The 115,343-nt window shown below is 51.2% G+C and carries 102 protein-coding genes and 2 pseudogenes (2 of these 104 cut by a window edge); 57 read left to right on the forward strand and 47 right to left on the reverse strand.

Going from position 1 to position 115,343, the window contains the following annotated elements; genetic code table 11:
- The 3 genes in view from urtC to urtE are tightly spaced (at most 9 nt apart) and all read left to right on the forward strand, a layout consistent with a single transcriptional unit that may run on beyond the window.
- Positions 1–870 carry the 3' portion of an urea ABC transporter permease subunit UrtC gene (urtC, locus tag OGX86_RS07290; protein ID WP_048214208.1) on the forward strand. 204 nt of this gene lie to the left of the window's left edge, so only the last 870 of its 1,074 coding nucleotides appear in the window; the start codon falls outside the window, past its left edge; its stop codon occupies positions 868–870.
- The gene (gene urtD / locus OGX86_RS07295; protein WP_008784743.1) at positions 870–1,667 is read left to right on the forward strand and encodes an urea ABC transporter ATP-binding protein UrtD; all 798 of its coding nucleotides are present in this window, start codon (positions 870–872) and stop codon (positions 1,665–1,667) included. Before urtC ends, urtD begins: the two co-directional genes overlap by 1 nt.
- 9 nt (positions 1,668–1,676) lie before the next feature.
- The gene (urtE, locus tag OGX86_RS07300) at positions 1,677–2,375 is read left to right on the forward strand and encodes an urea ABC transporter ATP-binding subunit UrtE (protein ID WP_048226522.1); all 699 of its coding nucleotides are present in this window, start codon (positions 1,677–1,679) and stop codon (positions 2,373–2,375) included.
- A 40-nt stretch (positions 2,376–2,415) separates the two neighbouring features.
- On the opposite strand, the gene ydeE is transcribed toward urtE, so the two are convergent.
- Entirely contained in the window at positions 2,416–3,603 is a 1,188-nt protein-coding gene (ydeE, locus tag OGX86_RS07305; RefSeq protein ID WP_008784745.1) for an efflux MFS transporter YdeE, read from the reverse strand.
- Positions 3,604–3,801: 198 nt separating this feature from the next.
- Between ydeE and eamA the strand changes: the two genes are divergently transcribed.
- Complete coding sequence (gene eamA / locus OGX86_RS07310; RefSeq protein WP_008784746.1) at positions 3,802–4,701, forward strand: O-acetylserine/cysteine exporter; 900 nt, start codon at positions 3,802–3,804, stop codon at positions 4,699–4,701.
- A gap of 30 nt (positions 4,702–4,731) precedes the next feature.
- On the opposite strand, the gene marB is transcribed toward eamA, so the two are convergent.
- From marB to marR, 3 genes are read right to left on the reverse strand one after another with little or no spacing between them, the layout of a single operon-like run.
- Positions 4,732–4,950, reverse strand: a complete 219-nt coding sequence (marB, locus tag OGX86_RS07315) for a multiple antibiotic resistance protein MarB (RefSeq protein ID WP_048226519.1) — start codon at positions 4,948–4,950, stop codon at positions 4,732–4,734.
- Between the two features lie 30 nt (positions 4,951–4,980).
- Positions 4,981–5,364, reverse strand: coding sequence for an MDR efflux pump AcrAB transcriptional activator MarA (gene marA, locus OGX86_RS07320; RefSeq protein WP_003032424.1), 384 nt, complete (start codon positions 5,362–5,364; stop codon positions 4,981–4,983).
- Between the two features lie 18 nt (positions 5,365–5,382).
- Positions 5,383–5,817 (reverse strand): multiple antibiotic resistance transcriptional regulator MarR, encoded by a 435-nt coding sequence (marR, locus tag OGX86_RS07325; RefSeq protein ID WP_003832935.1) that lies wholly within the window; start codon positions 5,815–5,817, stop codon positions 5,383–5,385.
- A gap of 257 nt (positions 5,818–6,074) precedes the next feature.
- Here marR and OGX86_RS07330 point away from each other — a divergent pair, with 257 nt between their 5' ends.
- Positions 6,075–6,740, forward strand: coding sequence for a MarC family NAAT transporter (locus OGX86_RS07330; RefSeq protein ID WP_003832936.1), 666 nt, complete (start codon positions 6,075–6,077; stop codon positions 6,738–6,740).
- A 37-nt stretch (positions 6,741–6,777) separates the two neighbouring features.
- Here the strand turns inward: OGX86_RS07330 and OGX86_RS07335 are convergent, their stop codons facing one another.
- Both OGX86_RS07335 and ptrR read right to left on the reverse strand, forming a co-directional pair.
- Positions 6,778–7,974: a sugar transporter gene (locus OGX86_RS07335; protein WP_008784749.1), complete on the reverse strand. Its 1,197-nt coding sequence runs from the start codon at positions 7,972–7,974 to the stop codon at positions 6,778–6,780.
- Positions 7,975–8,196: 222 nt separating this feature from the next.
- Positions 8,197–9,072: a putrescine utilization regulator PtrR gene (gene ptrR, locus OGX86_RS07340; RefSeq protein ID WP_008784750.1), complete on the reverse strand. Its 876-nt coding sequence runs from the start codon at positions 9,070–9,072 to the stop codon at positions 8,197–8,199.
- Between the two features lie 102 nt (positions 9,073–9,174).
- Between ptrR and sad the strand changes: the two genes are divergently transcribed.
- The 7 genes from sad (at position 9,175) to OGX86_RS07375 (ending at position 16,888) form a co-directional block, all read left to right on the forward strand.
- Positions 9,175–10,563, forward strand: a complete 1,389-nt coding sequence (gene sad, locus OGX86_RS07345; protein WP_204191705.1) for a succinate-semialdehyde dehydrogenase — start codon at positions 9,175–9,177, stop codon at positions 10,561–10,563.
- A gap of 103 nt (positions 10,564–10,666) precedes the next feature.
- Complete coding sequence (locus OGX86_RS07350; protein WP_286639688.1) at positions 10,667–12,244, forward strand: methyl-accepting chemotaxis protein; 1,578 nt, start codon at positions 10,667–10,669, stop codon at positions 12,242–12,244.
- Between the two features lie 62 nt (positions 12,245–12,306).
- Positions 12,307–13,233, forward strand: coding sequence for a glutaminase B (glsB, locus tag OGX86_RS07355; RefSeq protein ID WP_003832944.1), 927 nt, complete (start codon positions 12,307–12,309; stop codon positions 13,231–13,233).
- Positions 13,233–13,592: a DUF4186 domain-containing protein gene (locus tag OGX86_RS07360; RefSeq protein ID WP_008784753.1), complete on the forward strand. Its 360-nt coding sequence runs from the start codon at positions 13,233–13,235 to the stop codon at positions 13,590–13,592. The genes glsB and OGX86_RS07360 overlap by 1 nt, the downstream gene beginning before the upstream one ends.
- A gap of 80 nt (positions 13,593–13,672) precedes the next feature.
- The gene (locus OGX86_RS07365) at positions 13,673–14,200 is read left to right on the forward strand and encodes a GNAT family N-acetyltransferase (protein WP_286639690.1); all 528 of its coding nucleotides are present in this window, start codon (positions 13,673–13,675) and stop codon (positions 14,198–14,200) included.
- Between the two features lie 106 nt (positions 14,201–14,306).
- Complete coding sequence (locus OGX86_RS07370; protein WP_286639692.1) at positions 14,307–15,758, forward strand: tagaturonate reductase; 1,452 nt, start codon at positions 14,307–14,309, stop codon at positions 15,756–15,758.
- A 215-nt stretch (positions 15,759–15,973) separates the two neighbouring features.
- Positions 15,974–16,888, forward strand: coding sequence for a bestrophin family protein (locus tag OGX86_RS07375; RefSeq protein WP_032943428.1), 915 nt, complete (start codon positions 15,974–15,976; stop codon positions 16,886–16,888).
- Here the strand turns inward: OGX86_RS07375 and OGX86_RS07380 are convergent.
- Both OGX86_RS07380 and tam read right to left on the reverse strand, forming a co-directional pair.
- Positions 16,885–17,262: a GFA family protein gene (locus tag OGX86_RS07380; protein ID WP_003832953.1), complete on the reverse strand. Its 378-nt coding sequence runs from the start codon at positions 17,260–17,262 to the stop codon at positions 16,885–16,887. The genes OGX86_RS07375 and OGX86_RS07380 overlap by 4 nt on opposite strands.
- Positions 17,263–17,393: 131 nt before the next feature.
- Complete coding sequence (gene tam, locus OGX86_RS07385) at positions 17,394–18,152, reverse strand: trans-aconitate 2-methyltransferase (protein ID WP_048226509.1); 759 nt, start codon at positions 18,150–18,152, stop codon at positions 17,394–17,396.
- A 110-nt stretch (positions 18,153–18,262) separates the two neighbouring features.
- Between tam and OGX86_RS07390 the strand changes: the two genes are divergently transcribed.
- Positions 18,263–18,784 carry a GNAT family N-acetyltransferase gene (locus tag OGX86_RS07390; RefSeq protein WP_286640179.1) on the forward strand — a complete coding sequence of 174 codons (522 nt, stop codon included), beginning with the start codon at positions 18,263–18,265 and terminating at the stop codon, positions 18,782–18,784.
- Positions 18,785–18,793: 9 nt separating this feature from the next.
- Here the strand turns inward: OGX86_RS07390 and OGX86_RS07395 are convergent, their stop codons facing one another.
- Entirely contained in the window at positions 18,794–19,630 is an 837-nt protein-coding gene (locus OGX86_RS07395; protein ID WP_136391870.1) for a DMT family transporter, read from the reverse strand.
- A gap of 52 nt (positions 19,631–19,682) precedes the next feature.
- Positions 19,683–20,060 carry a hypothetical protein gene (locus OGX86_RS07400; protein ID WP_020996403.1) on the reverse strand — a complete coding sequence of 126 codons (378 nt, stop codon included), beginning with the start codon at positions 20,058–20,060 and terminating at the stop codon, positions 19,683–19,685.
- A gap of 380 nt (positions 20,061–20,440) precedes the next feature.
- Between OGX86_RS07400 and OGX86_RS07405 the strand changes: the two are divergent.
- Positions 20,441–21,283: pseudogene (locus OGX86_RS07405) on the forward strand (DUF8459 domain-containing protein); the annotation flags it as partial.
- 862 nt (positions 21,284–22,145) lie between these two features.
- On the opposite strand, the gene OGX86_RS07410 reads toward OGX86_RS07405, so the two are convergent.
- Both OGX86_RS07410 and OGX86_RS07415 read right to left on the reverse strand, forming a co-directional pair.
- Positions 22,146–23,138, reverse strand: a complete 993-nt coding sequence (locus OGX86_RS07410) for a DUF4928 family protein (RefSeq protein ID WP_286639694.1) — start codon at positions 23,136–23,138, stop codon at positions 22,146–22,148.
- A complete protein-coding gene (locus OGX86_RS07415) occupies positions 23,131–24,270 on the reverse strand; it encodes a DNA cytosine methyltransferase (protein WP_286639696.1) in 1,140 nt (379 codons plus the stop codon). The genes OGX86_RS07410 and OGX86_RS07415 overlap by 8 nt, the downstream gene beginning before the upstream one ends.
- A gap of 107 nt (positions 24,271–24,377) precedes the next feature.
- Between OGX86_RS07415 and OGX86_RS07420 the strand changes: the two genes are divergently transcribed.
- On the forward strand, positions 24,378–24,911 hold the full coding sequence (locus OGX86_RS07420; RefSeq protein WP_353655313.1) for an MFS transporter: 534 nt from the start codon (positions 24,378–24,380) through the stop codon (positions 24,909–24,911).
- A 384-nt stretch (positions 24,912–25,295) separates the two neighbouring features.
- Here OGX86_RS07420 and OGX86_RS07425 read toward each other — a convergent pair whose 3' ends face one another.
- The 7 genes from OGX86_RS07425 to OGX86_RS07455 form a co-directional block, all read right to left on the reverse strand.
- Positions 25,296–25,499, reverse strand: a complete 204-nt coding sequence (locus tag OGX86_RS07425) for a helix-turn-helix domain-containing protein (RefSeq protein ID WP_286639701.1) — start codon at positions 25,497–25,499, stop codon at positions 25,296–25,298.
- 194 nt (positions 25,500–25,693) lie between these two features.
- Positions 25,694–29,602 (reverse strand): addiction module antitoxin, encoded by a 3,909-nt coding sequence (locus OGX86_RS07430; RefSeq protein WP_286639703.1) that lies wholly within the window; start codon positions 29,600–29,602, stop codon positions 25,694–25,696.
- 523 nt (positions 29,603–30,125) lie between these two features.
- Positions 30,126–30,383 (reverse strand): hypothetical protein, encoded by a 258-nt coding sequence (locus OGX86_RS07435; RefSeq protein ID WP_001594078.1) that lies wholly within the window; start codon positions 30,381–30,383, stop codon positions 30,126–30,128.
- 74 nt (positions 30,384–30,457) lie between these two features.
- Positions 30,458–31,654: a hypothetical protein gene (locus OGX86_RS07440; RefSeq protein ID WP_286639705.1), complete on the reverse strand. Its 1,197-nt coding sequence runs from the start codon at positions 31,652–31,654 to the stop codon at positions 30,458–30,460.
- Between the two features lie 440 nt (positions 31,655–32,094).
- Complete coding sequence (locus OGX86_RS07445) at positions 32,095–32,577, reverse strand: GNAT family N-acetyltransferase (RefSeq protein ID WP_048214201.1); 483 nt, start codon at positions 32,575–32,577, stop codon at positions 32,095–32,097.
- Entirely contained in the window at positions 32,565–32,831 is a 267-nt protein-coding gene (locus tag OGX86_RS07450; protein WP_008784769.1) for a type II toxin-antitoxin system TacA family antitoxin, read from the reverse strand. The genes OGX86_RS07445 and OGX86_RS07450 overlap by 13 nt, the downstream gene beginning before the upstream one ends.
- A 153-nt stretch (positions 32,832–32,984) precedes the next feature.
- Complete coding sequence (locus tag OGX86_RS07455; protein WP_071692396.1) at positions 32,985–34,967, reverse strand: alkyl/aryl-sulfatase; 1,983 nt, start codon at positions 34,965–34,967, stop codon at positions 32,985–32,987.
- Between the two features lie 243 nt (positions 34,968–35,210).
- Between OGX86_RS07455 and OGX86_RS07460 the strand changes: the two genes are divergently transcribed.
- Complete coding sequence (locus tag OGX86_RS07460) at positions 35,211–35,597, forward strand: KPN_03583 family lipoprotein (RefSeq protein ID WP_213786030.1); 387 nt, start codon at positions 35,211–35,213, stop codon at positions 35,595–35,597.
- 116 nt (positions 35,598–35,713) lie between these two features.
- On the opposite strand, the gene OGX86_RS07465 is transcribed toward OGX86_RS07460, so the two are convergent.
- Entirely contained in the window at positions 35,714–36,343 is a 630-nt protein-coding gene (locus tag OGX86_RS07465; RefSeq protein WP_213786029.1) for a winged helix-turn-helix transcriptional regulator, read from the reverse strand.
- Positions 36,344–36,582: 239 nt separating this feature from the next.
- Entirely contained in the window at positions 36,583–37,770 is a 1,188-nt protein-coding gene (locus tag OGX86_RS07470) for an OmpP1/FadL family transporter (RefSeq protein WP_136391874.1), read from the reverse strand.
- Between the two features lie 632 nt (positions 37,771–38,402).
- On the opposite strand from OGX86_RS07470, the gene OGX86_RS07475 reads away from it, so the two are divergent.
- The 5 genes from OGX86_RS07475 to OGX86_RS07495 all read left to right on the forward strand — a co-directional run bounded on the left by OGX86_RS07475 (position 38,403) and on the right by OGX86_RS07495 (position 48,616).
- The gene (locus OGX86_RS07475) at positions 38,403–43,736 is read left to right on the forward strand and encodes a peroxidase family protein (RefSeq protein ID WP_286639710.1); all 5,334 of its coding nucleotides are present in this window, start codon (positions 38,403–38,405) and stop codon (positions 43,734–43,736) included.
- A gap of 10 nt (positions 43,737–43,746) precedes the next feature.
- Positions 43,747–45,486, forward strand: a complete 1,740-nt coding sequence (locus OGX86_RS07480; RefSeq protein ID WP_286639713.1) for a type I secretion system permease/ATPase — start codon at positions 43,747–43,749, stop codon at positions 45,484–45,486.
- The gene (locus OGX86_RS07485; protein ID WP_171845945.1) at positions 45,486–46,814 is read left to right on the forward strand and encodes an HlyD family type I secretion periplasmic adaptor subunit; all 1,329 of its coding nucleotides are present in this window, start codon (positions 45,486–45,488) and stop codon (positions 46,812–46,814) included. The genes OGX86_RS07480 and OGX86_RS07485 overlap by 1 nt, the downstream gene beginning before the upstream one ends.
- A 134-nt stretch (positions 46,815–46,948) precedes the next feature.
- On the forward strand, positions 46,949–47,236 hold the full coding sequence (locus tag OGX86_RS07490; protein WP_048214196.1) for a VF530 family protein: 288 nt from the start codon (positions 46,949–46,951) through the stop codon (positions 47,234–47,236).
- A gap of 12 nt (positions 47,237–47,248) precedes the next feature.
- The gene (locus tag OGX86_RS07495) at positions 47,249–48,616 is read left to right on the forward strand and encodes a glycoside hydrolase family 10-like protein (protein WP_032943455.1); all 1,368 of its coding nucleotides are present in this window, start codon (positions 47,249–47,251) and stop codon (positions 48,614–48,616) included.
- Between the two features lie 96 nt (positions 48,617–48,712).
- On the opposite strand, the gene OGX86_RS07500 is transcribed toward OGX86_RS07495, so the two are convergent.
- The 4 genes from OGX86_RS07500 to hdeB form a co-directional block, all read right to left on the reverse strand.
- Entirely contained in the window at positions 48,713–49,984 is a 1,272-nt protein-coding gene (locus tag OGX86_RS07500; RefSeq protein WP_128317403.1) for a type II toxin-antitoxin system HipA family toxin, read from the reverse strand.
- Positions 49,977–50,291 carry a helix-turn-helix domain-containing protein gene (locus OGX86_RS07505; RefSeq protein WP_048226497.1) on the reverse strand — a complete coding sequence of 105 codons (315 nt, stop codon included), beginning with the start codon at positions 50,289–50,291 and terminating at the stop codon, positions 49,977–49,979. Before OGX86_RS07505 ends, OGX86_RS07500 begins: the two co-directional genes overlap by 8 nt.
- Before the next feature lie 176 nt (positions 50,292–50,467).
- Positions 50,468–52,414, reverse strand: coding sequence for a methyl-accepting chemotaxis protein (locus OGX86_RS07510; protein ID WP_128317402.1), 1,947 nt, complete (start codon positions 52,412–52,414; stop codon positions 50,468–50,470).
- 155 nt (positions 52,415–52,569) lie between these two features.
- Positions 52,570–52,899, reverse strand: coding sequence for an acid-activated periplasmic chaperone HdeB (hdeB, locus tag OGX86_RS07515; RefSeq protein WP_003019999.1), 330 nt, complete (start codon positions 52,897–52,899; stop codon positions 52,570–52,572).
- 401 nt (positions 52,900–53,300) lie between these two features.
- On the opposite strand from hdeB, the gene OGX86_RS07520 reads away from it, so the two are divergent.
- From OGX86_RS07520 to OGX86_RS07550, 7 genes are read left to right on the forward strand one after another with little or no spacing between them, the layout of a single operon-like run.
- The gene (locus tag OGX86_RS07520; RefSeq protein ID WP_128317401.1) at positions 53,301–54,167 is read left to right on the forward strand and encodes a MurR/RpiR family transcriptional regulator; all 867 of its coding nucleotides are present in this window, start codon (positions 53,301–53,303) and stop codon (positions 54,165–54,167) included.
- Positions 54,168–54,181: 14 nt separating this feature from the next.
- Positions 54,182–54,769 carry a D-alanyl-D-alanine dipeptidase gene (ddpX, locus tag OGX86_RS07525; RefSeq protein ID WP_003832991.1) on the forward strand — a complete coding sequence of 196 codons (588 nt, stop codon included), beginning with the start codon at positions 54,182–54,184 and terminating at the stop codon, positions 54,767–54,769.
- Positions 54,770–54,784: 15 nt separating this feature from the next.
- A complete protein-coding gene (locus OGX86_RS07530; RefSeq protein ID WP_100272460.1) occupies positions 54,785–56,347 on the forward strand; it encodes an ABC transporter substrate-binding protein in 1,563 nt (520 codons plus the stop codon).
- Between the two features lie 44 nt (positions 56,348–56,391).
- A complete protein-coding gene (locus tag OGX86_RS07535) occupies positions 56,392–57,414 on the forward strand; it encodes an ABC transporter permease (protein WP_213786025.1) in 1,023 nt (340 codons plus the stop codon).
- Positions 57,411–58,307 (forward strand): D,D-dipeptide ABC transporter permease, encoded by an 897-nt coding sequence (gene ddpC / locus OGX86_RS07540; RefSeq protein WP_252430005.1) that lies wholly within the window; start codon positions 57,411–57,413, stop codon positions 58,305–58,307. The genes OGX86_RS07535 and ddpC overlap by 4 nt, the downstream gene beginning before the upstream one ends.
- Positions 58,304–59,290 (forward strand): ABC transporter ATP-binding protein, encoded by a 987-nt coding sequence (locus OGX86_RS07545; protein WP_136391883.1) that lies wholly within the window; start codon positions 58,304–58,306, stop codon positions 59,288–59,290. Before ddpC ends, OGX86_RS07545 begins: the two co-directional genes overlap by 4 nt.
- On the forward strand, positions 59,283–60,218 hold the full coding sequence (locus OGX86_RS07550; protein ID WP_136391884.1) for an ABC transporter ATP-binding protein: 936 nt from the start codon (positions 59,283–59,285) through the stop codon (positions 60,216–60,218). The genes OGX86_RS07545 and OGX86_RS07550 overlap by 8 nt, the downstream gene beginning before the upstream one ends.
- 19 nt (positions 60,219–60,237) lie before the next feature.
- On the opposite strand, the gene OGX86_RS07555 is transcribed toward OGX86_RS07550, so the two are convergent.
- Entirely contained in the window at positions 60,238–61,128 is an 891-nt protein-coding gene (locus tag OGX86_RS07555) for a LysR family transcriptional regulator (RefSeq protein ID WP_003020016.1), read from the reverse strand.
- Between the two features lie 142 nt (positions 61,129–61,270).
- Here OGX86_RS07555 and OGX86_RS07560 point away from each other — a divergent pair, with 142 nt between their 5' ends.
- From OGX86_RS07560 to OGX86_RS07585, 6 genes are read left to right on the forward strand one after another with little or no spacing between them, the layout of a single operon-like run.
- Positions 61,271–61,978, forward strand: a complete 708-nt coding sequence (locus OGX86_RS07560; RefSeq protein WP_168978266.1) for a CoA transferase subunit A — start codon at positions 61,271–61,273, stop codon at positions 61,976–61,978.
- Position 61,979: 1 nt separating this feature from the next.
- Positions 61,980–62,636, forward strand: a complete 657-nt coding sequence (locus OGX86_RS07565; protein WP_032943469.1) for a CoA transferase subunit B — start codon at positions 61,980–61,982, stop codon at positions 62,634–62,636.
- Between the two features lie 10 nt (positions 62,637–62,646).
- A complete protein-coding gene (locus tag OGX86_RS07570; protein ID WP_286639719.1) occupies positions 62,647–63,852 on the forward strand; it encodes an acetyl-CoA C-acetyltransferase in 1,206 nt (401 codons plus the stop codon).
- On the forward strand, positions 63,842–64,765 hold the full coding sequence (locus tag OGX86_RS07575) for a 3-hydroxyacyl-CoA dehydrogenase family protein (RefSeq protein ID WP_286639721.1): 924 nt from the start codon (positions 63,842–63,844) through the stop codon (positions 64,763–64,765). Before OGX86_RS07570 ends, OGX86_RS07575 begins: the two co-directional genes overlap by 11 nt.
- A 43-nt stretch (positions 64,766–64,808) precedes the next feature.
- Complete coding sequence (locus tag OGX86_RS07580; RefSeq protein ID WP_196776256.1) at positions 64,809–66,203, forward strand: GntP family permease; 1,395 nt, start codon at positions 64,809–64,811, stop codon at positions 66,201–66,203.
- Positions 66,204–66,214: 11 nt separating this feature from the next.
- On the forward strand, positions 66,215–66,985 hold the full coding sequence (locus OGX86_RS07585) for a 3-hydroxybutyrate dehydrogenase (RefSeq protein ID WP_048226485.1): 771 nt from the start codon (positions 66,215–66,217) through the stop codon (positions 66,983–66,985).
- Between the two features lie 84 nt (positions 66,986–67,069).
- On the opposite strand, the gene osmC is transcribed toward OGX86_RS07585, so the two are convergent.
- A complete protein-coding gene (gene osmC, locus OGX86_RS07590) occupies positions 67,070–67,501 on the reverse strand; it encodes a peroxiredoxin OsmC (protein WP_003833007.1) in 432 nt (143 codons plus the stop codon).
- Positions 67,502–67,728: 227 nt separating this feature from the next.
- Between osmC and sra the strand changes: the two genes are divergently transcribed.
- Complete coding sequence (sra, locus tag OGX86_RS07595; RefSeq protein ID WP_003833009.1) at positions 67,729–67,869, forward strand: stationary-phase-induced ribosome-associated protein; 141 nt, start codon at positions 67,729–67,731, stop codon at positions 67,867–67,869.
- A gap of 179 nt (positions 67,870–68,048) precedes the next feature.
- Positions 68,049–69,746 (forward strand): malate dehydrogenase, encoded by a 1,698-nt coding sequence (gene maeA / locus OGX86_RS07600; RefSeq protein ID WP_003833011.1) that lies wholly within the window; start codon positions 68,049–68,051, stop codon positions 69,744–69,746.
- Positions 69,747–69,815: 69 nt separating this feature from the next.
- Here the strand turns inward: maeA and OGX86_RS07605 are convergent, their stop codons facing one another.
- Positions 69,816–70,718 carry an endonuclease/exonuclease/phosphatase family protein gene (locus OGX86_RS07605; RefSeq protein ID WP_071692399.1) on the reverse strand — a complete coding sequence of 301 codons (903 nt, stop codon included), beginning with the start codon at positions 70,716–70,718 and terminating at the stop codon, positions 69,816–69,818.
- Positions 70,719–71,184: 466 nt separating this feature from the next.
- On the opposite strand from OGX86_RS07605, the gene OGX86_RS07610 reads away from it, so the two are divergent.
- From OGX86_RS07610 to OGX86_RS07620, 3 genes are all read left to right on the forward strand, one after another.
- The gene (locus OGX86_RS07610) at positions 71,185–72,900 is read left to right on the forward strand and encodes an ABC-F family ATP-binding cassette domain-containing protein (RefSeq protein WP_286639724.1); all 1,716 of its coding nucleotides are present in this window, start codon (positions 71,185–71,187) and stop codon (positions 72,898–72,900) included.
- Positions 72,901–73,120: 220 nt separating this feature from the next.
- Positions 73,121–73,399, forward strand: a complete 279-nt coding sequence (locus tag OGX86_RS07615; protein ID WP_003833016.1) for a type II toxin-antitoxin system RelE/ParE family toxin — start codon at positions 73,121–73,123, stop codon at positions 73,397–73,399.
- Entirely contained in the window at positions 73,399–73,683 is a 285-nt protein-coding gene (locus OGX86_RS07620; RefSeq protein WP_003833018.1) for a HigA family addiction module antitoxin, read from the forward strand. The genes OGX86_RS07615 and OGX86_RS07620 overlap by 1 nt, the downstream gene beginning before the upstream one ends.
- A 41-nt stretch (positions 73,684–73,724) precedes the next feature.
- Here OGX86_RS07620 and OGX86_RS07625 read toward each other — a convergent pair.
- From OGX86_RS07625 to fdnG, 4 genes and pseudogenes are all read right to left on the reverse strand, one after another.
- Positions 73,725–74,325 (reverse strand): annotated as a pseudogene (locus tag OGX86_RS07625) (inorganic diphosphatase); the annotation flags it as partial.
- A 129-nt stretch (positions 74,326–74,454) separates the two neighbouring features.
- The gene (fdnI, locus tag OGX86_RS07630) at positions 74,455–75,111 is read right to left on the reverse strand and encodes a formate dehydrogenase-N subunit gamma (protein WP_003020054.1); all 657 of its coding nucleotides are present in this window, start codon (positions 75,109–75,111) and stop codon (positions 74,455–74,457) included.
- The gene (gene fdnH, locus OGX86_RS07635) at positions 75,104–75,988 is read right to left on the reverse strand and encodes a formate dehydrogenase N subunit beta (protein ID WP_003833024.1); all 885 of its coding nucleotides are present in this window, start codon (positions 75,986–75,988) and stop codon (positions 75,104–75,106) included. The genes fdnI and fdnH overlap by 8 nt, the downstream gene beginning before the upstream one ends.
- 13 nt (positions 75,989–76,001) lie before the next feature.
- Positions 76,002–79,049, reverse strand: coding sequence for a formate dehydrogenase-N subunit alpha (gene fdnG / locus OGX86_RS07640; RefSeq protein WP_095533095.1), 3,048 nt, complete (start codon positions 79,047–79,049; stop codon positions 76,002–76,004).
- Between the two features lie 288 nt (positions 79,050–79,337).
- On the opposite strand from fdnG, the gene yddG reads away from it, so the two are divergent.
- The 3 genes from yddG to OGX86_RS07655 all read left to right on the forward strand — a co-directional run bounded on the left by yddG (position 79,338) and on the right by OGX86_RS07655 (position 82,289).
- Entirely contained in the window at positions 79,338–80,219 is an 882-nt protein-coding gene (gene yddG / locus OGX86_RS07645) for an aromatic amino acid efflux DMT transporter YddG (RefSeq protein WP_071692401.1), read from the forward strand.
- 460 nt (positions 80,220–80,679) lie between these two features.
- Complete coding sequence (gene ompD, locus OGX86_RS07650; protein ID WP_048214180.1) at positions 80,680–81,765, forward strand: porin OmpD; 1,086 nt, start codon at positions 80,680–80,682, stop codon at positions 81,763–81,765.
- A gap of 83 nt (positions 81,766–81,848) precedes the next feature.
- A complete protein-coding gene (locus tag OGX86_RS07655; RefSeq protein ID WP_003833032.1) occupies positions 81,849–82,289 on the forward strand; it encodes a GFA family protein in 441 nt (146 codons plus the stop codon).
- Positions 82,290–82,292: 3 nt separating this feature from the next.
- On the opposite strand, the gene OGX86_RS07660 is transcribed toward OGX86_RS07655, so the two are convergent.
- The gene (locus OGX86_RS07660; RefSeq protein WP_048227613.1) at positions 82,293–83,777 is read right to left on the reverse strand and encodes an MFS transporter; all 1,485 of its coding nucleotides are present in this window, start codon (positions 83,775–83,777) and stop codon (positions 82,293–82,295) included.
- Between the two features lie 117 nt (positions 83,778–83,894).
- On the opposite strand from OGX86_RS07660, the gene OGX86_RS07665 reads away from it, so the two are divergent.
- The 7 genes from OGX86_RS07665 (at position 83,895) to OGX86_RS07695 (ending at position 93,814) form a co-directional block, all read left to right on the forward strand.
- Positions 83,895–84,473, forward strand: coding sequence for a TetR family transcriptional regulator (locus OGX86_RS07665; protein ID WP_128316910.1), 579 nt, complete (start codon positions 83,895–83,897; stop codon positions 84,471–84,473).
- A gap of 212 nt (positions 84,474–84,685) precedes the next feature.
- Positions 84,686–86,071 (forward strand): NarK family nitrate/nitrite MFS transporter, encoded by a 1,386-nt coding sequence (locus tag OGX86_RS07670; RefSeq protein ID WP_008784805.1) that lies wholly within the window; start codon positions 84,686–84,688, stop codon positions 86,069–86,071.
- Positions 86,072–86,167: 96 nt separating this feature from the next.
- Positions 86,168–89,908 carry a nitrate reductase subunit alpha gene (locus OGX86_RS07675; RefSeq protein ID WP_286639727.1) on the forward strand — a complete coding sequence of 1,247 codons (3,741 nt, stop codon included), beginning with the start codon at positions 86,168–86,170 and terminating at the stop codon, positions 89,906–89,908.
- Positions 89,905–91,449, forward strand: coding sequence for a nitrate reductase subunit beta (narH, locus tag OGX86_RS07680; RefSeq protein WP_008784807.1), 1,545 nt, complete (start codon positions 89,905–89,907; stop codon positions 91,447–91,449). The genes OGX86_RS07675 and narH overlap by 4 nt, the downstream gene beginning before the upstream one ends.
- Entirely contained in the window at positions 91,449–92,144 is a 696-nt protein-coding gene (gene narW / locus OGX86_RS07685; RefSeq protein ID WP_003833045.1) for a nitrate reductase molybdenum cofactor assembly chaperone, read from the forward strand. Before narH ends, narW begins: the two co-directional genes overlap by 1 nt.
- Positions 92,141–92,821 carry a respiratory nitrate reductase subunit gamma gene (narI, locus tag OGX86_RS07690; RefSeq protein WP_003833047.1) on the forward strand — a complete coding sequence of 227 codons (681 nt, stop codon included), beginning with the start codon at positions 92,141–92,143 and terminating at the stop codon, positions 92,819–92,821. The genes narW and narI overlap by 4 nt, the downstream gene beginning before the upstream one ends.
- Positions 92,822–92,920: 99 nt before the next feature.
- Entirely contained in the window at positions 92,921–93,814 is an 894-nt protein-coding gene (locus OGX86_RS07695; RefSeq protein ID WP_128316907.1) for a PhzF family isomerase, read from the forward strand.
- A 58-nt stretch (positions 93,815–93,872) separates the two neighbouring features.
- Here OGX86_RS07695 and nhoA read toward each other — a convergent pair whose 3' ends face one another.
- Complete coding sequence (nhoA, locus tag OGX86_RS07700) at positions 93,873–94,718, reverse strand: N-hydroxyarylamine O-acetyltransferase (protein ID WP_286639729.1); 846 nt, start codon at positions 94,716–94,718, stop codon at positions 93,873–93,875.
- Positions 94,719–94,875: 157 nt separating this feature from the next.
- Between nhoA and OGX86_RS07705 the strand changes: the two genes are divergently transcribed.
- Both OGX86_RS07705 and OGX86_RS07710 read left to right on the forward strand, forming a co-directional pair.
- Positions 94,876–95,448 carry a flavin reductase family protein gene (locus OGX86_RS07705; RefSeq protein WP_286639731.1) on the forward strand — a complete coding sequence of 191 codons (573 nt, stop codon included), beginning with the start codon at positions 94,876–94,878 and terminating at the stop codon, positions 95,446–95,448.
- Positions 95,449–95,663: 215 nt separating this feature from the next.
- Positions 95,664–97,640, forward strand: coding sequence for an alkyl/aryl-sulfatase (locus OGX86_RS07710; RefSeq protein ID WP_286639733.1), 1,977 nt, complete (start codon positions 95,664–95,666; stop codon positions 97,638–97,640).
- A 37-nt stretch (positions 97,641–97,677) separates the two neighbouring features.
- Here OGX86_RS07710 and pptA read toward each other — a convergent pair whose 3' ends face one another.
- Entirely contained in the window at positions 97,678–97,905 is a 228-nt protein-coding gene (pptA, locus tag OGX86_RS07715) for a tautomerase PptA (protein ID WP_286639734.1), read from the reverse strand.
- Positions 97,906–97,944: 39 nt separating this feature from the next.
- Complete coding sequence (locus tag OGX86_RS07720) at positions 97,945–98,562, reverse strand: glutathione S-transferase family protein (RefSeq protein ID WP_103014870.1); 618 nt, start codon at positions 98,560–98,562, stop codon at positions 97,945–97,947.
- A 112-nt stretch (positions 98,563–98,674) separates the two neighbouring features.
- On the opposite strand from OGX86_RS07720, the gene OGX86_RS07725 reads away from it, so the two are divergent.
- Both OGX86_RS07725 and OGX86_RS07730 read left to right on the forward strand, forming a co-directional pair.
- Positions 98,675–99,604, forward strand: a complete 930-nt coding sequence (locus OGX86_RS07725; protein ID WP_136391895.1) for a LysR family transcriptional regulator — start codon at positions 98,675–98,677, stop codon at positions 99,602–99,604.
- Positions 99,605–99,693: 89 nt separating this feature from the next.
- Positions 99,694–100,683, forward strand: a complete 990-nt coding sequence (locus OGX86_RS07730; protein ID WP_286639737.1) for a zinc-dependent alcohol dehydrogenase family protein — start codon at positions 99,694–99,696, stop codon at positions 100,681–100,683.
- A 35-nt stretch (positions 100,684–100,718) separates the two neighbouring features.
- On the opposite strand, the gene OGX86_RS07735 is transcribed toward OGX86_RS07730, so the two are convergent.
- From OGX86_RS07735 to OGX86_RS07760, 7 genes are read right to left on the reverse strand one after another with little or no spacing between them, the layout of a single operon-like run.
- Entirely contained in the window at positions 100,719–101,492 is a 774-nt protein-coding gene (locus OGX86_RS07735; RefSeq protein WP_003020135.1) for an amino acid ABC transporter ATP-binding protein, read from the reverse strand.
- On the reverse strand, positions 101,476–102,402 hold the full coding sequence (locus OGX86_RS07740; protein ID WP_286639739.1) for an amino acid ABC transporter permease: 927 nt from the start codon (positions 102,400–102,402) through the stop codon (positions 101,476–101,478). Before OGX86_RS07740 ends, OGX86_RS07735 begins: the two co-directional genes overlap by 17 nt.
- Before the next feature lie 9 nt (positions 102,403–102,411).
- The gene (locus OGX86_RS07745; protein WP_286639741.1) at positions 102,412–102,921 is read right to left on the reverse strand and encodes a GNAT family N-acetyltransferase; all 510 of its coding nucleotides are present in this window, start codon (positions 102,919–102,921) and stop codon (positions 102,412–102,414) included.
- 10 nt (positions 102,922–102,931) lie between these two features.
- Positions 102,932–103,864, reverse strand: coding sequence for an ABC transporter substrate-binding protein (locus tag OGX86_RS22815; RefSeq protein WP_502872544.1), 933 nt, complete (start codon positions 103,862–103,864; stop codon positions 102,932–102,934).
- Between the two features lie 12 nt (positions 103,865–103,876).
- Positions 103,877–105,190, reverse strand: coding sequence for an LLM class flavin-dependent oxidoreductase (locus OGX86_RS22820; RefSeq protein ID WP_168978252.1), 1,314 nt, complete (start codon positions 105,188–105,190; stop codon positions 103,877–103,879).
- A 25-nt stretch (positions 105,191–105,215) separates the two neighbouring features.
- Complete coding sequence (locus tag OGX86_RS07755) at positions 105,216–106,337, reverse strand: amidohydrolase (protein ID WP_168978251.1); 1,122 nt, start codon at positions 106,335–106,337, stop codon at positions 105,216–105,218.
- On the reverse strand, positions 106,337–107,335 hold the full coding sequence (locus OGX86_RS07760) for an LLM class flavin-dependent oxidoreductase (RefSeq protein ID WP_286639743.1): 999 nt from the start codon (positions 107,333–107,335) through the stop codon (positions 106,337–106,339). Before OGX86_RS07760 ends, OGX86_RS07755 begins: the two co-directional genes overlap by 1 nt.
- A 514-nt stretch (positions 107,336–107,849) precedes the next feature.
- Between OGX86_RS07760 and OGX86_RS07765 the strand changes: the two genes are divergently transcribed.
- Complete coding sequence (locus tag OGX86_RS07765) at positions 107,850–109,391, forward strand: methyl-accepting chemotaxis protein (protein ID WP_286639745.1); 1,542 nt, start codon at positions 107,850–107,852, stop codon at positions 109,389–109,391.
- Positions 109,392–109,670: 279 nt separating this feature from the next.
- Positions 109,671–111,113: an L-asparagine permease gene (gene ansP / locus OGX86_RS07770; protein WP_003833088.1), complete on the forward strand. Its 1,443-nt coding sequence runs from the start codon at positions 109,671–109,673 to the stop codon at positions 111,111–111,113.
- Positions 111,114–111,154: 41 nt separating this feature from the next.
- Here the strand turns inward: ansP and OGX86_RS07775 are convergent, their stop codons facing one another.
- From OGX86_RS07775 to OGX86_RS07790, 4 genes are all read right to left on the reverse strand, one after another.
- The gene (locus OGX86_RS07775; protein WP_003020157.1) at positions 111,155–111,376 is read right to left on the reverse strand and encodes a YgdI/YgdR family lipoprotein; all 222 of its coding nucleotides are present in this window, start codon (positions 111,374–111,376) and stop codon (positions 111,155–111,157) included.
- Positions 111,377–111,512: 136 nt separating this feature from the next.
- Entirely contained in the window at positions 111,513–112,574 is a 1,062-nt protein-coding gene (gene yncE / locus OGX86_RS07780) for a 7-bladed beta-propeller protein YncE (RefSeq protein ID WP_286639747.1), read from the reverse strand.
- A 252-nt stretch (positions 112,575–112,826) separates the two neighbouring features.
- Complete coding sequence (gene curA, locus OGX86_RS07785) at positions 112,827–113,861, reverse strand: NADPH-dependent curcumin/dihydrocurcumin reductase (RefSeq protein WP_048214160.1); 1,035 nt, start codon at positions 113,859–113,861, stop codon at positions 112,827–112,829.
- 58 nt (positions 113,862–113,919) lie between these two features.
- Entirely contained in the window at positions 113,920–114,495 is a 576-nt protein-coding gene (locus OGX86_RS07790) for a helix-turn-helix domain-containing protein (protein WP_048214159.1), read from the reverse strand.
- A 37-nt stretch (positions 114,496–114,532) separates the two neighbouring features.
- Here OGX86_RS07790 and OGX86_RS07795 point away from each other — a divergent pair, with 37 nt between their 5' ends.
- Together OGX86_RS07795 and OGX86_RS07800 are read left to right on the forward strand one after the other, a co-directional pair.
- A complete protein-coding gene (locus OGX86_RS07795; protein ID WP_048235335.1) occupies positions 114,533–115,051 on the forward strand; it encodes a GNAT family N-acetyltransferase in 519 nt (172 codons plus the stop codon).
- A protein-coding gene (locus OGX86_RS07800) for a DMT family transporter (protein WP_286562371.1) crosses the window boundary here: on the forward strand, positions 115,048–115,343 show its 5' portion. Its footprint extends 154 nt past the window's final position; the window shows 296 of its 450 coding nt (coding positions 1–296); the start codon lies at positions 115,048–115,050; its stop codon lies off the right edge, out of view. The genes OGX86_RS07795 and OGX86_RS07800 overlap by 4 nt, the downstream gene beginning before the upstream one ends.

Here is a 115,343-nt window from a genome sequence, read left to right on the forward strand (position 1 = left end):
GTGTGGGGTTATGCCGGAATGCTCTCGCTGGGACACGGTATTTTCTTCGCGCTGGGGGGCTATGCGATGGGAATGTACCTGATGCGCCAGGCTTCCGGCGAAGGATTACCGGCCTTTATGTCGTTCCTGTCGTGGAGCGAGCTGCCCTGGTTTTGGTGGGGGACGCAACATTTTCTCTGGGCGATGCTGCTGGTTGTTCTGGTGCCGGGCTTGCTGGCGCTGGTATTTGGTTGGTTTGCCTTCCGTTCAAAAATCAAAGGTGTCTATTTCTCCATCATGACCCAGGCCCTGACTTTCGCCGGAATGCTGCTGTTTTTCCGCAATGAAACCGGCTTTGGTGGAAATAACGGTTTTACCGGTTTTACCACCATTCTGGGGTTTCCGGTGACCGCGACGTCCACCAGGATCGCGCTGTTTCTGGCGACGGTTATGCTGCTGGTGCTGGCAATATGGCTGGGACTTGCGCTGGGCCGCAGTAAGTTTGGTCGTATTCTGACAGCCGTGCGCGATGCCGAGAACCGTTTGATGTTCTGTGGTTACGATCCGAAAGGTTTCAAGTTACTGGTGTGGACGCTTTCCGCTGTACTGTGCGGCCTGGCCGGGGCGCTTTATGTCCCGCAGGTAGGGATTATCAACCCCAGCGAAATGTCGCCGACCAACTCGATTGAAGCGGCGATTTGGGTTGCTCTCGGCGGACGTGGAACCCTGATCGGCCCGGTATTTGGCGCTGTACTGGTGAACGGTGCTAAAAGCCTGTTTACCGTCATTATGCCGGAATACTGGCAGCTGTTTCTTGGCCTGATCTTTATTGGCGTTACGCTTTTTTTACCTCGTGGTGTGATTGGCCTGTTTCGCAAAGGAGACAAATAATGCAGCCGGATGAAGGACTTTTTACTCGCCAGATGCCGGGCGATCGGTTTCGCGAACAAACGGACCCGGTACTCCAACTGGAAAAAATTAACGTTAATTTCGACGGATTCCAGGCGTTAACGGATCTCTCGCTCAATATTGGCGTCGGGGAGCTGCGCTGTATTATTGGCCCCAACGGTGCCGGGAAGACGACGTTAATGGATGTCATAACTGGTAAAACCAGACCGCAAAGTGGTCGTGCGATATACGATCAGTCGACCGATTTAACAACGCTGGATCCCATTGCCATCGCGCGTCAGGGGATTGGACGGAAATTTCAAAAGCCCACGGTATTTGAAGCATTAACGGTGGAAGAGAACCTGGAGCTGGCGCTGAAAAATGATAAATCTGTCTGGGGGGCTCTACGGGCACGACTCTCAGGCGAACAACGGGATCGTATTGATGAAGTACTGGCGCTGTTGCGGCTGGGTAATGAGCGGGCCCGCCGCGCCGGTCTGCTTTCGCATGGGCAAAAACAGTTTCTCGAAATTGGCATGCTGCTGGTGCAGGAGCCGCATTTACTGCTACTGGATGAGCCCGCGGCGGGGATGACGGATGCGGAAACGGAATACACGGCGGAGCTGTTTCGCCAGCTTGCCGGAAAGCACTCTCTGATGGTTGTTGAGCACGATATGGGATTTGTTGAAACCATTGCCGATCGCGTCACAGTATTACATCAGGGACGTGTCCTCGCTCAGGGGAGTCTTCGCGATGTGCAGGCCAACGAGCAGGTTATTGAAGTCTATCTCGGGCGTTAAGGAGTTCATATGCTGCAGGTGAAAGAACTGAATCAATATTATGGTGGCAGCCATATTCTGCGCGGGGTGAGCTTTGAAGCGCGTATCGGTGAGGTGACATGCCTGCTGGGGCGTAACGGCGTGGGGAAAACAACACTACTAAAGTGTCTGATGGGACTTATTCCGGCCCGTAGCGGAAGCGTGCTCTGGCAGGATAAAAATGTCACTCACTGGAAACCGCATCAGCGGGTCAGGGCCGGTGTGGCGTATGTCCCACAGGGACGTGATATTTTTCCGCGTTTGACGGTCGAAGAGAATCTGCTGCTCGGTCTTTCCCGTTTTTCAGCACCGGAGGCCCGACAAGTGCCGGATGATATTTACGCGCTCTTTCCGGTTTTACAGGAGATGAAGCATCGGCGTGGCGGAGATTTGTCCGGCGGGCAACAGCAGCAACTGGCCATTGGACGAGCGCTGGCAAGTCGCCCACAGTTGTTGATTCTTGATGAGCCAACGGAAGGGATCCAGCCGTCGGTGATTAAAGAGATTGGTCAGGTGATTTCTCAACTGGCGCACCGGGGGGATATGGCTATTTTGCTGGTGGAGCAGTTCTACGATTTTGCGCAGCAGCTGGCCGACAAATACCTGCTCATGTCGCGGGGCAGCATTATTCAAAGCGGCGATGGTAAAAATATGGAGGCCGAGGGCGTTCGGGGACTGGTTGCAATCTGAGGTATGCGACAGAGCGGCTTCGGCTCTGTCGCTATACTCATCAGCAGACCACCGTCTGCCCCCAGGGCCTTGCGCGCATGCCTTTTATCATGAGCGCCCAGGCAAGAACGATCGCCACTATCAGCGCGACAAACAGCGACCATGGCGGCAATGTGGTTAAAATGACGCCGCTGACTAATGGGTTAACCGCTGCGCCAAGCCAGCCCAACGACTGGGCGGAAAAATAGCTGGCTTTCATGCCTGCTGGCGCGATGTTGTCGATAAGCATGTATTCACCCGGCGCGTAAATGACTTCGCCGATAGTGAAAAAGGCAGCAGAAATTCCCCATAACAACAGGCTGTTGCCGGAGAAAGCGAAACCGACCAGGCCAACGACAAAGAAGACTGTACCCACTGTCATCAGCGGGCGGATATTCGTGGCGGTGAGCCTGCGGCCAAGTGCGTATTGCAGTGATACTACGATGGCGGCGTTAACGGGCAGGACGACTGCTACCACTTTCTCGGCAAAATCGCCATCGGCGACCACCATAACGTACTGCGAAATACAGGACGCAAAAGCACCGCCAACAAACGATGCCAGAAAGGCCGATAACGTAAACCAAAATAATGCCCGGTCGCGCAGGAGTACCGAAGGGGACCACACCGCGGCGTTTAAACCTTCTGATGGTGCAGTCGAACGTTTTACCCAGGTCTGGATAAACACCAGTGGCAATGCTGAACAGGCGGCAGCCAGCCAGAAAGGCAGGTTAATGCTTTGCATCACCAGCAGCGTGCCCAGCGGTGGGCCAACGGTCCAGCCAATATTCAGCACGGTATAGTTGAGCGAGAAAATTTTAGTCTTGTTGGTGGCAGACAGATTATCGGCAAACCAGGCCTTCAGCACCGTGGCGAAGACGGAGTAGGCACAGTTGATCAGGGCAAAAAGCAAAACCACTACCACCACGTTATGCACCAGTGGGATTGCAATAAAGCCGGAAGCAAAGCCACAAATTGCCAGCAGCATATAGCGTTTTTTATCGAACTTGTCGGCCAGAATACCAAAGCCAAGGCTGAACACCACGCCAATGGTCAGCGCGACCGTCATCGCATAGCCGATCAGGTCAACGCTCAGATGATACTGCCGACTGAGGTAAATCGTCATAAATGGCAGAGTGGCGCCACGGCCAATTGTTAATAACAAAGATGACGCGAGTAACGCGAGAGTGGACCTTCTCAAGGAGATATTCATTTGCCTGCCCGACAATGCATGTTGTTATGTTTTTTTTAGATATAAGAAACAAATAGCATGTCAAAACTGTGATGTACACTCAATAAGTTGTCCGAAAATGCCTTGCGTGGCCTACCTGAAATAATGATCTGTTACGGCACAACGATTTCCGTTACTTTAACTTGTTTACAAAAATTTAATATTTGCAGGGGCGGTGGTATGTCGCGTAAAGACGGGTTGTTAGCGTTACTGGTTGTCGTGGTTTGGGGACTGAACTTTGTCGTTATTAAAGTGGGTCTGCACAATATGCCACCGCTAATGTTGGCGGGATTACGTTTTTTACTGGTTGCGTTTCCGGCAATACTCTTTGTTGCCAGGCCGAAAATCCCACTTTCGCTGTTGCTCGGCTATGGCCTGACCATCAGTTTTGGGCAGTTCGCATTTCTCTTTAGCGCTATCAAATTCGGTATGCCTGCAGGGTTAGCTTCTCTGGTATTGCAGGCTCAGGCGTTTTTTACCATTGTTCTGGGCGCATTTGCTTTCGGTGAGCGCCTGCAGGGTAAACAATTGGTAGGGATTGCGCTGGCGGTATTTGGCGTGCTGGTACTGATTGAGGCCAGTCTGAACGGTCAGCATGTTGGCATGCTCGGTTTTATGCTGACGCTGGCGGCGGCGCTAAGCTGGGCCTGCGGTAATATCTTTAACAAAAAAATCATGCAGCATACCTCGCGCCCAGCCGTTATGTCGTTGGTGGTATGGAGCGCCTTAATTCCCATTGTTCCGTTCTTCCTGGCATCATTGCTTCTGGATGGTCCAACGCAAATGACCCACAGTCTGGTGGAGATAGATATGACCACCATTCTTTCACTGGTTTATCTGGCGTTTGTGGCGACCATTGTGGGTTACGGTATCTGGGGTTCGTTACTCGGACGCTATGAAACCTGGCGTGTCGCGCCGTTGTCGCTGTTGGTGCCGGTCGTTGGACTGGCAAGCGCCGCCGTGCTGCTGGATGAAACGCTGACCGGATTGCAACTGCTCGGTGCGCTACTGATCATGGCAGGGTTGTATATCAATGTGTTTGGCTTTCGGTTGCGTAAGGTTGCGTCGGTGAGGGGCTAAAAAAAGCCCCGCAGTGGCGGGGCTATATAATTACAGGTTGCGCATATTGTAATAAGGCACACCTAATTCGTCGGACTTGTCGCTGCCTGCACCCATATGATTAAAATCGAACGGGGACTGATCGTGCGCAGGGGGCATAATCATCGCGTCGCGACTGTTCTGGGTGGCAGGTTGCGCGGTCTGTTCCGCCATGCTCTGGCCCGAAACAACAAACATCAGGGCCAGCATTGCATAAGACAGAAGTTTCATGATTTCCTCGGTTACGTCGTTAACTGGCGATTAGCAATTGCATTGATTGAGTGGAAGCAAATAGCGTGATTCGCCGTGCATATTCGTCATACGGTACTTATGCGGCGGAACATCAAAATAGTTTTTGAATGTCCGGGTCAGCGTCTGCTGAGACTCAAAACCGTAACGCTCTGCCAGATAAAGAATGGGCTCGTTACTCTCTTTTAATTTTTGCGCTATTTCAGTCATTTTACGGCTGCGAATGTATTGACCCAGTGAATGACCGGTTTCTTTTTTAAACATCCGTTGCAGGTGCCATTTGGAGTAACCTGAACGCTCAGACACTTTTTCCAGCGAGAGCGGCGATTCAAGGTTATTTTCGATCCAGTCCAAAATGCTATGAATAGTGATTGTGTCAGTATTGCGTCTGGACATCGTCATACCTCTTTCTGTTTACGGCAGGATTCTCTTAAGCAAGTGCTCAAGTGTGGCTACTTCATCCGCCGTTAAGTTTTTTGTTAGTTCCTGGTGCAGGTCTTGCCCTACTAATTGATGACACTGCTCGCAAATTGCTGCGCCATGCTCAGTGAGTTTCACCAGCACGCCACGCTTGTCATGTGGATTCGGAAGCCTTTCGATCCAGCCTTTACAGGCCAGTCTGTCCAGCATCCGCGTCAGGGCGCCAAGGTCGACAGACAGCACTTTTTTCAATTCGACAGGGGTGATGCACACCGCGCAACGGATGGAGCAGAGCACCTTGAACTGCGATGCCGTGATATCCAGCGGTGACAGATAGTCGTTTAACAAACGATCTTTTTTCTGATTAACCATATAGATCAAACGACCCAGTGGGATGATTTCGTTAAACAGATCACTGGTGTTTTTCACAATGGTTGCCCTGGCAAGTAGTTAGTCACGGCTGATATTATTGCTTAGGCAAATATAAGTCAAACGAATGGATCGGCAAATGCCACGTTTTGCTAAATCATCAGACTCAACATCCGATGAGTGAAATTTTAACGATCTGATAATTATGGTTTATACGCGTGGATGAAAAATGAATCCTTACATCGCGAAAATGGCTTATCTCGCGGATTTCACCGTATACTTGCCGTTGACGATTAACGCACAGGAAAGATGACATTATGATGGACTTGTTTAAAGCAATAGGACTGGGGCTGGTAGTCCTGTTACCGTTGGCAAACCCGTTAACCACCGTAGCGTTGTTCCTTGGCCTTGCAGGCAATATGAACAGCGCAGAGCGTAACCGTCAGTCACTCATGGCGTCCGTTTACGTGTTTGCCATCATGATGGTGGCGTACTATGCCGGGCAACTGGTGATGAATACCTTCGGGATTTCGATTCCCGGACTACGTATTGCGGGTGGGTTAATCGTTGCGTTTATCGGCTTCCGGATGCTGTTTCCGCAGCAGAAGGCGCATGATTCTCCGGAAGCAAGAAGCAAGTCAGAAGAGCTGGAAGACGAGCCGACTGCCAATATCGCCTTTGTACCGCTGGCTATGCCAAGCACTGCCGGTCCGGGGACGATTGCGATGATCATCAGTTCCGCGTCAACCGTGCGTCATGGTTCCGAATTTCCGGACTGGGTGATCATGGTCGCACCGCCGATTATTTTTGCGGTTGTTGGGATTATCCTGTGGGGCTGTTTGCGCAGTTCCGGGGGGATCATGCGCCTGGTCGGCAAAGGTGGTATCGAAGCGATTTCTCGTTTGATGGGCTTCTTGCTGGTGTGTATGGGCGTGCAGTTTATTATTAACGGCGTGCTGGAAATTATCAAAACCTACGCTTAAAACACTGTGCCCGGTAATATCTACCGGGCATATTTTTTTATGAATGCTGAGGTTGTTCTTCCAGCGATACCGGCCATTTACGAAAGATAATCACCGACCATATCAACGCCACCACGGCAGGCACTGCGCCGACGTAACCAATCGTAGACATCGACCAGTGCAAACTCACCTGATTGCCTACCAGCGCACCAGCGCCAATACCGATATTAAAGATACCTGAGAACAGCGCCATTGCGACGTCAGTGGCATCCGGAGCAAGCGCCAGCACTTTCACCTGCATACCCAGACCTATCAGCATGATGGCGACGCCCCAGAAAATACTCAGGACAGCAAGGTGCATTTCGCTGTCAGCAGCCGGAAGTAACAGCACCAGGCATACTGTCAACAGGGCAATGGCACTGCTAATCAGCACGGATGCATGCAGATTCCCCAGCTTACCGAAAATGACGCTACCGACAATTCCCGCGCCACCCAGAACCAGCAACAGCACGGTAGCAAAGTTTGCGCTCAGACCCGCGACGGTCTGTACAAACGGCTCGATATAGCTGTAGGCCGTGTAATGTGCGGTGACCACAATCACCGTCAGTAGATACAGACTCATCAATGCCGGACGATGAAATAACACCGGCAGGCTTTTTAAAGAGCCGGAGTGCTCACTGGGTAGTTTGGGCAGGAGCTTAATCAGGCAAAGCAGGGTAACTAACGCCCCCATACCGATGGCGAAGAAGGTCGTGCGCCAGCCAAAATACTGACCGACGATACGTCCGATTGGCAGGCCAAGCACCATCGCCAGCGCGGTGCCGGTGGCAATCAGGCTGAGAGCCTGTGCACGTTTACCGGCAGGGGCCAGGCGGATCGCCAGCGATGCGGTAATCGACCAGAAAATAGCGTGCGCAAAAGCAATACCAATACGGCTAATTACCAGCACGGTAAAATTCCATGCCAGGAAAGAGAGCACATGGCTGGCGATAAACACAACAAACAGACAGATCAGCAGTTTTCGGCGCTCCACCTGACTGGTAAGTAACATAAAAGGGAGCGACATCAGGGCGACAACCCAGGCGTAGATCGTCAGCATGATCCCGACCTGAGCGGTCTGCATATTGAAGCTTTGTGCGATGTCGGACAGCAAGCCGACAGGGACAAACTCGGTGGTATTGAAAATAAAACCGGCAATGGCAAGCGTAACTACCCGTAGCCACGCGACCTTGCGGGAAACAGTGTCTGTTGTCATATCAAATAAGAGGATTAGCTGCGAAAAGGTAAGGCCACGATCTTAAAACGTTTGCTGGCGAAAATACAATCATTTTGTGATATGGATCTCATTTCATTGGTAGGGCGCTACAATTTGCTGCCGAATATTCCTCGTATTTTTAAGTATTTCAATAATAATGAAATTCCGGGCGTATGACTTCACCCGGATTTACAGGTATTCATGTTTTTTGAGGATCGCCAGTTACTCCGGGTCGTGTGATAACTGAGGGTTCAACACCTCAATAAACGCTTCCAGTTGACGTGTCATTGCACCTCTGCGCCAGACCAGCCATGTATTCAGCCAGCGCCAGTTCTCGCTTAGCGGCCAGGCGTTGACCTGATGATGCCCTGGCATGCTCTCCAGCATCGATCGCGGGATCAGTGCGATACCCGCACCGGCAATGACGCAGGCCAGCATGCCGTGATATGACTCCATTTCATGAATGGTGCCGGGCATGGCGCGATCGGCATGAAACCAGCTTTCAAAATGGCGGCGATAGGAACAGTTGGCGCGAAAGGCGTAAATACTGCAACCGTTGACGTCGCTGGCCCGCTGAATGGGGGGATGGCCGTGCGGCGTCACGATCATCATCTCTTCACGGTAGACCGGCATTCCTTCAAGTCCCGGATGGGTAATTGGGCCATCGACAAAGGCCGCGTTCAATGTTCCGTCGAGTACGCCGTCCAGCATTGTGCCTGAAGGACCTGTCGCCAGCGCGAACTGAATTTTGGGGTAACGCTGATTATATTCAGCCAGCGTAGCGGGGATGCGAACTGCTGCTGTACTTTCAAGCGAGCCGAGAGAGAAGAGTCCTTGTGGCTCATCCCCGGCGACGACCATCCTGGCTTCCTCAACCAGTGCCAGGATCCGCTGGCTGTAGCGCAAAAAGTTGTGCCCGGATGGGGAAAGCCGCAGGCGCTGGTTTTCACGAATAAACAGATCAACGCCCAGGTCGGCTTCAAGCTGACGTATACGGGTGGTGAGATTGGATGGCACGCGATGCACCTTCGCGGCGGCCTGCGTAATACTGCCAGTCTCCGCGACGGCATTGAACATTTCCAGCTGCGTCAGATCCATAATCTTCTCTATTCGTGAATGGTATGGTTAATATTATTCATTTTTCAGAAAGAGTAAATATGCTCATGATATAACCATACCCTGCGATAAAGAGAGGCACTTATGACTATCACAGCAGCAACACATGCGATTTCCATTGACCCTGCCAGCGGTGAAAGGCTGACGGCGACGCCGTGGGCCAGCGCGGAAGAGATTGATCATGCGCTGAACCTTGCCGCGAATGGCTATAGCGAATGGAAACATACTTCCGTTGAGCACCGTGCGCAAACGCTGCGCCAGATCGGGCAAGCTCTGCGCCATCGTGCGGAAGAGATGGCGCAGTGTATCTCACGTGAAATGGGTAAACCCATTAAGCAGGCGCGTGCTGAAGTCGCCAAGTCAGCTGCATTGTGTGACTGGTACGCCGAGCATGGACCGGCGATGCTCAATCCGGAACCTACGCTGGTGGAGAATAATCAGGCGGTGATTGAATATCGTCCGGTAGGAACCATTCTGGCGATCATGCCGTGGAACTTCCCGCTCTGGCAGGTAATGCGAGGTGCCGTCCCGATACTGTTGGCCGGAAATGGCTACTTGTTAAAGCATGCGCCTAACGTAACCGGCTGTGCTGCAATTATTGCGCAGGTTTTCGCTGATGCTGGTGTACCCGCGGGGGTTTACGGTTGGGTTAATGCCGATAACGCTGGGGTCAGTCAGATGATCAATGACCCGCGTATTACCGCGGTAACGGTGACAGGCAGTGTACGTGCTGGGGCGGCGATTGGCGCCCAGGCGGGTGCCGCGCTGAAAAAATGTGTGCTTGAACTGGGCGGCTCCGATCCGTTTATTGTCCTCAATGATGCTGACCTCGATCTGGCCGTTAAGGCAGCGGTCGCTGGGCGTTATCAGAACACCGGGCAGGTTTGTGCGGCAGCCAAGCGCTTTATTATCGAAGAAGGGATTGCGGCAGAATTTACTTCACGCTTTGTGGCCGCTGCGAGCGCGCTCAAAATGGGCGATCCGCTGAACGAAGAAAACGATCTGGGGCCGATGGCGCGATTTGATCTGCGTGATGAGCTGCACCAGCAGGTAGAAGCTACCCTTGCCGAAGGGGCACGGTTACTTCTCGGCGGGGAAAAAATTGCGGGTCAGGGAAATTACTATGCCGTGACGGTACTGGGCGATGTCACTCCAGAGATGACGGCGTTCCGCCAGGAGCTGTTTGGTCCGGTTGCGGCAATTACCGTGGCGAAGAATGCTGAACATGCCTTAGCGCTGGCGAATGACAGTGATTTCGGCTTATCCGCCACGGTGTTCACTGCGGATGAAGCGCTGGCGCAGAAGATGGCGTCACGCCTGGAGTGTGGTGGCGTATTTATCAATGGTTACAGCGCCAGCGATGCCCGCGTTGCGTTTGGTGGTGTGAAGAAAAGTGGCTTTGGCCGCGAACTTTCGCACTTTGGCCTGCATGAGTTTTGTAACGTGCAGACCGTCTGGAAAAACCGCCTTTGATGGTGTGGGTGCCTCCGCTGGGGGCACCTGTCTTATTTCTGCAATTTTTCTGTCATTTACTCTCCGTACACTCGCGGCTAACGCTTTGATACAGAAGAGTAATATGAACATAACGCAAATTTTCCATCGTCTAATACCCCGTCAGTTCGGTCTGTTAACCGGCATTTTTTGCATTATTGCGCTGTTCTCTGTTTTGCAGGTCGTGTCCTCCTTGATGCTCTCGGCCTCAGTCAGTGACGCACAGCATAATGAAGGGCGTAATCAACTCGCGCTTTTGCAGCAGGCAAAGGTCGATGAAGCGCGGGTGGCGTTATTATCTGCCAGCGATTTACTTAACCGGGCGGGGATTTATTTTATGCAGGATGCCGCCACCGGTTCGGACGGGAGTTGGCGGCCGTTAATGGAAGAGGCGTACCGGGCACTGGCGCAGTCAAAAAGTGCATGGGATGCCTGGCGGGATATGAAACCGCAGCCGGATCCGGATCTAACGGAGAGCTATCAGCGTTTTTATAGCGGTATTCTGGAGCAGGCGGACGGGCTGATGCAGTCAGGTTCCATTGATGCGTTTTTTGCCGTACCCGTACAGGCCTTTCAGACAGACTTTAACGGTAATTACGCGCGCTTTCAGCAGGACAGTGGGCGACATGCGGAAGCTGGGCGTCAGCAGCTGTTGACCAGTCTTGAGCGTTTACAAAATCTATTTTTGTTTATTCCTCTGGTGCTGGTGGTTATCGCCTTTCTGGTCTGGCGTAGTATGTTCCGTTGGGTGATTATGCCGCTGCGACGGCTGATCGATCATATCGATATTTTAGCGGCGGGGGATCTTTCTCGGCCAGCCCCGCAGGTGAGTCAGTTTAATCGGGAAGTGACGCAATTAAGTTCGCGTATTGCTGCAATGCAGCAGGGGCTCTGTGCGCTGGTGCGGCAGGTGAATGATGCCACCACCGCAATGGTAGGAAATATCAACGAACTTGCGCAGAACAATAAACAGCTATACCAGCAGTCGGCAAAACAAAGTGAAGAGTTGAGCACTGTGACATCGCATATTTCGGTTCTGGAAACGCATGTTGAGGATAACAGTGGCTTTGCTGAACTGGCGAATCAACGCGCAGTGCAGGCGCGCGATATTGCGGCAGGTGGAGACCGAATGATGGCGACGGTAAATGCGTCAATGCAGGCGATTGTGACTCGCTCGTCTGAAATGCGAGGGATTACAACGCTTATCGACAACATTGCATTTCAGACAAATATCCTGGCTCTCAACGCCGCAATCGAGGCAGCACATGCCGGGGAGCAAGGGCGCGGGTTTGCCGTGGTTGCGAAAGAAGTTGGGCTGCTGGCGCGAAAAAGCGGTCAGTCTACGCAAAACATTCAGACACTGATTAAACACTCGTTACAGGGCATTGAAGAGGGCTTTCACGCGGTTAACGGACTCGATAAGAATTTGCAGCAGGTTATCGCACTGGTGGAAAACCTCGGCGCGTTACTGAACGATATTTCGACTGCAACGTTAAATCAGGGGAACAGTATTCACCAGTTAACCCGTCAGCTTCATGTCCTGAACGGCGAAGCCCGACAAACCAGTGATCTGGTGAATGCTGCATCTGATTCTTCCTTACAGCTTCACCATGAATCTAACCAGCTTTTGCAGGCCGTGGCCAGATTCCGCCTTCCGGCCTGACGCTGCGTATTCAGCTCTGTTATACTCGCAGGCCTTTCATACCTGCGAGCAAGGAGCATGTTGTGGCCAGGGCCATGGACAATTCAATTTTAGAGACCATTGTGCAGCAGGTTCGTCCGCTGATTGGTCAGGGTAAAGTCGCTGATTACATTCCGGCATTAGCCTCCGTCGACGGTTCAAAACTGGGTATTGCTATCTGTACCGTTGATGGACAGCACTATCAGGCGGGAGATGCGCAAGAACGTTTTTCTATTCAGTCGATTTCAAAGGTGCTCAGTCTGGTCGTGGCGATGCGTCACTATCAGGAAGAGGAGATCTGGCAGCGTGTCGGCAAAGATCCTTCCGGTCATCCTTTTAACTCCCTGGTGCAGCTGGAAATGGAGCAGGGTATCCCTCGCAATCCCTTTATTAATGCCGGGGCGCTGGTGGTTTGCGATATGCTGCAAGGGCGTCTAAGCGCACCGCGTCAACGGATGCTGGAAGTGGTGCGGGCATTAAGCGGCGTGTCGGATATCGCCTATGATGCGACGGTCGCGCGATCGGAGTTTGAGCACTCGGCGCGTAACGCCGCTATTGCATGGTTGATGAAATCCTTCGGCAATTTTCACCATGACGTGCCCACCGTTTTGCAGAACTATTTTCACTACTGCGCGCTGAAAATGAGCTGTGTGGAACTGGCGCGGACTTTTGTCTTTTTGGCAAATCAAGGGCATGCCTTTCATCTTGCGGAGCCTGTGGTCACTCCGATGCAGGCCCGGCAGATCAATGCGCTGATGGCGACCAGTGGCATGTATCAGAACGCAGGGGAATTTGCCTGGCGGGTCGGGCTTCCGGCGAAATCAGGTGTGGGTGGCGGCATCGTGGCGATCGTGCCACACGAGATGGCGATTGCTGTCTGGAGTCCGGAACTGGATCCGGCGGGAAATTCACTGGCCGGTATCGCCGTGCTGGAGCAATTAACACAACAGCTGGGGCGCTCGGTTTACTGATGAAAACGCTCGATCCTCTTTTTGCCCGGCTGGCGAAATCAACGTTTCGCTCGCGGTTTCGTCTTGGTCAGAAAGAAAGGCAGTATTGTCTGGATAAAGGGGCGCCAGTTATCGAACAACATGCTGCGGATTTTATAGCTAAACGACTGGCACCTGCGTTTCCCGCCAATGATGGAAAACAGACTCCTATGCGTGGTCACCCGGTATTTATTGCTCAACATGCTACGGCGACGTGCTGTCGAGGGTGTCTGGCGAAATGGCATGATATACCTCAGGGTGTAGCGCTAAACGATGAACAGCAACGTTACGTTGTCACGGTTATTTACCACTGGTTAGTGCTCCAAATGAACAAGCCATAGATAACATTATCCTATGATATCCCCCCTTGTGTTGTGTAATTGTTAAAAGCAGTATGAAGGGGTCAATCTAAGGAGAAACCATGGCTTCCGGCAAACCCTGCTTTGTGCTGAGCGCGGCACAGATTCTGTCGCGAATCGACGAGCTCAGCGATGTTCTTGAACAGTGCGTCAATGACGGCGCCTCCATCAGTTTTATGCTGCCCTTTAATCGCGAAAAATCAGAGCCTTTCTGGATGAAGGTCGCGCAAAGTGTTTCTCGCGGTGAACGGATCGTTCTTGGTACGCAGAATGCGCAGGGGGTGCTTGTCGGTACCGTCCAACTCATTATCGATCAACCCGAAAATCAACCTCATCGTGCTGATGTCGCCAAACTGCTGGTTCACCCTTCAGCGCGACGCGGTGGCCTGGCCCGTGAATTGATGAACGAACTGGAAAGTTGCGCGCGTCAACAAGGTAAAACGCTGCTGGTGCTTGATACGGCGACGGGCAGTGGGGCGGAGTTGTTCTACCACAATTGTGGGTGGAAAAAGGTAGGGGTGATACCTGACTATGCCCAAATGCCCGACGGGAAGCTGACCGGAACCACACTTTTCTATAAAACGCTCTAATTTGTCGTCGGGGATTGATCAAAACAGGGTTTCAATGTATTAAAGTTTGCTAACCTATTGGACCAATTCAATCAGGTTGTATGACTAATCATAAAGGGAACCCATTGTGCAAACACTAAATCGTCGCGATTTCCCCGGTGCTCAGTATCCTGAACGTATTATTCAGTTTGGTGAAGGAAACTTCCTGCGCGCCTTTGTAGACTGGCAGGTAGATCTGCTGAACGAACATACCGATCTGAACGCTGGTGTGGTCATTGTTCGTCCTATCGAAAGTTCCTTCCCGCCATCGCTGAGTACGCAGGATGGCCTCTATACCACTATCATTCGTGGTTTGGATGAGAAGGGCGAGGCCGTCAGTGATGCCCGTCTAATTCGTTCAGTTAACCGTGAAATCAGCGTCTATAGCGAATACGATGAGTTCCTGAAGCTGGCGCATAATCCTGATATGCGTTTTGTGTTCTCTAACACCACGGAAGCAGGTATCAGTTACCACGCGGGCGATAAGTTTGACGACGCGCCAGCAGTTAGTTATCCGGCTAAACTGACGCGTCTGCTGTTCGAACGATTCAGCTATTTTAACGGCGCATTGGATAAAGGCTGGATTATCATCCCTTGCGAACTGATTGATTATAACGGTGATGCACTGCGTGAACTGGTTCTGCGCTACGCTCAGGAATGGGCGCTGCCGGAAGCGTTTATTCAGTGGCTGGATCAGGCCAATGCATTTTGCTCCACGCTGGTGGACCGTATTGTTACCGGCTATCCGCGTGATGAGGTTGCTAAGCTCGAAGCAGAACTGGGCTATCATGATGCTTTCCTCGATACCGCAGAACACTTCTATCTGTTTGTCATTCAGGGGCCAAAGTCATTAGCCGCCGAACTACGTCTGGATAAGTATCCGCTGAATGTCCTGATCGTGGATGACATCAAACCGTACAAAGAGCGCAAAGTGGCGATTCTCAACGGTGCTCACACCGCGCTGGTCCCTGTTGCCTGGCAGGCAGGGTTGGACACCGTGGGCGAGGCGATGAATGACGCTGAGATTTGTGCTTTCGTGGAGAAAGCGATCTATGAAGAGATCATTCCGGTACTGGATTTACCACGTGATGAGTTAGCTTCTTTCGCCAGCGCGGTAACCGGTCGATTCTGCAACCCGTATATAAAACATCAGCTGCTGTCGATTGCCCTGAATGGCATGACCAAGTTCCGCACCCGTATATTGCCGCAACTGCTGGCAGGGCAACAGGCCAGCGGTAGGCTGCCGGCGCGTTTGACGTTTGCACTTGCCGCGTTAATTGCTTTTTATCGTGGAGAGCGCAACGGTGAGTCTTATCCGGTTCAGGATGATGCGCACTGGATAGAACGTTTTCAACAGCTGTGGTCCCAGCATCGCGATCGCCAGATAAGTACCGAAGCGTTGGTCAAATCTGTACTGGGTGTCAAAGAACACTGGGAACAAGATCTGACGCAGGTTTCTGGACTGGTGGAACAGGTCTCTGCCGATCTGGATACCATTCTGGCAAAAGGTATGCGTGAAGCCGTTAAGCCACTGTGCTAAGACGACTACCGATAACCCGGCTCAGGTCGGGTTTTTTCTGGATATAAATTAGTTACAACATACTATGTGGTTTATATCATAAACCCGGTCTGTGACTTAGGTGCGGCTTCATTTTAAGCAGGGCCAAAGTTGTTGGGATAATGTTGCGATTAACTTGCAACATTGATCGCTATCGCGTCTAATGTGACGGATTTCACATTTTCCCGAAGATAACCATGATCGTTCGTCCCCAACAACACTGGCTGCGCCTGATATTCGTCTGGCATGGTTCCGTATTATCTAAAATATTTTCACGACTGCTGCTGAACTTCCTGCTCTCCATCGCCGTTATCATCATGTTGCCCTGGTATACGATGTTGGGTATCAAATTTACCCTGGCACCGTTCAGTATTCTGGGCGTGGCGATTGCTATCTTTTTAGGTTTTCGCAATAACGCCTGCTATTCACGTTATGTCGAAGCCCGACACCTGTGGGGGCAGTTGATGATTGCTTCCCGGTCACTACTTCGCGAGGTGAAAACCACCTTACCGGATGACGCCGAACTGGGGCAGTTTGTTCGTCTGCAAATCGCATTTGCCCACTGTTTACGCATGACATTACGTCGAAACCCACAGGCAGAGCCGTTGGCGAAATATCTCAGCGAGAAAGATCTGCAGACGGTATTTGCCGCACAATCGCCAGCAAACCGCATTTTGTTGCTGATGGGGGAGTGGTTGGCCGTGCGCAGACGTGATGGGCAGCTGTCCGATATATTATTTCATAGTTTAAACAACAGATTAAATGATATGTCGGCAGTACTGGCAGGTTGTGAGCGAATCGCGAATACACCCGTTCCGTTTGCTTATACTTTGATCCTTCATCGCACTGTTTATCTGTTTTGTATCATGCTGCCATTCGCGTTGGTGGTGGATCTTCACTACATGACGCCGTTTATTTCAGTGCTGATTTCCTATACTTTTATCTCGCTTGATGCGCTTGCGGAAGAGCTTGAAGATCCGTTTGGTACTGAGAACAATGACCTGCCGCTGGATGCGATTTGCAATGCAATCGAAATCGATTTACTGCAAATGAACGATGAAACCAATGTGCCAGCAAAACATATGCCGGATAAACATTACCAACTAACTTAGTTTCGTTCTGTTTCCCACCATGCTGGCCGCATATCAGAAAACGAATGAAACTCCGGCGCCAGATCTTCATCATTAGGATCGTCAAAAGCGCCGGCTAAAAGCGCAATGACCGGAGCGTCATCGATGGCGCCCACGGAACTACCGCACTGAGGGCAAAAAGCCCGACTGGTGGTTTCAGATGAGCGCCAGGTTGTCGGTTTTCCGGCTTTTCCCGTCCATTCTACATTTTCTGCATCAAACTCAATCCAGACGACGGTCGGGGCCCCCGTATGTTTCCGGCATATATCGCATGAGCAGGTATGGGAATTATTAGGACTGCTGGCAGTGAAGCGGATCGAGCCACACAGGCACCCACCAATGTAGACTTTAGACATAACAACTCCCGTCAGAAACATGTGGCAAGACACTAGCAGATGCCAGACATAGCCACTAGATCCTTATGATAAAAAGGCGAGGGCGCGCATACTCGGTAGCCCAGACCTGTGATCTGTCTGATGATAAACGCTTAACTATTGCGTCTGGCAACAATAAACAACCGCGGAAATGCCAGCAAAATATTGCCGTTTTCCTGCAACGGATATTGATCCTGAAGCAGTTCATGGTAGCGAGCCAGGTAATGACGCTGCTCGCTTTCGCTCAAATCCTGCAACCAGGGGCGTAGTCCCGTTGAGCTTACCCAGTCGATAATCGCCTGATGCGAATCCATAATGTGATAATACGTTGTACGCCAGATATCCACATCACAACCCGCTTCGGTCAAAATATCATAGTAGGCGTGAACGCCAGGAAGCGGAGCACGCCCCCGGTCGGGGTAATCTTGTTCATAAGCCACTTCGCGCATCAGTACATGCGTGGGCTCCAGCCAGTTATCCGGCATTTGCACGGCCAGAACACCGTTGTGACTCAGTTGTGAGACCAAATGTGGGAATAATTCATAGTGATCGGGCACCCACTGTAACGACGCATTTGCATAAAGCAGATCCACGGGATGCTCGGGCTGAAACTGGCTAATATCCGCTTCGATAAAATAGCAGTCAGGTAATGCGTTGCGCGCTTCATTCAGCATAGCAGGTGAAGAATCGACACCTGTTGTCTTTGCCGTGGGCCAGCGCTGATGCAGCAATGCCGTACTGTTTCCCGGACCACAACCAAGATCAACAACTGAGCGGACATTTTCTAACGCCACACGGCTGAGTAATTCTGCTGCGGGTCTTGAACGTTCAGTTGCATATTGCAGATAAAGCGAAGGGTTCCAGTCGGCCATGTATAAATCTCCAGTATGAGAGGAAAAGTCGGAAAAGGACGGTATAAGACCTTGCCGATGAGCCACTTATTTTAGAAGATTATATGAAAATGAATGATAAGGGCAGGAATATGCTGGAAACATCAAGGTTGATATTACGACAGTGGGAGGCTAAAGACCGAGCCCCTTTTGCTGCACTCAATGCCGATTCTGACGTGATGCGTTTTTTCCCCGCGCCGCTACAGAAAGCTGAAAGCGATAACCTGGCCGATAGATTTAGTGAAGGTATTGCAGAACGCGGCTGGGGATTTTGGGCCGTAGAGCTAAAAGAAACACACCAGTTTGTGGGCTGTGTGGGGTTGCATCCACAACCTGATAATTTTCATTTTTCACCCTGTACCGAAATTGGCTGGCGGCTTGCTAAAGCATACTGGCACCAGGGTCTGGCGTTAGAAGCCGCACAAGCGAGTCTTGCATTTGCTTTTGACGTACTGGCGCTAAATGAAGTCGTTTCATTTACTTCTGTGCTGAATAAACCGTCAGAGAATCTGATGATACGACTTGGTATGAATAAAACAGAAGAGTTTACGCATCCCGTGTTGCCGCCAGATCATCGATTGGCACAACATGTTCTGTATCGTCTTTGCCGATAATTAATCAGTCTATTTTGCTCCTTTTCTCATATCAGAGAAAATAACTAAGCCAATTCCAGCCAAAATAATGACGCTTGCGAGAAGGATTCTGACGGTGAGCGTTTCGCCCAAAAATATGATCCCACCGAGAGTGGCCAGACAAGGTACGCTGAGTTGAATAGTACTGGCCGTTGTGGACCTGAGTAAGGGGAGCAATGAATACCAGAGCAGATATGCACCTCCCGATGTAATTGCACCAGAAAGCACGCCCAGAACTAATCCATATATATCGATATGAAGATGAGAGCGGAAGAACAGAGGAATAATCAATGCGACCGGGATTGCCAGGATGAAATTCCCCCCGGTAGAGGCAGCAGCATCCGTGATTTTTTTCCCTGTGATACTGTAGAACGCCCAGGCTAACCCAGCAATAACCATCATTATTGCAGCATACAAGGAAGGGCGTTCTGCACCAGGAAGCAGCAATATGGCTATTCCAGCCAATGCTCCGAGTATTCCTGTTATTTTTAAAATTACGAGCTTTTCTCCCTGAGCTATCCCCCATACTGTCATGACGAGCTGAACGGTACCAAAGAGCAGCAGGGCACCAGCGCCGGTGCTGAGAGAAACATAGGCAATGGAGAATGAAAAAACATAGATGCAAAGTAGCAGGGCATTTAACCACTTGAATTCAAATTTTCTGCTGTCAGATGTTATCGCAATAAATAAAAAAAGGGCAATTGCGCCACTTATCAACCGGAGGCTGCTGAATGAAATAGCATCAGCATGCATCCCCTTCAACGCGAGTCGGCAAAGTACGGAGTTGCCGGCAAATGCGACCATTGCGATGATGATTCTGATGAGCAAGATAACGTCCTTTAGTCGATACGATAATTAGTAAAAGATGCAGGTGTTGTCTTTAAAAACAGGTGTGTTGATTAACATAATTGCCAACATCAACGACTCTATTCGTGTTGGGATCGACATTAAGAACGACAAAACGCATTTGTGGGCAGAACAGCTCTGCACTTTTCTTGCTGCATTCAGTTTGTAGCCATCGATGCTCACCCTGTTCGGTTACAACCGTGTTCACGTTTCCGTATTCGCTGCACACAAAACCTTTTTCAGTTGCTCTTTGCCTTGCTGCCTCCAGGCTCAGACCAATAACATTCAGCTCATCGACCTCTTTGGCATGTGTGCTGTCGGAAACACGGGTTAATGTGCAGCTCGTCAGCGTAGAGGTAAATAGTAGCAAGAGCATGAAGCGTAGGATGGTTTTGCTTTTTTTGTTTCGCATTGTCCGATATGTACTCAATTTTATTATCGTATTTCTGAAAGTAAGTGAAGTCACCGGGTTCAGTATATAACGAACGATTACATACCATTGCTAAAAAATCACAGATGTGCGGCTTTATATTTTTAAATGAAAGCTTCCAAAGCCAAAATCTCATGACGTAATAATTGAGACTATGTACTTTTGGTCAGAGGTATGCGTTTCAAATTAGCGACGATGAAGATAAGAGCCTTCCCAGAGACATGTCATCTTTCACATCAAATGAAGATCTCATTCTCACTAACATTGCGTAAGTGAAAGGCTGGTCTATGCTAAAAAAAGCAATCAAATTTGCGTTGGCTTTTTGAATAATAACGATAATTCTCGCGTTTTCGGTGGCGAATATGAACAGGATTGTGATCGCTTTTTTAATGTGCTTTCTTTCCTCTTTGGTTGTTAACACATATGCGGCGGAACCTCGTCAGGAACCCACCGAAAAGGAACGCGCGCGAACGGTTTATATTTTTCATCAACCGATTGTCATGCTCCAGGCGAAATTCGGCCTTACCACGCCAGAAGAGCGGGTGCTGCGCATCCGCAATACGCTACGAAATTTCACTGAAGCCGATGTTCGCGAACCGTTACAGGTTGTGTCGGTCACGCGTTATAACCAGCCGGGAAGGCTTATCGTGATGAACGGTAAACCGGTGATGTTGCTGACACAAGGCGATCTCGACGAAGGAGACGATCTTACGCTCGACCAGGCGGCGCAGCGCGTACTGGCGCGCATGGAGGCGCAGCGGTCTGCATTGAGCGATCAGTATAACAGCGGCTGGCTGGCGCTGTCGGCGGTGAAAACGGTGGCTGGTCTGGTGGGAATGGTGCTGTTTTGGTTCGGTGCATACCGTTCCTGGCGTTGGGTCAGACGCGTTTATCGTCGTCGCATTTTTGAGAACAAAAGCTGGATCCCCCAGAGCTGGCGGCGTTTTATCGGCGCTATCGAGACACGCCTGTACGCATTGTTGATGATCCTGCTGGGTATCGTTGCACTTTACGTTTGGCTGAGTTGGGTCTTTAGCCTGTTTCCCTGGACGCGCGTCTGGGGAGAGTCCCTTGGTGACTGGTCTGTACGCGTAGTGCGTGATATTGCATTGTCGATTGTCTCAGCGTTACCTGGCTTGATGATCGTCCTGATCATTTTTCTCATCACGGCGTTCATCCTGAAGTTGCTTAAGGTGGTTCTCAACCATCCGTATCTGTGGTTTGCCAGTGTGAACTACAGTTATCAGTTCTAATGTTCAGTGAAGTGAGAGTCGCAGTGGAATTGTAGAAGACATAAAACAGCTATTTGCATAACCAGCTGTAGTCGAGAGCCATCATCCAGAACTGTTAGCGCTGTTGAGGCAACTGCGCTTGAAAGGGTTTTGAGGCGTCATTATTGAGCAGCACAAGGATGACCATAAAACATCAGATTCAGCCTTTATCTACGTTAGTGCGCATAATGTATATTATGTTAAATAACCTCCATGGGTCTATTACTTCATGGTTCACTCGTGCGGCCACAGAAATCAGCATGTTGTGAATTTTGAGATACCTCCCTTTTATTGCATTAGGTCTGTCGTACATTTACTTCACCTCATGCTGATTGTTGGGTGTTTCTATGTACTCACTTACCCAGATTGTAAGTTCAAACGGCCGAAGGCACTGGATTCTGATGGATGTAAAAATCTGTTTGCCAGCACTTTATCCGCTTAGGTATCTAGTTGACCATCTGGAGTATCGCTCGCTTTCAACTCAAATACACTGCGGGGTATAATAATAAACAAAACCATGAGCATCAGTCAGATGATGAAGTCAAAATGCATGATGGGATTAATGAATTAAATCACCTCATAGAGGTTAATGAGTTACTTTCTGACGACTTTAAATCATTTTAGATACCACATCCCTCTGTAATATTGGGAAATATTTCGTTATGTTGCCTGCGTATATTATGAAATACGAGAGGCTTGTCGCAGTCGTGTCCAAAGCTCACCGTCCTGGCCAACAGCCCCCGGTTTATGATTATGTTTAACCAGAGGATTAACATCTGCCCTCTGACAGAAGGCATTACAGCGCCATGATATTACTGATCCATTTGGGCTCTTCAATCATCAAAGACTTGTCGCTTTCAATGTTATCTATGCGGCCATTATAGATACGAATCAGTTTAGCAATACTCTGCCTGATTTTGTCTCCATCATACACAGCTATCTCTTCAATGTTGGTACCGATGAAATTCTCCGCTGACTGGACAGAGATATGATCAAGCATATTCACGTTCTCGGCCATTTGTTTTGCCGCCTGAACTTTTCCTTCAAGGGTAAGTATAACTGGTCGGTATCCTTCACTGCGATTTTTAATACAGCGATTAATCAGCTTCTCCATGGGAGCCGTGGTGACATGGAACGCCGTATTCCCGATCTGGAAATCCCCTTCTCTATCAGTCTGGAGATCTGCGGTGTTCGCCCGATCACAACCAATTTCCTCATCCGGAAAACGGAGCTGTAACTTCGCACCAACCAGATGCTGAAGTACAACGCCGGTTGGTTTGTCGGAACGCTCGGCTGCAGCCTTCACAATCTCGGCCACAATAGATGAAACGGGTTTGGACGGGTCGATGTCTACACTGATTCTCTGCTTATCGAAGTAATCCAGACGTACGCAGGATGTGAAGTAAGCCTCCAGCGCAGAGGCAAGACGTGTTGTATCTTGCCGTGTACTGTCATACCCTGGCGTTAATGCGTTGAGCATATCCCTGAATGAAGCAGCAAGATGCACAGTACCGCGTGAAGTTCGTCCGCCTTCACTAGTAAAGAAGCGCGTTTCACCATGCTGCTCAAGGATCCTTTCAATGGTGGAGCCACTCAGGCCTCTGACCTGGCTTTTTCCTTCGCTATACAAACGATCATCATCGATGGGTAATCCATCGCGGACCATATGTGAGACAATAAGCCCCGCATTCATCACGTTTGTGTTGATTTTTCCCGTTCTGGCTCTTTGCATTTCGTACCAGGTTTTTGCAGCCTCCAGATAAACGGCAACAGCGTCCTTACTATTCATTCACAGTTCTTCCTTTCGTGTCTTCAGCAGCAACCAAATTCGGTAGAATCATGTGCTTCGCAACCCATGCGACAACGGGCACGGCTACAGCATCACCAAACCCATAGTGCACCTGCGAGTCACGCAAATTCTCCAGCGAATACCACCCAGCCCCCATCAGACGGGCGTATTCCAGGCCTGTCATCCACCGGATACTAAGCTTTCCTTTGCCCATAATGACAACGGCTTGCTTTGAGGATCCTCCCCGGGCTGTTCGCAAACAACCTGAAATATCTTCTGCACGCATCTCCCAGACAGGAATACCGTTTCGTGTTCGACGGTAAGCGGTACGGGCACTGATTTCATCTGACGCGATAAACGCATCCAGACGTTCACGCTGCACTGAAGCCATGGAGTCCACGAACAGTTGTACCCGATCGCTGCTCCACCAACGAGAGTCATTTTCAGAAACCGCTTCAATCTCCTGCGTTAGTCCCGAGGAGAGCAAGTCCGGTGCTTTGGGAAGCGGCATCATGAATGTTCTGATCTCTGGGTCTTTATGTAACCAGCCCAGCCAGTCCGGTCTCAAACAGGTGTCGTGCTCCCCGCCTTCCACGGGCGTCAACGCCCCCACAAGGAACAGGCGCGGACGAGATTGCGGGATAAAGCGACGGGCATCTAGGGTGATCACATCCACGCTGTAACCCAGTGCATTAAATTCTTTTGCGGCTGCACGCAAATCTTCACGATCGTGCGAAGAGGCCAGCCCCACAACATTTTCAAGCACGAGTACTCGGGGTTTACGCTCTTTCATCTCAGCAATCAGCCGGGTAAAGCCAAAAAATGCCGAAGATTCACGGCCACCACGCAGACCAGCCCGTTTTCCGGCAAGGCTAAGATCAGTGCAGGGTGAAGAGGACCATGCAACATCTGCGGAAGGTAAGTCATCGCCGCTTAAAGAATGCACATCAGCCAGAACCAATTCGGCGCTTCCCCACTGACCTTCGTACATCGCCTTTTTATTGGCATCATAGTCGTTCGCCCACAGCGTTTTGATCCCTGCCAGTTCTAACCCTGCTCTGGCAAGACCAATCCCGGCAAAGAATTCGAGTGCTGTCCAGTCATGGCTGGGGCGAAGCGGTATTATGTTCACGGTAATCCTCCTGAATCTAAGACAGTATAATCGCATAAACCACACGCAGAGTCACACGAAGAGAAGGTATCAGGGAGTCTTTACGAAACAAGAATGTCGCGGTTGGTATGTGTGCCGCCGGTATCTTTTTCATGGGGCAGTTTACTCTGTTTACCTACATCCGACCGTTTCTGGAGAATGTCACGAAAGTTAATTCTGATGAAGTAACGCTAATATTGTTACTGATTGGGGTAGCTGGACTTGCCGGAACGATAGTGATTGGGTTTGTGATCAAAAATCGCCTTTATCAGACACTGGTTGGGATACCACTTGTCATGGCTTCAGTCGCTGTGATCCTGATCCCAATGGGTAACAATATTCCTACCGTCTGTGTTTTGTTGGGACTTTGGGGCGTGTTATCAACAGCTGCACCGGTAGGATGGTGGAGCTGGGTTGCCAGTGCCACTGCGTCAGATACAGAATCAGGGGGCGGTCTTATGGTAGCAACAGTTCAGTTTTCAATTGCACTTGGGTCTACAGTGGGCGGGATTTTGTTTGATCAGTTTGGTTTTCAAAGTACATTTGCGTTGAGTGCAGGAATACTTATTTTCTCAGCAATATTGACTCTGTGGACCTCAAAGCTAAGAACAGTACCTGTATGAATCGTCGCTTAGCCTCCTTAAAGGGGGCTTTTCAAGCTATCTGGCACTATACCCCGTTGCCAATATTAAGTAGTTCATGAAGTGATCTTGAATTGAATAAATACTCAGTAAAACAATGGCATATGACATTCGTTTCTTATGAACTGAGTTTTCGCACAACATAAGTTAAATCTAGTCCGCCATCCGTTTAGTTCATAACCATCCGCAGAACACGATTAATCATACACTTACCCTGCACTCCATCTTCTTCTTGCAGGACGTTATAGCAGGACAAGCTGGCTGATAACACCACCGATGGTGAAGAGGCATTGATTACCATTCGTGGTTTTTTGAACATCGTCGCGTTAATCCAGTGTGTGGAAAGTGATGCCGAGAAAATTGCGCTCAATTGCCTGCTGCTACTACCAACGCATCCGCACTACATTGCAACGCCATCGCCAGACCATGAATCGCCTGTAACATCGGCTGTGCGTCGCCCGCCTCATAGCGACAGATTTGCAAAGGCGTCACCCCCACCAGTTCGGCTAGTTGTGCCTGGGTCATATCGCGTACGTGGCGTAAGGTGCGTAGTGTTTCAGCAAAGGACATGGGTGAGTTTCAGCAAAGGACATGGGTGATTTCCTTCTGTCATTTTGTGTCCTGTAACATATATCTTCAAAGAGCTTATTTAAAGTTCTTTGAGGATATGTTAGCGCTGAATTGCCTACCTTCCCCCGGATTTCTCCAACCAGTGGTTGGAGAAATCCGGCTGCGCATTCAGAGTGAGGACGCAGCATGCTAATTCAATGCATCAAGCGTCGGGATAAGCTTACATCGGCATCCTCTCTTGAGGCGTCTTCGTCATAGCCATTCGCCATGTCAAACAGCAGGTTTGTGGCGACAAAGGGATGGGTAACTAGTAGAGCCTGGCCCCATTTACGATATTGCTCTGCCAGCGTTTTTTCTTGAAGGCCACCTTCATCCATTGAACGACCAATAATGCCACGTGAATTATATTTGGCCATGGACATGCCATGTATCATTTTTGCGGACTGGATGTTTTCTAGGACTTCCCTGACGACTTCGCAAGGCCATATGCCATCATTGCCAATTTGGGCTGAAGCTAGTATGTGGCCAATGTATCTGTCAGCTGTATCAATCCGGCCTAATTCTGTACATGATTGTCGGACGCTGTTAACCCATTGTTCTAGATTGGTAGTCTGTAGCTGCCCATACTCATCATGACCGGGAAGATAATGGATCGCCTCCAGTAAGTTGTGCCCTCTTTCCGCCATACTTTGTATTTGTTCTGCGGGTAGCTGATAAATCTCAGGGTCGGTTTGACCATCCTTTCGTTTGTATGTCCAGACAATAGCTTGAACAAAAAGCTCAGGATGCGCTTCGATATAACGTTCCAGACTGGGTATGCCTGCCTTATCTTCAGTATCACCATAAGGTGCAAGGATGCCAAGATAAGCAAACTCAAGGGTTGCCTTCTGCTCAAGTGTAAATTGTGAGCTGGTATTGATACAATTAAAAGCCTGTTCGATATGATAGTCGTCCAGTAAATACTGCCCGGTTTTATCCTTGCCTCCTCCTGTCGCGATTTCCTGAAGTAAGTCATAGAGTAGCTCAACATCGATTTTTTCTGGATGGTATTTAATGCAAGCAAATGCTGCTCGGGGTCGTTTTGCCTGGATCAGGCGGTGAACAGCTTCTTCACTTTCTTCTTCATGATGCAGCAATAACGGCACAATTTCTGCCCAATAGTTTTCTTGGTTTGCGGGCTTCATGGTTTCAACAATAACCCAGATAGATTTAGTAAATGGTGATAACAATAATAGCTGCAATAATGTCTCTTCCGAATGATTGGCTGCATCGCGGAGTACTTGTTCGCGCTGTTCTTCATCGCTTATGGCATAAATCACGCCAGCAATTATCTTGTGATAGGGATGGGCTTTTTCAGGAGTATTTTCTTTCAGCGCTAGCTCCAGTGATTGTGCCACTAATCCCGATAACGAATCGATAGGGATTATCGAATCAGCAGCAATACGACCTATTTCCCAAGCGGCATTGCCCATGTAAGCCATTGACAAAAGTCCTTCATTGCCCTGTCGTGTATAAATTTCAGCCAATGCTTCCACCCGGCGTTTGGTAATGCGGACTGTGCGTTGTTCGAAGTCTAGGGTTTCAATGTTTTCGATTTCGTCTGCCGATTCATCAACCCAATTTTCGCGGAACAACCAGGCGTGCCGGTTCAATAAATTCTCCGGTTCCAAGGCAATATAAACCTTTTTTGCCACATCAAGTAATGCAACTGAATCCGGGTGCTTTTGTGCTCGCAATGCGGCTCGTCTTGACAATACCTTTTGACGGATTTTTTCCCGTAATACTGCTTTGTCAGCATCACCGGCATCACAAATAGCCCAATGCTCCATAATTTGCCAGATTCGTCTTTGGTCTGCTTCTTCAAAACCACTGAGATGTTGGATCAAATCACACAGCATGGCAAGTGTGTGGCCTTGCCATGTCAATAGAATTTCCACGGTCTCACGAATAAAGGCATTGATAGGTGCTCTGGTCTTGAATGGTTCACCGAAACCAAACGCATCATTGCGCCATTTCGGTTTATGGTTGTAAAAACCGGCCCGATTAAAATAATCTAACTGAGTGATGCAAATCTTCCAGGCAATATCCGGAAACCGCATTGCCATTCGCTTTAACATTGCAACACGCATTTCGTGTGAGGCCGCTGTCTGCGGCATCCAGGCGCGGAATATCGACAGTAAAGAATTAATGGGCTTATTGGCCCAGTTATCATTGATTTCAACTTTGGCAAGGCGGGCAAGAATGATGACTACCCGTGAGAATGTTTCTGGTGCCCATGCCAATCCCTCCAGTGCCCATAGTAATCCAGTGCGCCTTGGGCTGCTAAAAGGTCCTGGCCTTGCAGGTTTTAGCAGACCAAGTGTAGCAGGAGCGTTGCTGTCGAGGTCCGTTTCTATGATGCTGAGAAAGGTTTGCGGTGATGCTTCAGCATAGACTGGTAGATTTCGGTCGTTTGCCTCAAGTTTGCGTATGCTCAATGGTTTGGGGAGCAATTGACTAACAAGGTTTGATACAGCAGCAGCCATGTTCAAACCGAGGCGACTTTTAAAAAGTGTATCACCGTGTACAGCCAGCAAAACTAGTGTTTCAGAGATTCCCTCTCGGAATGCGCCTGAAAATTGGCGTTTTTTTCCATAAACTGATGCCATCCAGCGTTGTTCTTCTTCTAAATCGAGTGCAGGATCATCTTCATCCAATACTTCCTGAACGACCTCAAGATAACAGCGAATATCCTGTTCTGTGATCACTGCGCTTATGGCATAGAGTAAGTCTATTTTAGAGACGACGCCGCGCATTTTACCGATGGACCAGACTGGAGCATCATTTAACTGAAGATAATGTTGGAAGGATTTTTCAAGCGTTTCATATGGCCGGTCGCCCGCTAACTTTTCTATTGCAGACTTGTCCGAATTACAGTTGCTGTCCCATGACCCCGCAAACATAAAAGGTACAAGACCAACAGATAACGACAGATTTGTCGCCCATTCGGGTTGCTGGATTGCAGGCACATCAGCCAGTCTGCGGCGCAGTACGGTCAATGAGCGGCCTGATTCATGCTCAAGACGGGTAAGTCGGTCTCTGGTTAATCCTATGTTAGCGAATGCCAGGTTGAAGGTTTCGTGGCTGACTGGTTCAAGAATGACATGGGGTGTTATATTTAACTGATTACGCGGATAAATAACAAATGAGTGGATTTTTTTTGCAAAAGGTGCCAGTTCCTTTTCAACATCACGTGTAGGGATAACAGGAATAATAGTACTTATACTTTCAGCCAAACTAGGCAGAAGACCTGATTCGTCGAAAACGATAGTTTTCTCCCTGAGTTTCCCCAACACTTCATTATTTTCATTACGTAACAGTTGCGAGATATAGGCTAGTGCCTCATCAGTTGAGTCTGCTGCGATGAATGTCGGGCCGTCAGGTAAACTGGTCAGTCGGGCAAGTATAGTGCGATTGGTTGCCGCAAGTGCAGAATTGAATAATCCACCTGGTAAAGGCGGCTCAGCGATATTTGCCCAATCATTCCAGCATTGGTCCAGAGAGCGAACACCTGTTGCAGGCATGTGGGTTTCATTCGCAAACCATGTTTGTCCGGCTAATGATTGTGCTAGCCATTGTTCAAGGTCGCTAGAATCGTACGCTCTGACCTCTTTCCAGACTTGTTTTTTTTGCTGTGCAGCTATCCATCGGACTTTGCCTGCCCAACGTCTTGGGGTGACAAATATAAATGTGATTTTGGCGCGTTCTTCTGCTGAGTGCGCCTCAATACTTTTGGCGAAATCGCTGTCTGCTTTCTGTTTTATTCCCACATTTGTACCAAACTCCCAGCCTGACCGTCCTTCTGGTATCCAGGGGGTTGGACTAGTGGTCTCAATATAGCCATCCCAACCCGGGCGCTGTGCGTCATCATTCCCGGGAAAATCGATTTTTGTGATGTTGTTATTAGTTGAAAGCACAAGCGTTCGCAGCAGTACTGACAAGCGCGTGCGTGCTGAAATGCTCTGATTGGCCCAGTGTTCAATAGAATTAGCATTAATTGCTAAAAAAGGTGGAATGTTGTTTTTTTCATTGTTTGCATTGGAGACCAACGTTTTTTTATTCATTTTATTCGCCTAGAAACCGCTGTAGATGATTAAAAATGTATTGTGCATTAGGGATACATTGTCACGTTTATTACAATTTTCAAAGATGAGCGTTTTAGTTCTTGGATTCTGAATACTCATGATGTGGTTGATACGAAATTTTTCCTTATATGGGTTGGCGTACGCTGTATATTCCCACAGTCTACGCAAATCGCGTAATGTGGTGTAGGTGGCAAGTGGTTGTTAAAACTTAACATATGGATTTGATATGAAAATGACGGATTTTCAGATTGGTATGCATTTTCTGAACAATACTGGCAAGTTATGGCGTTGTACTGATGTGGGGACGCGGACGGTTCTGGCTATCGATCAAGGCCACCCGCTTCCGAGTGGCCTTGTAACTTTATTACCATGATATCTGAACTGGTATTTCAACACGATAGGTTAATGCGCCTATGCACCAGCCTTACGCTTCGTCCAGATACCTTGGTTTCACCCTGAACGCTGTGATAACGGGTGGATGAGCGAGTTGGAAATGCGGGCGTTAGTCTTCCTCCTCGTCCCTGTCGTCATCATCATCCTCTTCCTCTTCGTATTCGTCGTCTTCATCATCGTCTACTTCGCCCACACCACCGCAGCGGGGGCAGGCTGACGTTTCAGTCGTACCATCACCATAGCAGGTGTGGCATTGTGCAAAGGGTTTGTCCTCTTCCGGGCTGTAACCCGATCCGTCGCACTCCGGGCAGGTAACTTCGAACAGGCCGTCTCGGCCATGGCATACTGGGCAAGTTTGAATTGTCATTCTCTCTTCCTCTGTTTTTGGGATGAACAAATGAGCCCGGCCAGTGACTGACCGGGGTGTTGAATCAACGTGATTTAGTAAAATCGCGCCTGAAGGGATTTAATTTGGGGGGTCGCTGCTAGCTCACGGCACCAGGATTCAGTATCCGGGAAGGCAGAAATTTTATGACGTAGCGCGTGCAGGCGCTCGTTTTCGGGATCAACACCGTGCAAAGGCAAAAAATCTGGGGTCAGGATACACAGTGCACAGGCATCAAAGGTTGCCATGCACTTTTCAGCGGCCTCTAGCAGTACGGACACCAAATTACGCGTCAGTCGATCCACTTCCGCCAGATCATCACTGTTACGAATGGCCTCTCCCACGATAGTGTTGTAATTGCGATAGAGATCTGTTTCTGAATCACCATGCGCAAATACTGGTCCCTGAACCCGACGTTGTCGATATTGTTCAAAGGTTAGCTCAATCACCTCTAACGCCAGCTGCTTATCAATCCGAGGCGCATCAGCCTTAAAGAAAAGAGATTGTGCAAGCTGATGGCCAGCGTATATCTCGCCAAGCTGGTGCATACCCGACAGCGCCATGATGCCCCGCCAGGTTTTAATGGGCTCTCCGGTATTAATCCAGCGTGTAGCGATTGTGCCAACCTCAAGAATGAGCAACTCCCAAGCAGGTGAAGAACGAACGCTGGCCGTAAGGCTGTTTTCCTCGGCCAGAAAGTGCAAAGCGATAGCACGGTACACATATTTTTGCTCAGGATTCTCGCACCCAACCAGATGAACAAACACATGATGGAATTCCTCAACCAAGCGGCCTTCATCTTTGGCCTGCGCCATTTCGTGGTAGTTTGCAGCATACTTGTCTTCTGCAATCGCCAGGGGCTGCACTAGCTCGATGAGGTGCAGACACTGAGTCAGGAGATTATCCGGCACCCGGAAGTGCGCTTTCGGTGCATGGTGTTTTATAAACTCAGACAAGCTGGCAGCCATAGCCTTACGGCGCTCAACGACCTGCCCAAAAGGCAAACCTTCATCGACAACAAGTGCAAGTGCCGGGATATCATTTAGCTTTTTGACACCCAGCATAGCAGTCAACAAATCCGTTTCACCCGACTGTTGCCCTTGGGCATGGTAAGCATGATGGAAGGCTTGCCGGAATGCGTTGATATCGGCAACACAGCTAAATTTTTTAAGGCTTGATTTAATGCGACCGATGGCCGTGCGAGCAAGTTTACGGTCGACGATCTGGGACGCGAGAGAAGATGATGTATTCATGGTGTTTCCTCAAGTAGACAAAGTCCTGACACATAAAAGTGTCATGTAATGGACCCGGAGTCGTCTGACCCCCTTGAGGTTGGGTAGTAGCCTTACCCTCTCACTTTATCGCGCTTGCCCGGTGATGTCAATACACCCTACCCCAGTGACGCTAAAACGCATTTTACAACCTTTTATTACGTTGGGAAATGGTCCATGAACTGAAGCAGAGTAAGTTGTCGGGAAATACTCATAAGAGGCGCATTTCCTATTAGTTCATGAAGTTCTCTTGAAGTGATTTCACCTTTCTATTAAAAATATCTTTTAAAGCAGAGAGATATGTACCCTGTGGTTTATGAACTGGATTCTCACACAACATAAGTTAAATGCAATTTGATGCGTACTCAGTTGAATCCCCATGTGGCCCACGTTTGGCCATTGACCTCCTCTGCTCATTACAATCATGAAAGCCCAAGGAACAGAGTTCGCTCCTGCAGTTGAGATGCTTTGAATCCGTGGTGAAGATAAAAACGTTTAGCTTCGTCTGTGAGCACATGCACCATAACGGCACGCACGCCAATATTTTCTGCCACTTTGTAACACCGCAGTACCGCATCGTGAAGCAGATCGGCCCCTAACCCTTTTCCACGAACAGAAAGATCTACGGCCAATCTGGCAAGGATAATTACGGGGATTGGATCTGGCATGTTACGCCGAAGATTGCCTGTTGCTTCTGTGTGGTTGACGCTACCAGTGGCCAGTGAATAAAAGCCAGCGACTTGTCGCGTGTCTGTTTTGCAGACAACAAACGTCCTGGTTGCACCGAGAGCCTGATTTTTCAACCCTTTTTGCTTTAACCAATCATCGAGAACAATTTCTCCGCTGACAAATTCCGCCAATTGATGAATGTGAGTTAGCGGCTCAGGTGCGGTTACAAATCCCACTGTGGTTTCCTTGCCAGTAGCTTCCTGATAGCGGGATCTTCGGCAACCGGAGCATCAAGCATCTCGATAAACTCAGCGTATTGTTCATCATTAAAATTAAACACTCGGCGATCGAGAATAACGTTCTCTGCCGCCTGGCAGGCCATTTCCAGAATAAAGTCTGTACGCGATTTATGTAGAATCTCTGCGGCCGCATCAATAAGTGCGCGTTGGGATTCTTTAGCTCTAAGGTTGAGCTGGACATCTGATTTCATTATTAAGCCTCTTGTATAGCAATTGCTTTACAAGCATACCATAAGGCTTATGTATAGCAACTGCTATACAGTCTCGTACAACTCAATACTCTGATAAGCAACAATAAAAAACCCGCCAGTGCTGGCGGGTTATGGCATAGTTTGTCTCTACAATTAAGGCGTTACCATGTTAAACCAGAAATCAAAGCTATCTAAATACCCGAGGAACTCATCAAGCTTGGCATGATTGCCGGAAATTTGTACATCACCCTTCTCTTCTGCCTGTTTCAGCGATTCTTCCTTGAGAATAATTTTGTTCAACGTTGCACGGTTAAGCGTAATGGAGGCATCAGCATTGCTGGCCTGTGCATCAGCGCTATGGTTAAGAACACCGTTTTCCAGTTCCAGTTTGTATTTACCGCCGTCAGCACCTAAATCGACGTTGAAGACTGCCTGCGCATTTGCCGCTTTTTCTCCGTTAATATGTACCGCGAGATAATCAAAGAACATCTCCGGCGACATGGCCTTAACGGTATCCGGGCTGGCGGTATTTGGCGTCGCGCCTTTTACCACACCGTTGCGTAATTCTTGTGCACCTGTCAGATAAAAATTACGCCATGGACCGGACTCAGCCTGGTAACCCATTTGTTCAAGGGCATCGGCTTCCAGATTACGGGCTTCTTTATTGCTCGGATCAGCAAAGACGATATTGTTAGTGACTTGCGCTACCCAACGGTAATTGCCCTGGGCGTAATCCGTTTTCGCTTTTTGCATGATTGCATCAGCGCCGCCCATATAATCGACATATTTCTTCGCGGCATCAACGGGCGGTAATTCATTCAGTGTTGCCGGATTACCGTTGAACCAGCCGAGGTAAAAGACATACGTTGCTTTCACATCATGGCTGACAGAACCATAGTATCCACGGCTGGCCCATGATTTTTCCAGACCAGACGGCAGTTTGAAGTTAGCGGCGATTTCGTCACGGGTCAGCCCCTGGTTAGCCATACGCAGCGTCTGATCGTTGATGTAACGGTACATATCACGCTGACTTTTCATTAACTTCACCACATTTTCATTACCCCAGGTCGGCCAGTGATGCTGAGCAATAATAATGTTTGCCTTTCCACCCCAGCGGCCAATAACGTCATTGATATATTTTGACCATGCCAGCGGATCGCGGATCTTCGCGCCACGTAATGAATAAGTGTTATGTAGCGTATGGGTGACATCCTCTGCAGCTTCGATCATTCCCTTCTCTTCTACATACCACAGCATTTCAGAAGGTGCTTCCGATCCCGGTGCCATCATGAAGTCATAGGTTAGACCGTCGATAACTTCTTTCTGCCCGGTGTGGGTAATATAGTTAGTGGGTTCAATCAGCGTCACCGTACCGGCGGAGGTTGTCGTCCCCAGACCCGCACCGACCTGACCTTTTGCATCCGGTTTCAGCAGATTGCCGTACATGTAACTGGCTCGGCGACTCATGGCGTTACCTGCCATAATATTTTCAGATACAGCTTCCTTCATAAAACCAGCCGGTGCATATACCTTCACTTTCCCGGATTTCACATCAGCGTCATCAATCACGCCGCGGACGCCACCGTAGTGATCAACATGGCTGTGTGTATAAATGACGGCAACAACGGGTCTTTTACCGCGATTCTTATAATAAAGGTCCATTCCTACTTTCGCGGTTTCTGCCGAGACAAGCGGATCAATGACCGTAATACCCTCTTTCCCTTCCATAATTGTCATATTCGAGAGATCAAGATTACGGATTTGATACACGCCATCAGTGACCTGGAACAAGCCGCCAATATTGATCAACTGCGACTGACGCCACAGGCTTGGATTAACCGTGTCGGGGGCTTTTTCGCCCTCTTTGATAAAGGCATATTGCTGAGGGTCCCAAACAACATTTCCCTGCTTACCTTTAATCAATTCACTGGGAAGCGGAGCAATAAAACCTTTATGAGCGTTCATAAAATCGGTTTTATCAGTGAATGGCAATTGACCATATAAGGCGTCATTCGCACTTTTGGTCTGAGCAGTCGCATCTTTTGCCCCTTCCTGTGCCAATACAGGTAGTGATATTAATGATGTTGAACACACGCCAGCTAATGCCAGATAACTCACTAGTTTATTAAGTTTCATAAATCCTCACTAATAATATATTAGAAACCCTGCTGCTCTGATTGTTGAGAAGCTTCCGTAATACTGTGTTTATCAGGTTTCTATGATCTAATGCTCGTAGGCTAACATGATCTTATGAAACAATATAATGCAATGACATTTAATTTTAAATTTCATTTTGTTTTTATTTAAACAAAATAGCTGTAGACACCTGACTGTATAAAAAGATAATGGCTGGCATCCATTGTCTTTAGAACACTATATATGCGCACTCTCTATCTACTTCTCATCACTGGGATACTTTCTGGCTGTAATACTTCTCCCCCAGAGAAAGTTGTTAAAATCAATAAAATGGTGATCCCTGTTGTTCAGGCACAACCCGAGTCAAAATCAAGTAGTGACTCGGCATCCCTGTCCTTATACCAGGATAACAAACAGCAAATTGAAAACGTCGTGAGTTCGTTAAAAAATGAATATCTTCATGAGGTTAAGCCAAGAGAGATGTTTGACGTTCATAGCCAGGCATACCAGGTTTATGCTTCTTTAACCAAGCTCGAACAAATGCAGCAAATGAACAATTTTTATTATAAGGAGCATAATCAAACAGGACTGTTAAGCATTAATCAGTCCGTGCACTCTCTTATTGAATAACAAGAAATCCTCCTCAGAGAATGATGAGGAGGATTTCTTGCGATTGATATATAGCATGCCACTACAATAGAATATTAAATTTAGAAAATCGATTTGTAACTTGTTTGTGGGTTTATTTAAAAGTGCTCAGGTAATTTATTGATGGAAGTAAGATACCCTCCGCGTTCAAAATCAATATACCCTCCTTTTTTTAACGCAGATACAACATTTAAAACACTGCTGCGCGATAAGTGGGTCCGATCCTGAATATAATCCAAAATAGAAACTCGCTTGCGCGTCTCTTCCGGCAACAAAATCATCTCTTCGAGGTGGTTACGTATCACTGAATAAGTACGCTGCTGTACGACTAAATCATCACGATAAAAGAGATAACCCGTATGATATGAAAGCACTGCCGCCGCATCTTCCCACAAGCCTTGTTGATGAAAGAGTTCTCGTGCTTTATCGGCATCAACGCGTAATAAGGTTGATTCAGCTTCAGCGCGCAATAAATGGCCGTGTACCGGTTGGATCATTTCGGCAATACCGAACAGATGGGGTTCATAGACGGTCACGATTAACAGACCATCAGAAGAACGTAAAATGGACAGCTCCCCTTGCAAAAAAAGGTAGAGTTGAGGCTTATTCTTGTATTTCCACATGATACGCCGCCGCGGCACAACCTTCATCTTTTCTGCAATCGGTTCAAGTGCTTGCATTAAACGTTGTATGCTTTGTTCTGGGCGTACCGGAGGTGAAATTTGCATAATCAAACCTGTATTATTTTGATCGAGAAAACAATATGCTTTTACCTATATTCCATGAAGGTAGTACAGATTCATATTAAAACCATAAATTGCTCAATAATAAAAGTACAAATTTATTTTTATTTAAACGAGCGTGAGTGATAAGACCACCAGCAGATGGTCACCAGACACCGCCGGATAGATAATCCGCTATGGTGACTATTAACAATTCGTGAGATATTTAATCGGGAATAACGGCGCTAGAATTGATAGCTGTAGTTGACGCTGGCAAACCATAACCACGGGTTCTTATATTGGCCTGCAAAGATATCAGATTTGACGTTGGACGACTGCATGTGCAAATACTCAACGGCAACGCCAATATTGCTGGCTGGCGTAATCTGGTACTGTGCACCGGTGGCAAGTCGCCATTCATCGCCGGTTGGCATCGAAAGCGCTACATCACTTTGCGATTTGTACGGTGAACTGTCATATGCAATACCGGCATTAATGCGCCACTGCTCATCGGGATGATATTGCACACCCAGCGCTGTATGCCATGTATCTTTCAGACGATTATCACGATCGCTTTGCTGACCATTTATTGTAATCTGCGGGCTGCCAAACTGACTCCAGTCCTGCCAGCCAAGATCGCCCATCACTGACCACTGCCTGTTGATATCGTGAACCAGACTAAACATCACCTGCTGCGGAGCACGGACCTGTGTGGAGATCGGCAGATCATATCCAATATTAGGTATATTGGGAAAACGCGCTGTCCCGTCTATATTAAAATGATAATCAGTCTTGCTGGTCCAGGTTACACCCGCCCGAGTATTGTCAGTTATGTCCATTAATAACCCAAGGTGGTAATTCATCGCCCAGTCATGATCGCTTTGTTTCTCATCGTGGCCATCGACATCTCTGCTTAGCGACAGAAAACCATAGTTTAGCCCTGCAGCTGCGCCAACCGACACCTTATCATTTAGTTTCCATGCAACGGCGGGACTCAGCGTCATCGCAACCATGGTACTTTGTTTAATTAACCGATCCCCTGCCCAGTTGCCGAAGTCGATACCTAACCCATAGTTGCCGTACAAACCCAAACCGGCAGAAACGGTATCACTCAGCCGTTGTGTATAAAACATGCTGGCATTGGGGAAAAGCGTCATTACATTACCGGGGCTTTGTCTGCCATCTGTCGTATTATTCAGCGTATAGGGAATATCTCCGCCCATCGCCTGTAATCCTCCGGTGACCATATGGTCAGGTAAACGAGTCATCCCCGCAGGGTTTGTTAACAGCGTAGAGGCATCCTGAGCACGAGCGGCCTGCCCTGCACCAGCCAGTGCGGTATCCTCCGTTCCGATTTCATAGAAATAGAGCGCACTGGCGTGACCGACCGATGAAAAGATCATCCCGGAGAGAAAAATTATATTTTTTTTCATTGTATTACCTGTTTGGAGAGGTCGTTCTTTACTAAACGTAGGGTCAGCTATCACACGGTATTGATTTATGCTAATAGCATAATCAGGCATCAGGAATGATGTCGTGTTAAATTTTATCCAATATTAAATTTTATAATTCAACACAACGACATCTTAAAAGGCGACTTAATGAGAACTCTTCTTAATAAGTGATTTGACATAAATTCTAATGTAAAGAAATGAAAATTTAATCTTTTCATAAAAAAGTATGAGTGAAGTCGCCAACGGAAAAACCATAGTTATGATCATCACATAACTGTAATATGTGGTTTAAAAAGTAAAACCTTTACAGCCTTGAGGAGACCTTGTCTTCTCAAAACTTCGTGTCTCAAATATGTCTTTGATTTCAATGGGGCACGATGATCGTTAACCTCTAAAACCTAATATATAAGTGAGGTGAATATCTTATTGTGCTAACTAATCCTCAGGAGAATAACGCTAATCTGGTCATGGATACATCATTTTTAAAATATGGACTTTTAATCATGCAATAACAATCAGGTATCTGATACGACTCATTCTTCTGTCATTTTTTGTAAGCGGAAGAAAAGAGTGATGATAGCTAATACAGGTAAAGATAGGGGTAATGACTTATGGCCTCACAATATGACTTTACTGTCACCCTGCACGATCTTGCTTTTATTCTTAAGCAGATCAAAATATCCGAAGCGGCAACTAACCCAGATGGTAGCGTTAATGCTGAATTGCTTAGAGAATTAGTTTCCAGCCCGCTATTACCTTATGGACTTCGCACGGTAGATGGTTCATGGAATAATCTTCTACCGGGTCAGGAGTTATATGGCTCTGCCGACCAGACAATGCCGAGATTAACCGCGTTAAACTGGCAAGATGCGGACCAAATGACCAGTTATATCCAAATTGGTGGCACCGTTATTGATGCCGACCCACGTATTATTAGTAACTTAATTTCCGATCAAACGGCATCTAACCCAGCCGCACTGGAGGTATTTAACGCGTTAAAAGATGCTCCCGGCGGGGGGACTATTACAGGAGACGGAGAAACGTTATCCATTCCTAACCAGTCTCCCGATATCGGTCTCTCCCCTGCTTTCAACGGCTGGATGACCTTCTTTGGCCAGTTTTTTGACCACGGTCTGGATTTGATTCCCAAAGGAGGCAACGGTATCGTTTTCATTCCGCTACAGCCGGATGACCCTTTATATGTTGAAGGGGCGTCGACAAACTTTATGCTATTAACCCGGGCAACGGTGGATGAAAACCGAGAGACAGTAAACCTGACTACCCCCTTCATCGACCAAAACCAAACCTACACCTCCCATCCTTCACATCAGATTTTCATCCGCGAATACGTCATTATTGATGGGAAACCTGAGCCTACCGGGAATTTATTAGGCGGTGCGAACGGTGGACTGGCGACCTGGGCCGACGTTAAAAACCAGGCTGAAACTCTGCTTGGCATTAAACTCACCGATCAGGATGTGTTTAATGTTCCCCTGCTGGCTACGGATCGCTATGGTAATTTGATTTTAAGTGAAAATGGAAAGGTACAGATTGTTACCACCGGGGGACTGGTTGAAGCCAATGGCGGTCTGTTGCCTGAGGGAACATTCCGCACCGGCCATGCGTTTCTTGATGATATTGCGCATACTGCCGCGCCAAAAGCGGGTCTGCTGGCAGATGATGACACTGCGATTGGGGGCGAAGGAGCGCAACCGGCAGGAACCTATGATAACGAACTGCTCGATCGTCACTTTATTACCGGTGACGGGCGTGGGAACGAAAATATAGGTTTAACCGCGGTGCACGCCGTTTTTCACAGCGAGCATAACCGTCTGGTTGAGCAATATAAAACAACACTGCTGGAAACCGGTGATATCGACCTCATTAATCAGTGGTTGATGCCCAATCATCAAATCACGGAATTACCTGCCGATACCAGTACGCTGGTATGGAACGGTGAGTACCTATTCCAGGCAGGTCGTTTCTCCACGGAAATGCAATATCAGCACCTCGTATTCGAGGAGTTTGCCCGTACCGTACAACCCGCCGTCGATCCGTTTGTTTTCTCCAACACGGCGGATATAAACCCGATGATCTTTGCCGAGTTTGCGCATGTGGTTTACCGTTTTGGGCATTCAATGCTGACAGAAACCGTGGCGCGCACCGATATTGATATGCAAAGCGGCGATATTGACCTGATTTCAGCATTCCTGAATCCGGTAGCATTTAATCAAATCAACGGGGCCACCGTCACGGACGATCAGGCTATTGGCGCAATTGTGCGTGGTATGACGCGTCAGGTGGGTAACGAAATTGATGAATTTATTACCGATGCTCTGCGTAATAATCTCATCGGCCTGCCCCTCGATTTAGGCGCGCTTAATATAGCCCGTGGCCGTGACACCGCAATGCCGACGCTGAACCAGGCCCGCGAGCAGTTTTTTGCATTAAGCGGTGACAGTCAACTGAAGCCTTATACCAGTTGGGCTGACTTCACTACCTACCTGAAAAATCCCGCTTCAATCATTAACTTTATGGCCGCCTATGGTCAGCATGAGCTGATCCTCAATGCCACCAGCCTTGAAGGTAAGCGTGCAGCGGTAAACTTCCTGTTGTTTGGTGATGCTAACAATGCCCCGCCTGCGGATGCGATGGATTTCTTTAACAGTACCGGAGCGTGGGCAACCAAAGAGACCGGCCTGAATATGGTCGATTTCTGGATTGGCGGGCTGGCAGAGCGCAAAAATGAATTTGGCGGCATGCTCGGCTCAACCTTCAACTTCGTCTTTGAAACACAAATGGAAATGCTTCAGGACGGCGATCGTTTCTACTATCTGAGCCGCGTTCAGGGGCTGAACTTACTCAATGAACTGGAGGCCAACTCGTTTTCCGCGCTGGTAATGCGTAACAGCGATCTTGGCGATGAGGGATCCTCCCACCTGCCCGCAAATCTGTTCCAGACACCGGACCATATTTTTGAAGTGAACCGCGTGCTGCAAACGGAAATCGACCCGAAATGGGGTAATCCGCTGAAGGATCTGCTCTCGCCGTTGTTGGTGCGTCGTGACCCAGGTGCGGATGTTGACGGCGATAGTTTTGCCGATGGCGGGTATCTGAAATATACCGGCGATGGGCATGTGGTGCTTGGAGGGACGGCAGGCAATGATACGTTAATCGGCGGTAAAGGGATCGACAGTCTGTGGGGTGATGGCGGAGATGACCGACTGGACGGCGGCGACGAAGCAGACGTGGTCCATGGTGGTGACGGTGATGACATTATTACCGATACCGGTACGCCTGTAGGTGATGCGGACTTCCTGCACGGTGATGCCGGACATGACGTTATCTTCTCCGGTAACGGAAACGATCTGGTCTTTGGTGGCAGCGGTAGCGACTTCTTGGTGGTCGGCGAAGATGCACAGGAGGTCTTCTCGGGTCAGGATAACGACTTTGCGCTTGGCGGCTCGGGTGGTGATTTCCTGATGGGCAACGAAGGCGATGACTGGCTGGAAGGTGGCGACGGGTTTGACACGCTGGCGGGTGACAACTCTGAGTTGTTCTTCAACAGTACCATTATCGGTCACGATGTTCTTAACGGTCAGGGTAACGACACCGACTACGATGGCGAAGCCGGTGACGACATCATGGTTCAGGGCGCGGGGATCCAGCGCAATAATGGCATGGCCGGTTTCGACTGGGCTATCCATAAAGGCGACCCAAATGGCGCTAACTCTGACCTTGGGATCCCTATTTTTGTCAACCAGCAGGAGTTTATTCTACGCGACCGTTTTGATCTTGTTGAAGGGCTGTCGGGCTGGAAATACGACGATATCCTGACCGGGACAGAACAGCCGATAGGTACTGCGCCTGTTCAGGGCGTTCCCCTCTCTAACAACCTGACCCAGGAAGGTGCGGACCGGATCACCGGTTTACAGGCTATTCTCGGCGTAGAGCGTTCTACAAATCCGGACGCGGTGCTCCTGAACCCTGATGATGGTAGCGATATTTTACTCGGCGGTGGTGGTAGCGACCGCATTATGGGTAAAGCCGGTAACGATATCATTGATGGTGATGCGTGGCTCAACGTGCGTATTGCCGTTACGGGTATGGCGGGACTCACCAGCGCCGAAGGAATGGCCGAACTGAAATCATACATGCTGGCCGGCACGCTGAAACCGAATCAGCTGTCGATTGTGCGAGAAATCCTGCATGAAGGTAACGGCACGGAAACTGACATCGCGGTGTACCGTGATGTTAGCAGCAACTATGTCTTTACCCGTATGGCGGACGGTAGCCTGCGCGTCGACCACGCCACGCCTAATGCCGCACTGAACCTGAACGATGGCATCGATCGTCTGTTGAACATCGAAAAACTGGAGTTTGGCGATGGGAAGCAGCTGTGGGTGACGGCGCAGCAAGCGACGGGCGATCTTACCATCAGCAATCCTAACCCTTCGGTGGGCGACCTGCTGCGCGTCAACGTGGCGAACTTGCTGGATGGTAACGGCCTGGCGGCGGATGTGGCCATTACCATGACCTGGCAGGCATTCGTCAACGGCCAATGGCGAGATCAGGCAACCGGCGTTGAGTTCAGAGTGCCAGGCGCTATTCAGGGCGCACCGCTGCGTGTGGTAGCCAGTTTTAACGACCGCATGGGTGACGCTGAAACCCTGGTGTCGGCACAAACTCAGGCGATCCTACCGCGAAATCAGGCCACGACTGGTGTGCCGGTAATTAACGACCTCACCCCAACTGAAAGCCTGACGCTGACCGCGGTGGTTTCAGGCATTGCTGACGCCGATGGTCTGAGCGGCGGTAATTTCACTTATCAATGGAGAATGAGTTCGCCAACCGGATTCGTCAACATTAACGGTGCGACTTCCGCCACCTATACGCCGGGTCAGGCTATGGTTGGCAGAACGTTGCAGGTGGTCGTTACCGTCGTCGACGATGAAGGCAACCCCCCTGTTGTCCTGACGTCGACCACCACCCAGCCCGTGGGCGATCTGATTGTGGGTACCAACGGGGCTAACACCCTCGTCGGTACTGCCTGGAGCGATATCCTACGCGGTGAAGGCGGTAATGACACCTTACTCGGCGGAGCAGGTGACGATCTGCTCATTGGCGGTGCGGGAAACGACAACCTCTCTGGTCAGGCGGGGCAAGATATTCTGCAAGGTGATGCCGGTAATGACACGCTTGATGGCGGGCTTGGTGCCGACAGTATGACCGGCGGCGCGGGCGATGATACCTACATCGTTGATGATTTCGGTGATGTAGTTATCGAAGGTGTGAATGGCGGCACGGACGTTGTCCGAACCAACCTCAGCAGCTACGACCTCACCGATAACGTGGAAGAACTGGTATTTACCGGCAGCGGTAGTTTTATCGGTACCGGTAATGCCATTGCGAACACCATTACGGGAGGGACCGGTAACGACTATCTGTTCGGCATGGGCGGTAACGACCAGTTGTTTGGTGGTATCGGGAATGACTTCCTCGATGGCGGAGATGGCGCTGATAACCTGCAAGGTGGAGTTGGCAACGACGTCATGATTGGCGGCGCGGGCACGGATACCCTCTCCGGCGGTAGCGGGGACGATATTCTCAATGGTCAGGAAGGTAACGACATTCTGGACGGTGGTGCCGGGAGCGATATCTTCGCTTTTGGCGCCAACTTTGGGCAGGACCGAATTACCGGTTTTGACAGTAACCCCAACGGCGGGCAGGACTTCCTTGATCTCGTCTTGTTAGGTATCAACGCGGGTAATTTTGCCAGCAGCGTGTCTATCACCGGAAACAATGGCAACACCATTGTGACTATCGGCACTGACACCATCACATTGGTGGGCGTCAATTCGACCACCGTGAATATTGGTGACTTTTATCTGGAAATGCCCACCACCCTTGCCAGCAACAATGGCAATAGTTCATTGATCGTATAAGGAGAAGACTATGTCGCGCCAGCATACGCCAACAGAACTGAATGATGTATTAAAGGGAACGAAACCCACTTTTCTGATGCTGCTGTTTTTTAGTTGTGTGATTAATATGCTTATGCTGGCGCCGGCAATTTATATGCTACAAGTATACGACCGCGTGCTGGTGAGTAAAAATACCACCACGCTGTTAATGTTGACCTTATTGATTGTCGGCTTGTACATCGTTATTGCCATGATTGAATCTGCCCGCGCGCAGGTTATGGTCAGGCTTGGCAACAGGCTTGATATAAAGCTAAGCCAGTTGGTCTTTAACGCAGCCTTTAAAAGAAAGATGGTTACCGGCGATAACAACCCGGCGCAATCTTTAGCCGAACTGGATCAGGTTCGTCAGTTTCTTTCCGGGAATAGTCTATTCGCCTTACTGGATATTCCCTGGACGCCAATATATCTGTTCATCGCCTTTTTGGTCCATCCCCTGCTGGGATACCTTTCTCTCGGCGGAATAACGTTATTATTTATTCTGACGCTGGTATCTGAAATCTCTACCAAACGCCCGATTCAGCAAGCGCACGCCTTAACCATTAACAATGCCAGCAAACTGAATAAACAGCTGCAAAACGCCGATGCCATTGAGGCGATGGGTATGCTCTCGACCCTGAAGTCCAACTGGCAGGAGCAACATAACAAAGTGCTGGCACTACAAACGCAGATTGCTGACAAAACGGCCGGGTTGAGCAGCCTCAGCCGCTTTGTGCGGGTGTTGCTGCAATCTATTGCGCTGGGTGCCGGGGCTTTACTGGTGATCGGTGGCCATATTACTCCGGGCTTGATGATCGCCGCCTCGATCATTCTTGGCCGCGTCCTCAACCCGGTAGAACAAGTTATTGGCAGTTGGAAGCAGTTCGTGCAGTTTCGTAGCGCCTGGCACCAGCTCTCTGACCTGCTGAAAGAGTATCCGGCACCGAAAGAGGTGCTGACCCTGCCTCGTCCGAACGGCAACATCAGCGTTGAAGGCGTTTTTGCTGCGGCTCCCGGTCAGTCTTCCCCGCTACTGCGTAATATCGCATTCCAGCTGGAGCAAGGTGAAGTCCTGGGGATTATCGGCCCCTCAGCCTCAGGGAAAACCTCGCTGGCAAAGGTTCTGGTTGGTGTCTGGAAACCGTTATCAGGGAAAGTCAGATTAGACGGCGCAGATATTTGTCAGTGGGATAAAGCGCTGCTAGGCCCGTCTATTGGCTATCTGCCGCAGGATGTAGAACTGTTTGACGGTACCATCGCGCAAAACATTGCCCGTTTCACCACAAATGACAGTGAGCTTATCGTCGCCGCCGCATTACTGGCAGGCGTTCATGAGATGATCCTGCGCTTGCCGCAAGGTTATGACACGCTGTTGGGCGCAGGCGGATACCAGCTCTCCGGCGGGCAGCGGCAGCGCATCGGACTGGCACGCGCCGTGTATAACAATCCTGCGTTCATCGTGCTTGATGAACCGAATGCTAATCTTGACGACGCGGGCGAATTTGCACTCGTTAAAGCCATCAATACCCTTCGTACACAGGGACAAACTACCGTCATTATCTCACACCGCCCGACGCTGCTCGGCGTGGTCAATAAGGTTTTGCTGCTTAACGATGGCGCCATACAGGAGTTTGGTACCCGCGATCAGGTTTTTGCCCATTTGCGTCAGGCCAACGTACTGAAACCGGTGGCTACGCCTTCTCCATCCACGACTGAACAGCAACGTGAGGCCTGATGATGAAAAAGAATCCCCACAATACGGCATCTGCTGGCGTAGATACCAATATCTGGTCGCCGATTATCCGGGGCGTGATCGTCATTGTGCTTGGTGTCGGTAGTTTTATCCTCTGGGCAGTGCAAGCTCCGTTAGATGCGGGCGTGGTCGCTGATGGTACGGTAACCGTATCGAGTAACCGCAAAACCATTCAGCATCTGAGCGGCGGTCGGGTAACGGATATCTTTATCAAAGAAGGCGATTTCGTGAAGAAAAATCAGGTTCTCGTCCGGTTGGATAAAATGCAGCTCGAAATGCGTTTTAGCGCGTTAAATGCCCAGTATATTTCTGCAAAAAGTATCGAAGATCGTCTGTTGGCAGAACGCGATGGCCTGGAAGCGATCCGCTTTAATACGACGCTGACGCAGCAATTCTCTGGCAATAAACGGCTGACAGAAGTCAGAAATCTGCAGGCCAAGCTTTTCGATACGCGTCGCAAAACGATTCAGGACGAACTGTCGATGATTGAGGAGACGCTCGATGGTCTGGTTGGGCAAACGGATAATCTCAATAAAATAAAAGGCTATCGCGACCACCAGTTTTCTCTGATTAACCGGGAGTTGGGGGCTATTCGCGCGCTGAGCGAAAAGAATTATTACCCCAAAGCGCAATTACTGGTGCTGGAGCGCGAGGCGGCTGAAATATCTGGCAGCGTTTCAGAAGATATTCTTAACATTGCCAAACTGAAATCGCAGCAAAACGAATTAAAAATTAAAGCCTACCAGGTGCGTCATCAATATTTACGTGAAGTTGAGTCTGAACTGACGGAAAACCAAAAAGAAGTGGCGATGCTGGAGGATGAACTGGTGTCCACCCGTCACGAGCTGGATAACACCGAGATCCGCTCACCGATTAACGGTATCGTGCTGGATGTTAAAGTCAGTACCGTGGGCGGCGTCATTCAACCCGGCGAACATCTTATGGATATTGTCGCCGCCGGACAACCGATGCAAATTGATGCCAAAATACCCGTGCATGCCATTGATAAACTGGTCCCCGGCTTAACCGTTGATGTGCTTTTCCCTGCCCTTAACCATGCCCTGTTGCCGTCGGTTCCGGCCCGGGTTCTGACTATCTCGGCGGACCGCTTAATTGATGAAGCCACTCAGCAGCCTTACTACCTTGCGGAAGTACAGGTTTCAGCAGAGGGCGCGCGTTTGCTGGGCGATTACAAAATTAAAGCGGGAATGCCTGCCAGCGTGACGATCAAGACCGGTGAGCGAACCCTGATGAGTTACCTGTTTAAACCGTTGATTGCCCGTCTGGAACTGGCTTTTAAAGAGTATTGAGCCATCCATTGCCGGTATGGCGTACGGCTTGTCGCGCCATACCGCTTTCTGCCGTTGCTGGCAGCTTTGCTTTCTTGTAACCTTCTTCCCGTCTCACTACTGACAAAATCTGGAACCACTGAACTGGACTTCATATGAATGCTCATATTTCTAAAGACCCTTTACATGGCGTAACGCTTGAAATGCAGGTCAATGCCCTGGTTGAACGTTATGGTTGGGGTGAACTGGCGCAACGCATTAATATCAACTGCTTTAAAAATGAACCGAGCGTTAAATCCAGTCTGAAGTTTCTGCGCCGTACGCCGTGGGCGCGGGCAGAAGTTGAAGCGCTGTACCTTGATTCGCTGCATGACCTGGCCTCAAACAACACCCCCGAACCGGCCTTCGATCCCTGGGCTAACAGCCGCAATAAAAAGAAATAAGAGCAAAATCAGATGGCAGCATCCGGTTTCTTTTCAGGAAATTATCAGAAAAAACTGGCGAAGATTCTCGCCCGTTCTCGTGCCAGACTACCGCTGACCAACATGAAATGGTTTGCTGTACTCGTAGGCAGTATGTTGTTACTGGGCAGCTGTTCTTCACAACCGCCCGGTCCCAAAACCACTCCGCTACCTCCGGTGAGCAAACCACAGCAGAGCAAGGAGCCAGTGCGCGGGATCTGGCTGGCGACAGTTTCACGTCTAGACTGGCCACCTATCTCATCCGTGAACATCAGTTCGCCTGCCGTACGCATCAGCCTGCAGCAAAAAGCGCTGACGGATAAGCTGGACAACCTGAAACGGCTTGGTATTAACACCGTTTTTTTCCAGGTTAAGCCCGATGGGACCGCATTGTGGAAGTCAAAGATTCTACCGTGGTCAGATACCCTGACCGGTACGATTGGCCAGGATCCGGGTTACGATCCGCTGCAGTTTATGCTCGATGAAGCGCATAAACGCGGAATGAAAGTTCATGCCTGGCTTAACCCCTACCGTGTTTCCGTGAACACCAAACCTTCGACGGTCACTGAATTAAACAGCACGCTGTCACAGACGCCGTCCAGCGTATACGTCCTGCATCGGGACTGGATTCGCACTGCGGGCGAGCGTTTTGTGTTAGACCCCGGTATTCCCGACGTGCGCGACTGGATCACCAGCATCGTGGCGGAAGTGGTTGAGAATTACCCGGTTGATGGCGTGCAGTTTGATGATTACTTCTATACCGAATCTCCCGGCTCTGCGCTCAACGACAGCCAGACCTTCAGAAGATACGGCCAGGGATTCGCTTCCAAGGCTGACTGGCGTCGCGATAACACGCAACGGCTGATTGCCCAGGTATCGCGGACCATCAAGAAACTCAAGCCTGAGGTTGAATTCGGCGTCAGTCCTGCGGGCGTGTGGCGCAACCGTTCGCACGATCCAGCGGGCTCCGACACGCGCGGCGCGGCAGCGTATGATGAGTCGTATGCAGACACCCGCCGTTGGGTGCAACTAGGTTTGCTGGATTACATTGCACCGCAACTCTACTGGCCTTTTGCCCGCGACGCAGCGCGTTACGATGTACTGGCAAAATGGTGGGCAGATGTCGTGAAATCAACCAACACCCGCCTCTACATTGGTGTAGCGCTGTATAAAGTTGGTGAACCATCGAGAAAAGAGCCAGACTGGACGGTAAAAGGCGGTGTGCCGGAACTGAAAAAGCAGCTCGATTTAAACGAATCCGAACCGTACATCAACGGCACGATCCTGTTTCGCGAAGATTATCTTAATCAACCTCAAACGCAGGAAGCCGTGACCTATATTCGTAATCGTTGGGGACGTTAATAGTTGTCCTCTGGTCAGTTTAGCGAGGAAATGTAGCGGGGAAACCTTGCCCCGCTCAGCTTTAATTTTCCGGGAAGTGTTGCGGCCGTATCTGCGTCACCGGGACATTAGCCGGCGGACATTATCATTAATTTGTTTCTGTATCGTATTCAGCGTAGATAGCGTTATCTGATCGGGGTATTTGTCCCTGGCGATAGCGCTCAATGCAGTGGCAAAGTGACAGACTTTTTCGATTATGCCGTTCACATGGTCAGCAGATAACTCAGCTTCCTGAACGCCAAGCGACTGAAGGTGCTTTATTTCGATATCCAGCGCCTCTCCCAGCACGTCCATTTGGTGATACCCGCCAGGCCCTTCGCACCAGGTGACATCGTAAGCCGGAGCCAGAGTCCAGTTTCCATCGGCTGACATTAAATAGGCAAAATTCTTCGGATGATCGTCGCGATTGTTAAAAGCCACGTTGAAAACCACACGTTCAAACGCTTTTGCCTTTTCTCTGACATCATTGGTACAAATCTGCGTGGCGCGCAGAAAATCCCGGTAGTCTAAAGCGCCGGGTATCTGGTAATTTGCCCCGGTAAGTGCAGCCAGGCTCTGCATAGGAATTCGTGTCGACTGGTCACGGTCGAAACGGCGAGTGGCAAATGCCGCCTGTCCGCCGGGCAGATTGAAATACGCCGTATCAGGCGTGGTTATCCCACATTGGCGCAAGCATTCAGCATAAACCGCTTCGATGGCACATACCTCAGCATGCTCATGCCTGGCGGGAAATTTAATCAGCCAACTTTCGCTCCCGGGTAGCGGCACCGTGGTGAATTTTGACGTGACGGTGTCACGATAAAGTAGCGCCTTAGGCCTTGCTCCCTGTGGCGAACCGCCCATCTGGAGCAGTTTTTGCAAAAATTCCCCGCCTTCGCCGCTCAGGACTTCCTGAACCTCAGCGGCCAGTTGTTCGAGAGGAACATCCTCTTTTGACAGCATCTCGACATCTGACTGAACGGGCTGGAATGTCATGGCGCCCATCGCGTTGTTGCCGACCCAGGTTAAACGCTCTAATGGACCTATGCGTGCTGCGTTGAGTCCGCGGCGTTTAAATAGTCGGTCCATCAACAGCATGCCCCAGCCGTCAGGTAGCGAATCATAAACCGGTCCGGGTAATCCCAACTGATGAGCCGGGAAATCCCTGCGCAAACGGGGACCGTTCAGCGGTAACCTCAGACGGGACAGCTCCAGGCCCCTACGTAAGGCGTCTTCACTGTATTCAAAGGCGATCAACGGACGTCCGGTCAGGGCTGTGGAAGACACCAGTTTGCCCCACAGCCATTTCTCACCCCAGCCTTCATAGAAGACATCAACTTGCTCAGGCATCAGAATTTTTCCTTTTGATCCGCTGACGTGCCGCGCTCTTTTCGTAACGCAAAATATCATCGAGACTATCAATCCTGGGTTTGAATAACCCCTCCAGTGCATCGCCATAGCCTAACACCATTGCGACTTTGACCAGATTCTCAAATCCTACATTCTTACCTGTTTCCAGATTTGAAACGGTATTCACACCGACACCTGAACGCGCGGCAACATCAGCTTGCGTCATTTGCCGCGCGAGTCGTTCTTTACGCAATCTGTCGCAAAGCAGTTTGACGATATCAGCTGCAGTATTTAGCGTTAAATCCATAATATTGGCTCTTATTGGGATAAAAACGACTTTACACACAATATTATAGAGTTAAGTGGGGAATGATTCAAAGTCTTATAAGACACAATAAAAAGGAGTTAAACCGGAAAATCTTGCTTAAGGACCATTATACTGGAGTTATCCGGGCACATTGTCTGTACCCGGATATGGTGTGGTTATCCGGCAACGCCAGGCTCAGGTAATCTGAAGGAAGAGACCAGTAACGCCAGTTGTTCCGCCTCCTCTTTCAGCGCCTGCGTCCGTGCTGCGGCATCATCAATTAATGAGGCGTTTTGCTGAACGGTGCTGTCCATTTCGGTAACGGCCAGCGTAACTTCGGAAACGCCCTTACGTTGTTCTTCACCCGCAACGCGTATTTCCCCCATCAACTGGCGCACCTGACGCACATTGTTGACCAGTTCTCCCAGACGCTCACCGGCATTGTGAATTTGCTGACTTCCGCTACCAACATGAGAAACGGATTCATCAATCAACGTTTTAATTTCCTGGGCGGCGGTGGCACTGCGCTGAGCCAGCGTGCGCACTTCGGAGGCCACGACGGCAAACCCTCTGCCTGCATCGCCCGCTCTGGCGGCTTCAACCGCGGCATTCAGGGCGAGAATATTGGTCTGGAACGCAATGCTGTCGATGACCGCGACAATTTCCACCATTCTGCCGGATGAGGCGCTGACGTTATCCATTGTTGAGATCACGCCCTGCATCACATCGCCGCAGCGGTTGGCCGTTTGCGCGGTGCTATCGGATAGCTCATCCGCCAGTTGTGTATTACTGGCGTTTTGATGAACGGTCGCATTTAACTGTTCCATAGCCGCCGAACTCTCTTCCAGCGCAGCGGCCTGCTGCGTTACGCGAGATGAAAGCTCCATATTACTGTCAGCCAGGCTAACGGCGTTATTCGCTACCACTGTGCTACTGCTTCTGACGGTGATCAGGATGGCCGAGATTTTATCGACGAACAGGTTAAACGCCTCGGCGATAGCCGAAATCTCGTCTTTGCCACGAACATCCAGACGACGGGTAAGATCGCCTTCTCCCTGCGCGATGTCATCAAGTGCCTGACGGGTATCATCAAGACGTGAAATCAGTCGACGAACCACCAGCCATGATCCCACCAGCAACAGCGTCATGATAGGGATCAATACTTCCAGAACGTCCTGCATCATCACTTTGGCAAGACCGACAATACGAGATTCCGGGGTTGCAAGTCCTACGACCCAGCCGGTATCTGGCATCGGGAACAGCATTACCTGTGACGCTGTATTCAGGACGTTGTCGTTTGCCAGCGTGATAGTTTTCACCCCATCTGTCGGGCGCAAAGATTTCAGACCGTTTTGCACCGGGATAAGCCACTGCGCGCTTTGCGCCAAATCGTTAATGGTTTTATATTTTGCCAGGTCGGCCTGCGGGAAATAGAGAATTTGTCCCTGCTTGTCTACCACAAACGCGTAACCACCGGTGCTGTTTCCCTGCTGCTGCATGAAAGTAGCGACGTTATCCAGACGGATATCGGTGGTAGCGACACCGGCAAACTTGCCCGCCTGTTTATAAGGCACGCTGCATGTCACCATGTTGACGCCTGAACTGGCATCCTGGTAAACGTCAGACCATAAACAGCTGTTTTGTGAATGGCCTTTGGCCAGTTGATACCAGCTTTCATTGTGGTATCCACTTGATCCTTCGACGTTATAATCATTGGAATACACCAGCTTTCCTTCAGCATTACGCGCCCAGAAAAAGCTTCTTTTCTCCACACCTGCGGTGAAGGCGTCTGGTTCTGGCCAGATGCCGCCGCCGGTAATAATCGAGTCTTTACCCTCACCAATCAGATGCGGAACAACGCTTTGGTACAGAGATTCATCGTTAGGCAACACTTCAGCCAGTCGCGACAGGCTTACGGTCTCACCTTCAATTCGGGACAATACGGTACTCAACTGACGGGTTAAACCTTGCCCTGTTTCTTCGATCAGGGCGGTGTTGATTTCAACGACGCGCGGCTGACCGCGCCAGAGCATAATCACCACGATAACAAGGGTCGTTACTGCAAGCAGCAGAATGCCGCCGATGGTTAAACGCGTTGAAATACGAGTAGGATACCAGGCCATACAAACTCCTTCTGCAAAAGGCTAACTTTTATCCAGTATCGGCACAGGCGTTTATATCTTTATAAAGTTTTCTTAAGTATTGTAAAACAAATAAGTGACAGCGTCACAAATAACAAAACCCAGCACTTTGGCTGGGTTTTAATAACGTCTTAATCTTATTTAGATAATTCTTTTTTGATTTCGTCTTTTATTTTACTTAATTCACTCTGCGGATGCTTCTTACAAAGTTCGACGGTCAGAGGAACTGCGGTCGTAACGGTTTCGTTATAGTCGACGTAGTCACCACCTTTGAAGTCTTCGTCTTCATTGAGCACCCAGAAGGCCACCGGAGCCATAGTTTGTGGGTTCAAATCAATAAACTCCTGGCAGTTCATGCCTTTTGGAGTCACTTCAGTTTTAGCGTTATCTGTTGCTGCATTGACGCTGACACTGGTTAACAGCGCTGCGACCAGAATACCTGCTGTAGAAAGGGAGAATTTATTCATTGTAGTACTCCATTTATAATATAAATAATATCTACACTTGCGCTTAACACCGTTAATGTAGCTCGCGAAAATAATACCCCTACCATCATAAGAATAAAGATTGCTGTTATTGATATGGCTGAAATTTATATTTCCCATTACTGATTCTTATGTCTGAGGGATAAATGTTGCCCACAATGTGATCGTTCCGACGAAATCAGCAGATTCATACCCCTCTTCCTCTGCCGTTGCACCAAAACTGAACTACGCTGCACAAATGTTGATCATTGGTTAATGAATGTGGATTGAATTTTAACAAAAGTAGCCCAGCGAGCCGCTGTTACTGACATGGCACGCGTCCTGCATTGTTAATTCGCTAACAGAGATACGGAATCTGACAGACAACTAACAGCGAGAAGGTAATGACAGCCAAACCAGAGTTATTTACCCGCATAGAGCAAACCTTTAGCCAGCTGACGCCCAGCGAAAAGCGCGTGGCTGGGTGGCTGTTAGCCCATGCTGTGCAGATCCCATTTGAAACCGCGGATGGCATCGCCAAAGCAACCGGAACCAGTGGCATTACCGTCGGACGTTATCTGCGTAAACTGGGCTTTCGTAACCTGGAGGATGCAAAAGCCAGTCTGCGTGAGCTTCCCGTTGTTCCGTATCAGCCCTGGGGAATGAATGAACGACTGGACTCCTGGCACCAGCAACAAAGCCTGCCGGATCGGGCACATCAGTCGCTGTTGCTGGAGATCGACGCTATTACCCACGTCTACCAGCTCGCACAAGGCGAAACGTTTTTACGCATTGCACAGCAGTTGGCGCATGCGGAAGCCGTGTACATCCTCGGGATCCAGTCCACCCGCGGGATCGCCAACGCCTTTTTTAGTCACCTGGAATACCTGCGACCTAAAGTCAGCTACTCCGAAGGCCTGTCCGGCAGTTGGGTTGAGTCGCTGAACTCGGGATTCAGCCAGCCTTACGTGGTTATTACCGATATGCGCGCCTACTCCGCTATTTCGCGACAATATTGCCGTGTCGCCACAGAGCGCTGCATTCCGCTGGCGCTCATTACCGATGTGTGGTGCCCATGGGCCAGGGATTATTCCATTGATTTACTTCAGGTAAAAACTGACACCGGGCATTTCTGGGACTCACTGGCACCGGTGAGCTGTCTGTTCAACTTATTACTTTCTGCGGTGGTAGCGCAACTGGGTGACACCCTCGCAGGACGCCTGCAAACCAATCGCCAGTTACAACAACAATTTGGTCAATTCGAACAATAAACAGGAAACGTGCTATGTCAGAACTCCCAGAACTGGTCGATCTGTCGGTGATATTTCCGTCGCTGCATATCGATCTTAAATACGCTACTGCCGACAACATTACCGGCGCACCAATCTACCGGGAAGCGCGTTGTCTGTTGCACACTGAGGCGGTTACCGCGCTGGCTAAAAGCATCAGTATTGCGCAACTGGCCGGCCTGCAGCTTGTGGTGTACGACGCGTATCGCCCCCAGCAGGCGCAGGCGATACTGTGGAATGCCTGTCCCGACCCACAGTATGTTGTCGATGTCGCGATTGGTTCCAATCACAGTCGGGGTACGGCCATTGACGTCACGTTGATGGACGATCGCGGCCATCTCCTTGATATGGGGGCCGGTTTTGATGAAATGCACGACCGTTCCCATGCATGGCATCCGTCTGTTCCTCCGGCAGCGCAGCGTAACCGCCTGCTGCTCAATGCCATTATGTTTGGCGGTGGTTTTGTCGGTATCAACAGCGAGTGGTGGCATTTTGAATTACCTGATGCCGCCCGTTACCCGCTGCTTGACGATCAAATAGATTGTTACACTGTCACGCCAATAACAACACAACATCCCCTTTAATTCTGGAGCCTGGTTATGAAGACTACACCTGCGTTAAACGCGTTTTTCCGCCCCGCTCTGATAGCCGTTGCGTTAGCGTTTGCCCTGCCCGCCGCACAGGCTGCCGTTCCCAAAGATATGTTGGTGATTGGTAAAGCCGCCGATCCGCAGACGCTCGACCCCGCCGTGACCATCGATAACAATGACTGGACGGTCACCTATCCTTCCTACCAGCGGTTGGTTCAATACAAAACCGACGGAGGCAAAGGCTCCACGGAAGTTGAAGGTGATTTAGCCAGCGGCTGGAAAGCCTCTGACGATCAGAAAGAGTGGACGTTTACCCTGAAAAACGATGCCAAATTCGCCGACGGAACGCCGGTAACGGCAGATGCGGTAAAGCAATCCTTTGAACGTTTGCTCAAAATTGGTCAGGGACCTGCGGAGGCTTTCCCAAAAGATCTGAAGGTCGACGTCATTGATAACAACACGGTGAAATTTACCCTCAGCCAGCCGTTTGCCCCGTTTCTGTATACGCTGGCAAATGACGGTGCCTCAATCATTAACCCGGCCATCTTAAAAGAGCATGCCGCAGACGATGCCCGCGGATTCCTGGCGCAGAACACGGCTGGCTCTGGTCCCTTCATGCTGAAGAGCTGGCAAAAGGGACAACAACTGGTGCTGGTGCCTAACCCGCATTATCCCGGTACAAAACCGACATTTAAGCGTGTCTCAGTCAAAATCATTGGTGAAAGCGCCTCCCGTCGCCTGCAATTGTCGCGTGGCGATATCGACATTGCCGATGCGCTGCCTGTTGACCAGCTTGCCGCTTTGAAACAGGAAGGCAAAGTGAACGTGGCGGATTATCCCTCGCTGCGCGTGACCTATCTGTATCTCAACAACAGTAAAGCCCCGCTCAATCAGGTGGATTTACGCCGTGCCATCTCGTGGGCCACTGATTATAAAGGCATGGTTAACGGGATCCTGAGCGGCAATGGAAAGCAAATGCGTGGCCCGATCCCTGAAGGCATGTGGGGTTTTGACGATAAGGCCATGCAGTACAGCTTCGATGAAGCCAAAGCCAAAGCCGCGTGGGACAAAGTTGCCACCAAACCTGAAAGCCTGAGCTTCCTGTACTCCGATAATGACCCTAACTGGGAGCCTATCGCGCTCGCCACCCAGGCAAGCCTTGGCAAACTGGGTATTAAGGTGAAACTGGAAAAACTGGCAAACGCCACCATGCGCGACCGCGTGGGCAAAGGCGATTACGACATTGCCATTGGCAACTGGAGTCCGGATTTTGCCGACCCGTACATGTTTATGAACTACTGGTTTGAGTCAGATAAGAAGGGTTTGCCCGGTAACCGTTCGTTCTATGAAAACGGTGAGGTCGATAAGCTGCTGCGCAGCGCGCTGGCCACAACCGATCAGGTGGCCAGAACCAATGACTACCAGCAGGCACAAACCATCGTGATTGATGAAGCAGCCTACGTCTATTTATTCCAGAAAAACTATCAGCTGGCGATGAATAAAGACGTCAAAGGATTTGTATTCAACCCCATGCTGGAACAGGTCTTCAATATCTCCACCATGAGTAAATAAGCCACGTTTATGCGGAGCCGCTCTGGCTCCGCAAGGGGAAGCTAATGACGTTCTGGAGTATTTTACGCCAGCGATGCTGGGGACTTATTCTGGTGGTTATCGGTGTTTGCGTAATCACCTTTATTATTTCACACCTGATACCTGGCGACCCCGCGCGGCTGCTGGCGGGCGATCGCGCCAGTGATGAAATTGTCGAAAATATTCGCCAACAGCTGGGGCTGAATCAACCGCTGTATGTCCAGTTTTTTCGCTATGTCAGCGATATTTTTCACGGCGATTTAGGCATATCCATTCGCACCGGACGTCCGGTACTGGATGAGCTGCGCATTTTCTTCCCCGCGACCCTTGAATTGGCTTTCTGCTCTTTGTTGCTGGCGCTGGTGATAGGTATCCCGCTGGGTATTTTGTCTGCGGTCTGGCGTAACCGCTGGCTTGATCACCTTGTTCGTCTAATGGCAATTACCGGTATCTCCACGCCTGCATTCTGGCTGGGGCTGGGGGTTATCGTGCTGTTTTACGGTCATCTGCAAATTTTACCCGGCGGTGGGCGTTTAGACGACTGGCTGGATCCACCAGCTCACGTCACCGGTTTCTACCTGATTGATGCTCTGCTGGAAGGCAACGACGAAGTCTTTTTCAATGCGCTTCAGCACCTGATTTTGCCATCGCTGACATTGGCTTTTGTACATCTTGGGATCGTTGCCCGTCAGATTCGTTCCGCCATGCTGGAGCAACTGAGTGAAGATTACATACGTACCGCCCGCGCCAGCGGGCTCCCGGGCTGGTACATCGTGCTGTGCTATGCATTGCCTAACGCACTTATCCCATCAATCACCGTCCTGGGCCTGGCGCTGGGCGATCTGCTCTACGGTGCGGTATTGACCGAAACGGTCTTTGCCTGGCCTGGCATGGGTGCCTGGGTGGTGACCTCAATTCAGGCACTCGACTTCCCGGCGGTAATGGGATTTGCGGTGGTGGTCTCGTTCGCCTATGTGCTGGTCAACCTGGTGGTGGATTTACTTTATCTGTGGGTAGACCCTCGAATTGGACGTGGAGGTGCTGAATGATGCTCACACAAGAAACACCGACCACCCCTCAGACAGCACGTCGCCGCACGGACTGGGCCAAACTGTTCTGGATGATGAAAAGTAGCCCGCTGACTCTGGTTGGCGGGGTCATCATCGTATTGATACTGCTGCTGATGGTGCTGTCGCCGTGGATAACACCCCACGATCCGAATGCCATCAATTTGAGTGCGCGCCTGCTGCCCCCGTCAGCCGCTCACTGGTTTGGAACCGATGAAGTCGGTCGCGATCTGTTCAGCCGCGTTCTGGTAGGAAGTCAGCAATCTGTCGTTGCGGGTCTGGTGGTAGTGGGTATCGCCGGGGGATTGGGTTCACTGCTGGGTTGCTTGTCGGGTGTCATGGGCGGGCGTGCCGACGCGATAATTATGCGGATGATGGACATTATGCTGTCCATTCCTTCGCTGGTGCTGACGATGGCGTTGGCCGCCGCGTTGGGCCCCAGCCTGTTTAACGCCATGCTGGCGATTGCAATCGTCCGTATCCCTTTCTATGTACGCCTCGCCCGCGGTCAGACGTTAGTGGTGCGCCAGTTTACTTATGTACAGGCTGCCCGGATCTACGGCGCTTCACGCTGGCATCTGATTAGCTGGCACATTTTACGCAATTCTCTGCCGCCGCTCATTGTTCAGGCGTCGCTGGATATCGGCAGTGCGATCCTGATGGCCGCCACGCTCGGGTTTATCGGTCTGGGCGCGCAGCAGCCCAGCGCTGAATGGGGTGCGATGGTCGCAATTGGCCGCAATTACGTGCTTGATCAGTGGTGGTATTGTGCTTTTCCCGGCGCCGCCATTCTGATTACCGCCGTGGGCTTTAATCTCTTTGGCGATGGTATTCGCGATCTGCTTGATCCGAAAGCCGGAGGAAAACAGTCATGACACAACCCGTACTGGAAATCGAAGATTTGCATCTGAGTTTCCCCGGCTATCAAGCTGACGTGCATGCGCTGAACCATGTATCACTGCACATCAACCGCGGAGAAATCGTTGGTGTGGTGGGTGAATCCGGTTCCGGTAAGTCCGTGACCGCCATGCTCACCATGCGTCTGCTACCGGAGGGAAGCTATCGTATTCACCAGGGACGCGTTTCACTGCTGGGTGAAGATGTGCTCAACGCCAGTGAGAAACAAATGCGCCAATGGCGTGGCGCACGTGTCGCGATGATCTTTCAGGAGCCCATGACGGCACTGAATCCGACCCGGCGCATCGGCCAGCAAATGGTGGAGGTGATCCGCCATCATCAGGCGTTAAGCCGCACGGATGCCCGCCAGAAAGCCGTCGCTCTACTGGAAGAGATGCAAATTCCGGACGCGCCGGAGGTCATGAAACGTTTTCCGTTTGAGCTTTCAGGCGGGATGCGCCAACGCGTGATGATTGCGCTGGCCTTTTCGTGCGAGCCGGAGCTTATCATTGCCGATGAACCGACCACCGCACTGGACGTCACGGTGCAGCTGCAGGTGCTGCGTTTACTGAAGCTAAAAGCACGCGCCAGCGGAACAGCCGTATTATTTATCAGCCATGATATGGCGGTGGTTTCACAATTATGCGACCGGTTGTACGTCATGTATGCCGGGAGCGTGATTGAGAGTGGCCCGACGCAAACCGTTATTCAACGCCCGACGCACCCCTATTCCATCGGCTTGCTGAAATGTGCGCCGGAACACGGCGAACCGCGCGCATTGCTGCCCGCCATTCCCGGCACCGTGCCGAACCTAACCTGCTTACCTGCCGGATGCGCGTTTCGCGAGCGCTGCTTTGCAGCTGGTCCTCGTTGTGAAGAAACGCCGGTGTTAAGTAGTCAGGGAGGTGCAGATCAACAATCTGCCTGCTGGTATCCGCAACTGGAGACAACACATGTCTGATTTTTTACTGGCGCTGCAGGATGTTCATGTCAACTTTCCTGCGCGTAAAAACTGGCTTGGCAAGGTTACGGAACGGGTGCATGCGCTCAACGGTCTGGATTTACAGATTCGCCAGGGTGAAACGCTGGGGATTGTTGGCGAATCCGGCTGTGGAAAAAGTACGCTGGCGCAACTGTTGATGGGCATGTTGAAACCCAGCCAGGGAAGCTATTCTCGCCGTGGTGATAAGCAGCATAACGGTATGCAAATGGTCTTTCAGGACCCTCTTTCATCACTGGATCCGCGCTTACCGGTGTGGCGGATAATTACCGAACCGGTGTGGATCCAAAAACGGAGCCCGGAGCGTGAACGACGCATGCTTGCCGAGGATTTGGCACGACAGGTGGGGATTCGTCCTGAATATCTCGACCGCTTGCCGCACGCGTTTTCCGGTGGACAGCGCCAACGTATTGCTATTGCCCGGGCGCTATCGTCAGAGCCGGATGTTATCGTCCTCGATGAGCCCACTTCAGCGCTGGATATCTCCGTGCAGGCGCAAATCCTCAACCTGCTGGTGTCGCTACAGGCGCGCAGAAACCTGACCTACGTATTGATATCGCATAACGTGTCGGTGGTCCGCCATATGAGCGACCGTGTGGCGGTGATGTACCTCGGGCAAATTGTTGAGCTGGGTGATGCCCAACAGGTTCTCACTCATCCCGCCCATCCGTACACACGATTATTACTGGACTCGGTCCCTACAACGGGCGCACCGCTGGCGGAAGATTTGGTGTTACGTAAAACCGAGCTACCGGGAAACCGAACGTTGCCCCAGGGCTGCTTTTTCCGTGACAGATGTCCATTGGCAACCCAAGGTTGTGAGAAGAAACAGGCATTGCTGAAGAGTGATACCGGATGTGACGTTCGCTGCTGGCGGGCGGTTACATGACCTGAGCCGTTGAGAAAAGTCAGGTGCGATACGCCTTTTTCAGTGAATCCACCAGCACCTCGGAAGCGGTAGATAATTTATGATGCGCCGAACGCAAAACCCCGATCCGACGCTGGATCACCGGCGTATCCAGATCGATACAGGTTGCGCCTAACTCTGTCATTTGCGTGCGGCATAGTGCAGGTACGGCGCTACCGCCCAGACCGTTAGCCACCAGACGGCCAACGGTCACCAGTTGATGGCTCTCCAGTGCTACTTCCAGCGTATGTCCGCTTTGCACCAGTTGTTCTTCCAGCATCAGCCGCACGGCGGACGGGCGTTGCAGGGTGATAAAATCCAGCGTCAGCAGTTCGCGCCACGCAATACGATCCCTGTCTGCCAGCCGACAGGTTGGCGGCACAATTGCGATAAAACGATCCACGCCGAGCGGCGTGAAATGCAGATGTCCCGAATAGTCCGGCTCGAAGGCTATGCCCATCTCGACCCGGCCTTCACTGACCATTTCAATCACGTGTTCATTGATCACATCGTGAACCGTTACGTTGATACCGGAATAAGAATCACGAAATGTTTTCAGTACCGATGGCAGGACGTTAGCGGCAAATGAGGGCATGGCGGCGATCGATATTTTACCGCGCTGCAGGGTAAAGCGCTGGCGCATGGCTTCTTCCGTATTCTCCCAGTCCGCCAGCAGCTGTCGCCCCATATTCAGCAGCGTTTCTCCCTCCTGCGTCAGGGTCACTTTGCGGGTCGTTCTTAACAGTAACGCCCCGCCCAGCGAATCTTCCAGTCCTTTAATCGCCAGGCTTAACGCGGGTTGCGACATATTCAGTCTTTCGCTGGCATGAGCAAAATTCAGAGTGTGAGCTACCGCTAAAAACGCGCGTAACTGTTTGATGCTCATTCCCATTTCGCATTCCTTTAACTTGTTGAATACCTTTAATTAACATTAAATTGATAAAAAAACCCAATGAGTGAGTCACAAATTTAAAATTAACAAATCATTTTTCACCCCCAATGATGTCGGCAAGGACAACTGGGGAGGCAAGTGTATGGCTGGACTGGATAAACGTGTTACCACTTATCAAGAGGCGCTGGAAGGACTGACCGACAACATGACGCTGCTGGCGGGCGGTTTTGGTTTATGTGGGATCCCTGAAAACCTGATTACCGAAGTACGCCGTCGGGAGGTTCAGGGACTTACCGTTGTATCAAACAACTGTGGCGTGGATGGCTTTGGCCTTGGCGTGCTGCTGGAAACGCGTCAGGTGCGCAAAGTGGTCGCGTCCTATGTGGGGGAAAACGCCCTGTTTGAGAAACAGGTGCTTAGCGGCGAACTGGAAGCCATCCTGACGCCACAGGGTACGCTGGCAGAGCAGTTGCGCGCGGGCGGCGCGGGGATCCCGGCATTTTTTACCGCGACCGGATATGGAACCCCCGTGGCGGAAGGGAAAGAGGTTCGCGAGTTTGCCGGACGCCCTTACATCCTTGAGCAGGCGATAACCGGTGATTTTGCGTTGGTTAAAGGCTGGAAAGCCGACTGGTACGGCAACGTCATCTATCGCCACACCGCACAGAATTTTAATCCGCTGATGGCCGCCGCCGGGCGCATTACCGTCGTGGAAGTCGAAGAAATTGTCCCTCCCGGAGAACTGGACCCTGCTGCGATTCACACTCCCGGAATTTTCGTTAACCGCATTATTCAGGGGCAGTTTGAAAAACGTATTGAACAACGCACCCTGCGCCAGAAAGGAGCCTGACATGTTAACGCGTGAACAAATGGCGATGCGCGTCGCCCGCGAGCTGCGCGACGGATATTACGTCAACCTTGGGATCGGCATTCCCACGCTGGTGGCAAATTACATCCCTGATGGCATGGATGTGATGCTGCAATCAGAAAACGGTTTGCTGGGTATGGGCCCGTTTCCCACAGAAGACGAAATTGATGCCGACATGATCAACGCCGGGAAACAGACTGTGACGGCGCGTAAAGGCGCGGCGATTTTCGACTCGGCGCAATCCTTCGCCATGATCCGCGGCGGCCACGTTGATCTGACGGTGCTCGGTGCGTTTGAAGTCGATGTTAACGGCAATATCGCCTCATGGATGATCCCCGGAAAAATGGTGAAAGGCATGGGCGGCGCGATGGATCTGGTTGCCGGAGCCGACAATATCATTGTGGTAATGACCCATGCTTCCAAAAGCGGTGAGTCCAAACTGCTTCCCGCCTGCACCCTGCCGCTGACCGGCGTGGCCTGCATCAAACGTGTGCTTACCGACCTGGCTCTGCTGGAAATTGCCGACGGTGCGTTCATTCTGCGTGAACGCGCACCGGGCATTAGCGTGGATGAGATTGTCGCCAGAACCGCAGGCAAGCTGATCGTTCCCGAAACTGTCCCCGAAATGCACTTTAGCTGAGGAGCTGACCATGCAGGATGTTGTCATTGTCGCGGCGACGCGCACCCCGATTGGCAGTTTTCATGGCGCGCTGGCACCACTTTCCGCGGTTGAGCTTGGTTCAGTGGTGATCCGTTCGCTGCTGGAAAAAACGGCTGTGGCGCCTGAGCAAATTGATGAGGTGATTTTAGGTCAGGTTCTGACTGCGGGCTGCGGTCAGAATCCGGCCAGACAAACGGCGTTACGGGCAGGACTGCCGGTCACCACGCCCGCGTTAACCATCAACTTGGTGTGTGGTTCGGGTCTGAAGGCGGTGCATCAGGCGGTACAGGCGATTCGCTGTGGCGATGCGCAAATCGTGATTGCCGGGGGCCAGGAGAGCATGAGCAATGCGCCCTATTATCTCGACGGCGCGCGGGCCGGTCTGCGGTTGGGTCATGCCAGTATGAAAGACAGCGTGGTGCATGACGGCCTGTGGGATGCGTTCAACGACTATCACATGGGTATTACTGCCGAAAATCTGGCGGATAAGTTCGTAATCAGTCGTGAGCAGCAGGACGCTTTTGCCCTGCACTCCCAGCAAAAAGCTGCCGCCGCCATTGAAGCGGGTCGTTTTAACGCGGAAATCACGCCGGTCAGCGTCCCACAGGGCAAAAAGCCGCCACGTGTGGTGGACCGTGACGAACAACCTCGCCCGGATACTCAGGCCGACAAGCTGGCGCAACTTAAACCGGCGTTTCGTCCGGGTAACGGCACGGTGACCGCCGGAAATGCATCATCCATCAATGATGGTGCCGCCGCGGTGATGTTGATGAGCGCCGCCAAAGCGGCGGAACTCAATCTGCCAGTGCTTGCCCAGGTGGCGGGCTACGCGGTTTCTGGCGTCGATCCCGCCATTATGGGCATTGGGCCGGTAGAAGCGTCACTCCAGTGCCTGAAGCGTGCTGGCTGGACGCTAAATGACGTGGATCTTATCGAAGCCAACGAAGCCTTTGCTGCGCAAGCGCTGGCGGTTGGCGAATCCCTGAACTGGGACAGCAACCGGGTAAACGTGAACGGCGGTGCGATTGCGCTGGGGCACCCGATTGGCGCATCAGGTTGCCGAATTTTGGTAACACTGCTGCACGAAATGGCTCGCAGCAATGCAGCTAAAGGGCTGGCTACGCTGTGCGTAGGTGGCGGTCAAGGTGTGGCGCTGGCGGTAGAATGTCCGCAGGGGGTAGCTCATGCAAAGTAAGCCTATCTGCATTCTGGGCGCGGGGTTAATGGGTGTCGGCATTGCTACCCACTTCGCCCGTTTTGGTTACGATGTCTGGTTATACGATACCGATAGCAGCCGAATTGCAGAAATAAGCGGAGTTGCTGGCGGTATCCTGGATGAGCTGATTGTCACTGATCAATTTGCAATTGGTGAAAAAGCGACGGTCGTGGCTCGCCTGCACGGCACAACCTCGCTACAGGATATTGCCGCATGCCGGTTACTGATTGAAGCGATCCCGGAGCGGCTCGAACTCAAACACGCACTGTATGCGCAACTGGAAGAGCTGATCGCGCCGGAGGCCGTTATTGCCAGTAATACCAGCGGCCTGCCGCCGGATGCGCTGGCAGAAAAACTCACCCATCCCGAACGGTTGCTGATCGCCCATTTCTGGCACCCGCCACATTTTATTCCGCTGGTCGAAATTGTACCTGGCACCGCAACGAAGCCGGAATATCTCCATGAATTGCAACAACAACTGATCGCGATGCAACTTGAGGCGGTGGTGCTCGACCGCGCCGCTCCAGGGTTTGTTGGCAATCGACTGCAGTTTGCCCTGCTGCGCGAAGCGCTACATATCGTTAAAAGCGGCATCGCCAGCGCAGAAGTGGTTGATCAGGTGATGCGCGCCTCGCTCGGACGTCGCTATGCAATGGTCGGTCCGCTGGAGGCTGCTGATATGACCGGACTTTCTACGGTGCAGGACATTTGTCGGCATCTGCTTCCGGAACTGGCAACCGGCAGCGACATGATGTCGCTGGTCGCTGACAAGGTTGCCAAAGGTGATACCGGGTTGCGCAGCGGCCAGGGATTTTATCGCTGGGATGATTCGCGCAAGGAATACATCCAGCAACGCAGGGAGCATCAACTGCGCTTTGCCCTGAAACCGTAACTTCTCTTTCTGTACCCCACTATAACAATGATATTGAGGAGTCATGATGAGTGTATTAATCGCCCTGGCAGCGTTGGGCCTGCTGATGCTGGCAGCCTATCGCGGATATAGCGTTATCCTGTTTGCCCCCATCGCGGCATTAGGTGCTGTATTACTCACTGAACCCAGCGCCGTCGGCCCTGCTTTCACCGGCCTGTTTATGGAAAAAATGGTCGGTTTTGTGAAGCTTTACTTCCCGGTGTTCTTGCTGGGGGCAGTGTTTGGCAAGTTAATCGAGTTATCTGGGTTTTCACGTTCCATTGTTGCCGCCGCTATCAACATTCTCGGCCGTCGCCATGCCATTCCGGTTATTGTGCTGGTATGTGCGCTGTTGACCTACGGCGGCGTATCGCTGTTCGTCGTGGCGTTTGCGGTGTATCCGTTCGCGGCCGAACTGTTCCGTCAGAGCAATATCCCGAAGCGGCTGATCCCGGCAACCGTTGCGCTGGGCGCGTTCTCCTTCACCATGGATGCCCTGCCAGGCACACCGCAGATCCAGAACATTATTCCGACCAGTTTCTTCGGTACCAACGCCTGGGCCGCGCCGTGGCTGGGTCTGATAGGTTCCGTGTTTATCATCGTTGTTGGTCTGGTTTATCTCGAACGTCAGCGTCGTAAAGCGCAGGCAAAGAATGAAGGCTATGGGACTGAACTGTTAAACGAGCCGGAAACGCCGGATAACATTAATCTGCCGAACCCGATCATCGCGATCTCTCCGCTGATCCTGGTTGGGGTATTTAACCTGCTGTTTACCCGCTGGATCCCGCAATGGTATGGCGCCACGCATCAACTGGAGCTTCCGGGTCTCGCCAAGCCGATTACCACCGAAGTCGGTAAAATCACCGCTATCTGGGCAGTGGAAGCGGCGCTGATTTCTGGGATCCTGCTGGTGGTGCTCTTCGGCTACCGCAACATTAAAGGTCGCCTGGCGGAAGGCAGCAGAACGGCGGTTGGCGGCGCGATCCTCGCGGCGATGAACACCGCGTCAGAGTACGGTTTTGGCGCAGTGATCGCCGCCCTGCCAGGTTTCCTTGTACTGTCAAAAGCACTGGCGGCTATTCCTGACCCGCTGCTCAATGAAGCTATCAGTATCACTACGCTCGCCGGGATCACCGGTTCGGCGTCTGGCGGGATGAGTATTGCCCTTGCCGCCATGTCTGACACCTTTATCGCGGCCGCTCACGCTGCCAATATCCCACTTGAAGTCTTTCACCGCGTGGCGTCTATGGCCAGCGGCGGTATGGACACCCTGCCGCATAACGGCGCAGTCATTACCTTATTAGCTATCACCGGTCTCAGCCACCGTCAGGCGTATGGCGGAATTTTTGCTATTACCGTCATTAAAAGTCTGGCCGTACTGTTTGTCATCGGCGTCTTCTACACCACCGGAATTGTTTAAGGAGAATCATCATGAACTTAACGGGAAAAACCGCCCTGGTTACCGGCTCGACCAGCGGTATCGGATTAGGTATCGCACAGGTGCTGGCGCAATCGGGTGCCACCCTGATCCTCAACGGGTTTGGTGATGTGGATGCCGCCAAAGACGCTGTTGCGCAATATGGCAAAACGCCAGGTTATCATGGTGCGGATCTGAGCAATGAAGCGCAAATTGCCGACATGATGCGCTATGCCGAGAGCGAATTCGGCGGTGTTGATATTCTGGTCAACAACGCGGGAATCCAGCATGTATCCCCGGTGGAAACCTTCCCGGTTGATAAATGGAACGCAATTATCGCCATTAATCTCTCTTCCGTTTTTCACACCACGCGTCTGGCGCTTCCTGGTATGCGCGCGCGAAACTGGGGGCGCATCATTAATATCGCTTCTGTTCACGGCCTGGTGGCCTCAAAAGAGAAATCTGCCTACGTAGCGGCGAAGCACGGCGTGGTGGGATTCACCAAGACCATCGCACTGGAAACCGCGCAGACGGGTGTAACCTGCAATGCGCTGTGTCCCGGCTGGGTGCTCACGCCGCTGGTCCAGCAGCAGATCGATAAGCGTATTGCCGAAGGCGCAGAGCCTGAGGCTGCGCGTGACGCCCTGCTGGCGGAAAAGCAGCCGTCGCGCGAATTCGTCACGCCGGAACAGTTAGGTGAGCTGGCACTATTTCTGTGTTCAAACGGTGCGGCGCAGGTGCGCGGCGTGGCGTGGAATATGGATGGCGGTTGGGTAGCGCAATAACATCATCAGGTGCCGGATAAGACTGACTTACATCCGGCGCAATCGTAGGCCGGATAAGACGCAGTCGCATCCGGCACGCCACGATTAAGACTTCAGCTGATAATCCAGCGTAATTTCCGCGTTCAGTACCTGCGATACCGGGCATCCGGCTTTTGCTTTCTGGATGATGCCGTCAAACGTGGCGGCGTCTATCCCCGGCACGCTCACCTGGCTATGCAACGCGACTTTAGTGATCGCAAACCCGGCATCTACTTTATCCAGAGAAACATCGGCAGTGGTATCAATGGCATCTGGGGTAAACCCCGCTTCACCCAGCATCAGCGAAAGTGCCATCGAGAAGCAGGCTGCATGGGCCGCGCCAATCAACTCTTCAGGATTGGTGCCTTTCTCACCTTCAAATCGTGTATTAAACCCATACGGTTGCTGATTCAACACGCCACTTTCGGTCGACACAGTGCCTTTGCCGCGCTTAATGTCGCCTTCCCAGTGTGCCTGACCTTTCTTATGGATAGTCATTACCGCTCTCCTGTGTTGTCGTCGGAGTTACTAGTATAGGACGGCTGAGAAAAAGCATGTTACATACGGGATAGTTCTCATTTGCCGCTTAAGCATTGACCTTTCAGATAAAATGACCGACCATCCAGAAAGCCGTTATGTTGAACATCGGCTTTATATCAGGTTGTATTTCGTCCGTTCTCATACGGGCTCGCCCTTGAAACCAGTAACAGGATTAAGGAGTTAGAATGAAATCGAACCGTCAGGCCCGTCATATTCTCGGACTGGACCACAAAATCTCAAATCAACGTAAAATCGTGACCGAAGGTGACAAAACCAACGTGGTCAATAATCCTACTGGAAGAAAGCGCCGCACTGACGGCAAGTAGCCTTTCGCACGTCTGACTGAGTAACGAGATAAACACCATTGCAACCGCAGTGGTGTTTTTGCTTATAAAACCCCTTAACCCATTCACAATGCTTTATACTTCGCCCGTTTCCCTGGCGGACAGGCTACATACGATCATAAAGAGCGCCAGGGACGGTTATTCAAAAAAGAGTGAGTGACATGGAAAACGAAACCAAAAAATTGCGTTCCCTTTACATCCCCTACGCTGGCCCGGTACTGCTGGAATTCCCTTTACTGAATAAAGGGAGCGCCTTCAGTGTGGAAGAACGCCGTAACTTCAACCTGCTGGGGTTACTGCCGGAAGTGGTCGAGACGATTGAGGAACAGGCTGAACGCGCCTGGATCCAATATCAGGGATTCAAAACCGAAATCGACAAACATATTTACCTGCGCAACATCCAGGACACCAACGAAACCCTGTTTTACCGGCTGGTGCATAATCACCTGGATGAGATGATGCCAGTTATCTATACCCCAACGGTCGGCGCGGCCTGTGAGCGTTTCTCTGAGATTTATCGTCGTGCGCGCGGCGTGTTTATCTCATATCAGAACCGCCACAATATGGACGATATCCTGCAAAACGTCCCTAACCACAATATCAAGGTCATCGTTGTCACCGATGGCGAACGTATTTTAGGTCTTGGCGATCAGGGGATCGGCGGGATGGGTATTCCAATCGGTAAACTGTCGCTGTATACCGCATGTGGCGGAATTAGCCCGGCCTACACTCTTCCGGTGGTACTGGACGTGGGGACCAACAACCAGCAACTGCTGAACGATCCGCTGTATATGGGCTGGCGCAATCCACGTATCACTGATGATGAATACTACGAATTCGTTGATGAATTCATCCAGGCCGTGAAGCATCGCTGGCCGGACGTGCTGTTGCAGTTTGAAGATTTCGCACAGAAAAACGCTATGCCACTGCTGACCCGTTATCGCGATGAAATTTGCTCGTTTAACGACGATATTCAGGGCACCGCGGCGGTTACCGTCGGTACGCTGATTGCGGCTAGCCGCGCGGCCGGTAGCCAGTTGAGCGAACAGAACATCGTCTTCCTCGGTGCGGGTTCAGCCGGTTGCGGGATCGCCGAGCAGATCATTGCGCAAATCCAGCGTGAAGGTTTAAGCGAAGAAGCGGCGCGTCAACGTGTATTCATGGTCGATCGCTTCGGCCTGTTAACAGACAAAATGCCGAACCTGCTCTCCTTCCAGACCAAACTGGTGCAAAAACGCGAAAATCTCCAGCACTGGGATACCCAAGAAGATGTCCTGTCGTTGCTCGATGTGGTGCGCAACGTTAAGCCGGATATCCTGATTGGCGTTTCCGGACAAACCGGCCTGTTTACCGAAGAGATCATCCGCGAAATGCACAAGCATTGTCCGCGTCCGATCGTCATGCCGTTGTCTAACCCCACTTCCCGTGTTGAAGCTACGCCACAGGATATTATCGCCTGGACCGAAGGTAACGCGCTGGTTGCGACCGGTAGTCCGTTCGCACCGGTACTGTGGAAAGATAAAATTTACCCAATCGCCCAGTGTAACAACGCCTATATCTTCCCGGGTATCGGCCTGGGTGTGATTGCGTCTGGCGCGTCGCGCATCACTGATGAAATGCTGATGTCGGCGAGTGAAACGCTAGCGCAGTATTCACCGCTGGTGCTCAACGGTGAAGGTCTGGTGCTACCGGAACTGAAAGATATTCAGACCGTTTCTCGCGCGATTGCCTTTGCCGTGGGTAAAATGGCCCAGCAGCAAGGCGTGGCGGTGAAAACCTCCGCCGAAGCGCTGCAACAGGCGATTGACGATAATTTCTGGCAGGCGGAATATCGCGACTACCGTCGTACTTCTATCTGACGCTTTGCCCGGCGGCAAACTGCTGCCGGGCAATTTTAAGCGTTCGATGAACAATAGGCTGTATGCGGATTACTGCTCTGAAAGTTCAAGCTCTGCAATTACCGGCAGGTGGTCGCTCGCCGTAGACCACGTAAATTCGGGTGAATTATGTGGGATCTGCAGATTTTTGACGTTCCACTTTTGCCCTTTAAATGTGAAAATATGGTCTATATCAATCGCAGGGTTAACGGCTGGCCAACTGCGCGTGTCAATTCCCTCTTTCGTCACTTCATTGAAAAAGTAACGTATTTCTTTAAGGGGTTGTTCATCCCGGGTTGAATTGAAATCTCCCGCCAGGATTTTAATTGAAGATGCGATATCCGGGAAATCTGTTGTTGCGTCACCAATGCTAATATCTAACAGGTAACGCGCCTGCTCAGTTCGCATGGTCGGATCTTTTTGCCAGTCTAGGTGAGTTACCATGATGATCGGTGCGGAATCAAAGCCTGGAACATCAATCTGCGCCAGTAATGCCACACGTTGTTCTGCATCACCCGACGGTAATTTCACGACCTGCGAATGCAGTATTTTATATTTGGAAAGAAGACCTAAGCCGTATTCACCGCCGTCAAAGTCGATAGCTTTTCCAAAGACATAATGCAGTTTATTGGCATCAGCGATTTTTTTGAGTTGATCAATCTTCTGGCTACGTCCTGTTTTATTATCAACCTCAGGAACCGCAATAATATCGGCATTTATTCTTTCAATCGCCGAATTAAGTGCAGTAAAATCCGTTACATCAGCAGAGGCTTCATTTTTACCAATGTTATAGGTGGCTATCTTTAAATGAGGTTTTTGTTGCGTGTAAATTTTGTCGGGAACCCCACCTTTTTGAACTTTAAGTATCTCATTACCCGCAAGTTTTTCACTTGCCTGTGCATTTGAAAATAAACATCCCAGCGCAATCATCGTTAATGTAATTGTTTTTTTCATGTTATCTATTCTCCAAATAATAAAATAGTGTGCAGAGGATACTGGAGAATGTAGATCGTTGTTGTGATCCTTAACCCATACTTTTGACGCGAAGAAAATTAACTTTCGCATGAATAATCTACGTTCATTTCTTCTGAATCAAGGTAACTGTTCCCGTATCAGTGCTTACGGTTCCAATGCTGCCGGGCGTGCAAAGCTTGCGCGACTGCGTAACTTGCGATTACACTTTCGCTACCGATCAACATTCTGAAAAACAAAAGGAGGATACTTATGCTGTACTGTGAACGTTTTATCGTTTCACATGCTTTTGGCGATCGCCAGTGCTCAAGCGTTATCGGTATCGTGCTGCGATAACTTCTGCTTGAGCGAAGCTAACTTCTAAATCCCCTTCTCTCGGGCTTACCGGGTTATCGTCAGCGATGTTTGACGAGGCGTTTTCACGCCTGTAACTCTTGAGTAAGCAACAATGAGCACATTACTAACCGCACAATCCTTACACGTTGATACGGCATTCGGCACGCTATTCGACGATCTTTCCTTTACCCTGAAAAAAGGCGACCGCATCGGGCTTATCGGTTACAACGGCTGTGGCAAAAGCACGCTGTTAAAACTGCTCGACGGCACGATCTCGCCCACCAGTGGGGCAATCGCGCAGGCGAATCACTGTCATCTCGCTCGTGTGGAACAACATCTACCTGACGATATACTGCCGCTTACGCTACAGGAAGCCGTTCTCGCTCAACTTCCCGAGCATGAACGCGCAGCTCAGCAGTGGCGGGTTGAAGCACTGCTTGCCGAAATGGGTTTTACGCCAGAGAATTTATCTCTGACTGCGCAAACGTTGAGCGGTGGCCAGCACACGCGCTTGCTATTAGCGCGGGCGCTGATGCGTAATCCTGACCTGCTGCTGCTGGATGAACCGGGTAACCACCTGGATTTGCCAACATTACTGTGGCTGGAGCAGTTCTTACAGAACTGGTCTGGTAGTTTTGTGGTGGTTTCCCACGACCCGCAGCTGCTGGACGCGGTGACTCACGGAACCTGGATCTTGCGCGATCGCACCCTGCATGCCTTCGATCTACCCTGTAGCGCGGCGCGTCAGGCTCTGGCAGAAAGAGATGTCAGCGATGCTCTGCGCCACAAGGCTGAGCAAAAAGAGATAGACCGGGTGACTGCCAGCGCCAAACGGCTGGCAACCTGGGGGCGGGTCTACGACAACGAAGATCTCTCCCGCAAGGCCAAGCAGATGGAAAAACAGGTACAGCGCCTGAAAGAGGTGCAAACAGAAGTGACGTCAGGAAGTCAGTGGACACTAACATTGCAGGGTGATGCCCTGCGTGCAGATCGTTTGCTGGAGATGACCAATCTGTCTGTAGCCCCTGCTCCCGGTGCAGATACACTGTTTTCCATTGCCGGTATCCGGTTAAAAAGCGGCGATCGCGTGGCGATTGTCGGGCGTAACGGTTGCGGGAAATCATCGCTATTAAGGCTTATCTGGCAACAGTTTCAGTCACAGCTGGCATCGCCTTCACTGGTGTTACACCCGCGCGTTACCCTGGGTTATTACGACCAGACGCTGCATCAGCTTGCCGATAACGATTCATTGTTTGACGCGCTGGAAGCGTTTGCCCCGCAGCCAGAGATTCGCAAGATGGCGTTGATTAGCGCGGGATTTCCGTGGGTTCGTCATGCGCAGCGAGTCAGCACGTTAAGCGGCGGTGAGCGCTCCCGGTTACTGTTTGTTGGGTTGACGCTTGCGCGCTACAGTCTGCTGATGCTCGATGAACCGACCAACCATCTGGATATGGAAGGCAAAGAGGCGCTGGCAGAAACGCTACAAAGCTATAACGGCGGCGTGTTGCTGGTCAGTCACGACCGGCAGCTTATCAGCCAAAGCTGCAACCGGTTCTGGTTAATCGACAATGGCGAACTCAGTGAATGGCACGATCTGGAGGCGGTCAATGCGCGTATTCGGGAAACGTCCGCGGAGATAACCGTTCCCAAAACGGTGGCCGAAGAGAAAACTGAAATAAACGGTGACAGCGATAGATTGCTGGAACAGCTTCTCGATCTTGAGCAGCGTCTGGCCGACGATCTCGCCCGCAAGCCGAAACATCAAAAACCGTTGTTACAGGCGCAATGGCGCAAGGAGATTGAACGTCTGAACGCACAACTTGAGTAATCTTTATTGCCGGATGGCGCAAGCTTATCCGGCCTACATCAGCAAAATGCGCGTGTAGGCCAGGCATCCGGCAATTCTTGCGTGACGCTTTCCAGTTATTCCCCTTCTCCCTTTTTCTTTTTGCACATTCGCCGCACAATTTTAAATATCGCAATCTTGGTGTTGCGTTTAACGGAACATTGATGGTAGTGTTCCTCTTGAAGGAACAAGGATGATACGGATGATCATGAACTTCAGGCACAAGGGATTGCGCGATTTGTTTCTTCATGGACGAACATCAGGCGTTATGGCGAAACATGTCCGACGATTACGACACAGACTTGCCGTTATTGATGCGGCAAGCAAGGTTACAGATATCAATATGCCCGGTTATAAGCTACATCCTCTGGTGGGGGAACGCGACGGCATATGGGCAATTTCTGTTTCAGGTAACTGGCGTATTACGTTTGAATTCGTCAATGGCGACGCGTACATACTGGATTACGAGGACTATCATTGATGAAGATGGCAAATCATCCCCGTCCTGGGGATATCATTCAGGAAGCGCTGGAAGAACTCAATGTCAGCCTGCGCGAGTTTGCCAGAGCTATGGAGATTGCACCGTCAACGGCAAGTCGACTATTAACCGGGAAAGCGGCTCTGACGCCTGAGATGGCGATTAAACTCTCCGTAGTGATTGGCAGTTCACCCGAAATGTGGTTAAACCTGCAAAATACCTGGAGTTTGGCAGAGGCCCAAAAAAGCGTGGATATTTCACGTCTGCGTAAGCTGGCGGTACAGTGATATAAATGCCGGATAAACTTTTGTCATCCGGCATACCATTTATTGCTGCGGTTTTTTCTCTTTCCAGGCATCCCAGGCCTGTTTGATCTCTTGCTTTGCCGTAGCGGCGTCATTGAAACCGTTTAATTCGACCTTCTTGCGCCCTTCCGGCAGATCTTTGTACACGCGGAAGAAAGATTCCAGACGTTGAACTTCAATCTTGGGCAGATCGCTTAACTCTTTGATGTCGTCATAAGTGGGGTCAATTTTACTGGCCGGAACGGCGACAATTTTGTCGTCCTTTTCACCGCCGTCGATCATCTTCAGTACGCCAATAGCGCGCAGCTTAATCAACGTTCCCGGAGCAAGCGGCGCACGGGTATAAAAAATGACGTCCAGCGGGTCACCGTCACCGGCTAAAGACTGGGTGAGTGAACCGTAGTTGGCGGGATAGGCAACCGGCATTGACTGGAAGCGATCGGCAACGATAAAACCGGTTTTGGCGTCGGTTTCATATTTAATCATTCCACCTGCCGGAATTTCGGTTACGGCATAAAACTCTTCCGGGTTGTTCTCCGGCTGAGGAAATTCGAGGATGTTCTGCGCCTGAGCTGAAGCACAAAGAAACACGCTGACTGCGAGTAATTTTTTCACCAGATGCATTGTCTTTTAACTCTTCTATTATTGGAAAGACAACACCTTACGTTCAACAGATGACAGAAACATGACGTTTTTTTGGCAAAAAAATGGCGCTACCGATGTAGCGCCATTGCGTAGAGGGAACATCAGGGATTAGTTAACCCCCTCCTCGCTCTCTTTTTTCGCTTCTTGTCTTTCAACTTCGCGATACCAACGTGGGTGATGTTTCTTCGCCCAGCGACGGCTCACTTTCCCTTCAACCATGCCTTTAATCGATCCTTTCACCCAGAATGCCATATACATATGGATGAGGATGGCGTGCATCAGAATAATCCCCGCCGCCGCATGGATCAGCAGGCTATAGCGCACGACCTGCATCGGGAAGAACTGCGCAAAGTACGGACGCCAGATAATGATACCGGTAATCAGCAGCACGAAAATCATGCTCATAATCGACCAGAACATCATTTTCTGCCCGGCGTTGTATTTGCCCACATCTGCCACTTTGTGTTCATTGCCTTTCAGTACTTCCACAATGTTTTTCAGCCACGGAATATCTTTCTTATCCGGGATGTTGTGGTGCACAAAGCGTACAAACATGAACATCAGCGCCACGAAGATCAGTATGCCGAAGAACGGGTGCAAAATGCGTCCCATCTGCGGCGTACCGAAGGTTTGCGTCAGCCATTGCAGAGTCGGGAAGAAAAATGAAATCCCCGACAGCGCTACCAGGAAGAAGCAGATCACCACCGTCCAGTGACAGGCGCGGTCGATAAACTTCGTGCGCACAATCATTTTCGACTTACTCATGATGATCCTCCTCGTCGTCGTCCACTTCCTTATTCGGACCAATACCAATGTAGTGGTAAATCAGTCCGGCGAAGGTGGCGATAAATCCGGCAGCGGCCAGCGGCTTCAGCGCCCCTTTCCACAGATTGATAGAGGTATCTATCTGCGGGTCTTTTGGCAGACCGTGATACAGTTCAGGCTGGTTGGCATGATGCAGAACGTACATGACGTGCGTGCCGCCCACACCTTCAGGGTTGTAGAGACCGGCATGTTCAAAACCGCGAGCTTTTAGTTTTGCCACACGCTGTTCGCCCATTTCCAGCATTTCCTGCTTGGTGCCGAAATGTATTGCCCCGGTCGGACACGTTTTCACGCAGGCAGGTTCCTGCCCGACGCTGACGCGGTCCACACACAGCGTACATTTATACACCCGGTTATCCTCTTTATTGAGGCGCGGAATATTAAATGGACACCCGGCAATACAGTAGCCGCAGCCAATGCAGTGCTCTGACTGGAAATCGACAATCCCGTTGGCGTACTGGATGATGGCCCCGGCAGACGGGCACGCCTTCAGGCAGCCCGGATCTTCACAGTGCATACAGCCGTCTTTACGAATCAACCACTCCAGCTTGCCGTTCTGTTCGGTTTCGGTAAATCGCATCACCGTCCAGGACTTGGCGCTGAGATCGGCGGGGTTGTCATAAACCCCGACGCAGTGGCCAACTTCATCGCGGATATCGTTCCACTCTGAGCATGCCACCTGACAGGCCTTACAGCCTATACAGGTGGAAACGTCGATCAGCTTCGCGACTTCTGCTTTGTAATCACGGGCCTGAGGCGGCGGCGTGATGGAGTTTGTTGCGGACCGTTTGATGATGTCCTGCGTTTCCATAGACATATGTTCGCCTCCCTTACGCCTTCTCGATGTTAACTAAAAACGCTTTGTATTCCGGCGTTTGCGAGTTTGCATCACCGACATTCGGCGTCAGGGTGTTGGCGATAAAGCCTTTACGCGCGACTCCTTCAAAGCCCCAGTGGATTGGGATCCCAACCGTTTCTACCTGCTGACCGTTGACGTTCAGGGTACGCAGACGACGAGTGACCACGGCAACTGCGCGAATAAATCCACGTTTGCTGCTGACTTTCACGTGATCGCCGTTGTTGATCCCCTTCGCTGCCGCCAGCGTTTCGCTGATTTCCACAAACTGCTCTGGCTGGGCAATCGCATTCAACAATGCGTGCTTGGTCCAGGTATGGAAATGTTCGGTCAGACGATAGGTCGTCCCGACGTACGGGAAGTCCTGTTTCGTGCCCATACGGAGTTTATCCGCTTCGTACAGACGCGCTGCCGGGTTGGAGATCACATTCGGGTGCAGCGGGTTAGTGCCCAGCGGCGTTTCCATCGGCTCGTAGTGTTCCGGGAACGGACCTTCCGCCATCTTATCGATAGCAAACAGACGCCCCAGCCCTTCCGGCTGCATGATAAACGGATTGGTGCCACTGCCCGGTGCTGCGGTATTGAAGTCAGGGATATCGTTACCCGTCCACTTCGTACCGTTCCACTGGATAAGCATGCGTTTTGGATCCCACGGTTTACCCTGCGGATCCGCCGAAGCGCGGTTATACAGCACGCGACGGTTCAGCGGCCATGCCCAGGCCCAGCCCAACGTATTACCGAGGCCTGACGGGTCGGCGTTATCGCGATTGGCCATCTGGTTGCCCTGCTCGGTCCAGCTGCCGGTATAAATCCAGCAGGATGATGACGTAGAACCATCATCGCGCAGCAGCGCAAAGCTGTTGAGCAACTGACCTTTTTTCGCAACCAGCACGCCGTTGGCATCATAGAGATCTTCCAGCGCATAGCCGTTGTTCTCTTTCGCCACTTCTTCGGAATGCGGTTCGTCCGGCTGCTTATAGTTCCAGCTCATTTTCAGAACGGGTTCTACAGCTTTACCGCCTTCAGTGCGATACATGTCGCGCAGGCGGTGGTAAATACCGGCAAGGATCTCGCCGTCGTTGCGGGCTTCACCCGGTGCGTCCTGACCTTTCCAGTGCCACTGCAGCCAGCGGCCGGAGTTGGCGATGGAGCCGTCTTCTTCCGCAAAGCAGGTAGAAGGCAAACGGAAGACTTCGGTCTGAATCGACGCAGGATCAACGTCGTTTGATTCACCGTGGTTCTGCCAGAACGTTGAGGTTTCGGTCACCAGCGGATCGATAACTACCAGATACTTCAGTTTGCTGAGGCTCTGCACCACTTTGTTTTTGTCCGGGAAGGACGCAACCGGGTTAAAGCCCTGACAGATGTAGCCGGTGACTTTCCCGCTATCCATCATGTTGAAGTATTTGATGACGTCGTAGGACTGATCCCACTTCGGCAGCCACTCAAAGCCCCAATCGTTTTCTTTCTGCGCTGCATTGCCATAGAAAGATTTCATCAGGCTGACGAAGAACTTCGGATAGTTGCCCCAGTAGTTAACCTGATCGGCCAATGTCGCTTTTGGCGTGTTTGCGGCCAGATAGGTTTGCAGGTCTGTCTGTTTCTCTGACGGCAGCGTCAGGTAGCCCGGCAGGCTGGTAGAGAGCAGACCTAAGTCGGTTAGCCCTTGAATGTTGGAGTGACCGCGCAAGGCGTTGACACCGCCACCTGCCATCCCCATGTTGCCGAGCAGCAACTGGATCATCGCCATGGTGCGGATGTTCTGTGCCCCGACGGTATGCTGAGTCCAACCCAGCGCGTACAGGAACGTGGTGGTGCGATCGGCTGCACTGGTGGAAGCCAGCACTTCGCAGACTTTCAGGAAGTCTTCTTTCGGCGTACCACAAATGTTTTCCACCACATCCGGCGTGTAGCGGGAAACGTGCTGTTTTAGCAGGTTCCAGACACAGCGAGGATGGCTTAACGTTTCATCGCGTTTCGCGTAGCCGTTTTCATCGAACTGGTAGTTCCAGGACGATTTATCGTATTGGCGTTTTTTCGCATCGTACCCGCTGAACAGACCGTCTTCAAAAGCATAGTCATCCCGCACCAGCAGGCTGGCGTTGGTGTAATGCTTAACGTATTCAGCGTTAATTTTGTTGTTTTCAATCAGGTACAGCAAGACGCCGGACAAGAACGTAATGTCCGTGCCGGAACGAATTGGCGCATAGATATCCGCCACCGAAGCTGTACGTGTAAAACGAGGGTCAACAACAATCAGCGTGGCATCATTGTTGTTTTTGGCTTCCATCGCCCAGCGGAATCCCACCGGATGTGCTTCAGCGGCGTTACCGCCCATCACCATCACGACGTTAGCGTTTTTAATATCAACCCAGTGGTTGGTCATCGCACCGCGACCAAATGTTGGAGCAAGACTTGCTACCGTTGGTCCGTGTCAGACGCGCGCCTGGTTGTCTACTGCCAGCATGCCGAGTGAGCGCACAAATTTTTGCGTCAGCATGCCGGTTTCATTACTTGCCGCAGATGCACACAGCATCCCGGTTGAAAGCCAGCGGTTTACCGTTACGCCCTGCTCATTCTTCTCAATAAAGTTGGCGTCACGGTCAGTTTTCATCAGCTTCGCGATACGGGTGAATGCTTCATCCCAGCTGATACGCTGCCATTTGTCGGAACCAGGAGCGCGATATTCCGGGTAACGCAGACGGTTTTCACTGTGCACGTAATCCAGTAATCCTGCGCCCTTAGGACATAATGCCCCGCGGCTTACCGGATGATCCGGATCCCCTTCAATATGGTAAATCGACTCTTTGGCGTTTTTTGCTCCATCTCCCAGGCTATACATTAATAGCCCGCAACCTACGGAACAGTATGTGCAGGTGTTTCGGATCTCTTTGGCGCGTAACAGCTTATAGTTTCGCGCCTGAGCCAGTGCCATTTTGGGTGCAAAACCCAAAGCGGCTACTGTTGTTCCCGCCATACCGCCCGCGCAGATTTTAAAAAATTGTCTGCGGCTGACGTCCATTGCTTTCCTCTTTTTTGCAGGGGTTCGTACAGGACATCTCTCAAATCGCGCCAGCGCGGCATAATTGAAAGATGACATGTACAACTTCGCGACGAAACTATCAGCTATATCCATATTTTTTTTGCGTCAAATCAATAACGAAACGGTTCCGCTACTAAATAGTGCACTTTGTTTAACCTTTGTACCCATAAGGGGGTAGGTGAAAGGTAATTAGTTAGCGCGCTACGGTGTAAAAGTGCTATAAATTTCAGCTTGAATTTTTGCCAGCACCATGGACAGACAATCAGAATGACAAAACAAAAAGCGACGTTAATTGGGCTCATTGCCATCGTGCTGTGGAGCACGATGGTCGGGCTAATGCGTGGGGTAAGTGAAGGACTGGGTCCTGCGGGTGGCGCAGCAATGATTTTTTCGTTAAGTGGCCTGTTGCTGATTTTTACCGTTGGCTTTCCGAATATCAGAAAAATTCCTGTGCGTTATTTAATCGCGGGTAGCGTGCTTTTTGTTACCTATGAAATATGTTTAGCGCTGGCTCTCGGTTATGCGGCTACTCGTCACCAGGCTATTGAAGTCGGTATGGTCAATTATCTCTGGCCGAGTCTGACGATATTGTTTGCTATTTTATTTAATGGTCAAAAAACAACCTGGCTGGTAATCCCTGGATTAATTATCGCATTGACCGGGGTTTGTTGGGTATTGGGTGGTGAAAATGGCCTTAATCCTGGTGAAATTATAAACAACGTTGCCAGCAGCCCGCTTAGCTATTTCCTCGCCTTTCTTGGCGCATTTATCTGGGCAACGTATTGCACGGTGACCAATAAATACGCAAAAGGCTTTAACGGCATCACCGTGTTCGTTTTACTAACAGCCGCTAGTTTGTGGATTTACTATTTTATGACTCCGCAACCAGAAATGATTTTCAGCACTTCGGTAACTATTAAAATGTTCTCAGCGGCATTAACGTTAGGATTTGCCTATGCAGCGTGGAATATTGGCATTTTGCATGGCAACGTGACCATCATGGCCGTAGGTTCCTATTTTACCCCCGTGCTCTCTTCCGCACTGGCTGCTGTGTTACTCAGTGCACCGCTTTCGCTATCTTTCTGGCAGGGCGCACTAATGGTCTGCGCGGGATCGCTACTTTGCTGGCTGGCAACTCGCCGCGCCTGAAAAAAAACCGGGTTTTGTCGCGCAAATCTAAAACCCGGCTACACTGTAATTAAATTAATGAATAATAAATGTTCATTCCACTTGCGGGTTGTGTTTATATTTGTTTAATTAAATGTTAAATAATTGGTAATTGATTAACTCCCGAAAATATTTCATATTTACCTATAATCCTCAGCATGCATATATTACACATGCGTGACTAACGCCATTTAAACCATAGTTGCCATAATAGTCCCCTGCGTAAATATACCCATTCAGATTTGTCACATATAAAGATTAATACAATCAGCTATATTATGTAGATCTGGATCACACAACTTCAAATATTTCGCAATATTATGAAACTTATTATTGAACTTATACCACTGCGTCATTTAAAAATAGTTTGCCATTGACGAACCCCTTCGTTTAGCAATGGTTTAGGAAACACACCAAGAAAAAATTATAAGGATTATTTAGAATGAAACTTAAATTAGTTGCAGTGGCAGTGACTAGCCTGTTGGCGGCAGGTGCGGTAAACGCAGCTGAGGTATATAACAAAGACGCAAACAAACTGGATATCTACGGTAAAGTTCACGCTCAGCATTACTTCTCTGACGACAACGGCAGCGATGGCGACAAAACCTACGCGCGTCTGGGCTTCAAAGGCGAAACTCAGATCAATGACCAGTTGGTTGGTTTTGGTCAGTGGGAATATGAATTCAAAGGTAACCGTACTGAATCCACCGGTGGTTCCAACAGCGACAAAACTCGTCTGGCATTCGCTGGTCTGAAATTCGCTGAATACGGTTCTTTCGACTACGGTCGTAACTACGGCGTAGCATACGACATCGGCGCATGGACCGACGTCCTGCCTGAGTTCGGTGGTGATACCTGGACCCAGACTGACGTATTCATGACTGGCCGTACTACTGGCGTTGCAACCTACCGTAACACCGACTTCTTCGGTCTGGTTGAAGGTCTGAACTTTGCTGCTCAGTACCAGGGCAAAAATGACCGTGACAACCTGAAAGAAGCTAACGGTGACGGCTTCGGTCTGTCTACTACTTATGAGTACGAAGGCTTCGGCGTAGGTGCTACCTATGCGAAATCTGACCGTACCGACAAACAGTCTGTAGGTAACGGCGGTTTCATGGCTTCCGGTAAAAACGCTGAAGTATGGGCTGCTGGTCTGAAATATGATGCGAACAACATCTACCTGGCAACCACCTACTCCGAAACCCGCAACATGACCACCTATGGTGGCTCCGGTGTTACTGGTATTGCAGATAAAGCACAGAACTTTGAAGCTGTTGCTCAGTACCAGTTCGACTTCGGTCTGCGTCCGTCCATCGCTTACCTGAAATCCAAAGGTAAAGACATCAACGGTTACGGCGACCAGGATCTGGTTGAATACGTAGACCTGGGTGCTACTTACTACTTCAACAAAAATATGTCCACCTTCGTTGATTACAAAATCAACCTGCTGGATGACAACAACTTCACCAATGCAGCGAAAGTGTCAACTGACAACATCGTGGCTGTTGGTCTGAACTACCAGTTCTAATTTTGTTGTAGTCTGAATACAAAGCCAGTCCTTCAAGGGCTGGCTTTTTCTCTTAATGTAGACTCGGTCATAAGGAGTATGCCGTGCAGACATTCACTGGTCGTTGTCTTTGCGGACAGAGTCATTTTACCGTTGACGTCGAAATGCTGGATGTCTATGCCTGCCACTGTACGCTGTGTCAGAAATGGTCAGGCGGCATCGCCATGTATCTGGAAGCCAGCGCTCACCCGCTGATGTCGCCAGAATCGGCAGAACCTTCGCACTTTCCTTCTTCAAACCGTGGTGAACGGTTCTTCTGTTCCGGCTGCGGATGCCCACTGTGGTTTACGTTGACGGACAGCGATCGCTACTTTATTCCGTGGACACTTCTGGAACTTAATGAGGTAGATCGCCGCCGCCTGATATTAGCGGCAGAGATCTATACGGAAACACAGCCTGCGTTCTGGAGATTGACGGGGCAATACGCTCGACTCAGTGGGAAAGAAGTCGAAGAGATGGATTACCCCTGTCATTTAGCTCACTAGTTATTAACGTTGTACCTTTGCCAGACTGAACCACATTCCTATCGCTAATATGATAAGCATGCTGCCGGCGCTGCTTAAGGCCACGCTATGTGACCAGGTAAACGCTTCTCTGGCAGCCGTCAGCAATGCCTCACTCAGTGACGACGGGAGCGAGTGCGCCAGTTGTACCGCCTCCCCCATTGACGATGAAGCACGTTCTACTTCCTGCGGATTAAGTCCGGCTGGCGGCAGAATCGATGCAGAAAAGCTGCGGCTCAGCAGTAAGCCAAAGATAGCGATCCCAAGTCCTGCCCCCAGTTCATAAGCCATTGTCTCGATGGCGCCAGCGGCCGCGGCTTTTTCCGCCGGCGCTGCTGCCATGATGGCCGCCGTTGAAGCCAGGAGCGCACTGGCGGCGCTGAAGCCAAGCAAAGCCATCAACATCCAGGCTTGTACCTGTTGGCTACTGAAATCCGTCATCGCCAGGCCGTAAAAACTTACGGCGCTCAGTGCCATGCCCGCTGTTGCGACACAACGTAATCCAAGGCGTGAAACCAACATACCGGCAATAGGTCCGCTGAAACCACTTGCCAGCATCACCGGCAGCATGAACAATCCAGCCTGATACGGTGTTAAACCGTGAACAAACTGTAGTTCCTGAGCCATCAGCAACTCAAAACCCACCAGCGTAATCATCGCGGTCATCGCCATCACTACACCGCTCAAGATAATGCGATGCGTGAACAGACGCATATCAATCATCGGGCGAGCTGCCGCAAGCTGGATACGGACAAACTGCCACAACAGTAAAGCGCCGGTTAACAGCGTCAGGGCGATGGCAACGGTCGCCGTATGCCCTTTCAGCGCGGTTTTAGCGCTGTAAACCAACAGCAGAATGGCAACAATCAGCATTATCGCATGACCAAAATTTAACGATTGATCGCGACGTCCAGCCTGGCGCGGCACTAAGCGTGCGGTTAAAGCCATTACCACCAGGACAATCGGCACATTAATTAAGAATACGGACCCCCAGTAGAAGTGCTCCAGCAGCATCCCGCCAACCAGTGGGCCAAACGCCGCACCGCCGGAACCGACCGCCGCCCAGACGCCGAGCGCCATATTTCGATGCCGTTGCTCAGAGAACGTGGCGCGAATACCCGCCAGCGTTGCCGGAACAATCATCGCCGCGCCAATCGCCAATACCGCCCGGGTGGCAATCAGCCAGCTTGCGCTATGAGCAAAAGCGGCCGCCAGCGATGCGAGACCAAATAATCCACCGCCTAACAGCAGCAGACGTTTAAAGCCGATGCGATCGCCCAGCGCACCCATTGGCAATACCATTCCGGCCATTACCAGGGAATAAATATCAATGATCCACAGCAGCTCGTTACCACTGGCACCCAGCGTCATACTCAGCGTGGGCGCGGCAACGTGCAGCACCGTTGCATCAATCGCAACAGGGATGTAGACCAGCACAATAATGACTAACGTTAACCACTGACGAAACATAAAACTCCCTAACGAAACCAAAACTGGACACATGTCCAGCTTTAGCGATCCTACGGAAAATTGAACATATGTCCAACTTTTTGTTAGACTGCGATCTATACGGGTACAGGAGGAATGATGAGCTATCTAAATCGGGATGAACGTCGGGAAGTAATTCTGCAGGCAGCAATGCTTGTCGCACTTGAAGAAGGATTTTCCGCCATGACGGTTCGACGCATTGCTGCAGAAGCTCACGTCGCGACGGGCCAGGTACATCACCATTTCGCCTCTGCCGGCGAACTCAAATCCCAGGCATTTGTGCGTCTTATCCGCACTCTACTTGATGCCGAACTGGTCAGCGAAGACGCCAGTTTCCGTGAGCGACTGCATGCGATGCTAGGCAGTGAAGATGGTGGTCTGGAACCCTATATTAAGCTATGGCGTGAAGCACAGGTTGTTGCGGGTAAAGATCCGGAAATTAAAAGCGCCTACCTGTTGACCATGCGAATGTGGCACGAAGAAACCGCCAACATCATTACACAAGGACAGAAAGCCGGTGAGTTCTCATCCGCGCCTGATGCCGCCGACGTCGCATGGCGCTTAATCGCATTAGTCTGCGGCCTGGATGGTATGTACATATTAGGTATTGAGGAAATGGCCGATCCTGCATTCGATCGTCATCTTGATCGTATGATAACGCAGGAGTTATTTATTTGATGTAATAGATGGATTAACAATACATCTTTTATGTTTACAATTAGTAACACTTAAGCAACGTGTAATTCTCCCATCACGCCGCGTTATTGCGCTTTTTTATCTATTCTTTCAGTCAATATTCCTAAAACTTTTCAATAGTTTCTAAAAAGAAGCCGCGCGGCGCTGCATGCGTTTATTTCTTTTTCATGAACGGCATGTGCATGGAGAATAATATGTCATCATCAAATGAGAAAAATAATCGTTATCTTTTAACTGACTGGAAACCAGAGAACCCCGGCTTTTGGGAAAATAAAGGCAAGCACATTGCGCGCAGAAACCTCTGGATATCAGTGAGTTGCCTGCTTCTTGCGTTTTGCGTTTGGATGCTGTTCAGTGCCGTAGCCGTCAATCTGAATAAAATTGGTTTTAATTTCACCACCGACCAACTGTTTTTATTAACGGCATTGCCATCTCTTTCTGGTGCAATATTACGCGTACCCTACTCCTTTATGGTACCTATATTTGGTGGTCGTCGCTGGACCATTTTTAGCACGATTATTCTGGTTATTCCCTGCGTCTGGCTCGGATTTGCCGTGCAAAATACCGCTACTCCGTTTGGAGTATTTATCATCATTGCGCTGATGTGCGGATTTGCAGGCGCTAACTTTGCCTCCAGCATGGGCAATATCAGCTTTTTCTTCCCCAAAGCGAAGCAAGGCAGCGCGTTAGGCGTTAACGGTGGTCTCGGCAACCTCGGCGTCAGCGTGATGCAGTTGATTGCGCCACTGGTGATCTTTCTGCCCATATTTACCTTTTTGGGCGTACAGGGCGTACCGCAAGCTGACGGCTCGTTATTGTCGCTGGCCAATGCAGCATGGATATGGGTGCCGTTACTGCTGATAGCCACCGTGGCAGCAGGCATGGGAATGAACGACATTGCCAGCTCGAAGGCTTCAATTGCTTCCCAGTTACCGGTACTTAAACGTTTTCACCTGTGGTTATTAAGTCTGCTTTATCTCGCCACCTTCGGTTCATTTATCGGTTTTTCGGCAGGCTTTGCCATGCTGGCGAAAACCCAGTTCCCCGACGTGAATATCCTGCAACTGGCGTTCTTCGGCCCCTTCATCGGTGCGCTTGCACGATCGGCGGGCGGCGTTATCTCTGACAAGTTTGGTGGTGTGCGTGTCACCTTAATTAACTTCATCTTTATGGCACTGTTCAGCGCCCTGCTGTTTCTCACTTTGCCCGGCTCGGGCGAAGGTAGCTTTATCGCGTTTTACCTGGTGTTTATGGGCTTGTTCCTGACCGCGGGTTTGGGCAGCGGTTCAACCTTCCAGATGATTGCGGTGATCTTTCGCAAAATCACAATTTATCGGGTGAAGCTGCATGGTGGTACCGAAGAACAGGCTCAGCGGGAAGCGGTAACCGATACCGCAGCCGCCCTGGGATTTATTTCCGCTATTGGCGCAGTGGGGGGCTTCTTCATTCCTAAAGCGTTTGGCTCATCGCTGGCGTTGACCGGCTCTCCGGTGGGTGCCATGAAAATATTCCTCGTGTTTTACATCGTCTGCGTGCTGGTGACCTGGTTGGTCTATGGCCGTAAATCACAAAAAAAATAACAAAATGGATACCGCAGGATCGGACATTTAGGTTGGCCGGATTAGGCCTGGAGTTCGATTCACCGTCGGCAATATTATCGAAGCAGGAGTTATGTCATGAGTAAACTGTTAGACCGCTTTCGCTACTTTAAACAAAAGGGCGATACGTTTGCCGAGGGGCATGGGCAAGTAATGCACACCAACCGGGACTGGGAAGACAGCTATCGTCAGCGCTGGCAGTTCGACAAAATTGTGCGTTCTACCCACGGCGTTAACTGTACCGGCTCATGCAGCTGGAAGATCTACGTTAAAAACGGGCTGGTGACCTGGGAAACGCAGCAAACCGACTACCCACGTACCCGTCCTGACCTGCCAAATCATGAGCCCCGTGGCTGCCCACGCGGCGCCAGTTACTCGTGGTATCTCTATAGCGCTAACCGCCTGAAATATCCGCTGGTGCGTAAACGCTTAATCGAACTGTGGCGCGACGCCCTCTCCTGCCAGCCCGATCCGGTGCTGGCCTGGGAATCCATTATGAACGACCCGCAAAAATGCCAGAGCTACAAGCAGGTACGCGGGCGCGGTGGGTTTATCCGTTCGAACTGGAAAGAGCTTAATCAGCTGATTGCTGCCGCCAACGTCTGGACGGTGAAAACCTACGGCCCGGATCGCGTGGTCGGTTTCTCCCCGATCCCGGCTATGTCGATGGTTTCCTATGCCGCCGGCACACGCTATCTTTCGCTAATCGGCGGAACCTGTCTGAGTTTCTATGACTGGTACTGCGACTTACCGCCCGCGTCACCGATGACCTGGGGCGAGCAGACCGACGTTCCTGAATCCGCCGACTGGTATAACTCCAGCTATATCATCGCCTGGGGCTCTAACGTGCCGCAGACCCGTACCCCGGATGCGCACTTTTTCACAGAAGTACGCTACAAAGGCACCAAGACGATTGCCATTACGCCGGATTACTCGGAAGTCGCCAAACTGTGCGATCAGTGGCTGGCCCCTAAACAAGGGACAGACAGCGCGCTGGCAATGGCGATGGGCCACGTCATTCTGAAAGAGTTCCACCTCGACAATCCCAGCGATTATTTCCTCAATTACTGTCGCCGCTATACCGACATGCCGATGCTGGTTTTACTGGATGCCCGGGAAGATGGCAGCTACGTGCCTGGACGTATGATGCGCGCCTCAGACCTTGTCGATGGTCTCGGCGAAAGCAACAATCCAGAGTGGAAAACCGTGGCCTTTAACAGTGAAGGTGAGCTGGTCGTGCCGAACGGCTCCATCGGCTTTCGCTGGGGTGAAACAGGCAAATGGAACCTCGAGTCGTTGGCCGCTGGGGCAGAAACAGAACTTTCCCTCTCGTTGCTGGGTCAGCATGATGAAGTGGCTGGGGTAGCATTCCCCTACTTTGGCGGCAACGAAAACCCACATTTTCGCAGTGTAAAACAAGAACCAGTGCTGATCCGTCAACTGCCGGTAAAACATCTTACCCTCGCTGACGGTAGCCGTTGCCCGGTAGTGAGCGTCTATGATCTGGTGCTGGCGAATTATGGCCTCGATCGTGGTCTGGATGACGTTCATAGCGCACAAGATTACAGCGAAGTGAAAGCCTACACCCCGGCCTGGGGCGAGCAAATTACCGGTGTGCCACGCCGTCATATCGAACAGATCGCCCGTGAGTTTGCCGATACGGCGCACAAAACGCATGGCCGTTCGATGATCATTCTCGGGGCTGGCGTCAACCACTGGTATCACATGGATATGAACTACCGTGGGATGATTAATATCCTGGTGTTCTGTGGTTGTGTGGGACAAAGCGGCGGCGGCTGGGCGCACTATGTGGGTCAGGAGAAATTACGACCGCAAACCGGTTGGTTGCCGCTGGCCTTTGCGCTTGACTGGAACCGACCACCGCGTCAGATGAACAGCACTTCGTTTTTCTATAACCACTCCAGCCAGTGGCGTTATGAAAAACTCACCGCGCAGGAACTCCTCTCTCCGCTGGCCGACGCGTCGAAGTTTAGCGGACATTTGATTGACTTTAACGTGCGGGCTGAAAGGATGGGCTGGCTGCCGTCTGCGCCGCAGCTTAACCTCAACCCTTTGACTGTTAAAGCAAAAGCCGAACAAGCAGGGCTATCTCCTGCGCAATACACCGCACAGGCGCTGAAGTCAGGTGATATTCGTTTTGCCTGCGAACAGCCAGATAACGGCAAAAACCATCCGCGCAACCTCTTCGTCTGGCGCTCTAACCTGCTCGGCTCCTCCGGTAAAGGGCATGAATACATGCTCAAATATTTGCTGGGTACCGAAAGCGGGATCCAGGGGGAAGCGCTCGGTTCAAGCGAGGGTATTAAACCTGAAGAGGTTGAATGGCAGTCGGCGGCGATAGAGGGCAAGCTCGATCTGCTGGTCACGCTCGATTTCCGCATGTCCAGTACCTGTTTGTTCTCCGATATCGTTCTGCCAACCGCTACCTGGTATGAAAAAGACGATATGAATACCTCGGATATGCATCCGTTTATTCACCCGTTGTCTGCGGCGGTTGACCCGGCATGGGAATCGAAGAGCGACTGGGAAATTTATAAAGGCATCGCCAAAGTGTTCTCGGAGGTTTGCGTCGGACACCTTGGACAAGAAACGGATGTGGTATTGCAACCGCTGCAACACGACTCTCCGGCAGAGCTGGCGCAGCCGTTTGACATTCAGGACTGGCGCAAAGGCGAATGCGATCTCCTCCCGGGCAAAACGGCACCGAATATCGCCGTTGTGGAGCGTGACTACCCCGCCACCTACGAACGCTTTACTTCACTTGGCCCGCTCATGGACAAACTCGGTAACGGCGGGAAAGGTATTGCGTGGAATACCCAGGCGGAAGTCGATTTCCTCGGCAAGCTGAACTACACCAAGCGCGAAGGCCCGGCAAAAGGCCGCCCGCTGATTGACACCGCGCTGGATGCCTCTGAGGTGATCCTTGCCCTGGCACCGGAAACAAATGGTCAGGTGGCGGTGAAAGCCTGGGAAGCGCTGGGGGCGATGACCGGACGCGACCATACGCACCTGGCGTTGAACAAAGAAGACGAAAAGATCCGTTTTCGCGATATCCAGGCGCAGCCGCGCAAAATCATCTCCAGCCCCACCTGGTCCGGGTTGGAAAGTGAACATGTTTCCTATAACGCAGGCTATACCAACGTCCACGAGCTGATCCCATGGCGTACTCTGTCCGGTCGCCAGCAGCTGTATCAGGATCACGCGTGGATGCGAGCGTTCGGTGAAAGTCTGGTGGCGTATCGTCCACCTATCGATACCCGCAGCGTCAGTGAAATGCGCGAGGTTCCGCCTAACGGCTTCCCGGAAAAAGCGCTCAACTTCCTGACGCCGCACCAGAAATGGGGGATCCACTCCACCTATAGCGAAAACCTGTTGATGCTGACGCTGTCGCGCGGCGGACCGATTGTCTGGATCAGTGAAACCGATGCCAAAGAGCTGGGCATTGAGGATAACGACTGGATCGAAGCCTTCAACGCCAACGGTGCGCTCACCGCGCGTGCAGTGGTGAGTCAACGCGTGCCACCGGGAATGACCATGATGTATCACGCTCAGGAGCGAATCATGAATATCCCTGGCTCAGAAGTGACCGGGATGCGCGGCGGGATCCATAACTCGGTGACCCGCGTCTGCCCGAAACCCACGCACATGATAGGTGGCTATGCGCAGCTGGCATACAGCTTCAACTATTACGGTACGGTCGGCTCTAACCGCGATGAGTTCATCATGATTAGAAAAATGAAAAATATTAACTGGCTGGATGATGAAGGTCGCGATCAGGTACAGGAGGCGAAAAAATGAAAATACGCTCACAGGTAGGCATGGTTCTTAATCTGGATAAGTGCATCGGCTGCCACACCTGCTCCGTCACCTGTAAAAACGTCTGGACCGGGCGTGAAGGGATGGAATATGCGTGGTTTAACAACGTCGAGACTAAACCGGGGATTGGCTATCCAAAAAACTGGGAAGATCAGGAAGAGTGGCAAGGCGGCTGGGTTCGCGATGTTAACGGCAAGATAAGACCGCGTCTGGGCGGTAAGATGGGCGTCATCACCAAAATTTTCGCCAACCCGGTAATCCCGCAAATCGATGATTACTATGAGCCGTTTACGTACGATTATCAGCATCTGCATAGCGCGCCGGAAAGCAAGAATCAGCCCACCGCGCGTCCGCGTTCGCTGATCGATGGTAAGCGGATGGACAAGATTATCTGGGGTCCAAACTGGGAAGAACTGCTTGGCGGCGAATTTTCAAAACGTGCCCGCGACCGTAACTTCGAGAAGATGCAAAAGGAGATGTACGGCCAGTTCGAAAACACTTTCATGATGTATTTGCCGCGACTTTGTGAACACTGCCTGAACCCAAGCTGTGTCGCCACCTGCCCGAGCGGTGCCATCTATAAGCGTGAAGAAGACGGCATTGTGCTGATCGACCAGGACAAATGTCGCGGCTGGCGCTTGTGTATCAGCGGCTGTCCGTACAAGAAAATCTATTTTAACTGGAAGAGCGGTAAGTCAGAGAAGTGCATTTTCTGTTACCCGCGTATTGAGTCCGGCCAGCCGACGGTATGTTCGGAAACCTGCGTTGGACGTATCCGTTATCTCGGCGTATTGCTGTACGACGCCGACCGCATCGAAGAAGCGGCCAGCACCGAGCATGAGACCGATCTTTATGAGCGTCAGTGCGATGTATTCCTCAATCCGCACGATCCGGCGGTTATTGAAGAGGCGTTAAAACAAGGTATTCCGCACAACGTCATCGAAGCGGCCCAACGTTCGCCAGTCTACAAAATGGCGATGGACTGGAAGCTAGCGCTGCCGCTGCACCCGGAATATCGCACCCTGCCGATGGTCTGGTATGTACCGCCATTGTCACCGATTCAGTCGGTCGCCGACGCGGGCGGACTGCCGCACAATGGCAACATTTTGCCGGCGGTTGAGTCGCTGCGAATTCCGGTTCAGTACCTCGCCAACATGCTCAGTGCGGGTGATACCGGTCCGGTGCTGCGCGCGCTGAAACGTATGATGGCCATGCGCCACTATATGCGTGCGCAAACAGTGGAAGGCGTGACGGACACCCGCGCGATTGAGGAAGTAGGTTTGACCGTTGAGCAGGTTGAAGAGATGTATCGCTATCTGGCCATCGCCAACTATGAGGACCGCTTTGTGATCCCGACCAGCCACCGTGAAATGGCGCGCGATGCCTTCCCGGAGAAAAACGGCTGCGGATTTACTTTCGGTGACGGCTGCCATGGCTCAGATACCAAATTCAACCTGTTTAACAGTAGCCGTATTGATGCCATCGACATCACCGAAGTGCGCGATAAAGCGGAGGGTGAATAATGCAAATCCTGAAGGTTATCGGCCTGCTGATGGAATATCCCGACGAGCTGCTGTGGGAGTGTAAAGACGACGCGCTGGCGCTTGTGGCCAGCGATGCCCCCATGCTTACCGAATTTAGCCAGGGATTGCTCAATGCGCCACTGCTGGATAAACAAGCGGAATGGTGCGAAATCTTTGACCGGGGCCGGGCCACCTCACTGTTGCTATTCGAACATGTCCATGCCGAGTCACGTGACCGCGGTCAGGCGATGGTTGATCTACTGGCGCAGTATGAAAAGGTCGGACTACAGCTCGACTGCCGCGAACTACCGGATCATCTGCCATTGTATCTGGAGTATTTGAGCGTGTTGCCGGAGGACCAGGCCAAAGAAGGACTGCAGAACGTTGCCCCGATTCTGGCTTTGCTGGGCGGGCGCTTAAAACAGCGCGATACGCCGTGGTATCAACTGTTTGACGCCCTGCTGCTGCTTGCCGGAAGCCCTCTTTCAAGTGACAGTGTCACTAAGCAGGTTGGTGCTGAAACCCGCGATGATACCCGTCAGGCGCTGGATGCGGTGTGGGAAGAGGAACAGGTGAAGTTTATCGAGGATAACGCCACCGCCTGCGACAGTTCACCGTTACAAAACTATCAACGACGCTTTAGCCAGGACGTGGCGCCGCAGTATGTCGACGTCAGCGCGGGAGGCCCGAAATGATACAGTACCTGAACGTCTTTTTTTACGATATCTACCCGTACCTGTGCGGTACGGTGTTTATCCTCGGCAGTTGGCTACGCTATGACTACGGGCAATACACCTGGCGCGCCTCTTCCAGCCAGATGCTGGACAAACGCGGCATGGTGCTGTGGTCAAACCTGTTCCACATCGGCATTCTGGGGATCTTTTTCGGTCACCTGTTCGGCATGCTAACGCCGCACTGGATGTATGCCTGGTTCCTGCCGATTGCGGTGAAACAACAGATGGCGATGATTGCCGGTGGGCTTTGTGGCGTACTGACGCTGGTTGGTGGCGCAGGTTTGCTGGTGCGGCGTCTGACCAACCCGCGCATTCGTGCAACGTCTTCCACCGCTGATATTCTGATCCTTTGCGTTCTGCTGATTCAGTGTATCCTCGGCTTAACCACCATCCCGTTCTCCGCACAGCATCCTGACGGCAGTGAAATGCTGAAACTGGTTGGTTGGGCGCAGTCAGTGGTGACTTTCCAGGGCGGCGCATCTGCACATCTGGATGGTGTGGCGTTGATTTTCCGTGTGCACTTGGTTCTGGGGATGACTATCTTCCTGCTATTCCCGTTCACCCGTCTGGTCCACGTATGGAGTGCGCCGTTTGAGTACTTCACTCGCCGCTATCAGATAGTGCGTTCCCGCCGATAATTGAACTCTGATGCCCGGTAGCGCTTGCGCTTACCGGGCCTGCATCGCTATCCCGCTTTTTGTACGTTATGATGCTTCTCCATTTCAGGGAGAACACTAATGAAACCACAGGTTTACCACGTCGATGCCTTTACCCCGGTCCCTTTTCGCGGCAACTCAGCAGGTGTGGTTTTACATGCTGATGGACTGAGTGACGCGCAGATGCAGCTCATCGCTCGCGAGCTGCGTCATTCAGAAACCGCATTTCTGCTGACCAGTGACGACAGCGATGTTCGCATCCGCTATTTCACCCCGACGGTCGAAGTTCCTATCTGTGGGCATGCTACCGTCGCCGCGCATTATGTACGGGCCAGGGTGCTGGGTCTGGGTAACTGCACGGTCTGGCAAACCTCGCTGGCCGGTCGTCATCGCGTGGATATTGACGCTACCGGGAACGACTATCGCATTAGTCTTGAGCAAGGCCAACCTGGATTTGAACCTCCGCTGGAGGGCGCTGTTCGTACTGCGATTATCGATGCGCTGCACCTGAGCGAAGGCGATATGCTGACAGGATTACCGATTCAGGTTGCCACCACCGGGCATTCAAAAGTGATGATTCCACTGAAACCCGAGGTGGATCTCGACGCCCTTTCCCCTGATTTACCGGCTTTGACCACCATCAGCCAGCAAATTGGCTGTAACGGCTTTTTCCCTTTTCAAATCCGCGAGGGCGAAAACGCCACTGATGGCCGCATGTTTTCACCTGCTATTGGTATTGTGGAAGACCCGGTTACCGGCAATGCCAACGGTCCAATGGGCGCGTGGCTGGTCCACCATGGGCTGATGGCGCATGATGGGAAAACGTTACGTGTTCAGGGGCATCAGGGCCGTGCGCTCGGGCGCGACGGGATTGTTGATGTGACGGTAACTATCCGTGAAAACCAGCCGGAAAAAGTCACCATTACCGGTTCGGCGGTGATCCTGTTTCACGCAGAATGGGCGATAGATTTTTAATTGTTCCCGTAGGCCGGATAAGGCGATGACGCCGCATCCGGCATTAATTCCGATGCCCCTATTTCCCCGCCTCCGGATGCGTATCAAACGCCGCCATTACCGTCGCTAACTCATCTTCGGTAAATCCATGCTTCACGTCATCCACACCCAGTCCAAATCGTTCTTGCAACAACGCATACAAACTGGCGACGTCAGGCAAATTAATCTGCTCTACCGCATGTCCATCCTGATAATGGGTAAAGTGAAAATTGGTTAACGTTAATTTCCCGCCGTCGGGCAGATGACGGCACATCAGCAGATGATGGCGAAAATGTGATTGCGGCCAGTGTGCGGACCAGAAGTTGCCCATCAGATAATCGCTCTGATGCTGCACGACCAGGTCGAAATGGTACATTGATTGCCAATGTTCATGATGACGGAACTGCAGGATCCAATCTTCACCGTCCTGAATCAGGCGATATTCACCGTGTGGCGTCTTCTGCTCAATGTTAGCCTGCAGACGAATCGGCGCCGTCAACGTTTGCCCGCCGAAGCCAACGTCGGCAATCCACTGTTCACTATGTAATTCAATCAGCAACAAACGATGCGTGCGCGGCGGCAGACTTGACGGATTTGCCAGTACTACGCGACCGAGAAGGCTACGTACGTTAAAACCGATTTCGCGTAACGCGCGCTCAAACACGCCGTTCTGTTCAAAGCAATAACCGCCACGACGCGCCGTGACCAGCTTCTCTTCCAGCGACAAATCGTCAAGCTGCATCTCTCTTGGCAGTAATACATCCAGGTTTTCAAATGGAATTGCGCTGTTGTGCAGTAGATGTAGCGCTTGCAAGGTTTCAAGGTTGACGTTGGCCGAACCTGACCAGCCAATACGGGCAAAATAAGCGGTTAAAAAAGGCGTCATACGGAGTTCCTGTTCGATTAATGCAGTACTTATAACGTATTTTCCGTTTTACGCTGTCGATTTTGTGCGTTGTTAATTCCTGTGAGGCGACAAAATCGCTAATACCGTTAATATCTATGTTTATTGTGGTGTGTTATCTCTCAGCCAAGGAGCATCCATGAGCCATTTTCGTCCGATCGAATTAAAACATGCCAGCCGGCTACTCAATCATGGCCCAACGATATTGATAACCAGCCGGGATGAGCATACCGAGCGGCGAAATGTGATGGCTGCGGCATGGTCAATGCCCGTGGAATTTGAGCCGCCGCGGATAGCAATTGTTGTTGATAAGACCGCCTGGTCGCGCGAACTCATTGAACGTAGCGGTAAATTCGGCATCGTTATTCCGGGTATCGCCGCCGTCAACTGGACCTGGGCCGTAGGCAGCGTTTCCGGTCGCGTGGAAGATAAATTCAACTGTTACGGCATTCCCGTGGTGCAAGGACCCGTGCTAGGTTTACCGCTGATAGAAGCGAAATGCCTGGCCTGGATGGAGTGTCGCCTGTTGCCAGCCACGGCGGCACAGGAAAAGTATGACACCCTGTTTGGGGAAGTGGTCTCTGCCGCCGCTGATGAGCGAGCCTTCGTGGAAGGACGCTGGCAGTTTGATGATGGCAAGCTCAATACTCTGCATCACCTTGGGGCCGGAACGTTTGTCTCCAGCGGGAAACTTATTACTGCGGGTGAATGATAGTATGCTAACGGATGGCGACTCTGCTCTGTCATCCGCAACTTTTTTTCTTAAAACTTATGAAAAACCAGTTAGATAAGTTACTCGCCCTTCCTTGCTGAATCATTTATGTGAATTATAGTTAATCTTGCACTAACGCAAATACCTAATCAAAACGCTATCCGTCAAAGCAGCATCCCCCAACTGTACTTTTGAAGTGTCAGAGAGGTTTTACGATGCAACTTAATAGAATCGCACAAAGTTTTATACTTGCTGGGTTACTCACATCGTTTTCTGTTCCCCTTATGGCGGCTGAAGCCCCCAAAGACGCTACAGCCGCCACGCAACAAGCCAACAACGCGCTTTACAATCAACTGCCCTTCTCCGATAACACCGACTTTACCGACGCCCACAAAGGCTTTATCGCTCCACTCCCGCAGGAAGTGATCAAAGGCGAACAGGGAAATGTTATCTGGAATCCGCAGCAATACGCGTTTATCAAAGAAGGCGATAAAGCCCCGGATACTGTAAACCCGAGCCTGTGGCGTCAATCTCAGTTGATCAACATCAGCGGGCTGTTTGAAGTAACGGATGGTGTTTACCAGATTCGTAACCTCGATCTTTCGAACATGACCATCATTGAAGGGAAAGAAGGCATCACCGTTGTTGACCCGCTGGTCTCGGCAGAAACGGCCAAAGTCGGAATGGATCTTTACTTTAAAAACCGCGGTCAAAAACCGGTTGTCGCGGTAATTTATACCCACAGCCACGTTGACCATTACGGCGGCGTACGCGGTGTTGTCGATGAAGCCGACGTTAAAGCAGGCAAAGTGAAAGTTTATGCGCCAGCTGGCTTTATGGAGGCCGCGGTCGCTGAGAATATCATGGCCGGTAACGTCATGAGCCGCCGCGCGAGCTACATGTACGGCAACCTACTCAAACCTGATGCCAAAGGCCAGGTCGGCGCGGGACTGGGAACCACGACCTCCGCGGGAACCGTTACCCTGATTGCGCCAACAAACATCATAGAGAAAGATGGACAAAAAGAGGTCATCGACGGCCTGACCTATGACTTCATGCTGGCCCCGGGTTCCGAAGCGCCGTCGGAAATGCTGTGGTACATCGAAGAGAAGAAACTGATTGAATCCGCAGAAGATGTTACCCACACCCTGCACAACACCTACTCCCTGCGCGGAGCCAAAATTCGTGAGCCGCTGCCGTGGTCCAAATACATCAACGAAGCGATTGTCCGCTGGGGTGATAAAGCAGAAGTGCTGATGGCGCAGCACCACTGGCCTACCTGGGGTAATGACAAGGTTGTAAGCCTGCTGAAAAGCCAGCGCGATTTGTACCGTTACATCAACGACCAGACGTTGCGCATGGCTAACGAAGGTCTGACCCGCGATGAGATCGCCGCAAACTTTAAGCTGCCGGACTCACTGGCCCACACCTGGGCTAACCGCGGTTACTATGGCTCCGTGAGCCATGATGTAAAAGCAACCTATGTGCTCTATCTTGGATGGTTTGACGGCAACCCGGCAACGCTGGATGAACTGCCGCCGGAAGAATCTGCGAAGAAATTTGTCGACTATATGGGCGGCGCTGACGCTATTTTGCAGAAAGCAAAAGCCGACTATGACCAGGGTAACTACCGTTGGGTAGCTCAGGTGGTGAACAAAGTGGTGTTTGCCGATCCGAATAACCAGGCCGCGCGTAATCTGGAAGCGGATGCGCTGGAGCAATTGGGGTATCAGGCTGAATCCGGCCCGTGGCGTAACTTCTATCTGACCGGGGCGCAAGAGCTGCGTAACGGCGTAGTCAAAGGCCCAACCCCGAATACCGCCAGCCCGGATACCGTTCGCGCCATGACGCCGGAAATGTTCTTCGATTATCTGGCGGTGCATATCAACGGACAAAAAGCGGGCGATGCGAAGTCGGTGTTTAACATCGACCTTGGCAGCGACGGTGGTAAATACAAACTTGAGCTGGAGAATGGCGTACTGAACCATACCGCCAATGCCGAAGCAAAAGACGCCGACGCCACCGTCACGCTGAATCGCGACACGCTGAACAAAATCATCCTCAAGGAAGTGACGCTAAAACAGGCGCAAGACAGCGGTGACGTGAAGATAACCGGTGACGGCACCAAGCTTGATGCCATGCTCGGCTATATGGATAAATTCGAATTCTGGTTCAACATCGTTACGCCATAAGCACAACGAAAACGGGCGGAAATCCGCCCGTTTTTTCTTACATACTGTAGCCAGGTTTTTTAATTAATCTCGCCATCTGCGGCACAATTTCCTTATCCCACACGGCCTGCCACGCCTCTGGCTCAACTTCATTGAGCGCCACGCTGACTGAACTGTCTTTGCTTTGCAAATGACGAATAATAACCTCGGTAATATCCGCCGCCAGGGCGGTTTTCTGTTCGTCGGTAAGAGCGCGAGGAAAACATTTAATATCAACGTGCGGCATAGCAGATTCCTTATTGTTTTGGTCAGAAAGTGTGTTTTCTCAAATAATCTTATTGCTTTTCAGTACGGTACGCAGCCTCGGATGCTGACAAACCGCATCGGCGATGGCGCTAATATTCGGCGTGTTGTCCTGAAACCAGTCATGCCCTGGTCCCCAGGTGCGCATAACGGCAATGTAAATGTCCAGCAGTGTTAGCTGATCCCCCAATGCGTACGGCTCGGCGCTTAGCTGGTTGTTCAGCCACATATAGAGGGATTTACGGTACTCAATACAGTTCTTTTTCAACTGCGCCGGGGCGTCCGGTACCCATCGGTCAGGATAATCGGCATAGGTAAACGTGGGATAGACATTTGCCACCAACCATATCAGCAGACGCTGAAACTGCTGGCGTTCGGCGTGTCCAACGGGTGGTGAAAGTTCAGGGCGACGATCGAGGATCATCAGCGCGATCGCCGCCGTTTCCGTCATCACGCTGCCATTTTCCAGTACCAGCGTGGGCACCTGGCATAGCGGATTCATTGTTTTAAGCAACTCCCGCGAAGGACCATCGCTGTCAAAACCTTCCACATCAATAAAGCTGTAAGGGATCTCCGCCAGTGTGAGCATCACTTCACTGATGGCCGATCCCCAGCCCGGTACCCCATAGACCTTAATCATGCTGCAACCCCCAACGTTAAAACACTAAGTGTAGAGCAGCATTCAACAACCTATGCAGGCATGATTATTACTTTCATAATAACAATGGTCGAATACCGGGGGAGAATAAGCAATGCGTTCCAGTATGTTTGAATATATGACCATTTTTATACAGGTTGTTGAGCAAGGTGGATTTGCCAGAGCCGCAGATGTGTTACACCTGCACCGCCCTGCGGTCACCAAAGCTATCCAACATCTTGAAGACGACCTGGGGGCAAAGTTGCTTAACCGCACGACTCGTAAAGTGAGTCTGACAGAAGAAGGTGATGCTTTTTACCAACGCACAAAAATACTGCTCAGTGACGTTGATGACATCATGGCTTCTTTCTCGCCAACTCGCCCGCCACGCGGAAAACTCAGGGTTAATGCACCTCTGTCGCTGGCGCACTCCGTGTTAGTTCCTGCGCTGAAAGATTTCCAGTCTCGGTATCCTGACATCGAGATGGTGCTCACCTCCACCGACCGTAGAATCGATATGCTTGCCGAAGGTATCGACTGCATGATCCGTATCGGCGAGTTACAAGACTCTTCCCTGATATCCAGGCGACTCGGTGAAGTAAAGATGGTGACCTGTGCGTCACCGGATTATTTGCAACAACATGGCGTACCGCAGACGCCAGAGGATTTATCCCGACACCAGGCACTTAACTTTTTCAGCGAGCGTCACCGCGAAGCGCTGGAGTGGACCTTCGTCAATAAAGGTAAAACCGAATCGTTCACCCCCGCAGGGCGGATAAGCGTTGATAACTCCGATATTCTGTTGACCGGCTGCTTATCTGGACTCGGCATTATACGTGGCGTTCATGCTGTCCTTGCCCCCTATCTTCAGTCAGGCCAGCTTGTTGAGGTGCTGGCCGATTATACCGGAGAATCAAAACCAGTTTCGGTGCTTTACCCGGACAGACGTCATCTCGCCCCTCGGGTTCGGGTATTCATTGACTGGTTATGCGAACTTTTTAGCCAACAAAAACCACGGCTTCAGGGATTATTACAAAATAAGTAATAGTGAAGTTCCGCAACAGCGGTTTTTCACTCTCATCTGAGTCGTTAAATTGTGCAGACCCAATACAGAACAATTTACTGAGGTCTGCTATGTCTAAGGTCGTAGTTTTTAATCAAATTGGTGGCGCTGAAGTCCTGAAGATTCAGGAGATGCAGGTTTGCGCGCCTGATGCAAATGAGGTTCAGATCCGCGTGCGGGCTATTGGTATCAACCGTGCGGAAGTTATGTACCGCACCGGACAGTATATTTACCAACCCAATTTCCCGGCGCGACTGGGTTATGAAGCAGCCGGAATCATTGAATCAGTGGGAGACAACGTACGTGAGTTTGCACCTGGCGATTACGTTAGCGTCATCCCGGCATTCAGCTTTCATCAATATGGAATGTATGGTGAAGTCGTTAATGCCCCCGCTCACGCGGTCGTAAAGCATCCACAAAACCTAAGCTTTACCGAGGCTGCTGCCAGCTGGATGATGTATGTGACAGCTTTCGGTGCGCTGGTTGAATATGCGGATATTAAGCCCGGTGATAACGTGCTGATCAATGCTGCTTCCAGCAGCGTCGGACTGGCGGCAATTCAGATTGCTAATATGCGGGGAGCAAAACCGATTGCGATGACACGGACCAGTGAGAAACGTGATCAGCTGCTGCAACTGGGCGCGGCAGAGGTTATTGCAAGCCAGGAGCAGGATCTGGTGACCGAGATTCAGCGGATTACTGAGGGTAAAGGAACCCGCGTGGTGTTCGATCCGGTCGGTGGCCCAGCGGTGGCAAGAATTGCCCAAGTGATGCCAGCCGGTGGGATCTTTTTCCAGTATGGTTCACTTGATTCACGTGACCTTTCTATCCCGGTCATTGAGATACTCGGTCGCCATCTGACCTTCCGCGGCTATGAGATTTTCGAAATCACCACGGACGCAGAAAAACTTGCGCGGGCGAAACGGTTTATCTTTGAAGGATTGCAGTCTGGCCAGCTCAAGCCGCTGATTGATAAAACCTTTGCCTTTGATGATATCGTCGAGGCACATCAATACATGGAAGCCAACGGCCAGGTAGGCAAAATCGTCGTCACTGTATAACCCCTGTGCGGCACAGCCTTGTGCCGCAATATGTCTCAAAGCACTTTCGACAAAAACTGCTGAGTGCGCGTGTGGCGTGGATGATTCAGCACCTGCTCGCTGCTGCCCTGCTCGACGATTTTGCCATCGACCATGAACACCACCTGATCCGCCACTTCCCGGGCGAAGCCAATCTCGTGTGTTACCACAACCAGCGTGGTTCCTGACTTCGCCAGCGCTTTAATGACATCCAGTACTTCACCGACCAGTTCAGGATCCAGTGCAGATGTAGGCTCATCAAACAGCATGACGCGTGGATTTAGCGCCAGCGCACGGGCAATAGCGATACGCTGCTGCTGACCTCCGGATAAGTGACGCGACCAGGCATCGGCTTTATTCCGTAAACCTACCGCATCAAGCAGAGTTAATGCCCGCTCGGTGGCGGCTTTACGCGTTGCCAGTCCATGCGCAATGGGCGCTTCAATCAGATTCTCCAGAACCGTTAAGTGCGGGAACAGATTAAAGTTCTGGAACACATAGCCGACGTTAACGCGCTGGCGCAAAATTTCCGCCTCTTTCAGCTCATACAGCTTGTCTCCCTGCCGACGATAGCCAATGTAATCGCCATCGATTTGAATAAACCCCTCATCGACGCGTTCCAGATGGTTGATGGTCCGCAGGAGTGTGGATTTCCCTGAACCGGACGGGCCAAGAATAACCGTTACCGTACCGGGAGGGATCTCCAGCGACACATTATCCAGCGCTTTGTGGCGACCAAAGTATTTGCTGACGCCGGTAATAGAAATATGACCTTCAGGCGAGTGGGACATGGACGGCCTCCTGCTGTGGACGTTGACGACTGCGTTTTTCTGCACGACTCACCCGGGCAGTATTAATGGCTGAACGTCGTTCGCTGCGCGCCAGCGCGCGTTCGACCAGGTGCTGAATTAGCGACAAAACGCTGGTGATCACCAGATACCATACCGCGCCCACCATCAGCAGCGGGATCACTTCCTGCGTGCGGTTATATATCATCTGGATGGTGTAGAACAGCTCCGGCATTGCCAGCACATATACCATCGCCGTCCCTTTCGCCAGGCTGATGATTTCATTGAATCCAGCAGGCAAAATGGTGCGCAGCGCCTGCGGCAGAATAATCCGCAGCGTACGTCGCCCTGCTGGTAAGCCCAGTGCTGCCGCTGCCTCGTACTGACCGTGATCGACCCCTAAAAATCCACCCCGAATAATTTCAGCGGTATAGGCGCTTTGCACCAGCGTCAGGCCAACCACCGCAGTGGAAAACTGACCGAGTACATTGATGGTCTCAAAACTTCCCCACTGAATGGGAGTGAACGGAATACCAATCGTCAACGTGTCGTACAGATAGGAGAAGTTGTACAAAACGATCAGCACCACAATCAGCGGTAACGAACGAAACTGCCAGATGTATCCCCATGCCAGACCGTTCAACAGCCAGGAAGATGAAAGCCGCGCCAACGCCAGCAGACCGCCGATGACAATACTCAACAGCGTCCCGATCAGCGTCAGTAACAGCGTTTGCCCGAGGCCGGACAAGATAACCGGATCAAAGAACCAGCGGGCAAACACGCTCCATTCCCAGCGCGGATTAAACGCCACGGACTGGAGAATTACCGCAAGGGCAAATAAGGCAATGACCGCACCTACGGTACGCATGGGATAACGTGCCGGTACGACTCTAATGCTATCTGTCGTTTTCATTTTCTCTCCTCAGGCGATTCTGGCCTGACCGGCAATAGTCAGCAGTTTGGTAAAGCGCAGCCGTCCATCAAACGGCGGCAGGCTGTACTCTTCGGGATCGCGCGTCGTATCAAATTGCGGATCGTAGCCCTGGCTTAAATAAAGTCTGACGGCCTCCGGCTGGCGAAATCCCGTGGTCAGATAAATCCGGCTGTAGCCTGCGAGCAGCGCTCTACGTTCCAGTTCCTGCACCACGCGCGCCGCCAGCCCCTGCTGACGCAGGCTGCTTTTTGTCCAGATACGCTTAATCTCGGCGGTGTCCTTGTCGTAAGGTTTGTAAGCCCCGGTGGCGATAATTTCGCCGCGGCGCTCCAGTACCACAAAAAGTCCCTGCGGCGCCAGATACCATTCGGTCAGTTCCACTTCAGCGTCGTGAGAAAAGTAATCGCCATAGCGGGCGGCATATTCACCGAACAGACCGTTCAAAATGGGCTGTAGCTCGCTGGCTTCCGGTGAGAGCACGCGAAATTGATCGCTCACGATGACCTCCTTAGTCGCCTAAACCGGCCGGGTTGATTTCAGATTGTGGAATGCGTTCCACCCCTTCTCCCCAGCGATTCAGCACCTTGTCATAGTCGCCGTTGCCAATCACGCCGTTGAGGGCGGTTTGTACCGGCAGAACCAGACCGCTGTCTTTTTTCAGCGTCACAGCGATATGTGCCGCTTTTGGCCAACCGCCATCAACGCTACCCACTAATTGCGTTTTACCGTTGAGTGCAGCTTTCCACGCGCCGATTACATTAGGACCGAAGTAGGCATCGGCGCGGCCCGACTGTAGGGCCAGGGTTTGCGCGGCATCATCTTTGGTATACACCGGCGTAAACGGCTGTAACCCTTTCTTCACGTTCTCATCGTTCCAGGCCAACAGAATGGCTTCCTGGTTAGTCCCCGAACCGACGATAATGCGTAGTCCTGCGATATCTTCCGCCTGCTCGATTTTCTTCAGCTTGCTACCGGTTTTGACATAAAAGCCAAGAGAGTCCTTCCGATACGTCGCGAAATCGAATTTTTCTTTGCGTGCTTTGGTGACGGTAATATTGCTGATCGCGGCATCGTATTTGCCGGAAGTGACGCCCAGCGGCCAGTCTTCCCATGACGTAGGTACAACGTTGAGTTCCAGTCCCAGACTGTCAGCCACCAGAAGCGCGATGTCCGCCTCGCTGCCGATCAACGTCTTATTGTCATCGGCAAAAACGGTCAGCGGTGGTTGGCTGAGCCCGGCAATCGCCACGGTGAATTTGCCCGGTACGGCCAGGTGCAGGTTTGCGGGCAACTGCGCGATCGCCTGCGGGTTTTTTGCTGTATTGATTGGCGCTTTATTGGCTTCCAGGCTTACGCCGGTGCCGTTAATCGTCACCTCATTTGCCCAAACGGTCGCGCTGAAAGCCAGTGACAGCGCGAGAAATACTGATTTTTTCTGCATAGCGTTTTTCTCTTATTGTGTGAATTGATTTGCAGGTGTCGCTAATCCCAGGCTTGCGCGCAGGGTCGTACCGGGATATTCATGGCGGAACAGGCCGCGCGCCTGAAGCACAGGGACAACCTGTTCGACAAAACGCGGGAAGGTATCCGGCGTGCCACCCTGGATGATAAAACCGTCTGCGGCTTTTTCGTCGAACCACTGCTGCAGGCCGTCGGCAACCTGTTGTGGCGTGCCGCTGAAACGCGGACGTGGACTGGCCGCTTCCAGAGCAACCTGACGAAGTGTTAAACCACGCTCGCGTGCATTGCGTTTGATCTCATCAGTCGTACTGCGAAAGCTGTTTTGTCCGAGAGAGCCCAGATCCGGGAACGGTGCGTCCAGCGGATATTGGGCAAAATCATGATGTTCAAAGTAGCGGCCAAGATAGTTCAGCGCGTCAGTAACGGAGACCAGCGCAGCGGTAGTCTGATACTGCTGCTCAACGTCTTCTGCGCTGTCGCCAACAATAACGCTGACGCCCTGGAATATATGCAGTTGATCGGGATGTCGTCCGGCGACTTCCAGCTGGCTTTTTACATCCTGATAGAACGCTTTAGCCTCTGCCAGCGACTCCTGATGGGTAAAAATGGCATCAGCATGCTGCGCCGCTAATTTCTTGCCATCTGCTGAAGCTCCCGCCTGAAATATAATCGGACGGCCTTGTGGTGTACGCCCAATATTTAATGGCCCGGCGACCTGGAAATAATCTCCATGATGGTTAAGCGTGTGCATTTTTTGCGGATTAAAAAATTCCCCGCTTGTTTTGTTACGGGTAAAAGCATCGTCTTCCCAGGAATCCCACAGTCCTTTCACTACCTGTAAATATTCATCAGCAATACGATAACGCTGGGCATGCTCTGGATGCTGAGCGCGAGAGTAGTTTTTTGCCGATCCTTCCAGAGGCGACGTAACCACGTTCCACCCGGCGCGCCCCTGGCTGAGATGGTCCAGGCTAGCGAACTGCCGTGCGGTCGTAAACGGCTCGCTGTATGATGTGGACACCGTGCCAACCAGCCCCAGATTCTGGGTGATACTGGCCAGAGCGGATAATACCGTCAGCGGCTCAAAACGATTTAAAAAGTGCGGGATTGATTTTTCATTAATATACAGACCATCGGCGACAAAAATAAAATCCAGCTTCCCTTTTTCCGCAATAAGCGCCGTCTCTTTGACAAAATCAAAATTAATACTGGCATCAGCCTGAGCCACCGGATGGCGCCATGCGGACATATTTCCCGATGCGCCATGTAGAATAGTGCCGAGCCGTAGTTGCCGATTTTCAGCCATAATAACCCCTACCCAACAGGTAAACTTAAAGGTGTGCGAATGCCGTTTTTGCTAACTGCGCAAAGTAGTGCGCGGCAGGTTCAATTAAACGCTCGTCCGGATTAAATCCCGGGTGATGTAATCCGTATTCACTGGCGCTGCCAATACTGACAAATGCGCCAGGTGTATTTTGCAGGTAGACGGCAAAATCCTCCCCGCCCATATGCAGGTCGGCATGGTGGGTGGTATAGCCTGACTGTTTCGCCACCGCGGTGGCAATATCGGCCCAACGATCATCATTTACCAACGCGGTTGGTCCCGCATGCCAGATTACGTCGATTTGTGCGCCAAAGGCGTGGGCAAATCCGGCGGCAATGTCATTAACCCGAGCCTTAACCTGCTGCTGTACCTGGGTTCGGTGCGTTCTGAGTGTCCCTTCCAGCTCAACGGACTCCGGCAGAACGTTCCATGTGTTTCCTCCCTGAATACGGGTCACGCTGAGCACCACCGAATCCAGCGTGTTAACGTCGCGACTGGCAACGCTTTGCAGCACCGTTACCAGTTGGCTGGCGAGCAGGATGGCATCCTTACCTTCATGCGGACGCGCCGCATGTGCGCCCTTGCCATTAATGCGCAGTACGAAGCGATCGACATTGGCATAAAATGCGCCGCCGCGTGTGGCAAATTCGCCCACCGGCAAACCGGGCTCATTGTGCATACCGAAAATAGCCGCTACGTTTTGCAGCGCACCGGCGCGGATCAACGTTTTTGCGCCGCCGAAACTCTCTTCAGCTGGCTGAAACAAAATACGTACTCGCCCCGGTAAGGTTATTTCCTGCTGTTTTAGCAGCAGTGCTGCACCAAGCATGACGCTGGTATGGACGTCATGCCCGCAGGCATGCATCACGCCCGGCGTGAGGGAGCGAAACGGAACGTCGGCGCTTTCTTCTATCGGTAGCGCGTCGATATCCGCCCGCAGCGCGATGACATCTTCTCCCTGACCAATTTCCGCGACCAGACCGGTTTTCAGCTCGAACGGCAGAATGTCGACGCCCGCAGCGTGCAACCAGGCGTGAATGCGCGCCGTGGTTGCTTCCTCCTGCAGGGAAAGCTCCGGATGCTGATGTAGTTCACGACGCCAGTCGATCAGCGTTGAGCCGAGAGTCATCAGAGCACCTCCACGGCGTTATGGGCTTGCGCCAACAAACGCAGCGATGTCAGACGCGCATGCCCTTGCGCCACTGGCGTGTCGATAATGAACTCGTCAATGCCAAATTGCGTATGCAGAGCATTCAGCTTTGCCATCACCTCCTGAGCGGTGCCATGTAGCAACGCCTGCTCACGACGCGCGATTTTGCGTGGTGGGCTGCCAGACTGAGCGGCAAACGCCAGCGCCTGTTCTTCGCTGGCTACCGTGACACGTTGACCATCTTCCAGCTCCACGCCCCAGATTTGTACGTTTTCCGCCAGTTGCGCAGCGGTGTCGTAACTGTCAGCCACAATTACCTGCACGGCGACTATCGTCGGGCGTGCACTGTGGGTCTGCCAGAAGGACAAAACGTTATGCAATAACGCTTTGTCACCATTGAGGTGCGCTGCGAAGATGAAATCCCAGTCGGATTGCGCTGCTAACTGCGCGCTTTGCACACTGGCTCCCAGTACAAACTTTTCCGGTGAAATCGGTGGAATTGGCGTCGGGAATACCGTTTCCCCGCTTTCCGTTCCGCTCAGCGCCAGCCAATCGTTAAGCAAAGAAAGCTGGTCGGCAAAACTGCCTTTTTCTGCCTGATGCAGCCCATGCTGTAACGCCTGGGTCGACAGCGGTAAGCCGCCAGGGGCTTTCCCTACGCCGAGATCGACACGTCCAGGAGCCAGCGATGCCAGAAGATTGAAGTTTTCCGCCACTTTGTACGGGCTGTAATGTTGCAGCATTACGCCGCCGGAACCTACGCGGATATGCTGGGTTTGCCCGAGGATCCAGGCGATCACCAGCTCCGGCGATGGGCTGGCCAGCTGTGCCGTATTATGGTGTTCCGCGATCCAGAAACGATGGTACCCCCACTCTTCTGCCAGTTGCGCCAGGCGCAACGTACGGGAAAGCGCGGTCGCGGCAGTTTCACCTTCCCCGATGGGGCTTTTATCCAGAATACTCAGGCGATATGACATGTTACGAGCCTATGTTTGTTAACATGTCTTTATTATTAATTTATCAAATAGCCATACTGAAACATTTAATTCACATTTGCTCAGCTAAAAAGTAGATAACAACCCCTGTCGCTGCCAGGGTTAAAATTTGGATCGCCCAGTACAGGTCGTAACGCTTAACTGAAAAATACCCGCAATTAATAGCCTACAAAATATAATAGGGTCGTTGGCATCACGGTAATAACATCAAAATCATTTGATGCCAGTTTTCTTTTTACGAAAAGGTTTTTTAACGTGATTTACGTTAAGTCAGTTTAAACGACTTGTCACGTTATACGCTTGTATTAATTGTTTCACTTTTATGACGCAGGATGAATGATTTACATAGAAATTTTTATTTTAACTACTTCCACAGAATTGATGATTAGTAGAGAATGCACGTTTCTTATTAAAACAGTTTAAAACAGATTTTAATATCCCCCGATTTTATTGCGGGGATTTTTGTATGGATTATACATAGCACCATGGGACCTCTATGAAAAGTAACATGCCCGTTACACAAATTGAGCACGCACTTAACGATAAAGCGACGCTGCTTTCTACGACGGATAAAGAAAGTCATATTACCTACGCCAACACCGCGTTTATTGATGCCAGTGGATTTAACGAACAGCAGTTAATGGGTGAACCGCATAATATTATTCGCCATCCCGATATGCCTCCCGCGGCGTTCGCCGATATGTGGTACACGCTACAGCAGGGAGACAGCTGGACGGGGATGGTGAAAAACCGTCGACAGAATGGCGACCATTACTGGGTTCGCGCCAACGTTACGCCGGTCTGGCACAATGAAAAACTCACCGGCTACATCTCGGTGCGTACCGTTCCTTCGCGCGATGAAATAACTCAAAGCGAAAGCTTATATCAAAAAATTAATAATCAGCAGCTTAAAGGGTTTCGTCTTTTTAAAGGTGTTTTTATTCGTCGCGGAATATTTTCATGGGCATCAATGTTTAAATGGCTGAGCATTAGCCAGCGCGTCAATTATTCTTTAGGGGTAATCGCCCTGCTCGCTGTGCTATTTCTCTTCACTCCTGTTAATCCATTTATTCAGGCGGGAGGGTTATTGTTCTTATTTCTGATGCTTGCTATTTACCTTAAGTATCAAATTTGTCAGCCAGTTAATACGCTACTGACGCAAATGAAGAAAGTGGTATCCGGGAGAAAACCTGATAACTGTCATTTAAATCGGGTGGATGAGATCGGAATGCTGATGCGTCTGGTTAATCAGTCCGGGCTTAATCTGAATTCCCTGGTCGATGATGTCAGTACGCAAATATCCGGTATTCGCGCCATCAGTCAGCGGGTATCAAAAGAAGGTACGGCGCTGCACAAGCGTTCAGAAGAAACCTCCGCCGACCTGCAACAAACCGCTGCCGCCATTGAAGAAATTGGTAGCGCGGTACAGCAAACTGCTGAGACTGCGGCTCATACTATGACCATGGCTGATAAAACCAGCGCCAATGCGGCAGAAGGCGGCGATATTATGAAACAAACTATCGCCATGATGCAGGCGATATCGCGTGACAACGGGCAGATAGTCGACATCATCGGCGTTATCGACAGCATTGCTTTTCAGACTAATATTCTGGCGCTCAATGCCGCGGTTGAAGCCGCGCGAGCCGGGGAGTCCGGGCGTGGTTTTGCCGTTGTGGCGGCAGAGGTCCGTAATCTGGCGCAGCACTCAGCGTCCGCGGCAAAAGAGATCAAACAGCTGATTGAGAAGAATGTCGCTAACGTTAACAGCGGCGTCAAAATGGTGGAGCAAACGGAAACGCATCTCACTGGGATGATTGGCGATGTCTTACAGATGTCGATGATGATCAAAGATATTAGTCTGGCGACGCGTGAGCAAACCCAGGCGCTGGATCTGATTAACGATTCGATTTCACGCGTTGGCACCATGACACACAATAACGCTGAGATGGTGGAGCGTGTCACCGATGCTACCGCCGATCTGACTCAACGTTCATCGCGCTTACAGCAGGCCGTTCAGGTCTTTGGCATATCAGCATAACCTTACAGCGCTTATCGGGTGAATGTCTCGATAAGCGCACACCTATCCACGTATTTACGCCCTTCTCTTTTATTGGCTGAATCGAGGCCACACCGCGCCAGTGCTGTCTGTACAAAAATGCTGAATTCTTGTTGCCGGGGCTTTGCGGAACCGAACAATTGAATGTAGGATGCTCGGCCGGCAGTTTTCCCCGTAACACAATGAAGGGTAACGCTGTTTTCGCCGCAACTGGTGCGGCAAAAAGGATTTTGTATTTTTGTCAGGTCAACAGGAAAAGTAATGAACACAAACAACACGCAAGCCGCGGAACAACATGCGGCGAAACGACGCTGGTTGAATGCCCACGAAGAGGGGTATCACAAAGCGATGGGGAATCGACAGGTACAAATGATCGCCATTGGCGGCGCAATTGGTACCGGGTTGTTTTTAGGGGCTGGCGCACGCTTGCAAATGGCGGGTCCTGCTTTGGCGCTGGTCTATCTGGTGTGCGGTATTTTTTCGTTCTTTATACTGCGCGCGCTTGGTGAACTGGTTTTACATCGCCCTTCCAGCGGCAGCTTTGTCTCCTACGCCCGTGAATTTTTAGGTGAGAAAGCCGCCTATGTGGCTGGCTGGATGTACTTCATCAACTGGGCGATGACCGGTATTGTCGATATCACCGCGGTGGCGTTGTATATGCATTACTGGGGCGCATTTGGTGATGTACCGCAGTGGGTGTTCGCCCTCGGCGCGCTGGCCATTGTTGGCACCATGAACATGATCGGCGTGAAGTGGTTCGCGGAGATGGAGTTTTGGTTTGCGCTGGTCAAAGTGCTGGCGATTGTGATTTTCCTGGTGGTGGGTACCGTCTTTTTAGGTACTGGAAAGCCGCTGGATGGTAACGCCACCGGTTTTCACCTGATCACCGACAACGGTGGATTCTTCCCACATGGTCTGCTGCCGGCGCTGGTACTGGTTCAGGGGGTAGTTTTTGCGTTTGCCTCCATTGAACTGGTGGGCACCGCTGCTGGAGAATGCAAAGATCCGCAAACCATGGTGCCAAAAGCGATCAATAGCGTTATCTGGCGTATTGGTCTGTTCTATGTGGGTTCTGTCGTGCTGCTGGTTCTGTTACTGCCGTGGAATGCCTATCAGGCGGGGCAAAGCCCGTTTGTTACCTTCTTCTCCAAACTGGGCGTGCCGTATATCGGCAGTATCATGAATATTGTGGTGCTCACCGCGGCGCTTTCCAGCCTTAACTCTGGGCTGTACTGCACCGGGCGTATTTTACGTTCCATGTCGATGGGCGGATCGGCGCCTAAATTCATGGCTAAAATGAGCCGTCAGCAGGTACCCTGGGCGGGGATCCTCGCCACGCTGGTGGTGTATGTTGTTGGGGTATTTCTGAACTATCTGGTACCGTCGCAGGTGTTTGAGATCGTGTTGAACTTCGCGTCGTTGGGCATTATTGCATCGTGGGGATTTATCATGGTCTGTCAGATGCGTCTGCGCCGGGCCATAAAAGAAGGTAAAACGGCTGACGTCAGTTTTAAGCTGCCGGGCGCACCGTTTACCTCGTGGCTCACGCTGCTGTTCTTGCTGAGCGTGCTGGTGCTGATGGCGTTTGACTATCCAAACGGCACCTACACCATCGCGTCATTACCGTTGATTGCCATCCTGCTGGTTGCAGGCTGGTTCGGCGTGCGTAAACGCGTCGCGGAAATCCACCGCACCGCGCCATAACGGCAAAAGGCCTGACAGGTTACCCCTTCAGGCCTTCTTTTTTAGTTCGCTTCAATCAACTGCGCTACGTCGTTACTGTTAATTTCCCGCGCATTCCCATCCTGATCGGTATAGCTGGTCATTCCCGTGTCTTTATCCAGTTTTGGTTTACCCTGGGTGGTGATGGTTTGTCCACTTTTGGTCGTCATGACGTAATCGGTGGTACACCCTGCCAGGGTAAACAGCATTACGCCTGCACACAGACAGATAAATGGCTTTTTCATGGTATTCCCGTGTTATTCAGTTAGCCGTTGAGGGCGTAGTGTAAGTCCCTGAAGTGGGTCGGGCTACTGGCGGGGTGTAACGAGGCGTATCGTGGGGTTTAGAGAAATGACAGGAGGGGTTTCCCCCTCCCGTTATTTACAGCGCAATACGAATAACATCGTCCGGCTGGGTGGCTTCCTGCTCGCGGGTAGACTTCTGTTTCACGCTGACATACAGGGTCTTACCATCGGCAAAGAGCGCCAGGCTGTTCGGGAATGTTGGGGTCTCGAACGTTTTAACGACTTTATAGCTTTTCGCGTCGATCACGCTCACTTTTCCGGCCTGACGATGGGTCACGTAGGCTTCGTTACGCACTGGGTTAAACAGCACGGCCAGGGATTCCGGCGCAGCGACTTTTGCCAGTACGTTACCATTACGGGTGTCGATGACCAGCACTTCCGCCGCTTTAGAGTCGGTGACAAAGGCGCGGTTGCCCGCGGTGTCCACGCTCAGGTTGATAAAGAAATGCTCTTTCCCGTCATCCAGCAGTTTTTTGCGGCTGAGAATTTTGTTAGTGGCGGCGTCAATGGTAATGAATTCACCGTCGGCATTGGCGGTGTACAGGCGTTTAGCCTTGCTGTCGACAGCCAGAGCGGTGCTCATTTTGCCGGTATTCTGGATGGTGTCCTTCAGCTTGATCGTCTCACCGTCCACCACCCAAATCACGCTCTCTTTACCAATACCGCTAATGTATACCGTGTTGGTGGCATCATCGGCGACCAGCTCACGCGGCTGCAGCGGGCGAACGTCTTCAGAACGTTTACGCGCATCCAGCACCAGACGTCCTTTCACCGCACCGGTTTTGGCATCCATCGCCGTAACCGCGCTGTTTACCGTGTTGCCGAACCACAGCGTTTGCGTGGCGTTGTTGATGGTGGCACCAAATGGTTTGAGATCGTTATGAATCACCTGGGTCACTTCGAGGGTGACCGGGTCAAGACGATAAACCACCCCGCCGGTATCCAGTTTGCGGCTCTGTGAGGTCGCCAGCCACAGCGCGTTCTCTTGCTGGCTGTACGCCATTTCATAGGCGCCTTTGCCGACGGCTTTGCGCAGCAGTTCTTCTGCAGCCTGCGTAGTAAAAGATGATGCAACGAGCAGTGAACCTAACAGTAAAGAACCACGCAGACGCGGCGAAAACAGATGACGTAAAGACATGACGACTCCCTTTGATAAATTCGTTTGTTACTGCTTCACATAGCTTCAATGAGCAAAATCATGGTTCTGCCTTTTTAAGAATGAGAATAGTAATCATTATTTATCTCAATGTGGAGTGTTTATTCGCTTTCGGGTAGTAACCTTCTTATTTTCTCCATGAATACCAGATAACGACATTGGCATTTTACCAGGCCTACATTTTGTACGAAGCAGGCCTGGTTACAGGCATTCACCGTCTTCCACCTTTACGCATCAATCCTCAGCAAGACGAATCACTACCTTGCCGAAGTTTTTGCCGGTCAGCAGACCGATAAAGGTTTGTGGCGCATTTTCCAGACCGTCGGTCACCTGCTCGCGGTAGTGGATTTTGCCCTCTTTAACCCAGCGCCCCATCTCCCGCTGAAACTCATGAATACGGTGTCCATAATCCTGACCAATGATAAAACCCTGCATGCGGATACGCTTTTTCAGCAGCGTTGCCATTAACAGCGGTAATCTGTCAGGTCCGGCCGGAAGCGACGTTGCGTTATAACCGCTGACCAGGCCACAAAGCGGGATGCGTGCTGAGGTGTTGAGTAACGGCAGGACAGCATCAAATACTTTTCCACCGACGTTTTCGTAATAAATATCAATACCCTGCGGGCAGGCTTTTGCCAGTTGTTGCGCAAAATCTTGTGCGTGGTGATCGAGACAGACATCAAAACCCAAGACCTCGGTGGCATGTCGGCATTTCTCTGCCCCACCCGCCACACCGATCACCCGACAACCCTTAAGCTTACCGATCTGCCCGACCGTTGCGCCAACCGGCCCGGTTGCGGCAGCTACCACCAGCGTTTCCCCGGCTTTTGGCTGACCGATATCCAGCAGGCCCATATAAGCGGTAAACCCCGGCATACCCATAACTCCCAGCGCCCAGGAGGGATGCTCGGGATGATCGCCAAGCTTCACCAGCCCGTTGCCGTCGGAGATGTCATAGTCCTGCCAACCGCTGTAGCTCAATACCCATTCGCCTGGCTGGTAGTCCGGATGGTGGGATGACACCACGCGACTTACGGTACCCCCCACCATAACACCACCAATCTCTACTGGTGGTGAGTAAGATGGCTCATCGCTCATGCGGCCACGCATGTAGGGATCAAGGGAAAGATAAACGGTGCGCAACAACATCTGGCCTTCGCCCGGTGTTGCGACTTCATCTTCTTCAAGACGGAAGTTCTCTGGGACTGGCGCGCCATGTGGACGGGAAGCCAGTACCCAACGACGGTTACGATTAGTCTGTTGACCCATGATGTGTTCCTCTGCTTTTGGCATGAATCCATCAATAGTAGCAGCCCGTTCCTGCTATTTAGCTGACGACGTGATTTAACCGCACAACCAGGTAAACGCAGGGTTGCGCGGCTTCATTGATAAACCGACAGTCATTCGGCGGGCCAAGTTCCAGGCAATCACCTGCCTGCATTTCATGGCGTACGTCCCCTTCGACAAAGACTAATTCTCCCTGCTGTAACCAGATAAGTTGTCTGGCCTGCACATAGGAAGAGGCTGGCATCGGGATATCACTTCCGGCGGGTAATTCGATCTGCACCAGATCGATAGGCAGATCGCTGCGCGGTGAAACATGGCGGCGCAGATAGTGACTTTGTGGATCGTGCCAAACAGGCTGATCGACGAAGCGCAGGAGCTTGCCCTCCTGCATTTCAGCCCGCGCAATCAGGGTAGACATGCTAATGCCAAACGCGCCGGAAAGCCTGCCCAGCAGCGTAGCCGTTGGACTACTCTCGCCGCGTTCTATTTTATGGATCATGGCCCGCGACACACCCGCGCGCTCGGCAAGTTCCGTGAGTGACCAACCGCGAGATTCCCGCTCGATGCGAATTCTTGCACTGATCCGTTGATTTATGCTGTCTTCAATAGTATTCATATTGTAATACTATAGTGAACAAGCCCTGAGGTTCAACATGTCAATTCGATTTGCCAGCAAAGAAGACTGCGCCGCCATTGCAGAAATCTACAACCATGCGGTACTGCATACGGCGGCTATCTGGAACGATCAAACGGTCGATGCCGAAAACCGTATTTCCTGGTATGAAGCCCGCCAATTGATGGGGTATCCGGTGCTGGTGAGTGAAGAGAATGGCGTTGTTACAGGATACGCCTCCTTTGGCGACTGGCGTAACTTTGATGGCTTCCGTCATACCGTTGAACATTCGGTGTATGTTCATCCTGAACATCAGGGAAAAGGGCTAGGACGGGCACTGCTCAGCAGACTGATAGACGAAGCCCGCGCATGCGGCAAGCATGTGATGGTGGCAGGTATTGAGTCTCAGAATCAGGCATCACTGCATCTGCACAGCTTGCTGGGTTTTAAAACCACCGCGCAAATGCCGCAGGTTGGCACCAAGTTTGGCCGTTGGCTGGATCTGACCTTCATGCAGTTACAGTTAGACGATCGCCGCGATCCGGATGCCCGTAGATGAACCAGACGCTGACCCTCTCCTTTCTGATTGCCGCAGGTATTGGTCTGGTGGTGCAAAATACCTTGATGATACGCATCACCCAGACGTCCTCGACGATCCTAATCGCCATGTTGCTTAACTCGCTGGTCGGGATTGTGCTGTTTGTCAGCATACTGTGGTTTAAGCAAGGAGCTGCGGGATTTGGAGAACTGGTTTCCAGCGTGCGCTGGTGGACGCTCATCCCCGGATTGCTTGGATCGTTCTTTGTTTTTGCCAGTATCAGTGGGTACCAAAATGTGGGGGCCGCTACCAC

Origin of the sequence: Citrobacter sp. Cpo040 (genome assembly GCF_030332915.1) — a bacterium.
Classification (GTDB): domain Bacteria; phylum Pseudomonadota; class Gammaproteobacteria; order Enterobacterales; family Enterobacteriaceae; genus Citrobacter; species Citrobacter portucalensis.

Excerpts from the sequence above, each read along its gene's own strand:
- OGX86_RS07505 (WP_048226497.1), bottom strand. The coding sequence starts at position 50,291 with ATGGATTTAACGCTAAATACTGCAGCTGATATCGTCAAACTGCTTTGC.
- OGX86_RS07610 (WP_286639724.1), top strand. The coding sequence starts at position 71,185 with ATGAGCACATTACTAACCGCACAATCCTTACACGTTGATACGGCATTC.
- OGX86_RS07555 (WP_003020016.1), bottom strand. The coding sequence starts at position 61,128 with ATGGGAATGAGCATCAAACAGTTACGCGCGTTTTTAGCGGTAGCTCAC.
- OGX86_RS07490 (WP_048214196.1), top strand. The coding sequence starts at position 46,949 with ATGAATGCTCATATTTCTAAAGACCCTTTACATGGCGTAACGCTTGAA.
- OGX86_RS07740 (WP_286639739.1), bottom strand. The coding sequence starts at position 102,402 with ATGAAAACGACAGATAGCATTAGAGTCGTACCGGCACGTTATCCCATG.
- OGX86_RS07550 (WP_136391884.1), top strand. The coding sequence starts at position 59,283 with ATGTCTGATTTTTTACTGGCGCTGCAGGATGTTCATGTCAACTTTCCT.
- OGX86_RS07580 (WP_196776256.1), top strand. The coding sequence starts at position 64,809 with ATGATGAGTGTATTAATCGCCCTGGCAGCGTTGGGCCTGCTGATGCTG.
- OGX86_RS22820 (WP_168978252.1), bottom strand. The coding sequence starts at position 105,190 with ATGGCTGAAAATCGGCAACTACGGCTCGGCACTATTCTACATGGCGCA.
- OGX86_RS07410 (WP_286639694.1), bottom strand. The coding sequence starts at position 23,138 with ATGAATAGTAAGGACGCTGTTGCCGTTTATCTGGAGGCTGCAAAAACC.
- OGX86_RS07330 (WP_003832936.1), top strand. The coding sequence starts at position 6,075 with ATGATGGACTTGTTTAAAGCAATAGGACTGGGGCTGGTAGTCCTGTTA.
- ddpC (WP_252430005.1), top strand. The coding sequence starts at position 57,411 with ATGATGCTCACACAAGAAACACCGACCACCCCTCAGACAGCACGTCGC.
- ddpX (WP_003832991.1), top strand. The coding sequence starts at position 54,182 with ATGTCAGAACTCCCAGAACTGGTCGATCTGTCGGTGATATTTCCGTCG.
- OGX86_RS07390 (WP_286640179.1), top strand. The coding sequence starts at position 18,263 with ATGCTGGAAACATCAAGGTTGATATTACGACAGTGGGAGGCTAAAGAC.
- OGX86_RS07380 (WP_003832953.1), bottom strand. The coding sequence starts at position 17,262 with ATGTCTAAAGTCTACATTGGTGGGTGCCTGTGTGGCTCGATCCGCTTC.
- ydeE (WP_008784745.1), bottom strand. The coding sequence starts at position 3,603 with ATGAATATCTCCTTGAGAAGGTCCACTCTCGCGTTACTCGCGTCATCT.
- tam (WP_048226509.1), bottom strand. The coding sequence starts at position 18,152 with ATGGCCGACTGGAACCCTTCGCTTTATCTGCAATATGCAACTGAACGT.
- curA (WP_048214160.1), bottom strand. The coding sequence starts at position 113,861 with ATGGGTCAACAGACTAATCGTAACCGTCGTTGGGTACTGGCTTCCCGT.
- OGX86_RS07665 (WP_128316910.1), top strand. The coding sequence starts at position 83,895 with ATGAGCTATCTAAATCGGGATGAACGTCGGGAAGTAATTCTGCAGGCA.
- OGX86_RS07430 (WP_286639703.1), bottom strand. The coding sequence starts at position 29,602 with ATGAATAAAAAAACGTTGGTCTCCAATGCAAACAATGAAAAAAACAAC.
- OGX86_RS07470 (WP_136391874.1), bottom strand. The coding sequence starts at position 37,770 with ATGAAAAAAAATATAATTTTTCTCTCCGGGATGATCTTTTCATCGGTC.
- OGX86_RS07440 (WP_286639705.1), bottom strand. The coding sequence starts at position 31,654 with ATGAATACATCATCTTCTCTCGCGTCCCAGATCGTCGACCGTAAACTT.
- OGX86_RS07520 (WP_128317401.1), top strand. The coding sequence starts at position 53,301 with ATGACAGCCAAACCAGAGTTATTTACCCGCATAGAGCAAACCTTTAGC.
- OGX86_RS07545 (WP_136391883.1), top strand. The coding sequence starts at position 58,304 with ATGACACAACCCGTACTGGAAATCGAAGATTTGCATCTGAGTTTCCCC.
- OGX86_RS07585 (WP_048226485.1), top strand. The coding sequence starts at position 66,215 with ATGAACTTAACGGGAAAAACCGCCCTGGTTACCGGCTCGACCAGCGGT.
- OGX86_RS07755 (WP_168978251.1), bottom strand. The coding sequence starts at position 106,337 with ATGACTCTCGGCTCAACGCTGATCGACTGGCGTCGTGAACTACATCAG.
- narW (WP_003833045.1), top strand. The coding sequence starts at position 91,449 with ATGCAAATCCTGAAGGTTATCGGCCTGCTGATGGAATATCCCGACGAG.
- OGX86_RS07435 (WP_001594078.1), bottom strand. The coding sequence starts at position 30,383 with ATGACAATTCAAACTTGCCCAGTATGCCATGGCCGAGACGGCCTGTTC.
- OGX86_RS07710 (WP_286639733.1), top strand. The coding sequence starts at position 95,664 with ATGCAACTTAATAGAATCGCACAAAGTTTTATACTTGCTGGGTTACTC.
- ptrR (WP_008784750.1), bottom strand. The coding sequence starts at position 9,072 with ATGGATCTGACGCAGCTGGAAATGTTCAATGCCGTCGCGGAGACTGGC.
- OGX86_RS07620 (WP_003833018.1), top strand. The coding sequence starts at position 73,399 with ATGAAGATGGCAAATCATCCCCGTCCTGGGGATATCATTCAGGAAGCG.
- sra (WP_003833009.1), top strand. The coding sequence starts at position 67,729 with ATGAAATCGAACCGTCAGGCCCGTCATATTCTCGGACTGGACCACAAA.
- OGX86_RS07565 (WP_032943469.1), top strand. The coding sequence starts at position 61,980 with ATGTTAACGCGTGAACAAATGGCGATGCGCGTCGCCCGCGAGCTGCGC.
- maeA (WP_003833011.1), top strand. The coding sequence starts at position 68,049 with ATGGAAAACGAAACCAAAAAATTGCGTTCCCTTTACATCCCCTACGCT.
- fdnH (WP_003833024.1), bottom strand. The coding sequence starts at position 75,988 with ATGTCTATGGAAACGCAGGACATCATCAAACGGTCCGCAACAAACTCC.
- OGX86_RS07670 (WP_008784805.1), top strand. The coding sequence starts at position 84,686 with ATGTCATCATCAAATGAGAAAAATAATCGTTATCTTTTAACTGACTGG.
- OGX86_RS07560 (WP_168978266.1), top strand. The coding sequence starts at position 61,271 with ATGGCTGGACTGGATAAACGTGTTACCACTTATCAAGAGGCGCTGGAA.
- OGX86_RS07475 (WP_286639710.1), top strand. The coding sequence starts at position 38,403 with ATGGCCTCACAATATGACTTTACTGTCACCCTGCACGATCTTGCTTTT.
- OGX86_RS07500 (WP_128317403.1), bottom strand. The coding sequence starts at position 49,984 with ATGCCTGAGCAAGTTGATGTCTTCTATGAAGGCTGGGGTGAGAAATGG.
- fdnI (WP_003020054.1), bottom strand. The coding sequence starts at position 75,111 with ATGAGTAAGTCGAAAATGATTGTGCGCACGAAGTTTATCGACCGCGCC.
- OGX86_RS07375 (WP_032943428.1), top strand. The coding sequence starts at position 15,974 with ATGATCGTTCGTCCCCAACAACACTGGCTGCGCCTGATATTCGTCTGG.
- OGX86_RS07450 (WP_008784769.1), bottom strand. The coding sequence starts at position 32,831 with ATGAAATCAGATGTCCAGCTCAACCTTAGAGCTAAAGAATCCCAACGC.
- OGX86_RS07795 (WP_048235335.1), top strand. The coding sequence starts at position 114,533 with ATGTCAATTCGATTTGCCAGCAAAGAAGACTGCGCCGCCATTGCAGAA.
- OGX86_RS07735 (WP_003020135.1), bottom strand. The coding sequence starts at position 101,492 with ATGTCCCACTCGCCTGAAGGTCATATTTCTATTACCGGCGTCAGCAAA.
- yddG (WP_071692401.1), top strand. The coding sequence starts at position 79,338 with ATGACAAAACAAAAAGCGACGTTAATTGGGCTCATTGCCATCGTGCTG.
- OGX86_RS07790 (WP_048214159.1), bottom strand. The coding sequence starts at position 114,495 with ATGAATACTATTGAAGACAGCATAAATCAACGGATCAGTGCAAGAATT.
- OGX86_RS07335 (WP_008784749.1), bottom strand. The coding sequence starts at position 7,974 with ATGACAACAGACACTGTTTCCCGCAAGGTCGCGTGGCTACGGGTAGTT.
- OGX86_RS07765 (WP_286639745.1), top strand. The coding sequence starts at position 107,850 with ATGAAAAGTAACATGCCCGTTACACAAATTGAGCACGCACTTAACGAT.
- OGX86_RS07675 (WP_286639727.1), top strand. The coding sequence starts at position 86,168 with ATGAGTAAACTGTTAGACCGCTTTCGCTACTTTAAACAAAAGGGCGAT.
- eamA (WP_008784746.1), top strand. The coding sequence starts at position 3,802 with ATGTCGCGTAAAGACGGGTTGTTAGCGTTACTGGTTGTCGTGGTTTGG.
- ansP (WP_003833088.1), top strand. The coding sequence starts at position 109,671 with ATGAACACAAACAACACGCAAGCCGCGGAACAACATGCGGCGAAACGA.
- OGX86_RS07455 (WP_071692396.1), bottom strand. The coding sequence starts at position 34,967 with ATGAAACTTAATAAACTAGTGAGTTATCTGGCATTAGCTGGCGTGTGT.
- OGX86_RS07495 (WP_032943455.1), top strand. The coding sequence starts at position 47,249 with ATGGCAGCATCCGGTTTCTTTTCAGGAAATTATCAGAAAAAACTGGCG.
- OGX86_RS07775 (WP_003020157.1), bottom strand. The coding sequence starts at position 111,376 with ATGAAAAAGCCATTTATCTGTCTGTGTGCAGGCGTAATGCTGTTTACC.
- OGX86_RS07400 (WP_020996403.1), bottom strand. The coding sequence starts at position 20,060 with ATGCGAAACAAAAAAAGCAAAACCATCCTACGCTTCATGCTCTTGCTA.
- OGX86_RS07695 (WP_128316907.1), top strand. The coding sequence starts at position 92,921 with ATGAAACCACAGGTTTACCACGTCGATGCCTTTACCCCGGTCCCTTTT.
- OGX86_RS07705 (WP_286639731.1), top strand. The coding sequence starts at position 94,876 with ATGAGCCATTTTCGTCCGATCGAATTAAAACATGCCAGCCGGCTACTC.
- sad (WP_204191705.1), top strand. The coding sequence starts at position 9,175 with ATGACTATCACAGCAGCAACACATGCGATTTCCATTGACCCTGCCAGC.
- OGX86_RS07360 (WP_008784753.1), top strand. The coding sequence starts at position 13,233 with ATGAAAACGCTCGATCCTCTTTTTGCCCGGCTGGCGAAATCAACGTTT.
- OGX86_RS07420 (WP_353655313.1), top strand. The coding sequence starts at position 24,378 with ATGTGTGCCGCCGGTATCTTTTTCATGGGGCAGTTTACTCTGTTTACC.
- narI (WP_003833047.1), top strand. The coding sequence starts at position 92,141 with ATGATACAGTACCTGAACGTCTTTTTTTACGATATCTACCCGTACCTG.
- OGX86_RS07480 (WP_286639713.1), top strand. The coding sequence starts at position 43,747 with ATGTCGCGCCAGCATACGCCAACAGAACTGAATGATGTATTAAAGGGA.
- OGX86_RS07720 (WP_103014870.1), bottom strand. The coding sequence starts at position 98,562 with ATGATTAAGGTCTATGGGGTACCGGGCTGGGGATCGGCCATCAGTGAA.
- ompD (WP_048214180.1), top strand. The coding sequence starts at position 80,680 with ATGAAACTTAAATTAGTTGCAGTGGCAGTGACTAGCCTGTTGGCGGCA.
- OGX86_RS07425 (WP_286639701.1), bottom strand. The coding sequence starts at position 25,499 with ATGTCCTTTGCTGAAACACTACGCACCTTACGCCACGTACGCGATATG.
- urtD (WP_008784743.1), top strand. The coding sequence starts at position 870 with ATGCAGCCGGATGAAGGACTTTTTACTCGCCAGATGCCGGGCGATCGG.
- marB (WP_048226519.1), bottom strand. The coding sequence starts at position 4,950 with ATGAAACTTCTGTCTTATGCAATGCTGGCCCTGATGTTTGTTGTTTCG.
- OGX86_RS07485 (WP_171845945.1), top strand. The coding sequence starts at position 45,486 with ATGATGAAAAAGAATCCCCACAATACGGCATCTGCTGGCGTAGATACC.
- nhoA (WP_286639729.1), bottom strand. The coding sequence starts at position 94,718 with ATGACGCCTTTTTTAACCGCTTATTTTGCCCGTATTGGCTGGTCAGGT.
- OGX86_RS07660 (WP_048227613.1), bottom strand. The coding sequence starts at position 83,777 with ATGTTTCGTCAGTGGTTAACGTTAGTCATTATTGTGCTGGTCTACATC.
- OGX86_RS07465 (WP_213786029.1), bottom strand. The coding sequence starts at position 36,343 with ATGCAAATTTCACCTCCGGTACGCCCAGAACAAAGCATACAACGTTTA.
- OGX86_RS07605 (WP_071692399.1), bottom strand. The coding sequence starts at position 70,718 with ATGAAAAAAACAATTACATTAACGATGATTGCGCTGGGATGTTTATTT.
- yncE (WP_286639747.1), bottom strand. The coding sequence starts at position 112,574 with ATGTCTTTACGTCATCTGTTTTCGCCGCGTCTGCGTGGTTCTTTACTG.
- OGX86_RS07730 (WP_286639737.1), top strand. The coding sequence starts at position 99,694 with ATGTCTAAGGTCGTAGTTTTTAATCAAATTGGTGGCGCTGAAGTCCTG.
- OGX86_RS07365 (WP_286639690.1), top strand. The coding sequence starts at position 13,673 with ATGGCTTCCGGCAAACCCTGCTTTGTGCTGAGCGCGGCACAGATTCTG.
- OGX86_RS07535 (WP_213786025.1), top strand. The coding sequence starts at position 56,392 with ATGACGTTCTGGAGTATTTTACGCCAGCGATGCTGGGGACTTATTCTG.
- OGX86_RS07460 (WP_213786030.1), top strand. The coding sequence starts at position 35,211 with ATGCGCACTCTCTATCTACTTCTCATCACTGGGATACTTTCTGGCTGT.
- OGX86_RS07575 (WP_286639721.1), top strand. The coding sequence starts at position 63,842 with ATGCAAAGTAAGCCTATCTGCATTCTGGGCGCGGGGTTAATGGGTGTC.
- OGX86_RS07725 (WP_136391895.1), top strand. The coding sequence starts at position 98,675 with ATGCGTTCCAGTATGTTTGAATATATGACCATTTTTATACAGGTTGTT.
- hdeB (WP_003019999.1), bottom strand. The coding sequence starts at position 52,899 with ATGAATAAATTCTCCCTTTCTACAGCAGGTATTCTGGTCGCAGCGCTG.
- narH (WP_008784807.1), top strand. The coding sequence starts at position 89,905 with ATGAAAATACGCTCACAGGTAGGCATGGTTCTTAATCTGGATAAGTGC.
- OGX86_RS07615 (WP_003833016.1), top strand. The coding sequence starts at position 73,121 with ATGATCATGAACTTCAGGCACAAGGGATTGCGCGATTTGTTTCTTCAT.
- urtE (WP_048226522.1), top strand. The coding sequence starts at position 1,677 with ATGCTGCAGGTGAAAGAACTGAATCAATATTATGGTGGCAGCCATATT.
- OGX86_RS07510 (WP_128317402.1), bottom strand. The coding sequence starts at position 52,414 with ATGGCCTGGTATCCTACTCGTATTTCAACGCGTTTAACCATCGGCGGC.
- marA (WP_003032424.1), bottom strand. The coding sequence starts at position 5,364 with ATGTCCAGACGCAATACTGACACAATCACTATTCATAGCATTTTGGAC.
- OGX86_RS07760 (WP_286639743.1), bottom strand. The coding sequence starts at position 107,335 with ATGTCATATCGCCTGAGTATTCTGGATAAAAGCCCCATCGGGGAAGGT.
- OGX86_RS22815 (WP_502872544.1), bottom strand. The coding sequence starts at position 103,864 with ATGCAGAAAAAATCAGTATTTCTCGCGCTGTCACTGGCTTTCAGCGCG.
- OGX86_RS07350 (WP_286639688.1), top strand. The coding sequence starts at position 10,667 with ATGAACATAACGCAAATTTTCCATCGTCTAATACCCCGTCAGTTCGGT.
- osmC (WP_003833007.1), bottom strand. The coding sequence starts at position 67,501 with ATGACTATCCATAAGAAAGGTCAGGCACACTGGGAAGGCGACATTAAG.
- pptA (WP_286639734.1), bottom strand. The coding sequence starts at position 97,905 with ATGCCGCACGTTGATATTAAATGTTTTCCTCGCGCTCTTACCGACGAA.
- OGX86_RS07530 (WP_100272460.1), top strand. The coding sequence starts at position 54,785 with ATGAAGACTACACCTGCGTTAAACGCGTTTTTCCGCCCCGCTCTGATA.
- OGX86_RS07570 (WP_286639719.1), top strand. The coding sequence starts at position 62,647 with ATGCAGGATGTTGTCATTGTCGCGGCGACGCGCACCCCGATTGGCAGT.